This window comes from Janthinobacterium sp. PSRC1-1 (genome assembly GCF_049897525.1).
GTDB classification, from domain to species: Bacteria; Pseudomonadota; Gammaproteobacteria; order Burkholderiales; family Burkholderiaceae_D; genus Janthinobacterium; species Janthinobacterium tructae.
In genome coordinates this window covers 227,133-308,934 of the sequence record NZ_JAFCWK010000004.1, presented here as the reverse complement: position 1 = coordinate 308,934, position 81,802 = coordinate 227,133, and the positions used below count along the sequence as shown (strand labels likewise).

Sequence of the window (81,802 nt, the reverse complement as noted above, 5' to 3'; positions counted from 1 at the left end):
AAAAAAAACGGCACCCGAAGGTGCCGTTCTTGTCAGCTGACAGCGTAGATTACGCTTCGTCGCCGTGGTGTTGCTGGCTTTCGATAAGCCAGCAAATCTTCGGTGGCTTCACTGGCCAGGGTGGCCTTATCGACCGGCAGCGGGGCTTGAGACTCCTCCACTTCCCACGCTGCCTTCTGCTTGCGTGTGCGCTGGACATGCGCCGTACGGACAAAAAAACGGCACCCGAAGGTGCCGTTCTTGTCAGCTGACAGCGTAGATTACGCTTCGTCGCCGTGGTGTTGCTGGCTTTCGATAAGCCAGCAAATCTTCGGTGGCTTCACTGGCCAGGGTGGCCTTATCGACCGGCAGCGGGACTTGAGACTCCTCCACTTCCCACGCTGCCTTCTGCTTGCGTGTGCGCTGGAAATGCGCCGTACGGACAAAAAAACGGCACCCGAAGGTGCCGTTCTTGTCAGCTGACAGCGTAGATTACGCTTCGTCGCCGTGGTGTTGCTGGCTTTCGATATCCTGCAACGCTTCGGCAGCTTCGCCGGCCATCGAGGCTTTCTCGGCCAGCAGCAGTGCTTGACGCTCTTCCACTTCCCACGCTTCTTTTTCTTTGCGTGCGCGGTGGAAGGCCAGGCCCGTACCGCCAGGAATCAGACGGCCGACGATGACGTTCTCTTTCAGGCCGCGCAGACCATCGCGCTTGCCCATGATCGCCGCTTCGGTCAGCACGCGGGTGGTTTCCTGGAACGATGCGGCCGAGATGAACGAATCGGTCGACAACGAAGCCTTGGTAATACCCAGCAGAACGTTTTCGTAGGTCGCAGGAATTTTGTTTCCGGCTTCCATCAGGTCGTTCTGATCCAGCAGTTCCGAACGCTCAACCTGCTCGCCAACGATGTAGTTGGTGTCGCCGGCATTGACGATCTGTACGCGGCGCAGCATCTGACGCACGATCACTTCGATGTGCTTGTCATTGATCTTCACGCCTTGCAGACGGTACACGTCTTGCACTTCGTCGACGATGTAACGTGCCAGCGCTTCGATACCCAGCAGGCGCAGGATGTCTTGCGGATCGGCCGGGCCGTCCACGATCATCTCGCCCTTGTTCACGACTTGGCCGTCATGCACCAGCACTTGTTTGTCCTTGGTGATCAAGAACTCATGCTTGTTGCCGTCCATGTCCGTGATTTCCAGACGCTGCTTGCCCTTGGTTTCTTTACCGAACGCAACCGTACCCGTGACTTCCGCCAGCATACCGGCATCTTTCGGCGAGCGCGCTTCGAACAGTTCCGCAACGCGTGGCAGACCACCGGTAATATCGCGCGTTTTTTGCGATTCGGTAGGAATACGTGCCAGCACTTCACCGACCGATACCTGTTGACCGTCCTTGACCATGATCAGCGCGCCGACCTGGAAGCCGATCGCCACCGAGTGTTCGGTGCCGGCGATCTTGACTTCTTCGTTCGCTTCGTTGATCAGCTTGACTTGCGGACGCAACGTTTTCGTCAACGAACCGCGACGTTTCGCATCGATCGCCACCAGGGTGGACAGACCGGTCACTTCGTCGACCTGACGGGCGACGGTGACGCCTTCTTCGACGTTCTCGAAACGCACTTGACCGGCGTATTCGGTAATGATCGGACGGGTCAGCGGATCCCACGTTGCCAGGGCCGTACCGGCCTTGATGACCATGCCGTCCTTGACGATCAGGGTCGCGCCGTACGGCACTTTATGACGCTCACGCTCACGGCCATGGTCGTCGGTGATCAGCACTTCGCCGGAACGGGAAATGACGATTTGCGCGCCCTTGCCGTTCGTCACGTAACGCATGGTTGCCGTGAAGCGGATGGTACCGTTCGACTTCGCTTCCACCGACGATGCCACTGCCGCACGCGATGCCGCACCACCAATGTGGAACGTACGCATGGTCAGCTGGGTACCCGGCTCACCAATCGACTGCGCTGCCACCACACCGACGGCTTCGCCGGCGTTGACCAGCATGCCGCGGCCCAGGTCGCGGCCATAGCACTTGGCGCACAGGCCGAAGCGCGTGTCGCAAGTCAGTGGCGTACGGACCTTGACTTCATCGATGGACAGACGCTCGATCTCTTCGACCATGTCTTCGTCCAGCAGCGAACCGGCTTCGTACAGCGTTTCCTGGGTTTCAGGATGGACGACATCGTGCACGGTAACGCGGCCGAGGATACGGTCGCGCAGCGCTTCGATGACTTCACCACCTTCGACCAGCGCCTTCATCAGCGCGCCGTTCATGGTGCCGCAATCGTCCTCGATCACCACCAAGTCTTGCGTCACGTCAACCAGACGACGTGTCAGGTAACCGGAGTTCGCCGTTTTCAGCGCCGTATCGGCCAGACCTTTACGCGCACCGTGGGTCGAAATGAAGTACTGCAACACGTTCAGACCTTCGCGGAAGTTCGCGGTAATCGGCGTCTCGATAATCGAGCCATCCGGTTTGGCCATCAGACCACGCATACCGGCCAACTGACGAATCTGGGCTGCGGAACCGCGCGCGCCGGAGTCGGCCATCATGTAAATGGCGTTGAACGATTCTTGCGTCGACTTGGTGCCGTCGCGGCGGATCACGTCTTCGACTTTGAGCTGGTCCATCATGGCCTTGCCGACTTCATCCGAGGTTTTGCCCCAGATATCGACTACCTTGTTGTAACGCTCGCCGGCGGTCACGAGACCCGAGGCGTATTGCTGTTCGATCTGCTTGACTTCCGATTCGGCCGCCGCGATCAGGGTGACTTTTTGCGGCGGTACCAGCATGTCGTCGACGCAGATCGAGATACCGGCGCGTGTCGCCAGGCGGAAACCCGATTGCATCAGTTTGTCTGCGAACACCACGGTGGCGCGCAGGCCGCACTTGCGGAACGACGTGTTGATCAGCTTGGAAATTTCTTTCTTTTTCAGCGCGCGGTTCAGGACGGAGAACGGCAAGCCTTTAGGCAGAATTTCCGACAGGATCGCACGGCCGATCGTCGTTTCGTAGCGGGTAATCGTTTTCTCGAATTCGCCCGTTTCGGCGTTTTTCGGGTATTCGGTAATACGCACGGTCACGCGGGTCGTCAGTTCGACTTCCTTGTTGTCGTAGGCGCGGATCACTTCCGAGACGTCAGGGAACATCATCCCTTCGTTCTTCGCATTGATCGCTTCACGCGTCGCGTAGTACAGACCCAGCACGATATCCTGCGACGGCACGATCGACGGTTCGCCGTTCGATGGGAACAGGATGTTGTTCGATGCCAGCATCAGGGTGCGTGCTTCCATCTGCGCTTCGATCGACAGAGGAACGTGGACCGCCATTTGGTCACCGTCAAAGTCGGCGTTGAATGCGGCGCAGACGAGTGGGTGCAACTGGATGGCCTTGCCTTCAATCAGGACTGGCTCGAAAGCCTGGATACCCAAGCGGTGCAAGGTTGGTGCGCGGTTCAACATGATCGGATGTTCGCGAATCACGTCTTCCAGGATGTCCCACACGACCGGCTCTTGGATCTCGACCAGCTTTTTCGCCGCCTTGATCGTGGTCGCCAGACCCATCAGTTCCAGTTTATTGAAAATGAATGGCTTGAACAGTTCCAGCGCCATCAGTTTCGGCAAGCCGCACTGATGCAGTTTCAATTGCGGGCCCACGACGATGACCGAACGACCGGAGTAATCGACGCGTTTGCCCAGCAAGTTTTGACGGAAACGGCCGCCCTTGCCCTTGATCATCTCGGCCAAGGATTTCAGCGGACGCTTGTTGGCGCCGGTCATCGCTTTGCCGCGACGGCCGTTGTCCAGCAGCGAATCGACCGCTTCTTGCAGCATGCGCTTTTCGTTGCGCGTGATGATCTCTGGAGCGCGCAGCTCCATCAGGCGTTTCAGACGGTTGTTACGGTTGATGACGCGGCGATACAGATCGTTCAGATCCGAGGTCGCGAAGCGGCCACCATCCAGCGGTACCAGCGGACGCAGTTCCGGCGGCAGCACCGGCAGCACTTCCATGATCATCCAGTCAGGCTTGATGCCCGAACGTTGGAACGCTTCCAGCACTTTCAGGCGCTTGGCGTATTTCTTGATCTTGGCTTCGGATTTCGATTCCTTCAGTTCCACGCGCAGGGTTTCGGCATCGCGGTGGATGTCGATCGAGCGCAGCAGTTCACGGATACCTTCGGCGCCCATGAAGGCGGTGAAGTCGTCGCCGTACTCTTCGTACTTGGCGGCGTAGTCGTCTTCCGACATGATCTGGCACTTCTTCAGCGGGGTCATGCCTGGATCGGTCACGACGTATGCTTCAAAGTACAGCACGCGTTCGATGTCCCGCAGGGTCATGTCCAGGACCATGCCCAGGCGCGACGGCAGCGATTTCAGGAACCAGATGTGCGCGGTCGGCGAGGCCAGCTCGATGTGGCCCATGCGCTCGCGGCGCACCTTGGCCAGCGTGACTTCGACGCCGCACTTTTCGCAGATCACGCCGCGGTGTTTCAGGCGCTTGTACTTGCCGCACAGGCATTCGTAATCCTTGATCGGGCCAAAGATCTTGGCGCAGAACAGGCCATCGCGCTCAGGCTTGAAGGTACGGTAGTTGATGGTTTCCGGCTTTTTGACTTCGCCGTAGGACCACGAACGGATTTTCTCAGGCGAAGCGAGACCGATCTTGATTGCATCGAAGGTCTCGTTGGTCTGTACTTGCTTGAATAGATCGAGCAGTGCTTTCATGTATCACTCCAGAGGTGATTAAATTTCTATATTCCTGAGACTACATTGCCCGGCGTGGTTTCCCAGCCGGGCTTTGTGTTTCCCAAACCAAATGACGCTTATTGAGTCAATAAGCCTGTCTTTTAGTTGCGTTCGAGGTCGATATCGATACCCAGCGAACGGATTTCCTTGACCAGCACGTTGAACGATTCCGGCATGCCGGCGTCGATCACGTGGTCGCCCTTGACCAGGTTCTCGTACACTTTGGTACGTCCATTCACGTCATCGGACTTGACGGTCAACATCTCTTGCAAGACATACGACGCGCCATACGCTTCCAGTGCCCAGACTTCCATCTCACCGAAACGCTGACCACCGAACTGGGCTTTACCACCCAGCGGCTGTTGCGTCACCAGCGAGTAAGGACCGGTCGAACGCGCATGCATCTTGTCATCAACCAAGTGATGCAGTTTCAGCATGTGCATGACGCCGACAGTGACCTTGCGCTCGAACGCTTCACCGGTGCGACCGTCATACATGGTCACCTGGTTCTTCGACGGGGTCATGCCCAGGTTCTTGGCGATGTCGTCCGGATACGCCAGGTCCAGCATGCGGCGGATCTCTTCTTCGTTCGCGCCGTCAAACACTGGCGTGGCGAATGGCACACCTTTTTTCAGATTCTCGGCCAGTTTCATGATCTCTTCATCATCAAACTTGTCCAGATCTTCCGCGCGGCCATTGTCGTTGTAGATCGTCGTCAAGTACTTGCGCATTTGCTCGACCTTGGTTTGCGCCTTCAGCATTTCGCCGATGCGGATACCCAGACCCTTGGCAGCCCAGCCCAAGTGAGTCTCGAGAATCTGACCGACGTTCATCCGTGAAGGAACACCCAGCGGGTTCAGCACAACGTCGGCTGGCGTGCCGTCGGCCATGTATGGCATGTCTTCCACAGGAACAATACGGGAAACCACACCCTTGTTACCGTGGCGACCTGCCATCTTGTCGCCCGACTGCAGGCGGCGTTTCACGGCCAGGTACACCTTGACCATTTTTTGCACGCCTGGTTGCAGCTCATCGCCTTGCGTCAGTTTCTTGCGCTTCTCTTCGAAGGCCAGATCGAACTGGTGACGCTTCTCGTTGATCGATTCCTTGATCGCTTCGAGCGCTACCGCTGCATCGTCGTCCGCAGGGCGGATGTCGAACCAGTGGTATTTGTCCAGATCGGCCAGGTATTCCTTGGTGATCTTGGCGCCTTTGGCCAGCTTTTTAGGGCCGCCGTTGACAACTTTGCCGATCAGCATTTTTTCCAGACGCTGGAAGGCATCGCCTTCCACGATACGCATCTGATCGTTCAGATCCAGACGGAAGCGTTTCAGTTCGTCATCGATAATTTGCTGAGCGCGCTTGTCGCGCACGATGCCTTCACGCGTGAAGACTTGCACGTCGATCACGGTACCGATCATGCCCGAAGGCACGCGCAGCGACGTATCTTTTACGTCCGAGGCTTTTTCGCCGAAAATCGCGCGCAGCAGCTTCTCTTCCGGGGTCAGCTGGGTTTCGCCTTTCGGCGTCACTTTACCGACCAGGGTGTCGCCGGCCTGGACTTCAGCGCCGATGTAGACGATACCGGACTCATCCAGACGTGCCAGCTGATTTTCAGCCAGGTTCGAGATGTCGCGCGTAATTTCTTCCGCGCCCAGTTTCGTGTCACGGGCAACGACCGACAACTCTTCGATGTGAATCGAGGTGTAGCGGTCGTCCTTGACGACGTTTTCCGAGATCAGGATCGAATCTTCGAAGTTCAGACCATTCCATGGCATGAACGCCACGGTCATGTTCTGGCCCAGTGCCAACTCACCCAGGTCGGTCGATGCGCCATCGGCGATCACGTCGCGCTTGGCAACACGGTCGCCCACTTGCACGATAGGACGCTGGTTGATGTTGGTGTTCTGGTTCGAACGGGTGTACTTGATCAGGTTGTAGATGTCGACGCCCACTTCACCAGCGGTGGCTTCGTCATCGTTGACGCGAATCACGACACGGCCCGCATCGATGTAATCGACGATACCGCCACGCAAGGCTTGCACGGTGGTGCCCGAGTCGACCGCAACGGTGCGTTCGATACCGGTACCGACCAGCGCTTTTTCAGGACGCAAGCAAGGCACAGCCTGGCGTTGCATGTTGGCGCCCATCAATGCACGGTTTGCATCATCGTGTTCGAGGAACGGAATCAGCGAGGCAGCGACGGAAACGATCTGGCCTGGCGCCACGTCCATGTACTGGATGCGCTCCGGGGAGACCAGGATGGTTTCGCCAGCTTCACGGGCCGAGACCAGTTCATCGGACAGCGTGCCTTCATCGCTGATGGTCGCATTCGCCTGAGCGATGATGTAGCGGCCTTCTTCGATGGCGGACAGGTAGTCGATCTGATCGGTAATCTTGGAACCTTCGACCTTGCGGTACGGGGTTTCCAGGAAGCCGTATTCATTCAGGCGGGCATACAGAGCCAGCGAGTTGATCAGACCAATGTTCGGACCTTCCGGTGTCTCGATCGGGCAGACGCGGCCGTAGTGGGTCGGATGCACGTCGCGCACTTCAAAGCCGGCGCGTTCGCGTGTCAGACCGCCGGGTCCCAGAGCCGATACACGGCGCTTGTGGGTAATTTCCGACAGAGGATTGGTTTGGTCCATAAACTGCGACAGCTGGGACGAACCGAAGAACTCGCGAATCGCAGCCGAAATCGGCTTCGAGTTGATCAGGTCGTGCGGCATCAGGTTGTCCGCTTCGGCTTGGCCGAGGCGTTCCTTGACGGCGCGCTCAACACGCACCAGGCCGGCGCGGAATTGATTCTCGGCCAGTTCGCCCACGCAACGTACGCGACGGTTACCCAGGTGATCGATATCATCGACTTCGCCGCGGCCATTGCGCAGTTCCACCAGGATCTTGATCACGGCCAGCACGTCTTCGTTCGACAGGGTCATGGCGCCGGTCAGTTCATCGCGGCCAATGCGGCGATTGAACTTCATGCGGCCCACGGCCGACAGGTCGTAGCGGTCCGAGTTGTAGAACAGGCCATTGAACAGCGCTTCAACGGAGTCTTCCGTTGGCGGTTCGCCTGGACGCATCATGCGGTAGATCGCCACTTTCGCAGCCATCTGATCGGCGGTGTCGTCGATACGCAGGGTTTGCGAGATGTAGGCGCCCTGATCCAGGTCGTTGGTGTACAAGGTCTGGATTTCGGAAATGCTGGCATCGCGCAGGCGGCCCAGCAGGTCTTCCGTCAGCTCATCGTTCGCGGAAGCGACGACTTCACCGGTGTCGCCATCGACGATGTTCTTCGCCAATACGCGGCCCAGCAGGTAATCTTCCGGTACGGAAATGTGCTTGATGCCGGCAGCTTCGATATCACGCACGTGCTTGGCGTTGATACGCTTGTCTTTCAGCACCAGGGTCTTGCCCGACTTGTCGACGATGTCAAAGCGCGCCACTTCGCCGCGCAGACGTTCGGCGACGAATTCCATTTCCGCGCCTTCGGAGCGCAGGTTGAAATTGTCGAAGACAAAGAAATTGGCCAGGATTTGCTCATGCGACATGCCGATGGCTTTGAGCAGGATCGTCACTGGCATCTTGCGGCGGCGGTCGACGCGGAAGAACAGGATGTCTTTCGGGTCGAACTCGAAGTCCAGCCACGAACCGCGGTAAGGAATGATACGCGCGGAGAACAGCAGTTTACCGGACGAGTGAGTCTTGCCGCGGTCGTGCTCGAAGAACACGCCAGGCGAACGGTGCAGCTGGGAAACGATAACCCGCTCCGTGCCGTTGATCACGAACGAACCGGTGGTCGTCATGAGCGGCAATTCGCCCATGTAGACTTCCTGTTCCTTCATCTCTTTGACGACAGGCTTGGTTGGCGATTCCTTGTCCAGGATCACCAGACGCACTTTCGCGCGCAGCGGCGACGCGAACGTCAGGCCACGTTGTTGACATTCTTTGACGTCAAAGGCAGGATCGCCCAGAACGTACGACAAGAATTCGAGACGCGCAAAACCATTGTGCGACACGATAGGGAAAATCGAAGTGAAAGCCGACTGCAGGCCATCATTCTTGCGGCCGGACGGTGCTATGTCCTCTTGCAAGAAGCTATGATAAGACTCGAGCTGGGTCGCCAGCAGGAACGGAACGTGGTGAACGTTGGCGCGCTTCGCGAATGATTTGCGAATGCGTTTCTTCTCAGTAAATGAGTAGTGCATGGACACTCCGTGAGTGACAGAAAGGATAGAAAATTCAGGTTTTGCAAGTGTTCGTTTGCACCGCTGCGTGTGACACAGACGAAACCTCAAGGCTCTGCTTTCCGGCTTGAATCGAATAAAAACTGCTGCTGCAACTACATGACAAATACGATGCAGACGACAAAGGAGCCAAAGTCGGATTTCCCCCCTTGCGAGGGGAAACCTCAGACTTTGACTCGGGCGCTAACTGCCGCCGGTACAGATATTACTTGATCGAAGCGGTTGCGCCGGCTTCTACCAGTTTCTTCTGTGCTGCTTCAGCGTCAGCTTTCGACACTGCTTCTTTCACAGTTTTTGGTGCGCCATCGACCAGGTCTTTAGCTTCTTTCAAGCCCAGGCCGGTGATTTCGCGAACTGCTTTAATGACGCCAACTTTGTTTGCGCCGAAGCTGTCCAGAATGACGTTGAATTCGGTTTGTTCTTCAGCAGCTGCTGCTGGGCCTGCTGCAGGACCGGCCGAAGCCATTGCTGCTGCGGACACGCCGAATTTTTCTTCGAATGCTTTAACCAGGTCGTTCAGGTCCATTACGGACATGGCGCTAACTGCTTCCAGGATATCGTCTTTGCTAATTGCCATTTTGAAACTCCTAAATTTATTACGTTAGTTACATCAGATTGGTACTGAGAGAAAAAAGCGCGCGCAATTAAGCGGCTGCTGGGGCTTCTTCTGCTGCTGCTTCTTCTGCAGGAGCTTCGGCGCCTTCGCCTTTTTTCGCTGCCAGGGCAGCCAGACCACGTGCAAAGCCCGAAACCGGAGCCAGCATAACGCCCAACAACTGCGAAATGAGGACTTCACGGCTAGGAATGCTCGCCAACGCGGTGACAGCAGCTGTATCCAGCGGCTTGCCTGCGTAGTTACCTGCTTTGATGACCAGTTTGTCGTTGGTTTTAGCGAAGTCAGCGATGACTTTAGCTGCTGCAACGGCATCGGCCGAGATCGAGTAGATCAACGGGCCGGTCATGGCATCTGCCAGGCTGGCGAATGCGGTACCTTCAACGGAGCGACGAGCCAGAGTGTTTTTCAACACACGCAGGTACACGCCTTGGGCACGCGCTTTAGCACGCAGTTGCGTCAAGTGACCAACCTGGATGCCACGATATTCGGCCACGACGATCGTTTGCGCATTTGCTACTTGTGCGGAAACTTCGGCGACGACGGCCTTTTTGTCATTCAGATTGAGACTCACGGTCAACCTCCTTAAATGATGTTCGGCAATCACAACCGAGTGGTTGAGCGCCTTGCATCGGTTCGAACACGGCGTCCGAAGTCAAGAAGTACTAAACTGAGCGGATGAATTCACGCAGCATGAGGACTACAAAACTTGTTCGGGTACACCATCTGCGTTGGGCACCTGCCGTTGCCGGCAAGCCTATTAACCTTCTGCATGTGCGATCGCAGTCGGCCCAACGGTCTTTGATTGTCTGCCTGCCTGGTGCGAACACCGGACAGACAGCCCAAAGATGCGCCCGCAGCGCCCGCAGGCGCCACAGGACTTGATTCTTTACTTAAGCTGCCAGGCTAGTCTGGTCAACACGGACGCCAGCGCCCATGGTCGACGACAGCGAAACTTTGCGCAGGTACACGCCTTTGCTCGATGCTGGCTTGGCTTTGTTCAGTGCGTCGATCAGTGCGACCAGATTCGATTTCAGATCTGCGTCAGCGAACGATTTACGGCCGATGGTAGCGTGGATGATACCGGATTTGTCGGTACGGTACTGAACTTGACCGGCTTTCGCGTTTTTCACGGCGGTAGCGACGTCAGGAGTAACAGTGCCAACTTTCGGGTTAGGCATCATGCCGCGTGGGCCCAGGATCTGACCCAGGGTACCAACGATACGCATGGTATCTGGCGAAGCGATAACGATATCGAAAGGCATGTCGCCGGCTTTGATACGCTCAGCCAGGTCTTCCATACCAACGATGTCGGCGCCAGCTGCTTTAGCGGCTTCTGCTTTTTCGCCCGACGCGAAGACTGCCACGCGTACGGTTTTGCCGGTACCAGCTGGCAGCACGACGGAGCCGCGCACCACTTGGTCGGATTTCTTAGGATCAACACCCAGTTGTACCGATACGTCGATCGATTCATTGAACTTGGCCGTTGCGCACTCTTTGATCAGAGCGACAGCGTTGTCGAAAGCGTACACTTTGGTACGGTCGACTTTGGCTTTCAAAGCCTTGATACGTTTGGATAACTTAGCCATTATACAACACCTTCCACCGTGATACCAATCGAACGAGCGGAACCAGCGATGGTGCGTACAGCAGCATCCATGTCGGCAGCGGTCAGATCAGGGGTTTTCAATTTAGCGATTTCTTCAGCTTGTGCGCGGGTCAGCGTACCGACTTTGTCGGTATGTGGCTTCGGCGAACCTTTGGTGATCGCAGCAGCTTTTTTGATCAGGTAGGTTGCTGGAGGCGTCTTCATCACGAACGTGAAGGACTTGTCCGCAAACGCGGTGATCACGACTGGAATCGGCATGCCTGGCTCCAGACCTTGGGTCTGTGCATTGAAGGCTTTGCAGAATTCCATGATGTTCAGACCACGTTGACCCAGAGCTGGACCGATTGGTGGGGATGGGTTTGCTTTACCAGCTGGTACTTGCAGCTTGATAAAACCAATGATTTTCTTTGCCATGATGGCTCCTATCTTGGATTGAGTAGTAGCGCCCCGCCGATCCTACCCTGGCGGGGCTCCTCTGACCGGATTTCGCTGTTACTACCGCGACGCTCCTGGTGGCGCTTGATACAGACTTAAACTTTTTCGACCTGGCCGAATTCGAGCTCCACCGGAGTAGCGCGGCCGAAGATGGTGACCGAGACGCGCACTTTGGATTTCTCATAATTGACTTCTTCGACATTGCCGTTGAAATCGGTGAACGGACCATCCTTGATGCGCACTTGCTCGCCCACTTCGTACAAGGTTTTTGGACGGGGCTTTTCAACACCTTCCTGCATCTGCTTCATGATGCCGTCGATTTCGCGCGCGGAGATCGGCGTCGGCTTGTTCGACTTGCCACCAATGAAACCGGTAACCTTGCTGGTGTTCTTGACCAAGTGCCAGCTCTCGTCCGTCATTTCCATTTCAACCAGCACATAGCCAGGATAGAAACGACGTTCGGTGACGGACTTCACACCATTCTTGACTTCGACCACTTCTTCGATCGGCACCAGGATCTGGCCGAACTGGTCTTGCATGCCCGCGCGCTCGATGCGCTCGGTCAGTGCGCGCATGACGCTTTTTTCCATGCCGGAATAAGCATGCACGACATACCAGCGCTTGCTGCTGACTGGCACGCTCAGCGCTGCACCAGTGTCCGCTACCGGAGCGTCGCCCGGAACGGACTCGTCCGCTGCTTCATCATGCACATTTTCGCTCATTATTTTTTCCAACCCAGAATTACGTCATACAACAAAAACTCGAGCAATTTATCCGTGCCCCACAGGAAAATCGCCATGACCAGCACAAAGGCAAACACGATCGCAGTAATCTGCGTGGCTTCTTTGCGGGTAGGCCAAACGACTTTCTTGGTTTCGCGCACAGCTTCTTTGGCGAAATTGAGAAATTCACGGCCGGTCGTCGAGATATACAAGAGTGCAACAGCAATAACCAAACCAGCCACAAGCGCGCTTGCACGCACCAGAGCTGGTTGGCCTGCCAGGTAATAAAACCCGACTACTCCTGCAATCGCAGCCACTATTGCCAGCGCGACTTTTATCTTGTCACTCGACGTGCTAACGGTTTGCACGGATTGATTTGACATTTTTCTACTTTCGGTGCCCTGCACCTTGACGGTGGCAGGGACGGAGGGCATCGAACCCCCAACCTTCGGTTTTGGAGACCGACGCTCTGCCAATTGAGCTACGTCCCTACGTAAAACTTTCGAGGAGTGCTATTCTACCACCCAGGACGCCCCGGGTGGAAGCATAACATTTCCTTATGCGAGGATTTTTGCAACCACGCCGGCGCCGACGGTACGACCGCCTTCACGGATAGCGAAGCGCAGACCTTCTTCCATCGCGATCGGGTTGATCAGCTTGACGGTGATCGACACGTTATCGCCTGGCATAACCATTTCTTTGTCTGCTGGCAACTCGATCGAACCAGTCACGTCCGTCGTGCGGAAGTAGAACTGTGGACGATAGTTGTTGAAGAATGGCGTATGACGGCCGCCTTCGTCTTTCGACAGAACATAGATCTCGCCGGTGAAGTGCGCATGCGGCTTGATCGAACCTGGCTTGGCCAGAACTTGACCACGTTGCACGTCTTCACGCTTGGTGCCGCGCAGCAGCAGACCAACGTTGTCGCCTGCTTGACCTTGGTCCAGCAGTTTGCGGAACATTTCCACGCCGGTGCAAGTCGTTTTGACGGTATCGATAATACCGACGATTTCGATCTCTTCGCCGACTTTGACAATGCCGCGCTCGATACGACCGGTCACCACGGTACCGCGACCCGAGATCGAGAACACGTCTTCCACTGGCATCAGGAAAGCACCGTCAACAGCGCGCTCTGGCGTCGGGATGTAGGAATCGAGGGCATCGGCCAGACGCAACACTGCATCCACGCCCATTTCGCCTTCTTTGCCTTCCAGCGCCATACGTGCCGAACCTTTGATGATAGGCACGTCGTCGCCAGGGAACTCATACTTCGACAACAGCTCGCGCACTTCCATTTCAACCAGTTCCAGCAGCTCTGCGTCGTCGACCAGGTCGCACTTGTTCAGGAACACGATGATGTATGGAACGCCAACTTGGCGGGCCAGCAAGATGTGTTCGCGGGTCTGTGGCATTGGGCCGTCAGCTGCGGAGCATACCAGGATCGCGCCGTCCATCTGCGCGGCACCGGTAATCATGTTTTTGATGTAATCGGCGTGGCCTGGGCAGTCAACGTGCGCGTAGTGACGCGATGCCGTTTCGTACTCGACGTGGGCGGTGTTAATCGTGATACCGCGCGCTTTTTCTTCTGGTGCTGCATCGATCTGGTCGTATGCTTTAGCTTCGCCGCCGAATTTCTTCGACAGAACCGTTGCGATTGCAGCGGTCAGCGTGGTTTTACCGTGGTCGACGTGGCCGATGGTGCCGACGTTGACGTGCGGCTTGGTCCGTTCGAATTTACCTTTTGCCATTTTGAACTCCTAATGATTTGATTAGATTGCTCAGGCACACGCCCGACGGTCTGGTTTGAATTGCTTCTGTGCTGCCTGCTGCGAATTCTGGTGCCCTTGACGTGGATCGAACACGTGGCCTCTCCCTTACCAAGGGAGTGCTCTACCACTGAGCTACAAGGGCTGTAATTTGTTGCATGCGATGCATCAAGCATCTGAACGGAAACTGGAGCGGGTGAAGGGAATCGAACCCTCGTCGTAAGCTTGGAAGGCTTCTGCTCTACCATTGAGCTACACCCGCGAGGTATCGTTCACTTTTCTTCACTTACTTGCTATTACTTTGCTACTACCCAGTTTTCCTTGCAAAAACTTGGTGGAGGGGGCTGGATTCGAACCAGCGTACTCATAGAGAACAGATTTACAGTCTGTCGCCTTTAACCACTCGGCCACCCCTCCGCGGGAACCGCAGAGTATGAAGCATCTACTCACAACTGTCAACCTTATTTACTGATGCCTGACTGCTGCATTTGCGTATAAAGAAGAAGTTGGCTGCTTCGGGGCGTGATTATAAGCTCCCGATTTGAGAATGTGCAAGGGTTGGCGCGAAAAAGTCGGCTTTTTTTCGCATTTTTTTATCGCCCCCGGCTGCAAGCCGCATTTTTCCGTCATTCGCCCCGTATTTCTCCGTGTCACCGGGCGTCAGGCGGATGCATCCAGGCGTTGCCAAGGGGCTTATATTTACGCAACAACTGCTGATGCAAGCCCGATAGCACGGGCAATTTGGGGTTGCGTGGGTCCAGACGGCGCACACCGGCAATAAACGTCAGCGCCTGCTGGCCCATGCGCTCATCCCAGCCTTCGTGTTCCAGGCATTTCAGTACCGCCACGGCCGCATTGAAGACCACTTGCGGATTGTCGGGCAGGCGCGTGACGGCTTCGCCCATCAGATTGACGGCGCCGCGGAAATCGCCTTCGCCCGCCCTGGCGGCGCCCGCGGCCACCATATCGGCCACTTCCTGGCGGCTTTGCCGCGCCAGCGCCTTGGCCAACTCCTCGCGCCCCGCCAGCTCGAACACGGCCATGGCGCGCGTCATGGCCGCGCTGTCGGGCGCATTGCGCATGACTTCACGCATCACCTCGGCTGCGCCGTCTTCGCGCCCGTGCGCCAGGCAGTGGCGCGCCAGCTCCGTTTTCAGCGTATTCGAGCTGCCCACGCTATGCCGGTTGGCGGCCAGGGCGGCGTCGAGCGATTGCTGCAGGCGCTCCTCGTTGCCCGTATGCGCATGCAACATGGCGCCGCACAGGGCGCTGCACAGCTCCGCATTCCTTTGTCCGCCCATCGACTTGTCGAGGTCGCGGATCACGGCGCCCACCTGTAGCGGGTCGCCCTTGCGCACCAGGGTCTGCACCAGGCGCACATGGTCTTCCGGGTCACGGAACTCCGAATACTTGGCCTTGCTGACCACCAGCTTCAGGGCTTTTTCCGCCATCTCGATATCATCGGCCGCCAGGGCCGCCTCGCCCAGCCGGCGCAAGCGGCGCACGGCATGCGGCGACAGGGCCACGGCCTCGCTCAGGGCCGCCTGCGCCAGTTCCGGCTTGCCTTGCGCCAAGTGCGTGCGCGCCAGCCAGTCATACGCGTCAAGAAAACGCTTATTGTTTTCCAGCAACCCTTCCAGCGTGCCCTGCGCCGCCGCGTACTCGCCCAGCAGGAATTGCGTCTTGGCCTGCCCCAGGCGCGCCCAGCCGATGGACTTGGCTTGGTACAGGGCGGCGTAGATCGGCTCGGCGTCGGCCGCCTCGCCGAGCAGCAAATGCAATTCCGCGCGCAGGCGCAGGAAATCGGTGGCGTAGCGGGGATACAGGCTGGCGCCCTCGGCGCAGGCGGCAATCGCCGCGCGCTCATTGCCCACGTCGATCAGTGCATACACGGGCACGAAGGCATTGCGCTTGTCCAGCGCGCGACCGATGCGCTCAAGCATGTTCTCAGCGGTGAAGGGCTTGAGGATGTAATCGGTGGGCAGCAGCTCGACGGCGCTGACTACCTTGGCAAAGCTGCCTTCGCCCGTGACCATGAAGAACATGGTCGACGCATGCATCAATTTATGGTGGCGCAAGTCTTCCAGCATCTGCTGGCCATCCTGCCCGCCGTCGAGGTCGTATTCGCAGAGGATCAGATCATACGCTTTGCTGCCCAGCATGCGGATCGCCTGGCCCGAGCTGGCCGCGTCATCGATCTTCGCCAGGCCGCACAGGTTGAGCATATTGTGCAGGCTGGCGCGCATGCCCGGATGCGGCTCGATGATCAGTGCGCTGAGGCCCTTGAGTTCTTTCATGTCGTAATGTCCGAAAACTCCGCGGCGCGCCACACTGGTGCGTGGCGCCAGCCAGCATGAGGCAGCCGAGTATATGACGGCGCCGCGCGCAAGGGAATGGTGTGCTGCCGAAAAACGCCAACTCAGGTGGTGGCGCGCTCCGGATGCCACAGTTGCGGCTCGTGGTCGATCAGCTCCAGCAGCGCCGTCACCACTTCCGGATCGAACTGGCTGCCGCTGCGCTGTTCGATGTATTCACGCACCTGCGGATACGGCCATGGCTCCTTGTAGGGCCGCTCGTGCAGCAAGGCATCGAAGACATCGACCACGGCAACGATGCGCGCGGCCACGGGAATATCGCGTCCCACAAGGCCATTCGGGTAGCCGGCGCCATCGAAGTGTTCGTGGTGGCCGCCGGCGATCTGCGCGCCATACGTGAGGTAGCTGACACCGTCGACCATGTTGGCGGCCCGCTCGAGGATGGTGCGCCCGACGCCGGCATGCAGCTGCATCTGCGCCCGTTCCTCGTCCGTATGCTTGCCCGGCTTGAGCAGCACGGCATCCGGCGTGGCCACCTTGCCCACGTCGTGCAAGATGCTGGCCAGGCCGATCATGTCGAGCAGCTGCGGCGTCAGCTCATCCGGGTACACGCCGCGCTGCTGCATGCGCCGCGCGATCGCCTCGGACAGCAGCTGCACGCGCCGCACATGGCCGCCCGTGTCGCTGTCGCGGAACTCGGCCAGGTCGGCCAGCGCCACCACGGTCGCTTCCTGCGCCTTGCGCAGCTGGCCGAACATGTACAGGTTGTCGAAGGCGGCGGCGATGCGCTGGCAAAACACTTCCAGCAAGTCGCGCTGGATCTGCGCCAGCGGCCACGGCGGCGTGACGGAGATGGCCAGCTCGCGGTTGCCTTCCGTATGGATGAACAGCACATTGGCCGGATGCTCGAACTGGCTGCGCTTTTCCGCAAACGCCTTGGCGATGGTGGCGGTGAGCGCATGCTCGGCCGGCATGGCTTCCGACTCGGCCAGCATGGCATACGTGCCCGTGGCGGCGACCACCTCAGGCCGCCCGGCACCGCCCTGCATCAGGCACAGCACGCCGTCGGCACCCACGTCGAGGATGGCGCTGACCTGGTTGAGTACGCCGGAAGCGAATTCGCGCAGCGAATGGATCTGGTACAGATTGGTGGCGCCGGCGAGGATCTTGCCCAGGCCAATGCGGCTGCGCTCGAGCATCATCAGGCTCTCGTAGGCACGCAAGGCCGAGATGACGGTGGTAAACAGCTTCTGCGTCGTCAGTTCCGTCTTGGCCTTGTAATCGTTGATGTCGTATTCGATGATGACGCGCTGCTCGGGCGCCTGGCCCGGCTGGCCCGTGCGCAGCACGACGCGCACGATGGCGTTGTTCAGGTCGGCGCGGATGCGCTTGGCGAGGATCAGGCCGGCATCATCCGTTTCCATCACCACGTCGAGCAGCACCAGCGCGATATCGGGCGTGTCGCGCAAGATGTCATACGCTTCGCGGCCGCTGTAGGCAGAGAACAGTTCCAGTTCGCGGCCCTTGAAACTGACATTGCGCAGCGCCAGCCGCGTGACCGCATGCACATCGACATCATCATCGACGATCAGGACACGCCACAGGCGCTGGTCGGGCGCGGCCAGCCCGGCAGGACTGGCCACCGGCTCATCTTCGTCGAGCAGCCAGTTATCATCTGCATCGGCTGTGAGGTCGGTCATGAATACTCCTAAGGGATAAGGTCGATGTGAACGCTGCGTTGACGCATATCAAGCATAATCAGATTAGATGCTGCTTACAACAGGATTCTTCGCGCTCTCTTCGCCAACGGCCGGCGCCGGCGCCGATGCACCGCCCCGCGTGCTGCCGCCACAATTGTCCTGGCCCGGCCCGACTGCCTGGTAGCGCACTTCATACTTGCCAGCGCTGAGCTGTTCCACCAGCAGTTTGTCGTTCGCGAGGATGTACAGATAGCGCACGTTCGAGCGCCGCTCCGTGTCATACAGTTTGACGAACATGGGCGCGGCATTGTGGCTGTTGTCGATGCTGATGGCCAGCTCTTCGCCCTTGTTACCGATCAGGAAGCCATCGACATAGCCGGAATGCCTCGGCCAGGGCTCGCCATTTGGCGCCACCAGCGATGCCGGCTCGGCCTTGCCTGCGCCATCGCAGGCGGGCTGGATCGGTTTCAGGCTCAGCTGGGAAACGGCCAGCACGCGGATCTCGGGCGTCTTCGCTTCCTGGGGTTCCGGCGCATACGGCTTGCCCACCGCCCAGCTGTCGACTGCCACGGCCTCGCCTTTCGATGACGGCAGCGCGGCGCTGGCCGCTGGCGCACGGGGCTGGGCGCCATCGCGGGCCAGCCCGCTCCAGGCCGTTGCCAGCGCGGCCGGCACGGGCTGGGAGGTATCGAGCATCAGCAAGGCGCCCAACCAGCCCAGCAACAGGCAGACAAGCAGACTCAGCCACCAGCGCCAGTTGCGCCAGACGGGCTGCAGGCCGCGTCGCGGCTTGCCCTTGGATGGCGGCACATCCTGCGCCCAGGCATGTTCATGCGGCTGGGGATGGCTTTTCGCGCGGCCATCGCGGCCCTTGCCTTCTTCGTGATGGGTGCTTTCCAGCCATTCGATTTCCCACTCCTCGGCAGCGATCCACTCGTCGTGTTCCCTGCGGCGTTGCGGATCGGACAAGGTGCCATAGGCGCTGTTGAGGATCGCCATGATGCGGGCGGCCTTTTCGTCGCCGGGATTCTTGTCCGGGTGGTATTTCTGGCTGAGGGCTTTGTACGCGGCACGTATGACTTCCTGCGGCGCCAGGCGCGCCACCTTCAGGTTGTCATAGTGTGTATGTATCTTTCCCATCGTTCTATCTTGAAATCGGTGCGCGGCGACGGGTTCTTGCAGGATGGAACCGTGCTGTGTCGGTCATCATAAACGATATGACAAGATAATAACCACCGGCGGACAGGAAATTACAGGGCGACACTGCCCTGCCTTGATATTGCAGCGCTTACAGGCGATGACTGCGGTCAGCGGACAACAAGGCTTCCGGCAACTCCACGCGGTGCCCCACCGCCAGCACCTTGAACAATTCCCCCATCTCGGCCGGCGAGACCAGCTTGTGCACGGCGCTGGCCTGCGGCAAGTACGTTTTGACCTGTTCAGGATCGGTACGCAGCAGCAAGTCGCCGATGCCAGCGCCCAGCAGGAAGGACGCCTGGTTCATGTACGCGAGCACATCGAGGCCCGCGTCCTGCGCCGCCACCGCCATGGCCGTGAAGTCGACGTGGGCCGTGATGTCTTGCAAGCCGGGCAGAAAAAACGGTTCCGCATGGGCATGGTGGCGGTAGTGGCACATCAGGGTGCCCGTGGCGCGCAAGTCCAGGTAATACTCGTGCGCCGGAAAGCCATAGTCGAACAGCACGGCCGCGCCGCCCTTGCCATTGGTCAGCATGCGCGCCAGCGAACGCATGAAGCCGCAGGCCACGCCGTGGATTTCGCTGACATAGCCGACGGGCAAGGCCTCGGCCTCGGGCACCTGGGCGGCGATCTGCGCGGCCACGTCGGCACCGGCCGGGCGTTCGACAAACACGAACTGGCCATCGGCGATGCTGACATCGAGTTCGCACCAGCCGGCGGGGGTCTTGCTGATCAGGTTGACGGGCATGGCGTCGAGCACTTCATTGCCGAACACGGCGCCCTCGAAACTGTCGGGAAAACCGTCGAACCACACCACTTGCGGGAAGGCGGCCAGCGCCAGTTCCTGGCGCGCGCGCAATTCGCCGGATAACTCGACGATCGCATACTGTTCCACATGGATGCCGGCGCTGGCCGCTTCCGTCAGGATGTCGCAGGCCAGCTTGCCCGTGCCGGCGCCGAATTCGAGGATGCGCGGGGCCGTTTGCGCCATAATAGCGGCTGCCACATGGGCCAGGGTGGCGCCGAACAGGGGCGAAATCTCCGGTGCGGTTGTAAAATCGCCATCTTTGCCCAGCTTGGCGGCGCCGCCGCTGTAATAGCCGAGGTCAGGCGCATACAGCGCCAGCTCCATGAAGCGGGCAAAGGGAATGGCGCCGTCATTGCGCGCGATTTCGGCGGCAATCTGGTGCTGCAAGGCATGGGACGCGGCCAGCGCGTCGCTATCGGGTACGGGAAGAGACATACCCGCATTGTAGCGAATCGACGGCGCATGCCGCCAGTGTGGCATCCACCGAATATCTCAACCATAGCAAAGACATGACAGAAGCAACGACAACGCCATTCGACAGCACTCCCCGCGTCGCCCTCGTCACGGGCGCCGCGCGCCGTATCGGCCGCGCCATCGCGCTGGGCCTGGCGCGCGACGGCTGGGATATCGCGGTCCATTACCGCCACTCGCGCGAGGAAGCACTCAGCCTGGTGGCGGAAATCGTCGCGCTGGGCCGCCGCGCGCAAGCGTTCCCCTGCGACCTGGCGCAGGAAGACGCCGTGCGCCAGCTGCTGCCGCAGGCGCAGGCGGCGCTGGGGCCGGTTACTTGCGTGGTCAACAACGCATCGTTGTTTGAATACGACAATGCGGGCGATTTTTCCGTCACGGCGCTCGACGCCCACATGCACGCCAACCTGGCCGCCCCCATCCTGCTGGCGCAGGCGCTGTACCAGGCCACCCCGGCAGGCGAGCAAGCCGTGGTCATCAACCTGCTCGATCAAAAACTGTACAATCTCAATCCTGATTTTTTGTCGTACACCCTGTCCAAGGCGGCGCTGCTGTCGGCGACCACCATGCTGGCCCAGGCGCTGGCGCCGAAAGTGCGCGTGGTGGGCATCGCCCCCGGCATCACCATGGTCTCCGGCGAGCAGACGGCAGCGAACTTTGCCAAGGCGCATGAAAACACGCCGCTGGGACGCTCCAGCACGCCCGAGGATGTGGCCGACTGCGTCTGTTACGTGGCCGGCGCGCGCGCGCTGACGGGCACGACCCTGCTGGTCGATGGCGGCCAGCATTTGATCGGCTTGCCGCGCGACGTCATGTTTTTGACCAAATAATCAGCAGTCCTGCCAAACAACCAGCATTCCAGCATCCCCTAAAAGGTAAAACTATGTCGTCCGCCCTGTACCACCCTCGCCTGGCCGATTGCCGCCGCCTGTTCCTGCGCAATTACGAAATCCTCATCAACATCGGCGTCTACGACTTCGAGAAAAAGGGCGAGCAGCGCGTCCTCATCAACGTCGACCTGTACATTCCCCTGGCCCTGTCGACGCCCAAGGATGACCAGCTGGAAGAAGTGGTCGACTACGACTTCATGCGCGAAACCATCGCCAAACGCATGGCGCAAGGCCACGTGCAGCTGCAGGAAAGCCTGGTCGACGACGTGCTCGCCGCCATGCTGGCGCACCCGCGCGTGCGCGCCGCGCGCGTGTCGAGCATGAAGCCGGACGTGTATCCCGACTGCGAAGGCGTGGGCGTGGAAGTATTCAAGATCAAGGATGAAGCATGAACAACATGAGCAATGCCGCAGTGATGGAAACGACGACGGCCGTGGAATTTCCGGCCAATGTGGAAGCGCAGAAACTGGCGCGCAAGAAGGCGGAAAAGATCGCCCTGGAAAACAACAAGCTGCACAAGCGCTTGTGCCGCCTGGTGGGGCAAGCCATCGGCGACTTCAATATGATCGAAGACGGCGACAAGGTGATGGTGTGCCTGTCCGGCGGCAAGGATAGCTACGCGCTGCTGGACATCCTGATGACCTTGCGCGAACGCGCGCCGATTCATTTTGATATCGTCGCCGTCAACCTCGACCAGAAGCAGCCGAATTTTCCGCCGGAAATCCTGCCCGCCTACCTGACGGAACTGGGCGTGGCCTTCCACATCGAAAACCAGGATACCTACAGCATCGTCAAGCGCCTGATCCCGGAAGGCAAGACCACCTGCTCGCTGTGCTCGCGCCTGCGCCGCGGCATCCTGTACCGCGTGGCCGATGAGCTGGGCGCCAACAAGATCGCCCTGGGCCACCATCGCGATGACATCCTGGAAACCTTCTTCCTGAATATGTTCTTCGGTGGAAAACTGAAGGGCATGCCGGCCAAGCTGCAATCGGACGACGGCAAGCACATCGTCATCCGCCCGATGGCGTACGTGAAGGAAGAAGACACGCAGCGCTATGCGGAAGTCAAGGGCTTCCCCATCATCCCATGCGACCTGTGCGGTTCGCAGGAAAACCTGCAGCGCAAGCAGATCAAGGGCCTGATGCGCGAATGGGACAAGAAATTCCCCGGCCGCGTGGAAAGCATCTTCTCGGCGCTGTCGAACGTGGCGCCGTCGCACCTGATGGACCCGAAACTGTTCGGCTTCAAGGACTTGAAGGCCGATGGCCTGGCCAACCCGATGGGCGACATCGCCTTCGACGAAGAGCCGTGCTCGACGCCGACCACGTTCGGCACGATCCCGCTGCAAGCGCTGTAAGCCACTGTTACAAGCCCGTGTTGTTTCGCCGCCACCGTCCAGGTGGCGGCATCCCTCCTCTTTCCCCCTGCCGCCATTTGATGTACCGTAGTCAGCTCTGCCGGTACGCGATGTGTCACGCGCGCATTCCTGCCCGGCGGTCAGCACGCATTCTTCCGACAACCTCACTGGAATGAACCATGACGCCATCCGCGCTCAAGCGCCCCCTGCTGTTCTCCCTGCTGGCCCTCGGCCTCGCCACCGCCTTCGCCGCTCCCACCGACCGCCAGGCCGACCGCTGGGATCTGACGGCGCTGTACGCGAGCGACGCCGCCTTCGACGCCGACGCGACAAAGCTGTCGTCCCAGTTGCGGCAACTGGGCGCCTGCAAGGGGCAACTGGCAGCCTCGCCGGCCCGCCTGAAAAGCTGCCTGGACTTGGTCGCCGAGGCGCGCAAGCGCGTCAACACGCTCACCACCTATGCGGCGCAGTACTATGACCAGGATACGGGCGACAGCAAGGGCAACCAGCTGAACCAGCGCGCCGCCCTGCTGGGCAACGACTTCACCCAGGCGACGACCTTCCTGCAGCCGGAAATCCTCGCCCTGGGCAGCAAGCGCATCGATGCCATGCTGGCCAAGGACCAGGGTTTGCAGCTGTACCGTTTTCAATTGAGCAACATGCTGCGCAGCGCGCCGCACACGCTCGACGCGGCCGGCGAACAGCTGGTGGCGCAGTTCGGCCTGGCGACGGGTTCGGCCGCCAGCGTCTACCGTACCCTGGCCAATGCGGAAATCCCGTGGCCGACCGTGAAACTGTCGGACGGCACGCAAGTGCGGCTCGACCAGGCGGCGTACACCAAATACCGCGGCGACGACCGGCGCGACGACCGCAAGCTGGTGTTCGACGCCTTTTTCGGCAAGTGGAAAGAGTATGAGCGCACGTTCGGCGAAACCCTGTACGGCCAGCTCAAAACAGATGCCGCGTATGCGAAGGTGCGCCATTACCCCGATTCGCAAAGCGCCGCGCTCGACGCCGACCATTTGCCGCCGGCCGTCTACCAGACCCTGATCGCGCAAACCAATGCCAACCTGCCCACCCTGCACCGCTACTTCAAGCTGCGCGCGCGCATGCTGGGCGTCAAGGACCTGGCCTACTACGATGTCTATGCGCCGCTGCTGAAAAGCGAGCGCAGCTTCCCGCTGGCCGACGGCAAGCGGATGATGCTGGACTCCGTCGCGCCGCTGGGCCCCGACTATGTGACGGCGCTGACTGCCGCCGTGGACGCGCGCTGGATGGATGTGTACCCGCGCCCGCGCAAGGTGGCGGGCGCCTACATGAATGGCGACGCGTACGACGTGCATCCGTTCGTGCTGCTCAACTACACGGACAATTACGAAGCCGTCAGCACCCTGACGCACGAATGGGGCCACGCCATGCACTCGGTGCTGGCCAACAAGGCGCAGCCATCGATCTATGCGCCGTACAGCATCTTTGTCGCGGAAATCGCCTCGACGACGAACGAGGCGCTGCTGCTCGACGCGCGCCTGAAACAGGCCAAGGATGACGACGAGCGCCTGCTGTACCTGGGCGCGGCGCTGGAAAACCTGCGCGGCACCTTCTTCCGCCAGGCCATGTTCGCCGAATTCGAGGCGGCCATCCACGCCAAGGTGGACAAGGGAGAAGCGCTGACGGGCGAAGAGATCACGGCCATCTATGCCGATATCCTCAAGCGCTACCACGGCGAAGCGCAGGGCGTCATGAGCATCGACCCCGCCTACGCATTGGAATGGGCGTATGTGCCGCATTTCTATCACGGCTTCTACGTGTTCCAGTACGCCACCTCGATCGCGGCGGCGCAGGATTTCGCGCAGCGCATCCTCGACAAGGAGCCGGGCGCGCTAGCCGCCTACCTGACGATGCTCGGCGCGGGCGGCTCGGCCTACCCGTATGAGCTGGTGAAGGCGGCCGGCGTCGATCTGGCCTCGCCGAAACCGTACCAGGCGCTGGTGGCGCGCATGAACGGCATCATGGACCAGATCGAGGCGATTGAAGCGAAGCGGGGGAAATAAGCCGTAGGTCGGCTTAGCGCAAAGCGCGTAAGCCGACACCACCACGTTCAGCGCCAACAATGTTGTCGGATTACGCGCTTGCGCGCTAATCCGACCTACCATTTTCTACTTCCGCCGCCGCGAACGCCGCCGCATCGCTCTCGAACATGTCTTCCAGCTCTTCGCGCGCCTGGCGCGTGAGGGACATGACTTTTTGCTGGTCCTGGAAGTGCGGCGCCACTTCCAGCAGAGTCTTGAGGTTATGCGCGCGGAAGATGCCGGCCGCGCGCTGCGCCCGTTCCGCGCTGAAACCCACCTGCTGCAAGGTCTGCTCGCCCAGCAGCAGCGCCGCGGCGAACGTCTCGCGCTCGATGATGGTCACGCCGCGCTTCATCAATTCATAGTAATGCGTGACGTTGCGCGCGCGCGCCAATATCGTCAGCTGTGGCAGGCGCAGGCGCACGGCGTCGACCAGCGCCAGGCTGTCGTCCACATTGTCGATGGCGATCACCAGCGCCTTCGCCTTCTCGATGCCGGCCGCCACCAGCAGGTCCACGCGCGTGGCGTCGCCATAAAACACCTTGAAGCCGAACTTGCGCAGCAGCTCGATCTGGTCCGGATCGTGGTCGAGCACCGTCACGCCGATCTTGTTGGCCGCCAGCAGGCGGCCGATGATCTGGCCGAAACGGCCAAAGCCGGCGATGACGATGGGGTTGTCCTGCGCCTCGATATGGTCGTCGGGACGGCGCTTCTTGTCGCCTTGCAGGCGCGGCGCGATGAACTTGTCGTGCGCCAGCAGCAGCAAGGGCGTGGCCACCATCGACAGGGTCACCACCACGACCAGCAGCGCGGCCGTCTGCGGCGCGAACACGTGCGCGGCTTCGGCGGCGGCAAACACGACGAAGGCGAATTCGCCCCCTTGCGACAGCAGCAGCGCGAAGAACAGCTGCTGACCGCGAGGAATGTCAAAGAATTTCGACAGCAGGTACAGCAAGGCGATTTTGACCACCAGCAGACCCGCCACCAGGGCCAGGATCAGCAAGGGCTGCGCGCGCAGCACGCCGAAGTCGACGGACATGCCGACGGCGATGAAGAACAGGCCCAGCAGCAGACCCTTGAACGGCTCCAGGTCGGAAATGAGCTCATGGCGGTATTCGGAATCGGCCAGCAGCACGCCCGCCATGAAGGTGCCCAGCGCCATCGACAAGCCCACCGATTCCATCAGCACGCAGATGGCGATCACCAGCAGCAGGGCGAAGGCCGTGAAGATTTCGCGCAAGTCCGTCTTGGCGATGAAGCGCAGGATAGGGTTGACGAGGAAGCGCCCGCCGATCACCAATGCAGCCAGCACGGCGGCCAGCTTGGCCACGCGCAGCCAGCCCGGTTCGCCGCTATGCGTGACCAGCCCGCCCAAGAGCGGCACCAGCGCGATCATGGGAATGGCGGCGATATCCTGGAACAGCAAAATCGAAAAGCCGGCGGAACCGGCCGGCGTACTCATCAGTTTTCGTTCGCCCAGGGTGGCCAGCACGATGGCCGTCGACGACAGCGACAGCCCCAGCGCGCCCACCAGCGCCGTGCGCCAGTCCACGCCGAAGGCCATGGCCACGGCGCACAGCCCCGCGCTGACGACGCCCACCTGCGCCCCGCCCCAGCCGAAAATGGGCCGGCGCAACAGCCACAAGCGTTTGGGTTCGAGCTCCAGGCCGATCAAAAACAGCAGCAGCACCACGCCGAATTCTGAAAAGCTGAGGATCACCTCGACATTCTTGATCAGGCCCAGGCCCCACGGTCCGATGACGACGCCGGCCACCAGGTAGCCCAGCACGGCGCCCATGCCCAGGCGCTTGGCCAGCGGCACCATGATGATGGCCGCCACCAGGTAAAACAGTATGTTGATGAGAAAGCTGTGGTGTTCCATGCGGATTCCGGAAAAACGTGATTGGAATCGCAATCATGCCTGAAGTGGCGCGCCGGCGGGGATCAAGGCTGCGGAGCGTCGATGCGCGCGCGCAGTTCGTCGAGATTCACGCGCGACAGATAGCGTTCGATGTTTTTCCACACGGCGTGGTAGCCGTAACCGCCATTTTTCAGCTCATCGATCGCCTTCTCGCGCGGCCAGCCCTGGTACAGCATGCGGTACATGGCGGCCATCAGGCCCGTGCGGTCGGCGCCGTGCAGGCAGTGCAGCAGTACGGGCCCATCCTGCCCGGCGGCGCGGATGGCACGCATGGTCGCTATCACATGCCGGTCGCCGATGGCCCAGGTATTGATGGGAATGCGGATGGCGCGGATGCCGCTGCCATCGAGCACCTGCGTATCGGCGTGGAAGGAGCGCAGGCTGATCACGGTCTTCACACCCAGCGCCTGCAACTGGGCCACGTCGGCACTGTCCAACCTGGCGCTGCGGTACAGGCCCGGCGTGACCTGGTGCAGGTTCGACACCTGCGGCAGCGGCGTCGCCCAGTCCGGATGGCGTGGCGGCGATGGTTGTGCCCCGGCCGGCGCGCTAGCCAGCCCCAGAGCGAAGGTCAACAGTACTGCATGCAACATCATGGCTTCCTTGTTATTGCAGAACGGCGCCAGCACGGCCGTCGTCCAGCACCAGCGCCAGCACGTCGCAGGCGGCGCGCGGGCGGCCCAGCGCCAGCGCTTTCGCGCGCATCGCTTGCAACTGCTGCGGATGATCGAGCAACAGGCGCACGCGGTATTCCAGGGTCACGCCATCGAATGCCTTCAGGGCCACGCCTTGCTCCAGCAGATAGTCGGCATTGCGCTCTTCCTGGCCGGGAATCGGCGCATTGACGATCATGGGCAAGCCCAGCGCCAGGCATTCCGAGGTGGTCAGGCCGCCCGGCTTGGTGATGACCAGGTCGGCGCACGCCATCAGGCGCTCGACTTCGCCGGTAAAGCCTTGCGCCAGCAGGCGGCCCGGATACTGGCCGGCCAGATCCTGCAGCGCCGCCAGCGCGGCGGCGTTTTTCCCCGCCAGCACGATCAGCTGGAAGTCACCCGGCAACGCCAGCAGGCGCGCGGCGACCGTTTCAAGGCTGCCCAGTCCCGCCCCGCCGCCCATCAGCAGAATCGTCGTGCGTCGCGGGTCGAGGCCGAACGCCTGCGCGCACTGCACGCGCTCGGGCACCTGCGCAAACGCGGGCATGATGGGGATGCCCGTCACGTGGATGCTCTCGGCGGGGATGCCTTCGTGGCGCATGCGGAACGCCACCTCGTCGGTGGCGGCAAAATAACCGTGCATCCGTTCGTGCACCCACATGCGGTGCAAGTCGAAGTCCGTGACCTGTACCCACACGGGACAGGCCAGCTGTTCCTGGCGCAGCGCGCGCGACAGCAGTTCGGCCGGCAGGAAATGCGTGCAGATGATGGCGTCGGGCTGGAAGGCGGCGATCTGCGCCATCAGGGCGCGCGTGTTGAGGCGCTCGATGCCACGGCGCAAACGCTGCATCGAGCTGTCGCGCGGCGCATCGTGGGTGGCGTGATACAGATAGCCCCACAGCGCGGGCGCCTTGTTGACCAACTTGATGTAAAAATCCGTGTACAGCTTGCGGAACGCGGGCGTGACGAAATCCATCACATCGAGGTGGCTGGCGATGGCGGCACTCCCCTCGCCGTCATCCTGCATGGCATACGCCTCGATGGCTTGCGCCGCGCGCAGATGGCCGGCGCCGGCCGAGACGCTCAACAGGAGAATTCTTTTCTGCTTTTTTTCTGTCATGGGAAACCGATACAGGGAACAGGTGGGCGCTGACGCCGAGGATAGAAAGAATAGCATTTCCGCGTCACGCTCATCATGAGCCTTGTCAATCGATGAAACTGACGGGCGCCACGTCGACGCGCATGACCGGATACAGGTTCAAGCGCTCATCCCACGAGGCGTGGCGGCGGGCGAAAAACTCCAGGCGCGCATGCGGATTCCTGGCAAACGCGGGTTCGTCGGCCAGCTTCTGCCGGAACTGCGCCGCCAGCGCCGGGTCGGCCGCCAGCTGCGCGCGCGCCACCTCCTCGGCCACATAGTCCTCCATGTATTCCTTGCGCTCGAACGCCGTGTTGAAGCTGCCCCAGGCCAGCAGCGAGTCGGGCGCGCGCGGTTCGAGCAGCGCCATCACCAGGCGCGCCTTCGGCTGGTTGACGGGCACGTACAGCGCGCCGGCATCGACCAGGCGCTCCTCTTTCTGCCACTCGCCCTGAACCGCCGCCGTCTGGCGTCCCTCGAACGACTGCGCGCCAAACTTGACGGCAGTGGCGCGGAAGACTTCCACATTCTGCCTGGCGAAGATGCTGCGCATTTCCTGGTAGGCGATGCCGTGCTGGCGCAATTTGGCGCCCACCATGGCCGCCTGCGCGCGCGGCACCAGGTAGCCGGCCTTCGGCGCGCTCACCTGCAGGTCGGGCACGATCTCGTCGCGCAGCGGCACGGTCCAGATTTGCGGCGTCTTTTCGTCATAGCGTGTCATCAGCGCGCCCGACACCTCGGACGGCGTGCGCGTATAGGCATAGCCGCGAAACGCGATCATGCGGCTTTTCTCCGTGGTCCTGTAGCTGAGGGGAAGCGCGCTGCCGGCCAGCTGCGCCGCGCGCAGGTCCGCTTCCATGGCGGTGTGCCGCCATGCGGCGCCGTGCTGCGCCATCTGCGACAGCAGGGCAATGATGGTGTTGCGCGTGATGCGCACGCGGGTCGGGTAGTCCTTCCACGAATGGGTTTCCACCAGCACGCCGAAGCGGTTACGCAACAGGAAATAGCCGTGCGAAAAACGCGGGTTCGGCGTCGAATCGACAAAACCCGACTGCGGATTGTCTTCTTCGGCAAACGACATGTAGAACGGCTTCGGATCGGAGCCCTGCTTTGCCAGGTCGGCCAGCACACCGTCGCGCAGCGCCGTTCCCGCCACGCGCAAGGCCGCATCGCCCGCATGCACGGGTTCGACCTGGATCGAGATATCGGGTTCGAACTGCGCGCCGTCCGTCACGTGCAAGTCGACATACGCCAGCGGATCCCAGGCGTTCACCAGCGCCAGCATGTGCTGCATCTCGGGCGTATCGGCCTTCATGTATTCGCGGTTCAGATTGTAGTTTTGCGCCGTGCTGCGCCAGCCCATTTCCACGGGTCCGCGCTGGTTCGGGCGGTTCCAGTTACCGAAGCGCTCATGGCCATCGACATTGAAGACGGGCACGAACAGCAGCACCTGCTTGTCCAGCGCGCCGGGCGCCGCCTTGCCTTCCAGGACTTGGCGCAGGGCCAGGAAGCCGGCATCCTTGCCGTCGATTTCGCCCGCATGGATGCCGCCCTGTACCAGCAGTACCGGCAGCTTGCGCAGCCTGGCCGCCTCCGGCGTCAGCGCGCCCGTGTTGGAAACGGCCAGCGCCAGCATCGGGCGGTTTTCCGGCGTGCGGCCAAATTCAAAGCAGCGCACCTGTTTCGGATGCTGCTCCTCGAAGCGCCTGCACAAGGCTTCCACTTCCTCGTAGCGGCCCGTCTGCTGGAAACCCGAGTATTCGGCCACCGTTTTCAGGGAAAACTGCCGCATGTCGCGCGCGGCATGCGCGTTGACGGCAAACAGGGATAACACGGCGGCGGACAGCAGGGCGTGGCGTAGCATCGGACGAGCTCCATCAAGGGGGACAAGCGGGCAATTATAGAGGCGCGGTCAGGTAAAAACGCCGTGAAAAATAAAAAAGCCGGAACAGCGTCAGCTGCTCCGGCCTTGCTCTGGCAAGCGTGAATTATGAACCGAAGTGGTAATTGAATTCGACCCATCCCTGGCGTCCTTGCGGGCTATAGCTGCCCACCGGGTAGTACGGCCAGCCGCCGCTGTCGTCGCGCTTGATCTTGTCGAACACGTTGTTGACGATCAGCGACAAAGTGGCGCGGTCGCTGATGCGGTACACGGTGCTGATGTTGGCCAGCGCCGTCGGCGTCAGGTAGCCGGTACCGCCGCCGTTCGGGATCTTGCTGTAACGGCTGACCAGCAAGGTGTTCGACCAGTCGCCCGCAGCCCAGTTCACGCTCAGGTTCAGCTTGTCGCGCCAATCCGAATTGTTCAGCGATTTGAGCTCGTCGATCTCTTCGTCGCCGGCAAATTGCTGCGATTTATTGCTCAGCACCTTGGCGTAATTGGCCTTGAAGGCAAAGCGGCCATAGTCCGCCGTGCGCAGCACATACTTGACGCTGATGTCGATGCCGCTGCTGCTTTGCTTGGCCGCGTTGATCGGATTGACGGTGATGGTCTTGATCTCGCCAGCGCGGTTCAGGGCATTGGCCGCGAAACGTTCGACGCGGCCCAGGGTATCGGCGCAGGTAGGCGAATTGATGTCGAGCTTGCCCAGGCGGCAATCGGCTTCGTCGCGCAGGATCCTGTCGGCGCTCAGGTTCGTCACCAGGTCGTCGATCTTGATGTTCCAGTAATCGACGGAGACGTCGAAATTCGAACTTGGCGACCAGACGGCGCCCACGCCGAACGACTTGCCCTTTTCCGACTGCAGATCGCGGCTGCCGTTCTGCACATAGTCGGCGCCCGGCGACTTGTTTGCAAATTCGCACTTGTCGATGCTCTGTCCGGCAGCGCCGCAGCGGTAGTAATCGGTGGTGCTCGAGTAGTAACCGGTGCCGCGCGCCTTGTAGATGTAGTTCATGTCCGGCGCGCGGAAGCTGGTGGCGTAATTGGCGCGGAACAGCAGCTCCGGCGCGGGACGCAGTTCCAGGCCGCCGTTGTAGGTGAACTTGCCATCGCTGCGCCCGGCAAAGCTGTAGCGGTCATAACGGCCGGCCAGGGTGCCGATCAGCTTTTCATGCAACGGCAGGTTCACTTCCGCACCCAGCGCATAGCGGGTACGCGTGCCGGCCGTGATATCGGATTTGGTGGCGACGTTGAAATAACCGTCGTTCAGGCGCGCATCGGGCACATTGCTGAAGCCCTGCTTGCCCACTTCGGCGATGGTGGCGATCTTTGCCACGCCAGCGGGCAGCTGGAACAGGTCGCCATTCGTGGCCAGGCTCAGGGTGTTCGTCCAGGCCTTGTCGTCGCTGTCGGAATTGCCCGTGATGCTGTCGAATTCGGCCGCCGTCACGCGGCGCGACAAGCGGGCCGGATCCGGTGCGTAGATCGGCACGCCAGCAGCGTCGGTGCCCAGTTTCGGGCCCAGGAAGAAGCTGTCGATAGTGGCCAGCGCGCGCGGCGTGTGGCTTTCGCTCTTGTACACCGAGGCGTTGTAGTTCGCTTCATACTGCCAGGAAGACGTGCCGGGAATGCGGCCCTTGGCGCCCAGCGAGATGGCGGTGGCCAGGTCGTCCCACTTGCGGTTGTAGCGCTCCACGCCGCCCATTTCCTCGGGCGAGATATAACGCGTCCACGCTTCGTAGCGATTCGTATTCTGGTTGCGGAAATAGCTGCTGCCCGTCGACGACGACGTCCATGTCGGGCCGCGCGTATTGTTTTCCGTCGAGTTCTTGCCGATCAGGAAATCGGCGAACAGGGTCGTTTCCGGCGACAGCTCATAGTTGGCGCTGCCGAACACGTTCTGGCTGCGGTTCTTGGTCTGCGTGGTCCAGTAGGTGGGGCCCACTTTCGGGCTGGCGCAATAGCTGCCGTTCTTCGCCTGGTACTTGACGACGCTGCCGCCGAACAGGTCGCCGAACTGCTTGCAGGTGTCGCCCAGGTCCACGTAGCTGCCCGAGGTGCCCGCCTGTACCACGCGGCGCGACGCGATATTCGTCGGCGTGCCCGATTTGGTGGCCATGAAGTCGCGGTCCAGGCTCGACAGCGGATCGCGCTGACTCAGCTCCACGCTGAACAAGGTATGCAGCTTGTCGAAATTGCCGCCGCCCGTCAGCTGCACGCGCTGGTTGCCGGCGCCGCCACGCGTGGTGCCGCCCGCCTTGACGTTGATATCGAAACCTTCCGTCTGCTTTTTCAGGATCACGTTGACCACGCCGGCGATCGCGTCGGAACCATAGATGGCCGAGGCGCCGCCGTTCAAAATCTCGATGCGGTCGACAATGCTCGACGGGATGTTCGCCAGGTTGGTGAAGTTGACCGTGCCCTCATAGGCGACGGGGAAGTCGGCCAGGCGGCGGCCGTTCAACAGGATCAGGGTGTGGTTCGGCCCCAGGCCGCGCAGGCTGATGGTATTGGCCGACGGCGTGAAGGTGTTGCCGAAGTCCTCGCCCTGCGTAAAGCCGCTGTTCTGTACCTGGTTGGTCAGCGCATCGAAGACGTTCTTGTACCCTTGCTTGGTGATTTCATCGCCGGTCAGGATGGTGACGGACGATGGTCCCTCCAGGCTGGCGCGGGGAATGCGCGAACCGGTGACCACGACGGCTGGCGGGGTGGCCGCTGGCTGCTGATCCGCTGCGGGCGCTTGCGTCTGTGCGTGCGCCTGCCATGCGGAACCGCCCAGGATGGCCAGTACGGCGATGGTGAGCGGTGGTAACTTGAATTGTATAGGCATCTTTGCGCTTCTCAAGGTTAGGGAGAAGGTGAAAGATATCAAGATGCCAGCAATTACAGAACGAATGGATTCATCTTTCCATATATCAAAATTGTTATATGGAAAGATTCATGAGCAGGAAAACGCCAGACACTTTCGCAAGATCATGGCGGAAGCATGCGCTTTAATGGCGAATGATGGCAATTTCCTTGTAGGCCGGGCGCAGCAGGCGCATGGCCGTGTCGGCCGGACTCTGCATCGAACTCAACAGCCTGGTCGCGCCCGTGGCCGGGACGCAGCTGCCGCTGCCGCGGTAGCGCAGCGCCGCCGCCAGCATGCCTTCGGCCGCGTCGCCCAGCGCATGCTGGTAATCATCCGCCACCTCGCAGGTCGGCGCCATGCCGTCGGCAAAGTCGCCAAAGCCCTTGGCGTTGACACCCTGGAACTGCACCGCGAAATACGTGGTGCCGCAGTTGGGCTGAGGATAGAAACCGTAGGGCTTGCCGCACGTCGTGCCGCCGATCAGGTTGACCTGCACGTCGACGCCGCGCAAGCCGTTGATGATCGCTTCGCTGGCCGAGCAAGTATTGCCCGTTGTCAGCAAGGTCACCCGCTTGAGGCCCAGCGAGGGCAAGGGCGTACCCTTGGGCAGCGGATTCGGGCCGCCGAAGCCCCGGCTTTGCGCATGGAATGGCACGGGCGCTTCGGGCCGCGTCTTGTCATTGAAGAGCACCTGCTCGAAGGTCTTGCCGGTGGTGACTTGCGGGCCGGCAATCATGTAAGCGAGTTCGCTGGCGACATCCAGATAGCCGCCGCCGTTGTAGCGCACGTCGAGCACCAGGTCGCTGATGCCGGCCGCCTGGAAGCGGCGCATGGTCTCGACCAGCTGACGCTCGGCGACATTATTGTGGGTGTTGAAGGTCAGATAGCCCACCTTGCCCGTGGGCGTGTCGATGATGCGCTCGTTCTGCACGGCGCTGGTGCTGACCTCGACCGCCTGCAGGGTGGCGTTTCGCACCGTTCCGTCACGGCTGAAACTGAGCGCATGCGTGCCTTGCGCCTTGGGGAGCAGGCCCGCGTTGATGATCTTCAAGCTGGCCGCATCGGCGGCATTGACGAAATCGACGCCATCGATGCTTTGCAGCATGTCACCCCGCTGCAAGCCCGCCAGGGCCGCCGGCGAACCAGGTTCGACGATCGAGATCACCGCCTTGCGCGGTGGCGTGTTACGCGTCAGCGCCAGCAGCATGCCATAGCCCAGTTCCACGCCATTGAGCGAGGCTTCCCATTCGGCCGTCGTATACGTGAAATGGAACCGGTCCTTGGGCTGGCCGGACGCCGTCGTGGCCGTGGTTTTCAGCACGTCGAAATACGCGATGGGCGTGCTGAAGCTTGACGGCTGGTACGTGGTCGGCACTTCGCGGTACCACAGATACGTTTCATCGATCCAGCTGCGCACCCACGTCAGTTCATCGAGCAAGGTGCCCGGCTTGTCGATGCTGCTGCCGCTGCGCGGCGCCTCGCATCGGTTCGCCACCGTCGATGCAGCGACCAGCGCCGTCGGCCCCGTCGGCGTGACGGGCGGCACGACGGCCGTGCTGTCGCTGCCGCCACCTCCGCCGCAGGCACTCAACAGCAACGCAATGGAAAGGACGACAGGACGAGCAAGGGGCACAGGCAAGGAAGAAAAGCGCAGGGAACGCATGATAAACTTTCCGAAAAGAAATTATCAAAAAATTATAATGGTTTTTGCAAACAGGCGTTGTTTTCTTTGACACAGAAAAATGGCGCCCGCAGGCGCCATTGCTACTACGTCATACTCAAACCATCACGCCACGGTCGCCGCCACGGGCGCTGCCACGACGGGCGGCAGCGGCGTCGGCGCGTTGAAGGCGATCAGCAAACTGGCTTCCTTCTCTTTCGCCGCCTTCAAATGACGCTCCTTCACGTGACCATAGCCGCGGATGTCTTCCGGGATGCTGGCGATCGCCACGGCTTGCGCCAGCTTGGCCGTCGTCAGTTTCGGCAGCAAGCCGCCCACCGTCGCGCGGTATTCCAGAATCAGCGCGCGCTCCGTCTTGCGCTCGGCCGTATGGCCGAACACGTCGAAGGCCGTGCCGCGCAAGCCTTTCATTTTGGCCAGCACGCCGAAGGCCTTCAGCATCCACGGACCATATTCCTTCTTGATCAAATGGCCCTGGGCGTCGGTTTTCGCCATGATCGGCGGCGCCAGGTGGAACTTGAGCTTGATGTCGCCCTCGAACATGGCGGCGATCTTCGCCTGGAAGGCGCCGTCCGTGTACAGGCGCGCCACCTCGTACTCGTCCTTGTAGGCCATCAGCTTGTAGAAGTAGCGGGCCACGGCTTCCGTCAGGCGCAGATGCGGGCCATTCAGGGCGCTTTCGGCCGCGCGCACCTGGCCGACGAAATCCAGGTACTGCTGCGCATACGCGCGATCCTGGTAGGCCGTCAGCAGGGCGACCCGTTTTTCGATGATGTCGTCGAGCGTGTCGATGCGCTTGAATTCCATCACCTTGGCGGGGGTTGTCATGCGCACCAGGCTGGCCGTATCGTGGGCGCCGGCGCGGCCCCAGTTGAAGGCGGCCTTGTTGAACGCCACCGAGACGTTGTTCAGGTCGATGGCCTTCATGATCGACGCCTCAGTCAACGGCACTTTGCCCTTTTGCCAGGCGTAGCCGAGCATGAACATGTTCGTCGCGATGGAGTCACCCATCAGCGCCGTGGCGATCTGGCCCGCATCGATGAAATCGACGTGATCCGTACCGCAGGCCTTTTCGATTTCCATGCGCGCCGAAGCACCGGGGAATTGCCAGTCCGGATTCTTCACGAAGGCGGCCGTCGACGAGCTGGTCGAGTTGATCATGGCCCAGCTGCGGCCCTCTCCCATGCGCGACAGCGCGTCGCGGCTGGCCGTGACGATCAAATCGCAACCGATCACGAGGTCGGCCGCACCCGTGCCGACGCGCGTCGAGTGGATATCTTGCTGGCGGTCCGCCAGGCGCACGTGCGACATCACGGGGCCGCCCTTTTGCGCCAGGCCGCTCATGTCGAGCACGGAACAGCCCTTGCCTTCCACGTGCGCCGCCATGGCCAGGATCTGGCCGACGGTGACCACGCCCGTGCCGCCGATGCCGGTGACCAGGATGCCGAACGGCTCGGCCGTCGAGGGAATCTGCGGTGTCGGCAAGGCCGGCGCGGCTGGCGCATCCTTGTCGGCGGCAGCGGCTTTCTTCGGCTTTTTCAAGCCGCCGCCTTCCACCGTGACAAAACTTGGGCAGAAACCCGTCGTGCACGAGAAATCCTTGTTGCAGGACGACTGGTTGATCTGGCGCTTGCGCCCCAGTTCCGTTTCCAGCGGTTCCACCGACAGGCAGTTCGACTGCACGGAGCAGTCGCCGCAGCCTTCGCAGACGGCTTCGTTGATGACGGCGCGCTTGGCCGGGTCCGGGTATTCATTGCGTTTCCGGCGGCGACGTTTTTCCGAGGCACAGGTCTGGTCGTAGATCATGGCCGACACGCCGGGCATGTCGCGCAGTTCGCGCTGCACGTCCATCAGTTCCGAACGGTGGCGCACGGTGACGCCTTCGGCCCAGGCGTAATCGGACGGGTATTTTTCCGGCTCATCGGTGACGACGATAATGGGACCGACGCCTTCGGCGGCGATCTGGCGCGAAATGATGGCCGGCGACAGGGGGCCGTCGAATTCCTGGCCGCCCGTCATGGCCACCGCATCGTTGAACAGAATCTTGTAGGTGATATTCACCTTGGCCGAGACGGCCGCGCGGATGGCCAGGATGCCCGAGTGGAAATAGGTGCCGTCACCAAGGTTGGTAAACACGTGCTTTTCATTCGTGAACGGCGCCTGTCCCACCCACGTGACGCCTTCGGCGCCCATGTGGGTAAACGTCGACGTCTCGCGGTCCATCCACAGCACCATGTAGTGGCAGCCGATGCCGGCCAGCGCGCGCGAGCCTTCCGGCACCTTGGTCGAGGTATTGTGCGGACAGCCGGAACAGAAGAACGGCGTGCGGTCTTTCTGCGGATCGGGTTTCACGCTGATCGCTTTCAGCACATTCTCTTTGGCTTCCAGGTAGGCGATGCGCTCCTTCACGCGCTGCTCGACGGGGTGGCCCGCGTAGTAGCGCGAAATGCGGCTGGCGATCGCGCGGGCGATCATGGCCGGGTTCAGTTCATACGTGGCCGGCAGCAGCCAGTCGCCGTGCCCGGTGCCCTTCTGGTTGCTCCACTCGCCCGTGTCGTCGAACTTGCCGACCACGCGCGGACGCTCGCCATCCTTCAGGTTATACAGTTCTTCCTTCAGCGCGTATTCGAGGATTTGCCGCTTTTCTTCCACCACGAGGATCTCGTCGAGACCCTTGGCAAATTCGTGCACGCCGTCCGCTTCCAGCGGCCAGGTCATGCCGATCTTGTACAGGCGGATGCCGATGTCGGACGCCGTCTGCTCGTCGATACCCAGGTCGGCCAGCGCCTGGCGCGTGTCCAGATACGATTTGCCGGCCGTGATGATGCCGATGCGCGCCTTCGGGCTGTCCCAGATGATCTTATTGAGCTTGTTGGCACGCGCATACGCCAGCGCCGCATACCATTTGTAGCTGTTCATGCGCACTTCTTGTTCCAGCACCGTGTCGGGCCAGCGGATGTTCAGGCCGCCCGCGGGCAGTTCGAAGTCGGTCGGCAGCACGATCTGCACGCGGTCCGGATCGAAGTCGACGGCGGCGCCCGACTCGATGATGTCGGTCACGCATTTCATCGACACCCACAAGCCCGTGTAGCGGCTCATGGCCCAGGCGTGCAAGCCGTAATCGATGTATTCCTGCACCGACGACGGGTACAGCACGGGAATGCCGCAAGCGTTCAGGATATGGTCGGACTGGTGCGCCGTCGACGAGGATTTGGCCGCATGGTCGTCGCCGGCCAGCACCAGCACGCCGCCATGCTTGGCGGAACCGGCGTTATTGGCGTGTTTGAACACGTCGCCGCAGCGGTCGACACCGGGGCCCTTGCCATACCACATGCCGAACACGCCGTCGTATTTCGCGTCTTCGAACAGATTCGTTTGCTGCGTGCCCCAGACGGCCGTGGCGGCCAGGTCTTCGTTCAGGCCAGGGTGGAATTTGACGTGGTGTTCATCGAGGTATTTCTTGGCCTTGATGGCCGTCATGTCGACCGATGTCACGGGCGAACCGCGGTAACCGGTGATGTAGCCGGCCGTATTCAGGCCAGCTTTCAGGTCGCGCTCGCGCTGCAGCATGGGCAGGCGGATCAGCGCTTGCGTGCCCGTCATGAAGGCGCGGCCACGCTCCAAGGTGTATTTGTCGTTCAGGGAAATTTCGGACGCGTGCGCGCCCGGCTCAAGACTCGAGCCCTTGATTGGTGCATTCATTACTTGTCTCCATTATTCTCGGTGCTACGCGTGCAAAGTCGGTTGAACTCACACGTACCGGCCGCGCTTTGTGAGCATGCCGGTGCGGAAAAATGACTTGTTTGTCGTAGACTACCACAGGAATGCGCACAGTTCTTTTGCTGCACTGCACTCCCGGGCGGGTGCTGTTTGATGCCTGTTTTCTTTGCTGCCATGTCGGATTACGCTGCGCTAATCCGACCTACATCAATGGCGCGTGACGCGTAGGTCGGCTTAGCCCGCCAGGGCGTAAGCCGACAACAGCCACTTACGCCGCGCTCGTATCTTTCAGCACGCCGCGCTTGATCTGGTCCAGCTCGATCGACTCGAACAGGGCGCGGAAATTGCCTTCGCCGAAGCCCTGGTCGCCCTTGCGCTGGATGATCTCGAAGAAGATCGGGCCGATCACCGTCTGCGTGAAGATTTGCAGCAGCAGTTCGCGTTCCGTTTCCGTGCTGTGGCCATCGATCAGGATGCGCAGGCGGCGCAGTTCTTCCAGCTGCTCGCCGTGGTTCGGCAAGCGGCGGTTGACCAGTTCATAGTACGTTTCAATCGTATCCTGGAAATCGATACCCGTATCACGCATGGCTTGCACGGAGGCGTAGATATTGTCCGTGCCCAGCGCGATGTGCTGGATGCCTTCGCCATGGTACTGGTCCAGGTATTCGGCGATCTGCGACTTGTCGTCCGACGATTCATTGATCGGGATGCGGATCTTGCCGCAGGGCGAAGTCATGGCCTTCGATTTGAGGCCCGTCAGCTTGCCTTCGATGTCGAAATAGCGCACTTCGCGGAAGTTGAACAGGCTTTCATAGAACGTCGCCCATTCCTTCATGCGGCCACGGTGCACATTGTGCGTCAGGTGGTCGATGTACGTCAGGCCATGGCCGACGGGGTTGGCGACGGCGCCGGGAATGGCGACGAAATCGACGTCATAGATGCTGATGTCGCCGATGCCACCCGGTGCGGCAGCGCCTTCCTTGTCGGCGCCCTTGCCGCGCCAGCGGTCGACGAAGTACAGCAGGGAATCGCCCACGCCCTTGATGGCGGGGATATTGAGCTCCATCGGCCCCGTTTTATTGTCGAAACCCCAGGCGCCCAGTTCCAGCGCGCGGCGGTACACAAAGGCCGCGTCGTCGACGCGGATGGCGATGGCGCACACGGACGGGCCGTGATGGCGGGCAAAACGCTGCGCGAACGAATCTTGTTCGGCATTGATGATGAAATTGATGTCGCCCTGGCGATACAGGGTCACATCCTTGTGGCGGTGGCGCGCGATGGCCGTGAAGCCCATGTTCTCGAACAGCTTGCCCAATGCTTTTGGGTCTGGTGCTGCATACTCGACGAACTCGAAACCATCGGTACCCATCGGGTTATCCCAAGGCTGAAATTGCATGATGTCTCCTCCAAGAAGTAGCGCACAGTATAGGCGTGGGTCACGGGCATTAAATGCCAAAGATCTCCCGAACAATCATGATTTGCGCAATAATATTGCGTGAAACGAGAACCACCGGAGGGAGCATGAGCAAAATTACGCTGGATAAAACGGATCGCAAGATCCTCGCCGTCCTGCAGGCCGATGGCCGCCTGTCGAATCAGGACGTGGCCGAACAGGTCAGCCTGTCGCCGTCGCCATGCTTGCGCCGCGTCAAACGGCTGGAAGAAGCGGGCGTCATCCGCCAGTACGTGGCCCTGCTGGACCCGGAAAAGATCGGCCTGGGCTTGCTCGCCTATGTGAATGTGCGGCTGGAAAAGCACAGCGACGCCACCGCGCACAGCACGGCGCGCGTGCTGGCGCCCAACCTGGTGACGAATACCTCGCCGCGCGCCGACTTCGCCGTAGCCGTGGCGCATTGGCCGGAAGTGGTGGCGTGCTATGCGATGACGGGCGAAATGGATTATCTATTGCGCGTGCATGTGGAAGACATGGAGCACTTTTCGCGCTTCATGATGGCGACCCTGCTGCGCCACCCGGCCGTGCTGGACGTCAAATCGAGCTTCGCCCTGCAGCGCATCAAGGATACGACGGCCCTGCCCTTACTGTGACGGCGGTGACGGTGGCTCGGGCTTCTTCTTGCGCCCCGGCAAGCGATCCCACAGTTTGAATGCGGCGCGCGCGTTCGCCTTGAACGTGTAGTCGAACATGGCAAACTGCTCCTGCACGGCTTCCTGCAACATGCTCGTCGGGTTCGGCGGCAACAGTTTTAGATATGCATCAGCTTCGCCATAGTCGCGCTGGATTTCCATGCCCGCCTTCTTGGCGATATGCATCATCGTCTTGTTCGACGACAAACAATGCATGTACAGGGTATCGACATCGTTGTTGCGGCAGTGAATCGCCGCCCGCTCGAACAGTTTCGACCCCACGCCCATGCCGCGCATCGATTTCGACACGGACACGCCAAACTCGGCCACCTGCTCCTTGTCCGTCACGACGCTTTTCGCCGGCGACTTGTCCTTCGGCGCGAACGCCAGATGCCCCACGCCCACCAGCTTGAACAAGCTGTTGTAGACGCCATAAATCATGTCGCGCGAGAAATCCATCTTCTGCACGTACTGCGCCACGAGCTCATCAGGCAAGCTGCTGCCGAAGCGCAGCAGCCGGTCGCTTTTCTCCAGCGACAGAAAATGCTTCATCATGCGGCGCCGGTCGCGCTCATGCAATTGTTTGACGAGTACGCTCGGGCGCCCGCCGCCGCTACGACTGAGCCAGCGGCGAAACGGATTTTGAAACAGCTTGGGTAAGGTCACGACGACTCCTGGGGCGGTGCTGCGGCACGTCAGGCCAATATTGTGCAGTGCAACATTATGGCGCCATTGTAGCCTATTCCCGCCATTCAAGCCTGGGCCAGGAATGCTTGCACGGCGGCTACCCGCGCCGCATGGATGACTTCGGGAATGCGCTTCGGCTCCGCACAACCTTGCGCCAGCGCGCCCGCGTTGACGGCGCGCGCCGCGTCCAGCCCGCCCTGCAAGCGCGCCGCTTGCGGAAAGTCCCCGGTGACCAGCCCATCGCACGCCACCGCTTGCAGCAGTTGCGCAAAGCGCTGCGGTTTACGCAAGCCATCGCAGCGTTCGCACATGCTCACCACGGCTTCGGCGGTCAAGTTCAGCGCGCCATTGATCTGCTCCAGCTCGCGCGCCGCCATGACGGCCAGCTCGCGGCACTCGTTGGGCACGCGCAGGCGCTCGCTCAGTTGTTCAATGGCATCTTTCGGCAGACGCAGCAGCAGGGCGGCGAAGCGCACGGGCAAGTCATGACCTTGCGCAGCGGCATGGTCGATGACCTGCAGCAAGCGCTCGCTGAGCGTGATTTCTGGCACGATGCGCGCCAGCGCGCCGCAGTCCTGCAGCACCGTCAGCATGCGCGACGGGTGCGCTTCCATCAATCCTTTCGCCACTTCCTGCCACACGCGCTCGGCCACCAGGGCATCGACTTCGCCATCGTCCACCATCCGGCGCATCAGTTCCATGGTGGCCGGTGCCACCGTAAAAGTATCGAAACGGGCGGCAAAGCGGGCCAGGCGCAAGATGCGCACGGGGTCTTCGCCGAACGCGTCGGAGACGTGGCGGAAGATCTTGTTCTCGATATCCTGCATACCCCCGAACGGGTCGGTCAAGGTGCCATCCTCGGCCCGGGCGATGGCGTTGATGGTGAGATCGCGCCGCACCAGGTCGTCTTCCAGCGTGACGTCGGGCGCCGTGTGGAAGACGAAGCCCCGGTAGCCGGGAGCCGTCTTGCGTTCCGTGCGGGCCAGCGCGTATTCTTCCTGCGTCTTCGGGTGCAGGAAGACGGGAAAATCCTTGCCGACGGGCCGAAAGCCCTGGCGCAGCATGTCTTCCGGCGTGGCGCCCACGACGACGTGGTCGTGGTCTTTCACGGGCAAGCCCAGCAGTTGGTCGCGCACCGCGCCACCGACCGTGTAAATCTTCATGGTGAACTTCTCTTTAATCGGGTAATTCCGCGTCGTGCTTGGCAGCGACTTCCGTCTCCGCCAGCGCTTCCGCGATCCAGCGCGCCACCGCCGGGTGCGCCTGCACGCGCTCGCAATATGCGTTCAGGGCCGGCGCCAGACTCACGCCATACGTGCGGAAACGCATGACGACGGGGGCGAAATACGCGTCGGCGATGGAAAACTCGCCAAACAGGAACTGGTGGTGGCCAAAGCGCGACAAGCACTCTTCCCAGATTTCGCTGATGCGGCCGATGTCCGCCTGCGCGGCGGCCGTGCGGCCACGGCCCGGCAACGTCGCCTTGATATTCATCGACATGTCCGTGCGCAAGCCGGTGAAACCGGAATGCATTTCCGCGCAAACACAGCGCGCCATGGCGCGCGCGGCCACGTCTTGCGGCCACAGGTGTTTATCGGGAAACTGCTCGGCCAGGTATTCGCAGATGGCCAGGCTGTCCCAGATCGTGATCTCGCCCGCCAGCAGCACGGGGACCCGGCCGCAGGCCGAATACTCGGCGATTTTCGTCGCCGTGTCGCTCTGGTCGAGCAGCACGCGCACTTCCTGGAACGGGATGCCGAAGGCCGTCATGGCCACCCACGGGCGCATCGACCAGGACGAGTAATTCTTGTTGCCGATGATGAGGGTCAGGCCAGGCTCGCGCGCGGCGGCCAGGGTGTGCGTCAGGCTGGGATCAAGGATGGTCGTTTGCATGGTCGGGTATCAATTCATTGGGTTACGGCAAGTCGGCCGCGATGGCGCTGTTTTTCGGTCCCACGGTACCCAGGCGCGCTTTCAGCGACTGCGGGCGCTTCTCGAACAGGGCCGCGTAATACGTGGCGTTGGCCATCACGTTTTTCACGTAGCCGCGCGTTTCCGTGTACGGAATGATCTCGGCGAAGACGGCGCCTTCCAGCGGGCGCGTCATGGTGGCGCGCCAGATGCGCAGGCGTCCCGGCCCCGCGTTGTAGGCGGCGCTGGCCAGCACTTGCGAACCATCGAGGCCACCGAGCACCATGTTCAGGTAATTGGTGCCCAGCAAGACGTTGGTGCGCACATCGCTCAAGGTTTCCGTGACGAAATCGGTGAGACCGATCTTCTTGGCCACGTAACGGGCCGTCGACGGCATCACCTGCATCAGGCCCGAAGCGCCCACATGCGACTGCGCATCCATGATGAAGCGCGATTCCTGGCGGATCAAGCCATACACCCAGGCTTTGTCCAGGCCCAGGGTTTGTGTGGCCGGATGCATGACGTCGTCGTGCGGCGTCGGGTAGCGCTGCGTATAGTCCACTTCCAGGCGCGTGCGGTCGGACGTATTGACCATGCGGTCGAGCACATTGTTCTGGCGCGCAAATTCCGCGGCCGCCAGATGCTGGCGATCCGTCATCGAACGCAGTTCCCAGTTCCACTCGCGCGTGCCTTCGAAGCGCAAGCGCATGTTGAAAAATTTCAGCGCCCGCTGCAAGCCCGGATTGGCGGCCATGGCGGCGATTTCCGCCGGCGTGACGGGCTGGCCCGGCGGCGGCAACACCAGATGGTTGCCCAGCTCTTCATTGGCCAGCAAGCCATAGAAATTCGACTGATCGGAAATCGTGCGGTACAGGGTGTCGGCCTGCGCATTCGGGCGGCCCGGCGTTTCCGCCTGCTGCGCGCGCGCCAGCCAGTAGACCCAGGTGGGATCGGTGCGCAACGAGGCCGGCATGGCCTGGATGGACGACTTCACCACGGGCCAGTTGCCTTCGCGCAAGGCAATGCGCGTTTTCCACTGCATCTGCTCCTGGGTCAACGGTGCGCCATTGGATTTTTGCCAATAGTCGAATGCTTCCGGCGCCAGCGAATACGACGCCTGCAGGGCCAGGTTGGCCCAGCCGATGGCCTGCTCCTGCGCGGTCAGCTGCGCGCTGGCTTTTTGCAAGGCCACCACACCGAGTTTTAATGTGCTTTTCGCCATACGGCCGACAGCCACCAGGTACATCTCGTGGTCGGCGCGGCTCGGCCCCGGTCCCTTGGCCAGCATCAGCGCCGGCAAATCGATCGCTTGCGCCATCTTCGCGTCGGACGCGCCCAGCAACAGCGCGATGCGGCGCGCCGGGCCCGTGGCGTTGGTCTGGCCCGCCAGGCGGATCTGCGCCCACAGCTCATTCGTGTCGAACTGGCCATTTTGCGCCAGCACGGCGATCAGGCTGCCGCACGCTTCGCCATAGCCGGGCGGCGAGACCAGCAGGTTGCGCGCTTCGGATGCCACGTTCTGGCCCTTGGCCGCGCGCGACATCAGCGCATAGCACTTGAGCTGGGTGTCGTCGTCGAGGGCGAATTGCGGATATTGCTCGTCAAACACGACCCAGTCGCGCTTGCGGCCCAGTTCCAGCAGCCAGTCGTTGCGGAAACGGTCGGCGATGGCGCTGCCCTTGTAGCGGTTCAGGTAATCGCGAAATTGCGCCTCGGTCAGCTGTTTGATGCGCGGTTTCAGCCGATAATAGTCAACATACGATGGAATCTGGTAATTCGTCAGGCGCCCCGCATAAAAGTCGGCTTTTTCGGCGTCATCCTTGCGCGCGGCGTCGCGCAGCAGCAGGAAGGCATCGTCCTCGCTGCGCGTGTCGGGTGCGGCAGGAGAGACGGTGGCGGACACCTGGGCCAGGGCGGCCAGGGGAGACAAGGCCGATGCAACACACAGCATCGTGCCGGCAATCCATTTCAGTGGGGAAATCAATGTACGACTCTCAATCTTAACTTGATGGTGATATGAATAGCGACCCTAGAATAACATGTGATCCGGCTACACGGCCACCCATTGCGCCACAGGACAAAGCCGGCTTGCGCAAGGCCCTGCTGGCGGCCCGCCGCGCCCTGCCCGACGCCACGCGCGCGGGATGGGATGCGGCCATCGCGCAGCGCCTGCTGGACTGGTGCGCGCAGGAAAACGTCGAGGAACTGGGCGTGTACTGGCCCCTGCATGGCGAGCCGGACTTGCACGGCGCGTATGCGCAGCTGGCCGCGCGCGGCGTGCAACTGAGCTTGCCGGTGGTGCTGGAAAAGCATGCGCCGCTGGCATTTTCCGACTGGACGCCCGGCGAGCCGATGCTCAAGGATGGCATGGGCGTGGCCGTGCCGGCCCAATTGCGCCTGCGCCCGGCGCCCGCCACCCTGCTGGTGCCCTGCCTGGGTTTTAATACGGAACGTTTTCGTCTCGGCTATGGCGGCGGCTATTACGACCGCACCCTGGCGCAAACGCCCCGTCCGCGCACCCTGGGCATCGCCTATGCCTGCCTGATGGCAAGCTTTCCGAACGGCGAATACGACATCGCCCTCGATCACATCATGACCGAGGGCGATCTGCTCTGACGGATCAGATGGGAATTAATTAACCAGGCGCTGCCACAGTGCGGTCGTGGGCGCCGCCTGGTTCATGCTATAGAAATGCAAGCCTGGCGCGCCGCCTTCCAGCAGACGCTCGCACAAGCCCGTCACCACGTCCAGGCCGAAGGCCTTGATGGACGCGCTGTCGTCGCCGAAGCTGGCCAGTTTCAGACGCACCCAGCGTGGAATTTCCGCACCGCACATGTCCGAAAAGCGCATCAATTGCGTGTAGTTCGTGATCGGCATGATGCCGGCCACAATAGGCACGTTGATGCCCATCTTCTGTGTCTGCTCGACAAACTGGAAATACGCGTCGGCATTGTAGAAGTACTGGGTGATGGCCGCATCGGCACCGGCCTGCACCTTGCGCGCGAACGCCTGCAGGTCGTCCTGCGGCGAACGGGCTTGCGGATGCACTTCCGGATAGGCGGCCACTTCGATATGGAAATGGTCGCCCGTCTCGGCGCGGATGAATTCCACCAGCTCGTTGGCGTAGCGAAATTCGCCCGAGGCACCGTAGCCGCTGGGCAAGTCACCGCGCAAGGCAACGATACGGCGCACGCCGGCCGCCTTGAAGTCGGCCAGCACGGCGCGGATCGATGCGCGCGAACCGCCCACGCAAGACAGATGCGGTGCGGCTTGTTCGCCGGCCGCCAGGATCTCGCGCACGGTATCGAGCGTGCCCTGCTGCGTGGTGCCGCCGGCGCCGAAGGTCACCGAGAAATACTTCGGCTGCAACTCGGACAACTTGATACGCGTGGCGCGCAGCTTTTCCGCCCCTTCCGGGGTTTTCGGCGGGAAAAACTCAATACTGAAATTATGCTTTTCCATCGTCATTACTCAAAAGTAAGGTCGACAGGGCCCAGGAAATGATGCTGTACAGAATGGCACCACCCACGGCAGACCAGAAACTGGCGACATGGAAACCATCGATCACCTGCGCCACCAGCCAGAACAGGAAGCCGTTGATGATCAAGATGAACAGGCCCAGCGACAAGAATGTCACGGGCAGGGTCAGCAGGATCAGCAATGGACGGATCAGCGCATTGACCAGCCCCAGCACGGCAGCGGCCAGCAGCGCGGTCCAGCCGCTGCTCATCGTCACCGAGTGCATCAGGTAGGGAACGGCAAACAGGGCTGCCGCATTGATAAACCAAATCAGTAGCAAGCGCATTTCTCTAGCCTGTCAAATGTAGGGTCAGGCCGGCGGCAGGCGCCGGCCCTCAGAGGGTGAGTTACAGCCCCGCGCTACCGATTAATAGCGGTAGTGCTCTGGCTTATAAGGGCCTTCTTGACGCACGCCGATGTAGTCGGCTTGCTCTTGCGTCAGTTCCGTCAGCTGCGCATTCAACTTTTTGAGTTGCAAACGGGCGACTTTTTCGTCCAGGTGTTTTGGCAAGGTGTACACGCCGACCGGGTAGTTGGCCGTGTTCGCGTACAGCTCGATCTGGGCGATCGTCTGGTTGGCAAACGACGAGCTCATCACGTACGACGGGTGGCCCGTGCCGCAACCGAGGTTGACCAAGCGGCCTTCAGCCAGCAGGATGATGCGGCGGCCCGACGGGAAGATGATGTGGTCGACTTGCGGCTTGATGTTTTCCCACTCGTATTGCTTCAACGAAGCAACGTCGATTTCATTGTCAAAGTGACCAATGTTGCAGACGATGGCCTGGTCTTTCATGCGCGTCAGGTGATCGTGCGTGAGGATGTGATAGTTGCCGGTGCAGGTGACAAAGATGTCGCCATGTTCGCAGGCGTAATCCATGGTCACCACGCGGTAGCCTTCCATCGCCGCCTGCAGTGCGCAGATCGGATCGACTTCCGTCACCCACACTTGCGCCGACAGGGCGCGCATGGCTTGCGCCGAACCTTTACCGACATCACCGTAACCGGCGATGACGGCGACCTTGCCGGCGATCATCACGTCGGTGGCGCGCTTGATGCCATCGACCAGGGACTCACGGCAGCCATACAGGTTGTCGAATTTCGATTTCGTGACGGAATCGTTGACGTTGATCGCAGGGAAAGCCAGCTTGCCTTCCTTGTGCATTTGATACAAACGGTGCACGCCGGTGGTGGTTTCTTCCGTCACGCCGAGGATTTCCGGCAGACGCTTCGAATACCAGGTCGGATCGGTCAGCAAGTGTTGCTTGATCGAGTTGAACATGCAGATTTCTTCTTCCGAACCGGGATTGGCCAGCACCGACAGGTCGGTTTCCGCGCGCACGCCCAGGTGCAGCAGCAGGGTCGCGTCGCCGCCATCGTCGAGGATCATGTTCGAGTAGACAGCCTTGCCGTCCACGTCCGGCCATTCGAAGATGCGGTGCGTGTATTCCCAGTAGTCGTCCAGCGACTCGCCCTTGATGGCGAACACAGGCGTGCCGGCGGCAGCGATGGCGGCGGCAGCATGATCTTGCGTCGAGTAAATGTTGCACGATGCCCAACGCACTTGCGCGCCCAGTGCTTCCAGGGTCTGGATCAGCACGGCGGTCTGGATGGTCATGTGGATGGAACCGGTGATGCGCGCGCCTTTCAGGGGCTGCGCTGCCGCGAATTCCTCGCGGATGGCCATCAGGCCAGGCATTTCCGTTTCAGCAATCTTGATTTCTTTGTTGCCCCATGCGGCCAGAGTGATATCGGCGATGGTGTAGTCGTGTTGCGATTTGAGTACGGCGTTCATCACGCCCTCCTTTCAGTTGAAAAAGGTACGTGAGCGCAGTTGCAGGATATTCCGAGCCTGGCGAATTTCTTCGTCGCAACGCTCCTCGGACACTGCATCATAACATTGGCCATGCGCCAGCGGCAACCATTAGTCAAGCGCGCTGGCGCCCTATGGTTTCTGCGGCGGCCAGTTCTTGCCCTGGCTGAGACAACTGGCGCGCGCGTCGGCATCGAGGCGCCGCGCTATTTCATCGGCCAGGTCGCGCAGGATGGGTATCATGTCCTTATCGGCCTTGCTGCCGTCGGTCGGGTAATTCGCGGCGCGCATGGCCCATTTGCAGGTGAGCACGGGATCGGGCTTGCTGTTCGCGCGCCAGGCATCGGGATCTGTGGCGAGAAAACCACTGTCCGCATAGATAGTGAGTACATGCAAGGCCTGGCGTGCCGACATCTGCCCCATCAACTCGGTGAGTTCGGGCCGCATCTGGACCGGCGTTGCCAGCGAGCCCTCGGGGAAAATAAACTTGCCGCCCGCCGCCAGGATCAGCACGGCATGGCCATCGCCCCCCTCCGCCTTGTCCAGCCATTGCCCCACCGTCAGCGTGGCTGGCGCCGCCACCGCCAAGGCAGCGGACAGGCCGAATGTCGCCACCAAAACAACAAACAGCGAGCGTACGTGCAACACAGTCATGCCATTCCCCAATTGGTTTATTTGCAATGAATTGTAGCGTATCCCTACGGCAACGCCGTTCCGTACGCACTGTCGCGTGCGCCCATGAAAAAAGCGCCCGCGGCCTGCTGGCCGGGGCGCTTCTCATGCAAGCGGGCTAGATTACTTCAGGCCGGCAGCGTCGCGCAGCAGGGCGACCTTGTCGGTGCGTTCCCACGTGAATTCCGGCTCTTCGCGGCCGAAGTGGCCGTAGGCGGCGCTCTTCTGGTAGATCGGGCGCAGCAGGTCGAGCATTTGCACGATGCCTTTTGGACGCAAATCGAAGTGCGCCAGCACCAGCTTGGCGATTTCCGCGTCAGGAATCACGCCCGTGCCTTCCGTGTAGACGGTGATGTTGATCGGCTTGGCCACGCCGATGGCGTAGCTGACCTGCACCTGGCATTGGCGCGCCAGGCCGGCCGCGACGATGTTTTTCGCCACGTAACGGGCCGCGTAGGCTGCCGAACGGTCGACTTTCGATGGGTCCTTGCCCGAGAACGCGCCGCCGCCGTGCGGGGCTGCGCCACCGTAGGTGTCGACGATGATCTTGCGCCCGGTCAAGCCGCAATCGCCTTGCGGACCGCCGATGACGAAACGGCCCGTCGGGTTGACGAGGAATTTGGTCTCCGTCAGCCATTCGCGCGGCAGGATCGGCTTGATGATCTCTTCGATGACGGCTTCTTCGATCTGCTTGTGCGAGATTTCCGGCGCATGCTGGGTCGACAGCACGACCGTGTGCACGCCGACGGGGCGGCCATCGACGTAGCGCAGGGTCACTTGCGATTTCGCATCCGGACGCAGCCATGGCAAGCGGCCATCCTTGCGCAGCTGCGACTGGCGCTCGACCAGGCGGTGCGCGTAGTGGATGGCAGCAGGCATCAGCTCGGCCGTTTCATCGCAGGCGTAGCCGAACATCAGGCCCTGATCGCCAGCGCCTTGATCCAGGTCAATCCCCGCACCTTCATCGACGCCTTGCGCGATATCGGGCGACTGCTTGTCGTAGGCCACCAGCACGGCGCAACCCTTGTAGTCGATGCCGTATTCCGTGTTGTCGTAACCGATGCGTTTGATGGTTTCGCGCGCAACTTGAATATAATCCACATTGGCGTAGGTGGTAATCTCGCCAGCCAGCACCACCAGACCCGTGTTGCACAGGGTTTCGGCAGCCACGCGGGCGGTCGGGTCCTGGGCCAGGATGGCGTCAAGGATGGCGTCGGAAATTTGATCGGCAACCTTGTCGGGATGGCCTTCCGAGACGGATTCGGAAGTGAAGAGATAGTCGTTTGACATTGCAAGCTCCTGTTTACTATGTGAATGTTCTGTCGCAGTAAAGAGGATTTTGCCTGCGACGCTTTAGCGATATTTATATTCCGCTTCGCAAGTTGTCTATTAACTCAGCGGTTACTGCATACGTGGTATTTTACGCTTCTTAAAATATTTTGGCACAGCAACACGCCATTCCTGGAAACAGCTTATTCATGTTAGTCCCAATTTTCCGCTTTTTATCCCTCTTTCCCCTGCCCGTCCTGCATGGCCTCGGCGCTGCGCTAGGCTGGGTGATTTACGCCATTTCCCCGTCCTACCGGCGCCGCATGCGCGAGAACATGCAGGGTGCGGGGTTTTCGCAACACTTGCACACGGCCGTGGCCGAAGCGGGCAAGAGCGTGCTGGAATTGCCCTTCATCTGGTGCGCGCCGCCCGAACGCGTGGCGCGTCATGCCACCGTGGACAACTGGGAACTGGTGGAAAAGGCCTTGCAACACGGCCGCGGCATCGTCTTCCTGACGCCGCATTTGGGCTGCTTTGAAATCGTCGCCCAGCAAATCGCCCTGCGCACGCCGCTCACCGTGATGTACCGCCCGCCCAAGCGCGCCGCATTAAAACCGCTGATCGAAGGGGCGCGCGCGCGCGAAAACCTGATGCTGGCGCCGGCCAACATGTCGGGCGTGCGCATCTTTGCCAAATGCCTGAAAAAAGGCCAGCCCATCGGCCTGCTGCCGGACCAGGTGCCGCAAGAGGGCGAAGGCGTGTGGGCCGATTTCTTCGGCCGCCCCGCCTACACCATGACCCTGCCAGCCAAGCTGGCGCAGATGGGCGGCGCCGAAGTCATCATCACCTACGCCGAACGCCTGCCGGGCGGGCGCGGCTATATTGTGCATTTCGTGCCATTTACCGAATCGCTAGCCAGCACTTCGGCCGAACAGGCGCGCACCATCAACGCGGCCATGGAAGAATTGATCGCGCGCAGCCCGGCGCAATACCTGTGGAGCTACAACCGCTACAAGGTGCCGCGCGGCGCGCCGCCACCCACGCCAGCCAGCCCCGATGCGGCCAGGGAGCAGGCATGAGACTGCTGATCGCCTTCATGTGGCTGCTGCACTGGCTGCCCCTGCCCATCCTGGGCCGCTTCGGCGTCGGCGTCGGCAGCGTGTTGTTCCTGGTCATGCGCAGGCGGCGCGCGATCGCCCTGACGAACTTGCGCCTGTGCATGCCGCAATTGTCGGAAGCCGAGCGCGTGGCGCTGGCGCGCCAGCATTTCCAGGCGTACTCGCGCAGCGTGTGGGAGCGCAGCATCCTGTGGTGGTCGTCGGAAGAACGCCTGAACCGCCTGATCAAAAAGGTGCCCGCCTTTCCGGGCCAGCAGATCGCGGCCAAGCCCACCATCCTGCTGTGCCCGCACTTCGTCTGCCTCGATGTGGCCGGCGCCGCCACGGCGATGGAAATTTCCGCTTCATCGATGTATGTGCAGCAAAAGAACGCCGCCTTCGACCAGGCCCTGCGCGCCGGCCGTTCGCGCTTCAAGCCGCCCAAGCTGTTTACGCGCCAGGACGGCATCAAGACGATTCTGCGCGCGCTGCGCGACGGCTTGCCGTATTTCATGCTGCCGGACATGGATTTCGGCGAAAAGGATGCCGAATTCGTGCCCTTCTTCGGCGTGCCCGCCGCCACCCTGACGGCCACGGCACGCCTGGCGCTGGCCGCCAAGGCGCAGGTGATTCCCGTCATCGCCACCTTTTTGCCCAATTACCAGGGCTGGCAAGTGACGTATTACCCGGCGTGGGACGATTATCCGGGCGACGACATCACGGCCGCCACGCGCCGCATGAACGCATTCATCGAAGAGCGCGTGCGCGAAGCGCCAGCCGAATACTTCTGGACGCATAAACGCTTCAAGACGCGTCCGCAAGGCGAAGCGTCGTTCTATAACCAGCACAAGTGATACGGCAAAACATGAAACTCCAATTTACCAAGATGCATGGCGCCGGCAATGACTTCATCGTCATCGACGCCATCCATCAAGAGATCGACTTCACGCCGGCCCAGTGGCAGCGCCTGGCCGACCGCCGTTTCGGTATCGGCGCCGACCAGATCCTGGTGGTGGAAAAGCCGCGCCTGCCCGGCTGCGACTTCCGCTACCGTATCTATAACAACGATGGCGGCGAAGTCGAGCAATGCGGCAACGGCGCGCGCGCCTTCGTCAAGTTCGTCAGCGAAAAAGGCTTGTCAAGCAAGGCGAGCATCCGCGTGGAAACCATGGCCGGCATCATTGCGCCGCGCCTGGAGCTTGACGGCAGCATCACGGTCGACATGGGCGCGCCTGTGCTCGAACCGGCACTGGTGCCGTTCGATGCGGCTGGCCTCGCCGGTGTAGCGGAAGGCAGCGACACCTTGTGGCCGCTGGACCTGGCGCTGCCGGGCCACAGTAGCCCCGTGCTGGTGTCCGTCGTCTCGATGGGCAACCCGCATGCCGTACAGGTGGTCGACGATGTCGATGCGCAAGACCTGGAACAATCGGGCCCGCTGATCGAACACCACCCGCGCTTTCCCCGCCGGGTCAACGCCGGCTACCTGCAGATCGTCGATCGCCATCACGTGAAACTGCGCGTGTATGAACGGGGCGCGGGCGAAACCCTGGCGTGCGGCACGGGCGCCTGCGCCGCCGCCGTGGCCGGCATCCTGCGCGGCCGGCTCGATTCCCCGGTGCGCATCAGCGCGCGCGGCGGAGAACTGTCGATCGCCTGGCAAGGACCGGGCCAGCCTGTCCTGATGACGGGCCCGGCCGTGACCGTGTTCGAAGGCACGATCGAGCTGTAAGCAAATAAACGTCAGGCCGCCAGGAACTGCTGTTCCTGCGCGACACCGAGTTCGGCCAGGTAGCACTTCAGGCGGTACAGGCGTTGCCGGTAATTGCCTTCCGGCCCCGTCACGCCGCAATCGACGCGTTCGAACAGGCGCACCACCTGATCGAGCAGCTGGCGCTCCTGCGCCGTGCGGATCAATACCAGGCGCCGCTTGCCGCGCCCATGCGTGGCGCTGATATCGATCAACAAACAATGCCCCTGGTCGGCCGCATGCAGATCGAGCAGCAGCGCCTCGGCACGCGACAGATGAAAGCGGCGCGCCAGCTCCAGCCGCGCCGCCAGCAAAGGGTGGCTCTGGCCCAGCTGGCGCAGTTGTCCATCGGCATGCAGGGCGGCAAACTGGCCCCAGTCGCCGGATTCGCCGTGTGGCGCGATCTTCGCCAGCGCCGCCTCCGCTTCATTGCTGCCCTGCGCCTGCGCCTGCAGCAGCCAATAGGCGGCTCGCACATCGTTGTTGACATCGTCGCGGCGATTGCGCCAGGCATGCATGCCGCACTCGAGCTGGGCCGGGCCATGTCCCAGGTCGGCGGCACGCTCCAGACAGCAATGGGCTTCGATCACATTGCGCTGGGAAAATTCCGGTTTTGTATAGATGCGCGACAGCACGAACCAGGCTTCGGCCAGGCCCTGCTCGCCCGCCTGCGTCAGCCAGCGCACGGCCCGCTTGAAATTGGCCGCGCCGTTGCGCGTGGCCAGCCGCTGCCCCTGCGCATCCATGCGCGCATAGCCGAGTCCCAGCTCCAGCTGCGCCGTGCGGTCGCCGCCATGCGCGGCCAGCTCGCAACATTGCCACCCCTCGGCATCGCCGCCAGGCGCCAAGGCCTGGGCGCAACGCGACAGCAACTGCACCTGCTGCGAATCCAGCGCGATCGTGCGCGCCCCGGCGGCGGCCTGGCGCTGCAACAGCTCGCGCGCCAGCGGCAAGCCTTGCGACAGGAAGCCGGCATGGTTGTCCTGGCTCCAGGCCTGCTCCAGCCAGGCGTACAGGGGCGCATCGCCATCGAAGGCGTGCTTGCCAGCGACGCCGGTATCGGGCACGCAGGCTGCGGACGCTCCTTCTTGCATGGATAACAACCATTGCGCATCGGGCAAGCCGGCGCGCACGGCGGCGTCCAGCGCCACGCGTGCCTTGGCGCGCAAGGTTTCACAACTGTTGGCGGCGTTGCCCAGCACCAGTTGCGCCAGCACCAGGCCCGCCTGCACCAGGCCCGCATCGAACGCCTGCGCGTAATACGGAATCAGCGTCCTGGCTGCCGGTTGCGCCACTTCGAACGGCACGTGCGTACCGATCAGCAAGCATGCTTCCTCGCTATCCTCCTGGGCCGCGCGCGCCAGCCAATGCAAGGCGGTCGGCAAGCTTTGCGGCACACCCTGTCCGAACAGATACAGCCGTCCCAACGCCAGCTGGCAAGCCACATCGCCCGCGCGTGCGCCCTTGATCAATCCTAATGTTTCGCGATTTGCCATCGATTCTCGATATTGAGTCAATGATTCTAATAATAGTGCGTCGTCTCCGGCCCCATCAGCGCAGGCCGTCCCTTAGTGTAACGTCCTTGTGTCATAAATCCGCCACAGCCCGCTTAAGAACTTGATTCAACGCAACAATGTCCGGGCCAGGACACGCCAATATGGTGAGGTGCCGCCACCGTGGCGATGGGAGAACGCCGGCCATCGGCGCAGGATCGGCAAAAACCGCGCGTTACAAAAATACAACAGGACCATGGATTTATGACGCTTTTCACCAATCTTTTCACGCATATTTGACCAATCCCGCACGTCTTGCGCGCCAACGAATTAAGGTTCATTCATCGAAACGCGGTAATTGGCGCATTTCAATCTGCTCGGATCTCGGACGGAACTCACTTTTAATAGGGAATAAGACATGAAAAAATCACTCGTTGCCCTCGCACTCTTCGGCGCCTTTGCCGCAACCGCACAAGCGCAGTCGTCCGTCCAAATCTACGGCACGATCGATGCAGGCCTGGGCAAAGCGACGGGTTCGACCACCGCCGTTACCAAGCGCGACAACAACAAGCTGGGCTTCAAGGGCACGGAAGATCTGGGCAATGGCTTGAAAGCTATTTTCCAACTGGAAATTCGCTATGAATCCGATACGGGTACGCTGGAAAGCAACTCCCGTCCGCTGTTCCAGGGCCAGAGCCGCGTCGGCCTGCAAGGCGACTTCGGTACCGTGCGCCTGGGCCGTGGCCTGACCGCCTTCCAGGAGTCGAGCACCGCGTTCGAACCATGGTCGGGCATGCCTACGACCGCCGGTTTCCAGACCGACATCACGGTCGCCGGTTACACCAGCGATCCGCTGAGCGCAGCCGGCAATTCGCGTAACCGCTTCTCGAACGCCGTGTTCTACAACTCGCCAGTCATCAGCGGCTTCCAGTTCAACGCCACTGTCGCTGCGAAAGAAGCCAACAACTTCGGCGGCATCGGTTTCAATGCTCCAACGCCCGCTAACGTAGCAGTGCGTACCAATCCAAGCGGCAACTACGCCGTGGCGGCAAACGCTGCACCAGCGTCGAATCCGTACTCGATGTCGGCTACCTATACCAACGAACAGTTCGCCGCCATGGCCGCCTACGAGCGCAATGGCGTGCAAGCCAAGCTGTGGTCGGTTGCCGCATCGTTCAATCCGGTCAAGGAATTGAAACTGATGGCGTCGTACCAGCATCAGGATGACAGCAACTTCAAGATCATCAATACCGATACCAAGGCATGGCTGATCGGCGCCAACTATGACGTCGGCCCAGGCAAGATCCGCGCTGGCTACGGTCAGAAAACGCCAGATGGCACCGTCAAGACCAAGCAGGCATCGCTGGGCTATGACTACAATCTGTCGAAACGCACGTATGTCTACGCAGACATTTCGAATAAAAAAGCGGCCAACACGAGCAACTACAATGCATCGACCACCACCAACTACGTGGGCATCGGCGTACACCACAATTTCTAATGCCCCGCACCTCACCCGCCACGGGTGATTGCTGAGCAAGAAATGCAAGGCGGCATGGGCAACCATGCCGCTTTTTTCATGCGCGCGCGGAAAATGCATCGGCGCCCGGCCCTTTGCGCCTATGCCGGCGCACTCTCGGTTAGAATGAAGCGTTCATCCTTCTCTCTTCTGACTATCAATGACCGCCACACTCGATTCCAGCACCGTCGCCCAGTACCTGAGCGAGCATCCGACGTTCTTCGCAGAGCATACCGCCCTGCTCGGCGAGGTCAAGCTGAGCAGCCCGCTGACGGGACGCACCATCTCGTTGCAGGAGCGGCAGATGGAAGTGATGCGTGACAAATACAAGGCGCTCGAACTGCGCATGTCCAAGCTGAGCCGCCTGGCCGAGGAAAATGGCGACATCGCCAGCAAGTTCCACGGCTGGAACCAGGCCATGTTGCAGGTGCGCAGCGATGCGGCCATGCCGCGCGTGCTGGTCGATGCCCTGCAAAGCAATTTCGACGTGCCCTATGTCAGCCTGCGCCTGTGGCAAGTGCTGCCGGAACACGCCAATGGCTGGTTCACGGAAGATGTCACGGCCGATGTGCGCATGTTCGCCAACAGCCTGCAAGCGCCGTACTGCGGCAGCAACCGCGATTTCGAAGCCGTGCACTGGTTGCAGGCGGATAAAATCGAATCGACCGTCATGATCGCCCTGCGCGCCCCGAACACCACGGGCACCTTCGGCTTGCTGGTGCTCGGCTCGCCCGACAGCGAACGTTTTACGTCCAGCATGGGCACGGACTTCCTCGTGCACATCGGCGCCACGGCCAGCGCCGCCCTGGCCGCGCTGCGCGCCGGCTCACCTGCCTGAACACGCCATGACTGCGGCGCGCGGCAAGGCCGAGTGGCTGGGCGCCTATCTGGCGCAGCTGGCCACGCAGCGCAAGCTCTCGCCCCACACCCTGGACGCCTACGGGCGCGACCTGCGCGCCTTGCTGGAACTGAGCGGCAATACGCCCTGGACGGCGCTGGCGCACAACGAAGTGCGCCGCTACACGGCCAAGCTGCATGCCGGCGGCCTCGACCCGCGCTCGATCGCCCGCAAGCTGTCGTCGTGGCGCGGCTTTTACAACTGGCTCAGCGGCGAAACGGCACTCGACGCCAATCCCGTCGACGGCATCCGCGCCCCCAAGCGGGCCAAGACACTACCCAAAGCCCTGTCGGTGGACGATGCCGTGCGCCTCGTGGCGCCCGCGCAACACCAGCAGGGCGCCGCCGAGCCGGAGCAGCTGTGCAACCGCGCCATGTTCGAGCTGCTGTATTCGAGCGGCTTGCGCGTCTCTGAACTGACCAGCCTGGATACCCACTACTGCAAGGCCGAGGGCGGCCAGCCCGCCTCGCTGGGCTGGCTGGACATGGCCAGCTTCGAAGTCATCGTCACGGGCAAGGGCAGCAAGATGCGCAAGGTGCCCGTTGGCAAGGCCGCCCTCGTGGCGCTGGCCAGCTGGCTCGCCGTGCGCCCGCCCGCCGCCGATGGCAGCGCTGCCTTGTTTTTAAGCACGCGCGGCACGCGCATTTCGCCGCGCGTGCTGCAGCTGCGCCTGAAGGCGCACGCGCTGGCGACGGAAATTCCCGCGAACGTGCACCCGCACGTGCTGCGCCACTCGTTTGCCTCGCACGTGCTGCAATCATCGGGCGACTTGCGCGCCGTGCAGGAAATGCTGGGCCATTCCAGCATCACCTCGACCCAGGTCTACACGGCCCTCGATTTCCAGCATCTGGCGCACGTGTATGACCAGGCGCACCCGCGCGCCAAGCTCAAGTAGGCAGCCGCAGCCGTGGGCCAGCCTGATGCATATCAAGCGGATGGGCGCGCATTTGCAAGCATTTGCAAAATTCCGGCATAATCGTCCGCATTCTTCCGCTTGCGCGGCGGCACCATCGATTACAGCATAGGCATCTCTCATGGCACTGATTCCAACCACCATCCTCACCGGTTTCCTCGGTGCCGGCAAAACCACCTTGCTCAACCGCATACTGCAGGAAGACCATGGCATGCGCATCGCCGTGATCGAAAACGAGTTTGGCCAGGAAAACATCGACAATGAAATCCTGGTGCAGGATAGCAACGAGCACATCATCGAGATGAACAACGGCTGCATCTGCTGCACCGTGCGCGGCGACCTGATCGTGGGCTTGACGGAACTGGCGCGCAAGCGCGACGCCGGCCTGCTGGCATTCGACCGCGTCGTCATCGAAACGACGGGCCTGGCCAATCCCGGCCCCGTGGCACAAACCTTCTTTGTCGATGAAGAAGTGGGCAGCCACTACATGCTCGACGCCATCCTCACGGTCGTCGATGCCCGCCATGCGATGAAGCAACTCGATGAATACGAGGAAGCCCAGCGGCAAGTGGGCTTTGCCGACAAACTGCTGCTGTCGAAAACCGACCTCGTCAGCGAAGAGGACGTGGCCACGCTGACGCGCCGCCTGAAGCGCATCAATCCCCGCGCCCCCATCGCCAAGGTCGATTTCGGCCGCGCGCCGCTGGCCGAAGTGCTCGACATCCGCGGTTTCAACCTGAATGAAAAGCTGGAACTGGACCCGGATTTCCTGGCCACCGAAAGCGAGCACGTGCATGATCACGACCATGCGCACGACCATGCGCATGCGCACGCCGAGGAGCATGCGCACGAGCACAGCGACGCCTGCGCCACCGATTGCGGCCATGCAGACCACCACCATGCGCAGCACAGCGACGATATCGCCGCCTTTGTTTTCAAGAGCACGCAACCGTTCGACAGCGCCAAGCTCGACGAGTTCCTCGGCGGCCTGGTGCAAGTGTATGGCCCGCGCATGTTGCGCTACAAGGGCGTGCTGCTGATGCAGGGCGCCGAACGCAAGGTGGTCTTCCAGGGCGTGCACCAGCTGATGGGCAGCGACCTGGGCGCCAAATGGGGCGAAAACGAAGTGCGCGGCAGCAAAATGGTGTTTATTGGCAAAAATCTACCAAAAGACATTTTTATTCGCGGACTCGAACAATGTTTGGTATAAACTAGCCGGGTTTTGCAAAATACCCGTTGCAAAGCAGAAACAAAAGGGAAAGTTAAGCACGCTTTCCCGCTGTCCGACACCCGCCTTGCTGGTATAAACCAACAAGTGGCCGCCTCTGATCGGCTAGGCAACAAATCGGGATGGCAATATAAAGCAAAGCGTGCCAAAATCAGCGACGAAAACGGCCCATGTCGTTCGCCTGTCATGAAATGCTGGCAAACTGCCGCTGGCCACATGCCAGGCATGCAAGCGATCCACCCAACACGCGCATTGTCGCGCGCATAGCGCGACTGGCATAGAGCGGTAAAAAGTTATCAACATGGCACCATAGCCTGCCGGTAATCCTGGCTTTCGCCGGCAAGCCAAGGTCGCACGCAGTACAGCGGGACAGCAATGCCAAGCGGAACCTGTACAGTTGCTCGGTATCGCCGCATCAACTGATCAATTTGAAAACTCTGTCGTATCGAAGGTAAGCGAAGTTATGACCAAAACTAATAAATCGACCCCGGCCGCCAGCCAAGACATCCCCCTCATCAGCGAAGATCAAATTCGCGCCATGAGCGAAGATGACTACATGAATCCGGCACAACTGGCATTCTTCAAGGCGCGCCTGCAGCAGCTCGAAAAAGACTTGCTGAAAAACGCCGGCGAAACCACGGAACACTTGCGTGAAACCGTGCTCGTACCGGACCCTGCCGACCGCGCCACCATTGAGGAAGAGCATGCGCTGGAACTGCGCACGCGCGACCGCGAGCGCAAATTGCTGAAAAAAGTGCAGCAATCGATCGCCAGCATCGACGCCGGCGACTATGGCTGGTGTGAAGAAACGGGCGAGCCTATCGGCATCCCGCGCCTGATCGCCCGTCCAACCGCCACCCTGTCGCTGGAAGCCCAGCAACGGCGCGAACTGAAGCAAAAACTCTACGGCGACTGATCGCCCTCCCCCTTGCGCGGCCGCCCCGGCGGCTGCGTGGCGGCAGCAAAAAAAGCACACAACCTGCGTTGCGTGCTTTTTTTTCGTCCCGCGCCGACTACACTGAAGCAGACGCGGCAGCGACAAGTGCCGCTTGCAATTGCCTTTTCCATCCCCACTTTTGAGCCATGGGCGCGCAACCGCATGGCCTTGCACGCATCGGCACGAATCTTTTGAGGTCACTATGGAACAATTTCACGGCACCACCATCCTCTGCGTACGGCGCGGCAAGCAAGTCGCCCTGGGCGGCGACGGCCAGGTCACGCTCGGTAACATCGTCATGAAGGGTACGGCCCGCAAAGTGCGTAAGTTGTATCAGGGCAAAGTCCTGGTCGGCTTTGCCGGCGGCACCGCCGACGCCTTCACCCTGCTCGACCGTTTTGAAGGCAAACTGGAAAAGCACCAGGGCAATTTGCTGCGCGCCTCCGTCGAACTGGCCAAGGACTGGCGCACCGACCGCGTGCTGCGCCGCCTGGAAGCGATGCTGCTGGTGGCCGACAGCGAGTCGACCCTGGTCATCACGGGCAATGGCGACGTGCTGGAGCCGGAAGACGGCATCGGCGCCATCGGCTCGGGCGGCACCTTCGCCCAGTCCGCCGCCAAGGCGCTGCAGGAAAACACGGACTTGTCGCCGGCCGAAGTGGTCAAGAAATCGCTGACCATCGCCGCGGAACTCTGCATTTACACCAATATGTCACACATCATCGAAACCTTGGACTAAGAGTCCCCGAGAAAACGCCCATGGCTGCGTTGCCTGGCCTGGGCGTACAAAAACGTACTGCCTGCGGCCAAGCGCCTTGCCCTGAACGTTTTTCGGGCACTCTACGCAAAAGAAAGATAGAAAGCCAACTATGATCATGAACATGACCCCGGCGGAAATCGTCACCGAACTCGACAAACACGTGGTGGGCCAGGCCAAGGCCAAGCGCGCCGTCGCCATCGCCTTGCGCAACCGCTGGCGCCGCCAGCAGGTGGCCGAGCCCCTGCGCCATGAAATCACGCCCAAGAATATCCTCATGATCGGCCCCACGGGCGTCGGCAAGACGGAAATCGCGCGCCGCCTGGCCAAGCTGGCCGAGGCGCCGTTCATCAAGATCGAAGCGACCAAGTTCACCGAAGTCGGTTATGTCGGCCGCGACGTCGACACCATCATCCGCGACCTGATCGACATCGGCATCAAGCAGACGCGCGCGCTGGAAATGAAGAAAGTGCGCGCACGCGCCGAAGATGCGGCCGAAGACCGCGTCATCGACATCCTCGTGCCGCCGGCACGCGACTTCGGCTTCACGCCGAATACGCCAGCGGCCGTGGACAGCGGCAGCGGCAGCGGCGACAGCACGCGCCAGACCTTCCGCAAGCGTTTGCGCCAGGGCGAACTCGACGACAAGGAAATCGAGATCGAGCTGGCCGAAGCGGGCCCGCAGATGGAAATCATGGCGCCGCCGGGCATGGAAGAAATGACGGAGCAGATCAAGTCCATGTTCTCGGGCGTGGGCGGGCAGCGCAAGAAGGCGCGCAAGGTCAAGATCCGCGAAGCATTGAAACTGCTGGTCGAGGAAGAAGCGGCCAAGCTGCTCAACGAGGATGAGCTGAAACAGAAGGCCATCCAGAACGTCGAGCAGAACGGCATCGTCTTCCTCGATGAAATCGACAAGATCGCCTCGCGTTCGGAATCCGGCGGCGCCGACATCTCGCGCGCCGGCGTGCAGCGCGACCTGCTGCCGCTGGTCGAGGGCACGACCGTCAACACCAAGTACGGCATGATCCGCACGGACCACATCCTGTTCATCGCCTCGGGCGCCTTCCACCTGTCGAAACCGTCCGACCTGATTCCCGAGCTGCAGGGGCGTTTCCCCATCCGCGTGGAACTGGAATCGCTGTCGATCTCGGACTTCGAGCGCATCTTGACGAGCACCGACGCCTGCCTGACGATGCAGTACGAAGCCCTGCTGGCGACGGAAAACCTGACCTTGCAATTCGCGCCGGAAGGCATCACACGCCTGGCGGAAATCGCCTACTCGGTCAACGAGCGCACGGAAAACATCGGCGCGCGCCGGCTGCACACGGTGATGGAAAAACTGCTGGAAGAAGTGTCGTTTACGGCCAGCGAAGGCAGCAGCACGACGGAAAACCTGCTGGTGATCGATGCCGCGTACGTGAATGAACGCCTGGAAGCGCTGTCGGTCAACGAGGACCTGTCGCGCTACGTGCTGTAATCAGGGAGGGGAAACCGATGGCAAACAAGGCATTGGCGACGCGGCAGAAAATGCAGTTCCGCGTCGAACCCTCGCAAAAACCGCGCAACCCGGTCGCCACGGCCGCCTTGCAGCGCGCTGCCGGCGCGCACGTGAAGACCGTCTCAGGCCAGCGCCAGCAGGAAAAACGCCTGCTGGCGAAATTGCTGTTGAAAGTTGACGTCAAAGACTGATCTGGAAATGTCCATGGCAGGCGCATGGACGAAGACAGTATGAGTAATACGGCGAGGCCGTGCAACGCCGCCATGGACATTTCAGGCCGCCCGCGGACACCCCGTTGCTTGGGGCGTCCGCCATCAGGCCACTGTCTGCCGCAGCATCATCCCCTTAGAAACGGTAGGACGCGCCCAGCGAAAACATATCGACCTTGGTCGTCTGCCTGGTGCTGTACTTCACCGGCACACGGTCCCAGTCGAGGTGCAGCGACCAGTTCTGGTTCAGCGCATACGCCGTGCCGATGCCGTAGATCAGGCCGATCTTGTCCTTCTTGTCCGAACCGCCGCCCAGATAATCGACCTTGCCCTGCGTATAGGCGGCACCGGCGCGTCCGCTCAGGCTGAAGGCATCGAACTGGTAGGCGAGCACGCCTTGCATGCCGAGGCCCGTGAACTTGCCGCGGCCGGCACGCTTGCCGGCGCCCGTGTCGAAGCCGGACTTCACCTCGCCGCCCATATACCCCACCAGTTCAATCGAAGGCAGGGCCACGCCGCCCTGAAACGGCAGCGCGTCGAAACTGTAACCCACGTAGGCCTTGCCATTGCGCTTGCTGCTTTTGTCGCAATCGTTTTGGCCGGCGATGCAATCGAGGCCGGTACTGGCGCGAAAGCCATAACTGGCGCCCACGTAGATGGGGCTTGGCGCCGGGTCGGCTGCCGACGCATGCAAGGGAGCGATGGCGGCCAGCGCCAGCAGCGCTGCGGGGAAACGTAATTTGAAGGACATGGATAACCTCTACAAGTGGATGAGTTGCCTGGTTGTAGCGCGCCGTGCGAGCCACAAGCGGGAGTGTCATCGTTTTTGCCGAGAAGTACTATCACCTTGTGCAAAGTGCCATTCAGGGATACATTCGGTACCGTCATCCGCCACCAATCTTATCAAAAGGGATATCCCGTGAGTTCACCCGAACTGGTTTTGCGCGTGCTGCGCACCCAATTGCGCGCCGCCGGCATCACGTACAAGGTATTGGCCGAGCGCATCGCCATGAGCGAGTCGAGCGTCAAGCGCATGTTTGGCCAGCACGACATGTCGCTGTCGCGCCTGGCCCTGATCTGCAAGGCTTCGGGCATCGCCATGGAGGACGTGCTGCGCGGCGCGGCCGACATCACGCCGCATGCCGACACGCTCACCCTGGTGCAGGAAAAGTCGCTGGTGGCGCATCCGCGCCTGCTGCTGGTGGCGATCTGCTGCCTCGGCCACTGGAGCCTGGAGCAGGTGGTGGAAACGTATGCGCTGACGCAGGCCGAGTGCATCGGCTGCCTGGCCGAACTGGACCGGCTGGGCTTGATCGAACTCAAGCCGCTGAACCGCTACAGCCTGCGCGTCTCGAACGCCTTCCACTGGCTGGCCGACGGCCCGGTGCAGCAGTACTTCCGCGAACACGTGGTGGCCGATTATTTCAGCGGGCACTTTGACGGCGCCGGCGAAACGCTGATGTGCATCCCGGCGCGCCTGTCGCTGTCGAGCGCGCAAGAGCTGGTGCAAAAGATCCGCCAGCTGGCCGAGGAACTGGCGCGGCTGCACCAGAACGACCGCCGCCTCGCGCCCGCCGAGCGCGATGGATTTACCCTGCTGCTGGGGTTTCGCTCATGGGAATTTGCCGCCTTCACGGCTCTGCGCCGCAGCACGGCCCCCGCCAGCTACCAAACGGGTCCCAGGAACAGATAGAAGGTGCTCTCGCCGCCCTTCGATGCGCCCGAGGCCACGTACACGGGGCCGAAACGCGTATCGACGGAGATGAAGGCGCTGCTGGCCTGCGTGAACTTGCTGGATTTCCAGCGCTCGTTCTGGTCAAAGCCGCCGCCCATTTCCAGCGAAAAGCCGGCCCGCACGGCGCCGCCCAGGGTACTGGGCAGGGAAGCGATGCGGCGCGCCATCACCACGCGCGCCAAGGCGATGCTGCGCCCGCTCACCGATTGAGAATCCGTGCCGGACAGGCGCAGGAAGCCGCCCAGGCTGAGTGGCGCCTCGCCGCGCTGCGCGCGCGCCCATTCGCCATACACGTGGCCGGCCCAGTTGCCGTAACCGAAAGCCTTCAATGCCGTCAGCGAAGAGCGGCCCAGCGCCGCCTCGCCCGAACCCGTGGTCGAAGCGCGCGTCCAGGTAGCATCGAGCAGCGCGCCGCGCGTGGGAAAGCCCGGCGAATCGAGCGTATCGACGCGGAACTGGACAAACTGGGTGGTGCCCAGCCCACGCGACTCGGGCTGCGTGGGATCGGCCGGTATCGCCAGCTTGCCCTTGATCTCCGTGCGCGTGACACCGAACTGCAAATCGCCCCAGGTACCGAACTCGCGTCCCAGCACCAGCGCCGCCGTCTGGCCGCTATACGCCACGCGCGCGCTGCGTCGGCCCTGGTCGAAGACATCCATCGCCGACGAGGTGTATTGCAGCTGCGGCGCGATATACCACGGGTTGCCTGCGCCCAGCGGCTGCCAGAACTGCACGCCATAGCCGCGCGCATTGCCGATCTGCGCCATGCTGCGCAACTCGCCGCCCCAGCTGTTCAGGTTCGAACGCACGTGCAGCAGCTTCAGGGCGAAGCTGTTGCTGTCTCTGAAGTCGCTGGACAGCTCCAGACCCACGCGCAGGCGGTTGCTGGCCCATGGCGCTTCGACCGCCTTGATGCTGACCGTGCGCTGGTCGCCGGCATCGACCACCTCCGTCTCCACGCGCGCCACGTCGCCCCGGCCATACAGCCTGGCCGCCGCCTTGAGTACATCCTCCTGGCTGACGGCCTGCCCTTCCACCAGACCCGATTGCGCCTGCAGGATGCGCGGATTGATGTCGCCTTCGCTCTCCACGGCCAGGCGCGTGAGCGGCAGGGCCACGTCCAGCAAGGCCGGCGCGGCCAGGCGCAGCTGCTCGCGCGCCGCATACTGTTCCGGCGGCAGGGCCAGCGGCGCCAGGCGGGCGGCCAGCGCCTGCGCCGCCTGTTCGCCGGCGCGCATGGCGCGCGCATAGTTTTCAAAGTCGAGGAAGCTGACGCCCGTCAGATCCGGCGCCACCAGGATATCCTGCCGATGCAATTCCTTGAGCGAGCGCTGCACGTTCTGCTCCGTGAGAATCTGCAGCATCTGCTGCGCCACGCCAATGGCGCTGCCCAGCTCTTTTTCCGGCGCCAGCGGCGTGCCCACGTTGACGGCGATGATGATGTCGGCACCCATGGCGCGCGCCATGTCGACGGGCAGGTTGCGCACCAGGCCTCCGTCCACCACCAGGCGGTTATTCACGCGCACGGGCGCAAACACGCCAGGCACGGCCAGCGAGGCGCGCATCGACAGGAACAGCGGCGTGTCGACCAGTTCCACCAGCTCGCCATTGACCAGGTCCGACGCCACCGAGCGGAAGGGCAGCGGCAGCTGGCTGGCGGGGCGGTCGCGCATGCCGGCCGGCAGCAGCCGGTTCAGCGCTATTTCCAGCGCCGCATTGCTGGCCGCGGCCGGCGGTGTGGAGATGCCGTTGCGGCTGACGCCAAACTCGATGCGCGACGGCAGCAGTAAATCTTCCTCGCGGCGGCGGAATGCCAGTTCGTCGCGCGGCGGCCGGTCGGCCACCACGCGCGCCCAGTTGGTCTCGCGCGCCATCTTTTCCAGGTCCGCCACGGAAGCGCCGGCCGCATACGCGCCGCCCACCACGCCCCCCATGCTGGTGCCCACCACCATGTCGATCGGCACATGCAGCTCCTGCAGCACTTTCAATACGCCGATATGCGCGAGACCACGCGCGCCGCCGCCCGACAGCACCAGCGCAATGCGCGGGCGCGCAGCTACGGGCGCAGGAACTGCCAGCGCGGGAGCGGAGGCAACGGTGGCGGCGGGAACATCAGCGGCGGCGCCGGCTTGCGGCAAGGCGCACAGCGCCGCCACGCAGCCTGCTGCCAGGACGGCACGGATCGAAAACATGAGGACTCCTGTCGCGATGGCGGCACGGCGCCATCAGCATGATGGTAATGGGGTGGTTCCGAAAATCAGCTCAATTCGACGGCGGCGCGCCGGTGCTGCTCACCTGCGGCGGCGCCGGCATCATGACTGCAGGACGCTGCTGCTCCATCGGCAGCGGCGGCGGCACCAGATTCGTTGCCGACGCCGGTGCAGGGCTGGCAGACACTGGCCCCGGCAAGGCCAGCGCCTTGTCGTCGGCCACCAGGTCGATGCGCTTGCTCACGCCGCCATCGCGCAGCAGCACGTGGCGCGCATGCACTTCCAGCACCGTCACGCCGGGCGCCACCTCGGCGCCTTCCGGCAAGGCCACGGACGGCTTGCCGTCGGTGGCGATGATGGCCACGCTGCCACGGCCATTGCCGGCCGCTACTACACCCTTGAGCTGGTAGTTGCTGGCCGTGGCCACGCTGACCTGGCCGCCAAACAGCGCAGCGCCCGCCTCCACGCTGGCATCCTGCACCACCGGTACGGCGGGTGGATTGATGGGGCGCTGCGGCGCCTTGAACAGCTGCATGGCCCAGTAGGCCAGCGACACGGACAGCGCCACGACGGCGAGCAAACTTGTAAATTGAGGCAAACGCTTCATGGCTTCCTTGAGTTTCTTATCTGACGAGCTGATTGATTTCGATAATCGGCATCAGCACGGCCAGCACGATCAGCAGCACCACCACGCCCATGGCCAGAATCAGGGCCGGTTCCAGCAGGCCCGCGATGGTCAGCGTGCGGCGTTCCAGGTCCTGCTCCTGCGCACTGGCGGCACGTTCCAGCATGGCCGGCAGCTCGCCCGTGATTTCGCCCGCGCGTATCATGTGGATCAGCATGGGCGGAAAATGCTTTTGCGCCGACAGCGCGCGCGCCAGGCTGACGCCCTCGCGCACGGCGCCGCTGGCTTCTGCCACCAGTTCCTGCATCGCCACATTGGTCAAGGTATCGCGGCTGGTGTCGAGCGCGCGCAGGATCGGCACGCCGGAGCCCGTGGTGATGGCCAGGGTGCTGGCGAAACGCGCCGTATTCAGGCTGCGCTCGAACTTGCCGTACAAGGGCGCCGTCAGCAGCCAGGTATGCCAGCGCCGTTTCAAGGCCGGCTGCTGCAGCGCGCGGCGCCAGGCGAACCAGGCGCCAATCAGGACGATGCCCACCACGATGCCATAGTGGCGCACGAAGTCGGACAGCGCCAGCATGATCACCGTCAGCAGCGGCAGCTTCTGCTTGGTATTGGCGAATACGGAAACGATCTGCGGCACCACGTAGGTGAGCAGGAAGATCACGATGGAAAACGCCACCACCGTGACGATGGCCGGATAGGTAAACGCCAGCTTGACCTTCTGCACCAGCGCATTGCGCCGCTCGATGTAGTCGGCCAGGCGCGACAGCACGCGCGACAAATGGCCGATCTGCTCGCCCGAGGCCACCAGCGCCCGATAGATTTCCGCGAAATCGCGCGGATGGCGCGCCAGCACGTCGGAAAACGCGGCGCCGCCGATCACTTCCGAGCGGATCGAGGCGATCAGGTCGCGCAGATACGGCCGCTCGGCCTGTTCCAGCAGTGCGGAAAACGCCTGCTCCAGCGGCAGGCCCGCTTCCAGCAAGCTGGCCAGCTGGCGCGTAAACAGGGCCAGCTCGGTGCTCGACAGGCGCTCGCCGAAGCCGCGCCGCTTGGTGACGCCGGCGGCGTCGACCTGCGCGGCGATCGGTTCGACGGCCAGCGGTACCAGGCCTTGCACGCGCAGTTCGGCGCGCGCGGAGCGGGGACTGTCGGCATTGAGCACGCCCTTGCGGGTGGCGCCCTGGGCGTCGACGGCTTCATAACGGAATGCGGGCATGGTGGCGGGCCTAGTCTTTGGTCACGCGCAGCAATTCAGCCTGCGTGGTGGTGCCGTCGCGCAGCCAGCGTTCGCCGTCGTCGCGCATGCTCGTCATGCCGTCCTGCAGGGCGACGGCGCGCACCTCAGCTTCCGAGGCGCGGTTGTGGATCTGCGCGCGAATCTGCTCCGTCGTGCGCAGCAGCTCGTACACGCCCACGCGGCCCTGGTAGCCGGTCTGGCCGCACTGCTCGCAGCCGACCGCCTGCCAATATCCGCTTTGGCCATCGAAGGTTTTGCAGGAGCCGCACAATTTGCGCACCAGCCGCTGCGCCAGCACACCGAGCAAGGAGGACGACAGCAGGAACGGCTCGATGCCCATGTCCAGCAGGCGCGTGACGGCCGCCGAGGCGTCGTTCGTATGCAGGGTCGCCAGCACCAGATGGCCCGTCAAGGATGCCTGCACGGCGATCTGCGCCGTCTCCAGGTCGCGGATCTCGCCGATCATGATCACATCGGGATCTTGCCGCAAAATCGCCCGCAGCGCCTTGGCGAACGTCATGTCGATGCGCGGATTTACCTGCGTCTGGCCCACGCCGGCCAGGTCGTACTCGATCGGGTCTTCCACCGTCAGGATGTTGGTGGTGGTGGCGTTGAGCATCGACAGCGCCGCGTACAGGGTCGTCGTCTTGCCCGAACCGGTGGGACCGGTGACGAGCACGATGCCGTGCGGCTGCGTGATCAGGCCATCGAACTGTTTCAGCATGGGCGCGCTCATGCCCAGGTGCTGCAGGTCGAGGCGGCCCGCTTCCTTGTCCAGCAAGCGCAAGACGGCCCGTTCGCCATGCCCGGTGGGCAGGGTCGAGACGCGCACATCGACGGGCTTGCCGCCCACGCGCAGGGTGATGCGGCCGTCCTGCGGCAAGCGCTTTTCGGCGATGTCGAGCTGCGCCATGATCTTGATGCGCGAAATGAGCGAGCCGTGGATGGCCTTGCGCGGGCGCACCACGTCGCGCAGGCTGCCGTCGATGCGAAAGCGCACCACGGAGGTCTGCTCGAACGGCTCGATGTGGATGTCGGACGCGCCTTCGCGCAGCGCCTGCGTCAGCAGCGCGTTGATCATGCGGATGACGGGCGCGTCGTCGGACGATTCGAGCAAGTCCTCAATGGCCGGCACGTCCTGCAGCAGCTTGGTGAGATCGAGGTCGGCGTCGAATTCATCGGCCATCTGCGAGGCGTCGCCGCCACCGCCCGCGTAGGCGCCGGCAATGGCCGCATCGAGTTCGCCGCGCGGCAGCACCGTCAATTGAATCTGGCCGAAACGGCGCGACACTTCGGCAATGGCCGCCGGCGCCGTCGATGCGGCCACCAGCACGTCAACCGGGGCGCCATCGACCGCACCGGGCCGGGCCAGCAGGCCGAAATCGCGCGCGTAGGCGTAGGGAAGCAGATTGCTCATGGCTGTCCCATCACTTCTGCGGCTGTTGCTGCTGCTGGTATTGCTGCAGCAGCGGCTGCGGCGGCGTGGCCGCGTTGGCCGGCGCGCCTGGCGGCGGGGTCGGCGCCGGCGGCACGGGACGCGTCACCATGTTGCCGCCCACCGGCTGGCCATCCTGCAGGGCCGGCAGCACAGGCGTACCGAGGTCTTTCAGCATCAGGTTGCCCGTGGCCGGCACGGCGGCCGTCTCGGCCGAGCGCATGTAGTCGTAGCGGTCGGCCGCCAGGCTGCCGCTCTGCTCCTTGTTGCGCACGATGACCGGGCGCAGGAAGATCATCAGGTTGGTTTTCTTGCGCTCGCGCGTCTGGTACTTGAACAGGTTGCCGATCAGGGGAATGTCGCCCAGGCCGCGCACTTTTTCCGCGTTGTCGCCCGTGGTGTCCTCGATCAGGCCGCCCAGCACGATGATCTGGCCATCGTCGGCCAGCACATTGTTTTCGATCACGCGGTTGTTGATGGTGATGCCGCTGACGGCCGACGCGGTGGATTTGTCCACGCTCGACGTCTCGTGATAGATGCCCAGCTTGATGGTGCCGCCTTCGGAAATCTGCGGGCGCACCTTCAGGGTCAGACCCACTTCCTTGCGGTCGATGGTCTGGAACGGATTGGTATTGGTGCCGGCCGTGCTGGTGTACTGGCCCGTCAGGATAGGCACGTTCTGGCCCACCTTGATGGTCGCCAGTTCATTGTCCAGGGTGATCAGGTTCGGCGTCGACAGGATATTCGCGTTGCCGTCCGATTCCAGCGCATGCGCCACGGCGCCCAGGCCCAGCGCGCCGTTGATCTGCTTGAAGATGCCCAGGGTCAGGCCGCCCGTCGGCAATACCTTGCCGCCGCCCGTGGCGATGGCGCCGATGTTGTTGGTGGTGCCGCCGGCGAACGACTGCAAGGCGCCCACGCGGTAGTTGCTGGTGCTGTCGCCGGACAGCCCCAGCCACTGCACGCCGAATTCGGACGCCTTGGCCGACGTCACTTCGACGATCAGCGCCTCGATGTAGACCTGGGCGCGGCGCACGTCGAGCTGGTCGATCACGGCGCGCAGGTTGCGGTAGACGGCTTCGTTGCAGGTCAAAATCAGCGTATTCGTCGACGCATCGGCCTGAATGAAACCGGCCGCGCCGCCGGACGACAGCTGCTGCGGCGCGTTGTTCAGCGAAGCGCCGCCCGTGCTGCCGCTTTGCGTATTGCCGCCCAGGCCAGTGCTGTTCATGCCGCTGTTGTTCTGGCTGATCTGGTTGTTCGTGTTCTGGTTGCCGACGCCCTGCTGCGCCGTGGCGGCCGTGCCGTCCGACGTCACTACCGAGCGCAGGGTTTGCGCCAGCTTGGTGGCGTCCGCATTTTTGAGGTACACCACGTGCACATTGCCCAGCTGCGTGGTGGGCTGGTCCAGCTTCGAGATCAGCGACTTGGCCAGGTTGGCGCGCGCCGCCGACGGCGCGCGCAGCACCAGCGAATTGGTGCGCGGGTCGGCCAGCACGGAGACCTTGCCAGCGTCGGCCCCTGCGGCGGCGCCCACATTGCCGCCTTCCATCAGTTTATTCACCATCGAGGCCAGGTCGGACGCGATGGCATAGCGCACGGGGATCACGTCCAGGTCCGTCGAGGCGGGCACGTCGAGCGCGGCGATGATCTTCGCCAGGCGCTTGAGGTTATCCGCGTAATCGGTGATCACCAGCGAGTTGTTGCCCGGGTTGGCATTGATCGTGTTGTTCGGCGAAATCAGCGGGCGCAGCACGGCCAGCAGGTTGGCCGACGATTCGTAGTTCAGGTAAAACACCTGGGTGGCGATCTGGTCGCCCTTCACCTGGCTGGCACCGTTGCCCACCTGGGTCGGCACGGATTGCAGCTTGGCGTCCGCTTCCGGCACCACTTTCGCGTAGCCGTCGCCGGAGACCACCGCATAGCCCTGCAGGCGCAGCGCGGAGGCCAGCAGCCCGAAGGCCTGTGTCTTGCTGATCGATTTTTCCGACACCAGCGTGATCGTGCCCTTGACGCGCGGGTCGATGACGAAATTGATGTTGGTGTAATGACCCACGGCCTTGATCACCGACTCGATGTCGGCGCCGACGAAATTGAGCGCCGCTTCATCGCCGGGTGCGGCCCAGGCGGGTGCCGGCATGCCGGCCACGGAACAGCAAAGCAAGGCGGCGGCCGACAGGCGGCGCAGCGAAAAGGAGAAGGTATGGGGGCTCACGGATGGTTTTTTCATTGTCTGAACTCTAAGGCGATGATGTTTTTTTCGCTATTGCTACGGCGCTGTCCCAGCAAATTCAACAAACTCGCCAAGGTCTCTTCATATCCTGCTGCGGCCTGGGCCTGGCCGGAAAACTGCATGCGCCCCTGTTGCAGGCTGCCGCTGCCGTCGAGCAGCAGCGGTCCCTTGATGGAGCGCAAGGTCAACGTCGCCTGCTGCCCCTGCCAATCGAAATCGAGTTCGTAGCTGCCCAGCGGACGCAAGGACGACAGGCGCGACGCCATGTCCGTCATCTGCAAGGTGGTGCGGCCGACGGCGGAAAACTGCCGCTGCTCCAGGGCCAGCTGCAGGGTGCTCCACGACAGGCGCATGCTGCCCGTCGGCGCCACGGTATTCAACGGTGCACCGAGGCCGCCGAGGCCATCGGCCGGCAGCAGCAGGGCCGCCGGGCTGACCTGCCAGTGCGACCACGAACCGCGCAGGTTCACCGGCTGCGACAGCGCCTGCGCATTCTGCAATTCCACGTCCACCGATCCCCACAGCACGGACGGCGAAATGCGCCAGCTGAAGCGCCCCGGCAGCAGCGGTGTCACGGCGCCGTTCGCGCTGGCCGCCCCGCCGATAAAGGCCGAGCCGCGCCACAGGGTACCTTGCGCGTCGCCCAAGGTCAAACGTCCGCCCGTCTGCTTTTCCACGATGGTCGCGACCCAGCCGGCCGGAAAAAATACCAGCAGGGTGACGCAGACGCTGACGATGATGGCCAGCAGCCAGCCAAGCAAGCGCCTCATCTTGCCGCGCCCGGACTCTGGTGCAGGGTCAGGCTGGCATCGACCAGCCCCGCCTTGCCCTGCGCCGTGATCTTCGCGTCCTGCACCGCCACGCGGCCTTCGCGGCGCAAGCCGTCCAGCCACAGCATGACGCTGGCAAACGGCACGCCGTTCAACTGCACGCGCGCGTACTCACCCGTGAGCGACAGCGATTGCGGCGCCAGGCCGCGCGCTTTCAGCGACGCGTCTATGCTGTCACGGCTCATGGGAGCGACCTGCACGGGCGCCTGGCGCGCCAGTTCGCCCGCTTCGCGTGCCAGCGCCTGCAGCTGGGCCGCGTTCTGGCGCAGCTCGGGCAAGCTCTTTTGCAAGGCGATGCGGCCCGTCCAGGCCGGCTCGAAAAACACCGCGTAGACGAGGGCCAGCCCCGCCACCACGCCGCCGATGGCCAGCAGCTTGCGCTCCTGCTGCGTGCGTTCCGCCCAAAAGGCTTGCACGGCCTGCTGCTGCCGCGTCAATGCGGCGCGCGCCTGGTTGACTGCTGCACTCATGCTTTTGCTCCCGTGGCCGGCGTGATCTTCCACACGCCCGGCGCCGTTTCATTCAAGGCCAGCTTGCGCGCGGCCAGGCCATCGCGCACCTGCGCCTGGGCGCTGGCGTCGACCATGTCCGGTTTCAGCGTGACGATCAGGCTGCGCTCGCGGTATTCGAGCGACGCCACCACGCCGCGCCCGGCCAGACCACCCAAGGCCTCACCCAGCGCCGCGCTCATGCTGGTGAAATCATCCATGCTCGCCTGCCCGCTTTGCAGGCGGGCGGCGGCGATATTGCGCCGCATCTGCTCCGCTTCCAGGCCATACACGGGCGCTTCATTCGGATACGCGGCCTTGAAGGTTTGCTGCATCGAGGTGCGCACGGTGGCGGCCTCGCGCTTCAGGCGCATCCATTCGATATTCATGCCGGCCAGGTTGACGATCACGGCCAGCAGCGCCAGGCGCAGCGGCCAGCGCCAGCGGCGCCATTCGGTGGCCGATCCCGTGGCCGTGCCCAGCGCGGGCGCCAGGTCCAGCCCAGCGCCCTTGGCGCCGGCGATCCAGTGCGCCCAGTGGTCAGGCTCCAGCGTCACGCCATCCATGCCGGCAGCCAGCTGTTGATAGTGCGCCAGTTCGGCCTGCGCCACGTAGACCGTCAGCGGTACGTCGCCGGCAAACGCGCGCGTCGTCAGCAGCGCCTGTTGCGGCTGGGGCGGCAACACCAGGCCCAGGCCCTCTTGCGGCGCCTGGCGCAAGGCCAGTTCCAGGCCGTCGCCGGCCGCGTGCAAGGATGCCGTCACGCTGCCTGGCTGCAAGGGCAGGCACAGCTGCGACGGCAGCAGCGCCACCTTGCGCGCGCCCTGCGCCAGCAAAGCCTTCACGAGTACCTCGGCCCAGGCGCGCTGCGCCACGGCGACCGTGCGCATGCCGGCAGCATCGGGCGCACCGGCCGCCAGCAGGCAATCCTGCGTGTCGCCGAGGATATGTTCTTCCACCAGGCCCGGCAAGGCCGCGCGCAGGCGGGCGCCGGCCAGCGGCGGGGTTTTCAGGCGCAGCAGAGTCACGTCGGCCGCCGCCAGCAGCAAGACCACCTGCTTCGCGCCGGCAATCAGCTGCCCCAGGCTGCCCAGCGGCGCGCTGCCCTGCTGCAACAGGGCGCCGCCGTCGCCGGCCAGCACGAAGGAGCAGGCCGGCGCGCTGTCGATGGACGCCCTGGCCGGGTGACGGATATACAATATTGTCAAAGTGACTCGCTTTCAGGGGTTAATTTTCCCGCAACCAGACCAGGCTGGTGGTGCGCTGCGGATCCGTTTTTCGATTGACGAGCGCCACCGCATCGAGGGCGGCGCGGTCCAGCCGCACGCGGATGACGGTGAGGAAGTAGCGGCTCTTCACGTCGAGTTCCACGGTAGCAATCAGTTCGGCATTAATATTATTCTTGAAGTTTGCCAAATCGACAAACTTTTTGCGCGGATTGCTCAGGGTCAGGGCGCTGGCCTCGGACAAGGACATCATCGTCACGGCCGCCAGCACCTCGGCCGGGGCCGTATTCACGTTGACCGGCGTGAGTTCCGGCAAGATGATGACGAAATCGCGCAACTGCTCGATCATCTGCGGCGTGTAGCCGGGCACGGCCAGCAAATCCTCGACCTGCGTGAACGCCACCGGCTCGCTGCTGCCGCCCGATGCGGGCGCGGCGGCGGGCGTCTTGCCGTCGCTGCCGCTGTCCATGGCGCGCGGTTTCGGCTTCGCGCGCAGTACGGCATCGGCCGTCGCCTGCGCCAGGCCGCTATCGAGCCGCAGGTTCGACAGCAGGCGCTGATAGGCCAGCACCTGCTGCGGATTGATGCCGCCCGTGGCGGCGACCAGGTTGCTAATATTAAACCGCGCCTGCGCATCGAGCGCGCGGCCCGAGACGGTGGCGTCAAATTTTTCCGTGTCGACCTTTTCGCGGTCGACGTAATCGTCGAGCCGCGCTTCCTCGATGGGCGTGGCCCACACGCCGTCCAGCGCCGTTTGCGAGGGATTATCCTGGCGCAACCAGAAGCGGGCGAAGTCGACCATGCCGCGCATGGCCCACTGCGTCTGCAGGCGCAAACGCTGGTTTTCCATCGAGCGCACCTGCACCTGCTGCTGCCAGAACAGGCTGGCGACAACCGTGATGGCCAGCGCCGTCAGCAGCAAGGCCGTGATGACGGCCACGCCGCGCTGGCGGCCGGGGCGGATAAACGGCTTCATCCCGGCCCCAACAGGAAGACTTTGGACAGGCCCGCATCCTGGCCCGGCATTTGCAGGGTCACTTCCAGGCCGGGCACTTGCGTGGAGATGGTGGCGCCCGCCGTCAGCACGTTCCAGGCGCCATTGCTCCAGCCGCGCATGACCATACTGTCGACGCCGTGCATCAGGGCCACGTCGGCGTTGGAGGTATCGGTATCGTCGCGCGCCGCCTGCCACAGGGTGTCGAGCACGGCCAGGTCGCGCGTGCCGTTCGACTCGCGCCGCGTCAGCACGCCGCCACGCAGACGGTAAGTGACCACTTGCAACTGTTGCGGCTGCTGTTCCGATGCGGCCAGGCGCACCAGGGTCAGGCGGTCATTTTCCGCCGACAAATTCAGGCGGCCATTCAGCAGGGTATTGCTCTGGCCGGCACCAGCCAGATGGTCGCAATCGCTTTGCATCTGGGCAAACGCCAGTTGCATGCCGCGCGACTGTTCCAGCTGGCCGGTCAGCACTTCACGCGAACGCATGATGCTGTCCAGGCCGCGCCAGCCCAGCACGGCGACCATGGCCAGGATGCCGATCGCCACGAGCAGCTCGATCAGGGTGAACCCCTTGGCGGGAAGGTGACGGCGCGCCATCAGTCGTTAAAGGAAAGTAACACCAGGCGCACGATGCGCCGGGCCGGATATTGCACGTCATACACGTTGACGCGCACTTGCCGGATGCGGGGATTCGGCGTGGCCACCACTTCCTCCTCGCAGATGAGTTTTAAATCGCCCTGCGGGCAGTCGACCGTGCGCTTGCCCGTCTGCGGAAAAGTTTTTGCCAGGCGCAGCCGCACCAAATGGTTTTCCGCCGACCAGGTGGCCATCATGGCGCTGCGCAAGCCGTCGCTGTTCTGCGTCAGGCTGCCGACGGCGCGCAGCGAGGCGCCCAGGGCCGTGCCGACGATGACCAGGGCCACCAGGACTTCCAGCAACGTGAAGCCGAACTGCGAGCCGCGCTGGCGGCCATGACGTGGGAGCCGCATCATTGCTCGACCGTGAAGTGGCCGATGCCATCGGCGCGGATGGCCACGCTGCGCTCGCCGCTGGCCAGGGTCAGCACGAAAGGCTTGTCGACCGGTTCGCGGCCGAAGATGATGCGCAGCGGCTGGGCCACGCTGTTCGACGGCTGCACGCTGAGCAGCATGGGCGTGTTGGCAAACGCGCGCTCGCGCAGCAAATCGTCCTGCGTCACGGGTTGCCACAACTTTTCATTGAGGACCAGGAAACGGTAGTGATTTTCGTCCGCCTCGAACGCCACTTGCCGGCTGCGCACGATGGCTTCATCGCGCGCCAGCTGCAGCAGCAGGGCGATGCGCTCGGCTTCCTTTTGCAGCGCTTGCTGGCCATTTGGCATGGCGTTCAGCGACACCAGGCCCAGGGTCACGCCGATGATGACCATCACCACCAGCAATTCGATCAGCGTGAAGCCGCGCTGGCGCAGACCGGTGGTCATGGCAGGCATGCAATGGAAAACTTACAGTTCCCAGGAGCCGATATCGGCATCGTCGCCGCTACCGCCAGGCTGGCCGTCGGCACCCAGCGAAATGATGTCGACTTCGCCTTTCACGCCCGGTGACAGGAACTGGTATGGGTTGCCCCACGGATCTTTCGGCATCTTTTCCAGGTAGCCGCCCGCCTTCCAGCCATTCGCGGCCGGACCCGTGGTCGGCTTCTCGACCAGGGCACGCAGGCCCTGTTCGGTGGTCGGGTAGCGCTGGTTATCCAGGCGATACAGTTTCAAGGCTTGCATCACGGTGGCGATGTCGACTTTCGCCGCCGCCACTTTCGACTCGCCCGTGCGGGCGATCAGCTTGGGCACCACCAGCGAAGCGAGGATGCCCATGATCACCACCACGACCATGATTTCGATCAGAGTGAAGCCGCGCGCGCGGCGCTGGCGTATCGGATGGTTTGCTGCGTTTTGCATAAGAAAGAGAGAAGAAGGTGAGTAATGAGTGCAGAGTATAAAGCGGAAATATGACAAAGCCTGTCATATGGGGAAAAATTTGTGCGGGGCTATTCAGAGCGGCAAGACCACTGCACCGCAAACGGCGCAGCCGGGGTCGCGCGCGACGCGCATGCTGCTCCATTCCATGTGCAAACCGTCGAGCAGCAGCAGCCGTCCCGCCAGCGATTCGCCCACGCCCATGATGAGTTTCAGCGCTTCGGCCGCCTGCATGGCGCCCACCACGCCCACCAGCGGCGCGAACACGCCCATGCTCGAACACGCCTCGTCGGTGAACTGCTGCTCCTGCGGAAACAGGCAGGAGTAGCACGGCTGGGTGCCCGCGCGCGGGTCGAACACGCTCACTTGCCCGTCGAAACGGATGACGGCGCCCGACACCAGCGGCACCTTGCCCGCCACGCAGGCGCGGTTGACGGCATGGCGCGTGGCGAAGTTGTCGGTGCAGTCGAGCACCACCGTGGCGGACAAGACCAGTTCAGCCAGGCGCGCGCCGTCGAGGCGCTCCTGCAAGGCGACGATGTCGATCTCGGGATTGATGCCGGTCAAGGTTTCGCGCGCCGACAGCACTTTCGGCTGGCCCACGCGGGCCGTGGTGTGGGCGATCTGGCGCTGCAGATTGGTGAGATCGACCGTATCGTCATCGACCAGGGTCAGCTTGCCGACGCCGCTGGCGGCCAGGTACATGGCCGCGGGCGAGCCGAGCCCGCCGGCGCCGATCACCAGCACATGCGCATCGAGCAAGGCTTGCTGGCCTTCGATACCGATCTGGTCCAGCAGGATATGGCGCGAATAGCGCAGCAGTTGGGCGTCGTTCATGGCGGCGACTACGGTTTTTGCACAGGTATCTTTTTGTCATCGGCCTTGATGTCGGAAGCGATTTCCGGCTTGGCGCCGATCTTCTCCGCCTTCGGGTCCACCTTGGCCAGCTGCACCGGCAAGCCCTGGAAGTGGTTCAAGGCTTGCTGCAACTGGAAATCATCCTTGGCGCCATATTCGAGCGGCTTGCGCTTTTTCGCTGTGGCGATCAGGCGCTGCTCTTCTTCCAATTGATCCTGCCTGCCTTCCATCGTCGGCTTGGCCGCTTCCGGCTTGCCGTCGTTGCTGCTCAAGTGTTTTTCCAGGTCCGCCTCGCGAATGCGCAGGCTGTTCCAGCCATCGCCTTCGGCCGTTTCATCGACCAGCAAGTCGGGCACGATGCCGCGCGCCTGGATGGCCCGGCCTTTCGGCGTGTAGTAGCGGGCCGTCGTCAGCTTGACGGCCGTATCGGCCGTGATCTGGCGCAAGGTTTGTACGGAACCCTTGCCGAACGTTGGCGTGCCGATGACGGTGGCGCGCTGGTAATCCTGCAAGGCGCCGGCGACGATTTCCGAGGCGGACGCGGAGCCGGCATTGACCAGCACCACCAGCGGCACGGTTTTCAGCGCGGCCGGCAGCTTGGCCAGCGGGTCGGCCTTGGCGCCCGGCGGCGCATAGAATTCGCGGCGGCCATAAAACACTTGCTTCGACTCTGGCAACTGGCCCTTGGTGGAAACGATCACGGAATTACCCGGAAGAAATGCTGTCGCCACGCCGATAGCGCCCGGCACGACGCCACCGGGATCGTTGCGCAAGTCCAGCACCAAGCCCTTGAGCTTGGGGTCTTGCGCATACAGCGCGTTGATCTTTTTGACCATATCATCGACGGTCGGTTCCTGGAACTGGGCGATGCGCAGCCAGGCATAGCCGGGCGCGACCATCTTGGCCTTCACGCTTTGCACGCGGATTTCCTCGCGCACGATGGGGAACACCAGCGGGCGGCTTTCGCCCTTGCGCGACATGGTCAGCACCAGCTTGCTGCCGGGCTGGCCGCGCATCTTCTTGATGACGTCCTCCAGCTGCAAGCCCTTCAGGGGGATATTGTCGAGGCGGGTGATCAGGTCGCCGGCCAGGATGCCGGCCTTGGCGGCCGGGCTGTCCTCGATGGGCGAGACGACTTTCACGTAGCCGTCTTCCATGCTCACTTCGATGCCGATGCCGACAAACTTGCCCTGCACGCTTTCGCGCATTTCCTTGAAGGCATTTTTATCGAGGTAGACGGAATGCGGGTCCAGCGACGAGACCATGCCGGAAATGGCTTCCGTCAAAAGTTTTTTGTCTTCCACCTTCTCGACATAATCGGACTTGATCAGGCCGAAGACGTCGGACAGCTGGCGCAGCTCGTCGAGCGGCAGCGGGGCATTCGTGATTTTCTGCGCCACGGCCGGGAACTGCAGCGACATGCCGATGCCGGCCAGCACGCCCAGACCGATCAGGCCGATACTTTTGACTTTGATACCCATGTATTCTTCGCCTCTACAAATTCGCTGGGGAACTTAAAACTTCACCCAGGTGGCTGGATCGAAGGCGCGGCCCTGATGACGCAACTCAAAGTATAGCCCCGATTCCTCGTTGCCGCCGCTGTTGCCCGCGCTGGCAATGGCGTCGCCGCCCTTGACGGCATCGCCCACGCGTTTCAGCAAGGATTGGTTATTGCCATAAATACTCATGTACTGGCCGCCATGGTCGACGATGATCAAATTGCCGAAACCGCGCAGCCAATCGGAAAACACCACCCGGCCGCCGGCGATGGCGTGGACCTCGCTGCCTTCGCCGGTGCGGATGAACACGCCCTTCCAGCTGGGGCCGTCACCACGCTTGCTGCCGAAGCGGGCGGCGATCTTGCCCGCCACAGGGGCGCGCAGCTGCCCTTTCAGGCTGGCAAAGGCGCCGGCCGGCGCGGCCGGGCCCAGGCTTGGGCGTTCCGGCTCCGGCTTGGGTTCCGGCTTGGGTTCCGGCTTCGGCGCCACCTTGGCCACCTGCGGCGGCTCGTCGTCGTCGATCGGTTCCAGTTTCACGGGCGGCGCTGGCGGCGTTTGCGGCTTGATCTTGCCCGATTTGTTTTGTTGTTCTTTCGCCAGGCGTTCGCGTTCGGCCTGCGCCTGGGCGGCCTTGGCGCGCGCGGCCAGCAAGCGTTCGCGCTTTTCCGCCGCGATCTTGGCGTCGGCGGCCGCTTTCGCGGCGGCGCGCTGCTCGGCCAGCAATTGCTGGCGTTTCTTTTCAGCCGCGGCGGCGGCGGCCTGCTCTTCGATCAGTTTCGCCAGCTTGTCGACCAGGCTGCCCATGCGCTGTTCGTCGCGCTCGACATTGCCCACTTCCTTGCGCTGCGCCACCAGGCGCTGCGACAAGCTCGTCAGCAAGGCGGCGCGGCGCGCCTTCTCTTGCACCAGCAGGGCCTTCTGGTCGCGCTCTTCCTGCGCGATTTCTTCCAGTTCATCCTTGGCGTTCTGCACGTCCGCCTGGTTTTTCTCCACCGCCAGCAAGTTGGCGCGCAAGGCGTCGAGCAGGCGCGCCTGCGCCTGCGACACATAGGCCATCAATTGCAAGTCGCGGTTGATGCGGTTCGGATTGTCGCCCGACAAGAGCAGCTTGATGCGGTCTTCGTTGCCGGCAACATATTGTTCACGCAGCAATTTGGACAGCTGCGTTTTTTGTTTTTCGACGGTGGCCGTCAGTTGCTGGTGCTCTTGCCCCAGCGCATTGAGTTTCACGCCCGTCGCGCTTTGCTCCTGCGCCAGGTCGCGCAAGGCGCGGTTGGCGTTGGAAATGGCCTCTTCCGACTCGGCCAGGGTATCGGCCGCGTCATCCTTGGCGCTTTCCGTGCGGCTGATGTCGCGCTTGAGCGCCGTCAGTTTTTGTTGCAATCCAGCACGTTGTGCTTCCGCGGCCGCCTTCTGCTTGCTGCGTTCGGTGGGCTTGGCGCCCTGCG

Annotated in this window: 66 protein-coding genes, 4 tRNA genes and 1 riboswitch (1 of these 71 running past the window's edge); of the genes, 18 read left to right on the top strand and 52 right to left on the bottom strand. The window is 62.3% G+C overall.

The window, feature by feature from the left end:
• Positions 1-471: 471 nt before the first annotated feature.
• From rpoC to ACP7DW_RS10630, 17 genes are all read right to left on the bottom strand, one after another.
• Complete coding sequence (gene rpoC / locus ACP7DW_RS10710; RefSeq protein ID WP_426055001.1) at positions 472-4,713, bottom strand: DNA-directed RNA polymerase subunit beta'; 4,242 nt, start codon at positions 4,711-4,713, stop codon at positions 472-474.
• A gap of 122 nt (positions 4,714-4,835) precedes the next feature.
• A complete protein-coding gene (rpoB, locus tag ACP7DW_RS10705; RefSeq protein WP_071079795.1) occupies positions 4,836-8,942 on the bottom strand; it encodes a DNA-directed RNA polymerase subunit beta in 4,107 nt (1,368 codons plus the stop codon).
• 244 nt (positions 8,943-9,186) lie between these two features.
• Positions 9,187-9,558, bottom strand: a complete 372-nt coding sequence (gene rplL, locus ACP7DW_RS10700) for a 50S ribosomal protein L7/L12 (RefSeq protein ID WP_010394320.1) — start codon at positions 9,556-9,558, stop codon at positions 9,187-9,189.
• Between the two features lie 67 nt (positions 9,559-9,625).
• Entirely contained in the window at positions 9,626-10,168 is a 543-nt protein-coding gene (gene rplJ, locus ACP7DW_RS10695) for a 50S ribosomal protein L10 (RefSeq protein WP_029496119.1), read from the bottom strand.
• A gap of 319 nt (positions 10,169-10,487) precedes the next feature.
• Complete coding sequence (gene rplA, locus ACP7DW_RS10690) at positions 10,488-11,183, bottom strand: 50S ribosomal protein L1 (RefSeq protein WP_071079797.1); 696 nt, start codon at positions 11,181-11,183, stop codon at positions 10,488-10,490.
• Positions 11,183-11,617: a 50S ribosomal protein L11 gene (rplK, locus tag ACP7DW_RS10685; protein ID WP_034753131.1), complete on the bottom strand. Its 435-nt coding sequence runs from the start codon at positions 11,615-11,617 to the stop codon at positions 11,183-11,185. The genes rplA and rplK overlap by 1 nt, the downstream gene beginning before the upstream one ends.
• A 116-nt stretch (positions 11,618-11,733) precedes the next feature.
• On the bottom strand, positions 11,734-12,360 hold the full coding sequence (gene nusG / locus ACP7DW_RS10680) for a transcription termination/antitermination protein NusG (protein ID WP_034753130.1): 627 nt from the start codon (positions 12,358-12,360) through the stop codon (positions 11,734-11,736).
• On the bottom strand, positions 12,360-12,743 hold the full coding sequence (secE, locus tag ACP7DW_RS10675; protein WP_035823944.1) for a preprotein translocase subunit SecE: 384 nt from the start codon (positions 12,741-12,743) through the stop codon (positions 12,360-12,362). The genes nusG and secE overlap by 1 nt, the downstream gene beginning before the upstream one ends.
• Positions 12,744-12,775: 32 nt before the next feature.
• Positions 12,776-12,851: transfer RNA gene (locus ACP7DW_RS10670), tRNA-Trp, on the bottom strand.
• A gap of 66 nt (positions 12,852-12,917) precedes the next feature.
• A complete protein-coding gene (gene tuf, locus ACP7DW_RS10665; RefSeq protein ID WP_070345915.1) occupies positions 12,918-14,108 on the bottom strand; it encodes an elongation factor Tu in 1,191 nt (396 codons plus the stop codon).
• Between the two features lie 88 nt (positions 14,109-14,196).
• A tRNA-Thr gene (locus ACP7DW_RS10660) sits at positions 14,197-14,271 on the bottom strand.
• Positions 14,272-14,314: 43 nt separating this feature from the next.
• Positions 14,315-14,388 (bottom strand) — tRNA-Gly (locus tag ACP7DW_RS10655).
• 70 nt (positions 14,389-14,458) lie between these two features.
• A tRNA-Tyr gene (locus tag ACP7DW_RS10650) sits at positions 14,459-14,543 on the bottom strand.
• A 233-nt stretch (positions 14,544-14,776) separates the two neighbouring features.
• Entirely contained in the window at positions 14,777-16,423 is a 1,647-nt protein-coding gene (locus tag ACP7DW_RS10645; RefSeq protein WP_426055002.1) for a response regulator, read from the bottom strand.
• A 122-nt stretch (positions 16,424-16,545) separates the two neighbouring features.
• Positions 16,546-18,141 (bottom strand): DUF3369 domain-containing protein, encoded by a 1,596-nt coding sequence (locus ACP7DW_RS10640; protein ID WP_426055003.1) that lies wholly within the window; start codon positions 18,139-18,141, stop codon positions 16,546-16,548.
• A gap of 63 nt (positions 18,142-18,204) precedes the next feature.
• Positions 18,205-19,281 carry a J domain-containing protein gene (locus ACP7DW_RS10635; protein WP_426055004.1) on the bottom strand — a complete coding sequence of 359 codons (1,077 nt, stop codon included), beginning with the start codon at positions 19,279-19,281 and terminating at the stop codon, positions 18,205-18,207.
• Between the two features lie 148 nt (positions 19,282-19,429).
• Complete coding sequence (locus ACP7DW_RS10630) at positions 19,430-20,581, bottom strand: class I SAM-dependent methyltransferase (protein WP_426055005.1); 1,152 nt, start codon at positions 20,579-20,581, stop codon at positions 19,430-19,432.
• Between the two features lie 74 nt (positions 20,582-20,655).
• Between ACP7DW_RS10630 and ACP7DW_RS10625 the strand changes: the two genes are divergently transcribed.
• From ACP7DW_RS10625 to pepF, 4 genes are all read left to right on the top strand, one after another.
• Entirely contained in the window at positions 20,656-21,444 is a 789-nt protein-coding gene (locus tag ACP7DW_RS10625) for an SDR family oxidoreductase (protein ID WP_096233358.1), read from the top strand.
• Positions 21,445-21,497: 53 nt separating this feature from the next.
• Positions 21,498-21,896, top strand: coding sequence for a dihydroneopterin aldolase (locus tag ACP7DW_RS10620; protein ID WP_099760963.1), 399 nt, complete (start codon positions 21,498-21,500; stop codon positions 21,894-21,896).
• Between the two features lie 23 nt (positions 21,897-21,919).
• Positions 21,920-22,861 (top strand): tRNA 2-thiocytidine(32) synthetase TtcA, encoded by a 942-nt coding sequence (gene ttcA, locus ACP7DW_RS10615; protein WP_426055193.1) that lies wholly within the window; start codon positions 21,920-21,922, stop codon positions 22,859-22,861.
• Between the two features lie 179 nt (positions 22,862-23,040).
• Positions 23,041-24,912 carry an oligoendopeptidase F gene (pepF, locus tag ACP7DW_RS10610; protein ID WP_426055006.1) on the top strand — a complete coding sequence of 624 codons (1,872 nt, stop codon included), beginning with the start codon at positions 23,041-23,043 and terminating at the stop codon, positions 24,910-24,912.
• A gap of 85 nt (positions 24,913-24,997) precedes the next feature.
• On the opposite strand, the gene kefC is transcribed toward pepF, so the two are convergent.
• The 8 genes from kefC to hppD all read right to left on the bottom strand — a co-directional run bounded on the left by kefC (position 24,998) and on the right by hppD (position 40,172).
• A complete protein-coding gene (kefC, locus tag ACP7DW_RS10605) occupies positions 24,998-26,812 on the bottom strand; it encodes a glutathione-regulated potassium-efflux system protein KefC (protein ID WP_426055007.1) in 1,815 nt (604 codons plus the stop codon).
• Positions 26,813-26,874: 62 nt separating this feature from the next.
• On the bottom strand, positions 26,875-27,444 hold the full coding sequence (locus ACP7DW_RS10600) for a dual specificity protein phosphatase family protein (protein ID WP_426085204.1): 570 nt from the start codon (positions 27,442-27,444) through the stop codon (positions 26,875-26,877).
• Positions 27,445-27,457: 13 nt separating this feature from the next.
• The gene (locus ACP7DW_RS10595; RefSeq protein WP_426055009.1) at positions 27,458-28,624 is read right to left on the bottom strand and encodes an MGDG synthase family glycosyltransferase; all 1,167 of its coding nucleotides are present in this window, start codon (positions 28,622-28,624) and stop codon (positions 27,458-27,460) included.
• Between the two features lie 85 nt (positions 28,625-28,709).
• Complete coding sequence (locus ACP7DW_RS10590; protein ID WP_426055010.1) at positions 28,710-30,506, bottom strand: M14 family metallopeptidase; 1,797 nt, start codon at positions 30,504-30,506, stop codon at positions 28,710-28,712.
• A 124-nt stretch (positions 30,507-30,630) separates the two neighbouring features.
• A complete protein-coding gene (locus tag ACP7DW_RS10585) occupies positions 30,631-33,354 on the bottom strand; it encodes a TonB-dependent receptor plug domain-containing protein (protein ID WP_426055011.1) in 2,724 nt (907 codons plus the stop codon).
• 163 nt (positions 33,355-33,517) lie between these two features.
• Positions 33,518-35,038: a S41 family peptidase gene (locus ACP7DW_RS10580; RefSeq protein WP_426055012.1), complete on the bottom strand. Its 1,521-nt coding sequence runs from the start codon at positions 35,036-35,038 to the stop codon at positions 33,518-33,520.
• 123 nt (positions 35,039-35,161) lie between these two features.
• On the bottom strand, positions 35,162-38,758 hold the full coding sequence (locus ACP7DW_RS10575; RefSeq protein WP_426055013.1) for an indolepyruvate ferredoxin oxidoreductase family protein: 3,597 nt from the start codon (positions 38,756-38,758) through the stop codon (positions 35,162-35,164).
• A gap of 286 nt (positions 38,759-39,044) precedes the next feature.
• Entirely contained in the window at positions 39,045-40,172 is a 1,128-nt protein-coding gene (hppD, locus tag ACP7DW_RS10570; protein ID WP_426055014.1) for a 4-hydroxyphenylpyruvate dioxygenase, read from the bottom strand.
• Positions 40,173-40,297: 125 nt separating this feature from the next.
• On the opposite strand from hppD, the gene ACP7DW_RS10565 reads away from it, so the two are divergent.
• Positions 40,298-40,822 (top strand): Lrp/AsnC family transcriptional regulator, encoded by a 525-nt coding sequence (locus ACP7DW_RS10565; RefSeq protein ID WP_070220829.1) that lies wholly within the window; start codon positions 40,298-40,300, stop codon positions 40,820-40,822.
• On the opposite strand, the gene ACP7DW_RS10560 is transcribed toward ACP7DW_RS10565, so the two are convergent.
• From ACP7DW_RS10560 to ACP7DW_RS10545, 4 genes are all read right to left on the bottom strand, one after another.
• Complete coding sequence (locus tag ACP7DW_RS10560) at positions 40,814-41,527, bottom strand: GNAT family N-acetyltransferase (RefSeq protein WP_426055015.1); 714 nt, start codon at positions 41,525-41,527, stop codon at positions 40,814-40,816. The two genes, ACP7DW_RS10565 and ACP7DW_RS10560, sit on opposite strands and share 9 nt — an antisense overlap.
• Positions 41,528-41,613: 86 nt before the next feature.
• The gene (locus ACP7DW_RS10555; protein ID WP_426055016.1) at positions 41,614-42,711 is read right to left on the bottom strand and encodes a multifunctional CCA addition/repair protein; all 1,098 of its coding nucleotides are present in this window, start codon (positions 42,709-42,711) and stop codon (positions 41,614-41,616) included.
• A gap of 13 nt (positions 42,712-42,724) precedes the next feature.
• The gene (locus ACP7DW_RS10550) at positions 42,725-43,441 is read right to left on the bottom strand and encodes a glutathione S-transferase family protein (protein ID WP_426055017.1); all 717 of its coding nucleotides are present in this window, start codon (positions 43,439-43,441) and stop codon (positions 42,725-42,727) included.
• Positions 43,442-43,463: 22 nt separating this feature from the next.
• Complete coding sequence (locus ACP7DW_RS10545) at positions 43,464-45,410, bottom strand: transglycosylase SLT domain-containing protein (protein WP_426055018.1); 1,947 nt, start codon at positions 45,408-45,410, stop codon at positions 43,464-43,466.
• 137 nt (positions 45,411-45,547) lie between these two features.
• On the opposite strand from ACP7DW_RS10545, the gene ACP7DW_RS10540 reads away from it, so the two are divergent.
• The gene (locus ACP7DW_RS10540; protein WP_426055019.1) at positions 45,548-46,075 is read left to right on the top strand and encodes a 5-formyltetrahydrofolate cyclo-ligase; all 528 of its coding nucleotides are present in this window, start codon (positions 45,548-45,550) and stop codon (positions 46,073-46,075) included.
• A 15-nt stretch (positions 46,076-46,090) separates the two neighbouring features.
• Here the strand turns inward: ACP7DW_RS10540 and metF are convergent, their stop codons facing one another.
• The 5 genes from metF to metK form a co-directional block, all read right to left on the bottom strand.
• Positions 46,091-46,921, bottom strand: coding sequence for a methylenetetrahydrofolate reductase [NAD(P)H] (gene metF / locus ACP7DW_RS10535; protein ID WP_426055020.1), 831 nt, complete (start codon positions 46,919-46,921; stop codon positions 46,091-46,093).
• A complete protein-coding gene (locus ACP7DW_RS10530; RefSeq protein ID WP_034783534.1) occupies positions 46,908-47,264 on the bottom strand; it encodes a phage holin family protein in 357 nt (118 codons plus the stop codon). The genes metF and ACP7DW_RS10530 overlap by 14 nt, the downstream gene beginning before the upstream one ends.
• Before the next feature lie 81 nt (positions 47,265-47,345).
• On the bottom strand, positions 47,346-48,770 hold the full coding sequence (gene ahcY / locus ACP7DW_RS10525; protein ID WP_426055021.1) for an adenosylhomocysteinase: 1,425 nt from the start codon (positions 48,768-48,770) through the stop codon (positions 47,346-47,348).
• Between the two features lie 24 nt (positions 48,771-48,794).
• Positions 48,795-48,863, bottom strand: a riboswitch (S-adenosyl-L-homocysteine riboswitch).
• 57 nt (positions 48,864-48,920) lie between these two features.
• Positions 48,921-49,442, bottom strand: a complete 522-nt coding sequence (locus tag ACP7DW_RS10520) for a hypothetical protein (protein ID WP_426055022.1) — start codon at positions 49,440-49,442, stop codon at positions 48,921-48,923.
• 141 nt (positions 49,443-49,583) lie between these two features.
• Positions 49,584-50,750, bottom strand: a complete 1,167-nt coding sequence (gene metK, locus ACP7DW_RS10515; protein WP_096233320.1) for a methionine adenosyltransferase — start codon at positions 50,748-50,750, stop codon at positions 49,584-49,586.
• 188 nt (positions 50,751-50,938) lie between these two features.
• Between metK and ACP7DW_RS10510 the strand changes: the two genes are divergently transcribed.
• From ACP7DW_RS10510 to dapF, 3 genes are read left to right on the top strand one after another with little or no spacing between them, the layout of a single operon-like run.
• Positions 50,939-51,808, top strand: a complete 870-nt coding sequence (locus ACP7DW_RS10510; RefSeq protein ID WP_426055023.1) for a lysophospholipid acyltransferase family protein — start codon at positions 50,939-50,941, stop codon at positions 51,806-51,808.
• Complete coding sequence (locus tag ACP7DW_RS10505; protein WP_426055024.1) at positions 51,805-52,680, top strand: lipid A biosynthesis acyltransferase; 876 nt, start codon at positions 51,805-51,807, stop codon at positions 52,678-52,680. The genes ACP7DW_RS10510 and ACP7DW_RS10505 overlap by 4 nt, the downstream gene beginning before the upstream one ends.
• An 11-nt stretch (positions 52,681-52,691) precedes the next feature.
• Complete coding sequence (gene dapF, locus ACP7DW_RS10500; protein ID WP_298404092.1) at positions 52,692-53,555, top strand: diaminopimelate epimerase; 864 nt, start codon at positions 52,692-52,694, stop codon at positions 53,553-53,555.
• Between the two features lie 11 nt (positions 53,556-53,566).
• On the opposite strand, the gene ACP7DW_RS10495 is transcribed toward dapF, so the two are convergent.
• Positions 53,567-55,069 carry a hypothetical protein gene (locus ACP7DW_RS10495; RefSeq protein ID WP_426055025.1) on the bottom strand — a complete coding sequence of 501 codons (1,503 nt, stop codon included), beginning with the start codon at positions 55,067-55,069 and terminating at the stop codon, positions 53,567-53,569.
• A gap of 415 nt (positions 55,070-55,484) precedes the next feature.
• Between ACP7DW_RS10495 and ACP7DW_RS10490 the strand changes: the two genes are divergently transcribed.
• The 8 genes from ACP7DW_RS10490 to ACP7DW_RS10455 all read left to right on the top strand — a co-directional run bounded on the left by ACP7DW_RS10490 (position 55,485) and on the right by ACP7DW_RS10455 (position 63,007).
• On the top strand, positions 55,485-56,567 hold the full coding sequence (locus tag ACP7DW_RS10490; protein ID WP_426055026.1) for a porin: 1,083 nt from the start codon (positions 55,485-55,487) through the stop codon (positions 56,565-56,567).
• A 178-nt stretch (positions 56,568-56,745) separates the two neighbouring features.
• Positions 56,746-57,423, top strand: a complete 678-nt coding sequence (locus tag ACP7DW_RS10485) for a DUF484 family protein (protein WP_099760984.1) — start codon at positions 56,746-56,748, stop codon at positions 57,421-57,423.
• 7 nt (positions 57,424-57,430) lie between these two features.
• Entirely contained in the window at positions 57,431-58,378 is a 948-nt protein-coding gene (locus tag ACP7DW_RS10480) for a tyrosine recombinase XerC (protein WP_426055027.1), read from the top strand.
• Positions 58,379-58,517: 139 nt separating this feature from the next.
• Positions 58,518-59,606: a CobW family GTP-binding protein gene (locus ACP7DW_RS10475; RefSeq protein ID WP_426055028.1), complete on the top strand. Its 1,089-nt coding sequence runs from the start codon at positions 58,518-58,520 to the stop codon at positions 59,604-59,606.
• A 481-nt stretch (positions 59,607-60,087) separates the two neighbouring features.
• Positions 60,088-60,540 (top strand): RNA polymerase-binding protein DksA, encoded by a 453-nt coding sequence (gene dksA / locus ACP7DW_RS10470; protein ID WP_071079830.1) that lies wholly within the window; start codon positions 60,088-60,090, stop codon positions 60,538-60,540.
• A 223-nt stretch (positions 60,541-60,763) separates the two neighbouring features.
• Complete coding sequence (hslV, locus tag ACP7DW_RS10465) at positions 60,764-61,300, top strand: ATP-dependent protease subunit HslV (protein WP_096233303.1); 537 nt, start codon at positions 60,764-60,766, stop codon at positions 61,298-61,300.
• A gap of 136 nt (positions 61,301-61,436) precedes the next feature.
• On the top strand, positions 61,437-62,795 hold the full coding sequence (gene hslU, locus ACP7DW_RS10460; protein ID WP_426055029.1) for an ATP-dependent protease ATPase subunit HslU: 1,359 nt from the start codon (positions 61,437-61,439) through the stop codon (positions 62,793-62,795).
• Positions 62,796-62,812: 17 nt separating this feature from the next.
• The gene (locus tag ACP7DW_RS10455) at positions 62,813-63,007 is read left to right on the top strand and encodes a hypothetical protein (protein ID WP_077398720.1); all 195 of its coding nucleotides are present in this window, start codon (positions 62,813-62,815) and stop codon (positions 63,005-63,007) included.
• Positions 63,008-63,161: 154 nt separating this feature from the next.
• On the opposite strand, the gene ACP7DW_RS10450 is transcribed toward ACP7DW_RS10455, so the two are convergent.
• Positions 63,162-63,776, bottom strand: coding sequence for an outer membrane protein (locus ACP7DW_RS10450; RefSeq protein WP_426055030.1), 615 nt, complete (start codon positions 63,774-63,776; stop codon positions 63,162-63,164).
• A 168-nt stretch (positions 63,777-63,944) separates the two neighbouring features.
• Here ACP7DW_RS10450 and ACP7DW_RS10445 point away from each other — a divergent pair, with 168 nt between their 5' ends.
• Positions 63,945-64,718, top strand: a complete 774-nt coding sequence (locus ACP7DW_RS10445) for a helix-turn-helix domain-containing protein (protein WP_298404065.1) — start codon at positions 63,945-63,947, stop codon at positions 64,716-64,718.
• On the opposite strand, the gene ACP7DW_RS10440 is transcribed toward ACP7DW_RS10445, so the two are convergent.
• The 16 genes from ACP7DW_RS10440 to ACP7DW_RS10365 all read right to left on the bottom strand — a co-directional run.
• Positions 64,691-66,952: a patatin-like phospholipase family protein gene (locus ACP7DW_RS10440; protein WP_426055031.1), complete on the bottom strand. Its 2,262-nt coding sequence runs from the start codon at positions 66,950-66,952 to the stop codon at positions 64,691-64,693. The two genes, ACP7DW_RS10445 and ACP7DW_RS10440, sit on opposite strands and share 28 nt — an antisense overlap.
• 70 nt (positions 66,953-67,022) lie before the next feature.
• Positions 67,023-67,577: a type II secretion system protein N gene (locus ACP7DW_RS10435; protein ID WP_298404062.1), complete on the bottom strand. Its 555-nt coding sequence runs from the start codon at positions 67,575-67,577 to the stop codon at positions 67,023-67,025.
• A gap of 16 nt (positions 67,578-67,593) precedes the next feature.
• Positions 67,594-68,814 carry a type II secretion system inner membrane protein GspF gene (gene gspF, locus ACP7DW_RS10430; protein WP_332860620.1) on the bottom strand — a complete coding sequence of 407 codons (1,221 nt, stop codon included), beginning with the start codon at positions 68,812-68,814 and terminating at the stop codon, positions 67,594-67,596.
• Between the two features lie 10 nt (positions 68,815-68,824).
• A complete protein-coding gene (gene gspE / locus ACP7DW_RS10425) occupies positions 68,825-70,252 on the bottom strand; it encodes a type II secretion system ATPase GspE (RefSeq protein WP_099760992.1) in 1,428 nt (475 codons plus the stop codon).
• A 10-nt stretch (positions 70,253-70,262) separates the two neighbouring features.
• Positions 70,263-72,500, bottom strand: coding sequence for a type II secretion system secretin GspD (gene gspD, locus ACP7DW_RS10420; RefSeq protein ID WP_426055032.1), 2,238 nt, complete (start codon positions 72,498-72,500; stop codon positions 70,263-70,265).
• The gene (locus ACP7DW_RS10415) at positions 72,497-73,273 is read right to left on the bottom strand and encodes a type II secretion system protein N (protein WP_426055033.1); all 777 of its coding nucleotides are present in this window, start codon (positions 73,271-73,273) and stop codon (positions 72,497-72,499) included. The genes gspD and ACP7DW_RS10415 overlap by 4 nt, the downstream gene beginning before the upstream one ends.
• Positions 73,270-73,803, bottom strand: coding sequence for a type II secretion system protein GspM (gspM, locus tag ACP7DW_RS10410; RefSeq protein WP_426055034.1), 534 nt, complete (start codon positions 73,801-73,803; stop codon positions 73,270-73,272). Before gspM ends, ACP7DW_RS10415 begins: the two co-directional genes overlap by 4 nt.
• On the bottom strand, positions 73,800-75,029 hold the full coding sequence (gspL, locus tag ACP7DW_RS10405; RefSeq protein WP_426055035.1) for a type II secretion system protein GspL: 1,230 nt from the start codon (positions 75,027-75,029) through the stop codon (positions 73,800-73,802). The genes gspM and gspL overlap by 4 nt, the downstream gene beginning before the upstream one ends.
• Positions 75,030-75,048: 19 nt before the next feature.
• Positions 75,049-76,023, bottom strand: a complete 975-nt coding sequence (gene gspK / locus ACP7DW_RS10400) for a type II secretion system minor pseudopilin GspK (protein ID WP_426055036.1) — start codon at positions 76,021-76,023, stop codon at positions 75,049-75,051.
• A complete protein-coding gene (locus ACP7DW_RS10395; protein ID WP_426055037.1) occupies positions 76,020-76,643 on the bottom strand; it encodes a PulJ/GspJ family protein in 624 nt (207 codons plus the stop codon). Before ACP7DW_RS10395 ends, gspK begins: the two co-directional genes overlap by 4 nt.
• Positions 76,643-77,035: a type II secretion system minor pseudopilin GspI gene (gene gspI / locus ACP7DW_RS10390; protein WP_426085203.1), complete on the bottom strand. Its 393-nt coding sequence runs from the start codon at positions 77,033-77,035 to the stop codon at positions 76,643-76,645. The genes ACP7DW_RS10395 and gspI overlap by 1 nt, the downstream gene beginning before the upstream one ends.
• Positions 77,035-77,514 (bottom strand): type II secretion system minor pseudopilin GspH, encoded by a 480-nt coding sequence (gspH, locus tag ACP7DW_RS10385; RefSeq protein WP_426055039.1) that lies wholly within the window; start codon positions 77,512-77,514, stop codon positions 77,035-77,037. The genes gspI and gspH overlap by 1 nt, the downstream gene beginning before the upstream one ends.
• Positions 77,515-77,526: 12 nt before the next feature.
• The gene (gene gspG / locus ACP7DW_RS10380; RefSeq protein ID WP_298404033.1) at positions 77,527-77,979 is read right to left on the bottom strand and encodes a type II secretion system major pseudopilin GspG; all 453 of its coding nucleotides are present in this window, start codon (positions 77,977-77,979) and stop codon (positions 77,527-77,529) included.
• A 93-nt stretch (positions 77,980-78,072) separates the two neighbouring features.
• Positions 78,073-78,834 carry a HesA/MoeB/ThiF family protein gene (locus ACP7DW_RS10375; RefSeq protein ID WP_426055040.1) on the bottom strand — a complete coding sequence of 254 codons (762 nt, stop codon included), beginning with the start codon at positions 78,832-78,834 and terminating at the stop codon, positions 78,073-78,075.
• Positions 78,835-78,842: 8 nt separating this feature from the next.
• Positions 78,843-80,336 (bottom strand): S41 family peptidase, encoded by a 1,494-nt coding sequence (locus ACP7DW_RS10370; RefSeq protein WP_426055041.1) that lies wholly within the window; start codon positions 80,334-80,336, stop codon positions 78,843-78,845.
• Between the two features lie 33 nt (positions 80,337-80,369).
• Positions 80,370-81,802, bottom strand: the 3' portion of a protein-coding gene (locus ACP7DW_RS10365; protein ID WP_426055042.1) for a murein hydrolase activator EnvC family protein. Its footprint extends 37 nt past the window's final position; the window shows 1,433 of its 1,470 coding nt (coding positions 38-1,470); its start codon lies off the right edge, out of view; its stop codon occupies positions 80,370-80,372.

What these genes read in the sequence shown, in the direction of transcription:
- metF (WP_426055020.1), bottom strand. Translation starts at nt 46,921, where the DNA reads ATGGAAAAGCATAATTTCAGTATTGAGTTTTTCCCGCCGAAAACCCCG.
- ACP7DW_RS10625 (WP_096233358.1), top strand. Translation starts at nt 20,656, where the DNA reads ATGACAGAAGCAACGACAACGCCATTCGACAGCACTCCCCGCGTCGCC.
- ACP7DW_RS10395 (WP_426055037.1), bottom strand. Translation starts at nt 76,643, where the DNA reads ATGGCGCGCCGTCACCTTCCCGCCAAGGGGTTCACCCTGATCGAGCTG.
- kefC (WP_426055007.1), bottom strand. Translation starts at nt 26,812, where the DNA reads ATGGAACACCACAGCTTTCTCATCAACATACTGTTTTACCTGGTGGCG.
- ACP7DW_RS10600 (WP_426085204.1), bottom strand. Translation starts at nt 27,444, where the DNA reads ATGTTGCATGCAGTACTGTTGACCTTCGCTCTGGGGCTGGCTAGCGCG.
- ACP7DW_RS10630 (WP_426055005.1), bottom strand. Translation starts at nt 20,581, where the DNA reads ATGTCTCTTCCCGTACCCGATAGCGACGCGCTGGCCGCGTCCCATGCC.
- ACP7DW_RS10555 (WP_426055016.1), bottom strand. Translation starts at nt 42,711, where the DNA reads ATGAAGATTTACACGGTCGGTGGCGCGGTGCGCGACCAACTGCTGGGC.
- gspM (WP_426055034.1), bottom strand. Translation starts at nt 73,803, where the DNA reads ATGAGTGCAGCAGTCAACCAGGCGCGCGCCGCATTGACGCGGCAGCAG.
- ACP7DW_RS10635 (WP_426055004.1), bottom strand. Translation starts at nt 19,281, where the DNA reads ATGGGAAAGATACATACACACTATGACAACCTGAAGGTGGCGCGCCTG.
- ACP7DW_RS10645 (WP_426055002.1), bottom strand. Translation starts at nt 16,423, where the DNA reads ATGAAAGAACTCAAGGGCCTCAGCGCACTGATCATCGAGCCGCATCCG.
- hslU (WP_426055029.1), top strand. Translation starts at nt 61,437, where the DNA reads ATGAACATGACCCCGGCGGAAATCGTCACCGAACTCGACAAACACGTG.
- gspK (WP_426055036.1), bottom strand. Translation starts at nt 76,023, where the DNA reads ATGAAGCCGTTTATCCGCCCCGGCCGCCAGCGCGGCGTGGCCGTCATC.
- ACP7DW_RS10440 (WP_426055031.1), bottom strand. Translation starts at nt 66,952, where the DNA reads ATGTTTTCGATCCGTGCCGTCCTGGCAGCAGGCTGCGTGGCGGCGCTG.
- ACP7DW_RS10545 (WP_426055018.1), bottom strand. Translation starts at nt 45,410, where the DNA reads ATGCTGTGTGTTGCATCGGCCTTGTCTCCCCTGGCCGCCCTGGCCCAG.
- ACP7DW_RS10640 (WP_426055003.1), bottom strand. Translation starts at nt 18,141, where the DNA reads ATGACCGACCTCACAGCCGATGCAGATGATAACTGGCTGCTCGACGAA.
- tuf (WP_070345915.1), bottom strand. Translation starts at nt 14,108, where the DNA reads ATGGCAAAAGGTAAATTCGAACGGACCAAGCCGCACGTCAACGTCGGC.
- ACP7DW_RS10520 (WP_426055022.1), bottom strand. Translation starts at nt 49,442, where the DNA reads ATGACTGTGTTGCACGTACGCTCGCTGTTTGTTGTTTTGGTGGCGACA.
- ACP7DW_RS10510 (WP_426055023.1), top strand. Translation starts at nt 50,939, where the DNA reads ATGTTAGTCCCAATTTTCCGCTTTTTATCCCTCTTTCCCCTGCCCGTC.
- ACP7DW_RS10450 (WP_426055030.1), bottom strand. Translation starts at nt 63,776, where the DNA reads ATGTCCTTCAAATTACGTTTCCCCGCAGCGCTGCTGGCGCTGGCCGCC.
- ACP7DW_RS10585 (WP_426055011.1), bottom strand. Translation starts at nt 33,354, where the DNA reads ATGCCTATACAATTCAAGTTACCACCGCTCACCATCGCCGTACTGGCC.
- ACP7DW_RS10495 (WP_426055025.1), bottom strand. Translation starts at nt 55,069, where the DNA reads ATGGCAAATCGCGAAACATTAGGATTGATCAAGGGCGCACGCGCGGGC.
- gspE (WP_099760992.1), bottom strand. Translation starts at nt 70,252, where the DNA reads ATGAGCAATCTGCTTCCCTACGCCTACGCGCGCGATTTCGGCCTGCTG.
- ACP7DW_RS10595 (WP_426055009.1), bottom strand. Translation starts at nt 28,624, where the DNA reads ATGACAGAAAAAAAGCAGAAAAGAATTCTCCTGTTGAGCGTCTCGGCC.
- ACP7DW_RS10575 (WP_426055013.1), bottom strand. Translation starts at nt 38,758, where the DNA reads ATGAATGCACCAATCAAGGGCTCGAGTCTTGAGCCGGGCGCGCACGCG.
- gspD (WP_426055032.1), bottom strand. Translation starts at nt 72,500, where the DNA reads ATGAAAAAACCATCCGTGAGCCCCCATACCTTCTCCTTTTCGCTGCGC.
- secE (WP_035823944.1), bottom strand. Translation starts at nt 12,743, where the DNA reads ATGTCAAATCAATCCGTGCAAACCGTTAGCACGTCGAGTGACAAGATA.
- pepF (WP_426055006.1), top strand. Translation starts at nt 23,041, where the DNA reads ATGACGCCATCCGCGCTCAAGCGCCCCCTGCTGTTCTCCCTGCTGGCC.
- nusG (WP_034753130.1), bottom strand. Translation starts at nt 12,360, where the DNA reads ATGAGCGAAAATGTGCATGATGAAGCAGCGGACGAGTCCGTTCCGGGC.
- metK (WP_096233320.1), bottom strand. Translation starts at nt 50,750, where the DNA reads ATGTCAAACGACTATCTCTTCACTTCCGAATCCGTCTCGGAAGGCCAT.
- ACP7DW_RS10485 (WP_099760984.1), top strand. Translation starts at nt 56,746, where the DNA reads ATGACCGCCACACTCGATTCCAGCACCGTCGCCCAGTACCTGAGCGAG.
- rplL (WP_010394320.1), bottom strand. Translation starts at nt 9,558, where the DNA reads ATGGCAATTAGCAAAGACGATATCCTGGAAGCAGTTAGCGCCATGTCC.
- ahcY (WP_426055021.1), bottom strand. Translation starts at nt 48,770, where the DNA reads ATGAACGCCGTACTCAAATCGCAACACGACTACACCATCGCCGATATC.
- gspG (WP_298404033.1), bottom strand. Translation starts at nt 77,979, where the DNA reads ATGCAAAACGCAGCAAACCATCCGATACGCCAGCGCCGCGCGCGCGGC.
- gspF (WP_332860620.1), bottom strand. Translation starts at nt 68,814, where the DNA reads ATGCCCGCATTCCGTTATGAAGCCGTCGACGCCCAGGGCGCCACCCGC.
- dapF (WP_298404092.1), top strand. Translation starts at nt 52,692, where the DNA reads ATGAAACTCCAATTTACCAAGATGCATGGCGCCGGCAATGACTTCATC.
- ACP7DW_RS10475 (WP_426055028.1), top strand. Translation starts at nt 58,518, where the DNA reads ATGGCACTGATTCCAACCACCATCCTCACCGGTTTCCTCGGTGCCGGC.
- hppD (WP_426055014.1), bottom strand. Translation starts at nt 40,172, where the DNA reads ATGCAATTTCAGCCTTGGGATAACCCGATGGGTACCGATGGTTTCGAG.
- rplK (WP_034753131.1), bottom strand. Translation starts at nt 11,617, where the DNA reads ATGGCAAAGAAAATCATTGGTTTTATCAAGCTGCAAGTACCAGCTGGT.
- dksA (WP_071079830.1), top strand. Translation starts at nt 60,088, where the DNA reads ATGACCAAAACTAATAAATCGACCCCGGCCGCCAGCCAAGACATCCCC.
- ACP7DW_RS10550 (WP_426055017.1), bottom strand. Translation starts at nt 43,441, where the DNA reads ATGCAAACGACCATCCTTGATCCCAGCCTGACGCACACCCTGGCCGCC.
- rpoC (WP_426055001.1), bottom strand. Translation starts at nt 4,713, where the DNA reads ATGAAAGCACTGCTCGATCTATTCAAGCAAGTACAGACCAACGAGACC.
- ACP7DW_RS10375 (WP_426055040.1), bottom strand. Translation starts at nt 78,834, where the DNA reads ATGAACGACGCCCAACTGCTGCGCTATTCGCGCCATATCCTGCTGGAC.
- ACP7DW_RS10490 (WP_426055026.1), top strand. Translation starts at nt 55,485, where the DNA reads ATGAAAAAATCACTCGTTGCCCTCGCACTCTTCGGCGCCTTTGCCGCA.
- rpoB (WP_071079795.1), bottom strand. Translation starts at nt 8,942, where the DNA reads ATGCACTACTCATTTACTGAGAAGAAACGCATTCGCAAATCATTCGCG.
- ACP7DW_RS10480 (WP_426055027.1), top strand. Translation starts at nt 57,431, where the DNA reads ATGACTGCGGCGCGCGGCAAGGCCGAGTGGCTGGGCGCCTATCTGGCG.
- ACP7DW_RS10580 (WP_426055012.1), bottom strand. Translation starts at nt 35,038, where the DNA reads ATGCGTTCCCTGCGCTTTTCTTCCTTGCCTGTGCCCCTTGCTCGTCCT.
- gspH (WP_426055039.1), bottom strand. Translation starts at nt 77,514, where the DNA reads ATGCCTGCCATGACCACCGGTCTGCGCCAGCGCGGCTTCACGCTGATC.
- ACP7DW_RS10370 (WP_426055041.1), bottom strand. Translation starts at nt 80,336, where the DNA reads ATGGGTATCAAAGTCAAAAGTATCGGCCTGATCGGTCTGGGCGTGCTG.
- ACP7DW_RS10590 (WP_426055010.1), bottom strand. Translation starts at nt 30,506, where the DNA reads ATGCTACGCCACGCCCTGCTGTCCGCCGCCGTGTTATCCCTGTTTGCC.
- ACP7DW_RS10455 (WP_077398720.1), top strand. Translation starts at nt 62,813, where the DNA reads ATGGCAAACAAGGCATTGGCGACGCGGCAGAAAATGCAGTTCCGCGTC.
- gspI (WP_426085203.1), bottom strand. Translation starts at nt 77,035, where the DNA reads ATGCGGCTCCCACGTCATGGCCGCCAGCGCGGCTCGCAGTTCGGCTTC.
- rplA (WP_071079797.1), bottom strand. Translation starts at nt 11,183, where the DNA reads ATGGCTAAGTTATCCAAACGTATCAAGGCTTTGAAAGCCAAAGTCGAC.
- ACP7DW_RS10620 (WP_099760963.1), top strand. Translation starts at nt 21,498, where the DNA reads ATGTCGTCCGCCCTGTACCACCCTCGCCTGGCCGATTGCCGCCGCCTG.
- ACP7DW_RS10435 (WP_298404062.1), bottom strand. Translation starts at nt 67,577, where the DNA reads ATGAAGCGTTTGCCTCAATTTACAAGTTTGCTCGCCGTCGTGGCGCTG.
- ACP7DW_RS10530 (WP_034783534.1), bottom strand. Translation starts at nt 47,264, where the DNA reads ATGCGCTTGCTACTGATTTGGTTTATCAATGCGGCAGCCCTGTTTGCC.
- ACP7DW_RS10415 (WP_426055033.1), bottom strand. Translation starts at nt 73,273, where the DNA reads ATGAGGCGCTTGCTTGGCTGGCTGCTGGCCATCATCGTCAGCGTCTGC.
- ACP7DW_RS10565 (WP_070220829.1), top strand. Translation starts at nt 40,298, where the DNA reads ATGAGCAAAATTACGCTGGATAAAACGGATCGCAAGATCCTCGCCGTC.
- ACP7DW_RS10505 (WP_426055024.1), top strand. Translation starts at nt 51,805, where the DNA reads ATGAGACTGCTGATCGCCTTCATGTGGCTGCTGCACTGGCTGCCCCTG.
- hslV (WP_096233303.1), top strand. Translation starts at nt 60,764, where the DNA reads ATGGAACAATTTCACGGCACCACCATCCTCTGCGTACGGCGCGGCAAG.
- ttcA (WP_426055193.1), top strand. Translation starts at nt 21,920, where the DNA reads ATGGAAACGACGACGGCCGTGGAATTTCCGGCCAATGTGGAAGCGCAG.